The organism is Pseudoxanthomonas suwonensis J47 (genome assembly GCF_000513955.1).
Classification (GTDB): domain Bacteria; phylum Pseudomonadota; class Gammaproteobacteria; order Xanthomonadales; family Xanthomonadaceae; genus Pseudoxanthomonas; species Pseudoxanthomonas suwonensis_C.
On the sequence record NZ_AZUZ01000006.1, the window covers coordinates 168,337 to 266,668 of the forward strand.

General features: G+C 70.5%; 88 protein-coding genes, 2 tRNA genes and 3 pseudogenes (1 of these 93 cut by a window edge). 38 read left to right on the plus strand and 55 right to left on the minus strand.

The features are described from left to right. On the minus strand, nucleotides 1–1,383 hold the 5' portion of the coding sequence (locus tag M503_RS0102145) for a D-(-)-3-hydroxybutyrate oligomer hydrolase (protein ID WP_231472291.1). It extends 453 nt beyond the left edge of the window; 1,383 of the gene's 1,836 nt are visible here — the first part of the coding sequence; the start codon lies at nucleotides 1,381–1,383; its stop codon lies off the left edge, out of view. Nucleotides 1,384–1,519: 136 nt separating this feature from the next. Here M503_RS0102145 and M503_RS0102150 point away from each other — a divergent pair, with 136 nt between their 5' ends. Both M503_RS0102150 and M503_RS0102155 read left to right on the plus strand, forming a co-directional pair. Then, nucleotides 1,520–2,278, plus strand: coding sequence for a 3-hydroxybutyrate dehydrogenase (locus M503_RS0102150; RefSeq protein ID WP_028919006.1), 759 nt, complete (start codon nucleotides 1,520–1,522; stop codon nucleotides 2,276–2,278). A 6-nt stretch (nucleotides 2,279–2,284) separates the two neighbouring features. Further along, complete coding sequence (locus tag M503_RS0102155) at nucleotides 2,285–2,950, plus strand: response regulator (protein ID WP_024869539.1); 666 nt, start codon at nucleotides 2,285–2,287, stop codon at nucleotides 2,948–2,950. A gap of 319 nt (nucleotides 2,951–3,269) precedes the next feature. On the opposite strand, the gene M503_RS0102160 is transcribed toward M503_RS0102155, so the two are convergent. The 3 genes from M503_RS0102160 to M503_RS0102170 form a co-directional block, all read right to left on the minus strand. Further along, the gene (locus tag M503_RS0102160; protein ID WP_028919005.1) at nucleotides 3,270–3,758 is read right to left on the minus strand and encodes an NUDIX hydrolase; all 489 of its coding nucleotides are present in this window, start codon (nucleotides 3,756–3,758) and stop codon (nucleotides 3,270–3,272) included. 86 nt (nucleotides 3,759–3,844) lie between these two features. Then, nucleotides 3,845–7,192 (minus strand): hybrid sensor histidine kinase/response regulator, encoded by a 3,348-nt coding sequence (locus M503_RS0102165; protein ID WP_028919004.1) that lies wholly within the window; start codon nucleotides 7,190–7,192, stop codon nucleotides 3,845–3,847. Nucleotides 7,193–7,306: 114 nt separating this feature from the next. After that, nucleotides 7,307–9,550 carry a TonB-dependent receptor gene (locus M503_RS0102170; RefSeq protein WP_028919003.1) on the minus strand — a complete coding sequence of 748 codons (2,244 nt, stop codon included), beginning with the start codon at nucleotides 9,548–9,550 and terminating at the stop codon, nucleotides 7,307–7,309. 167 nt (nucleotides 9,551–9,717) lie between these two features. Between M503_RS0102170 and M503_RS0102175 the strand changes: the two genes are divergently transcribed. Beyond that, complete coding sequence (locus M503_RS0102175) at nucleotides 9,718–11,121, plus strand: GntP family permease (RefSeq protein WP_028919002.1); 1,404 nt, start codon at nucleotides 9,718–9,720, stop codon at nucleotides 11,119–11,121. 79 nt (nucleotides 11,122–11,200) lie between these two features. Here the strand turns inward: M503_RS0102175 and M503_RS15480 are convergent, their stop codons facing one another. The 7 genes from M503_RS15480 to M503_RS0102215 form a co-directional block, all read right to left on the minus strand. Further along, a complete protein-coding gene (locus M503_RS15480) occupies nucleotides 11,201–11,992 on the minus strand; it encodes a murein L,D-transpeptidase catalytic domain family protein (protein ID WP_051414131.1) in 792 nt (263 codons plus the stop codon). Nucleotides 11,993–12,054: 62 nt separating this feature from the next. After that, nucleotides 12,055–13,104, minus strand: coding sequence for a L,D-transpeptidase (locus tag M503_RS0102185; RefSeq protein ID WP_028919001.1), 1,050 nt, complete (start codon nucleotides 13,102–13,104; stop codon nucleotides 12,055–12,057). Nucleotides 13,105–13,260: 156 nt separating this feature from the next. Beyond that, the gene (gene thrC, locus M503_RS0102190; protein WP_028919000.1) at nucleotides 13,261–14,550 is read right to left on the minus strand and encodes a threonine synthase; all 1,290 of its coding nucleotides are present in this window, start codon (nucleotides 14,548–14,550) and stop codon (nucleotides 13,261–13,263) included. A 35-nt stretch (nucleotides 14,551–14,585) separates the two neighbouring features. Then, nucleotides 14,586–15,551, minus strand: a complete 966-nt coding sequence (locus M503_RS0102195) for a homoserine kinase (RefSeq protein ID WP_028918999.1) — start codon at nucleotides 15,549–15,551, stop codon at nucleotides 14,586–14,588. Continuing rightward, on the minus strand, nucleotides 15,548–18,073 hold the full coding sequence (thrA, locus tag M503_RS0102200) for a bifunctional aspartate kinase/homoserine dehydrogenase I (protein ID WP_028918998.1): 2,526 nt from the start codon (nucleotides 18,071–18,073) through the stop codon (nucleotides 15,548–15,550). Before thrA ends, M503_RS0102195 begins: the two co-directional genes overlap by 4 nt. A 345-nt stretch (nucleotides 18,074–18,418) precedes the next feature. Then, the gene (locus M503_RS0102210; RefSeq protein WP_028918997.1) at nucleotides 18,419–18,793 is read right to left on the minus strand and encodes a GFA family protein; all 375 of its coding nucleotides are present in this window, start codon (nucleotides 18,791–18,793) and stop codon (nucleotides 18,419–18,421) included. Nucleotides 18,794–19,033: 240 nt separating this feature from the next. Next, a tRNA-Arg gene (locus tag M503_RS0102215) sits at nucleotides 19,034–19,110 on the minus strand. A 40-nt stretch (nucleotides 19,111–19,150) separates the two neighbouring features. Here M503_RS0102215 and M503_RS15485 point away from each other — a divergent pair. Together M503_RS15485 and M503_RS0102225 are read left to right on the plus strand one after the other, a co-directional pair. Continuing rightward, nucleotides 19,151–20,497: a tyrosine-type recombinase/integrase gene (locus tag M503_RS15485; protein WP_081720907.1), complete on the plus strand. Its 1,347-nt coding sequence runs from the start codon at nucleotides 19,151–19,153 to the stop codon at nucleotides 20,495–20,497. A gap of 254 nt (nucleotides 20,498–20,751) precedes the next feature. Continuing rightward, nucleotides 20,752–21,987, plus strand: a complete 1,236-nt coding sequence (locus M503_RS0102225) for a hypothetical protein (RefSeq protein WP_028918996.1) — start codon at nucleotides 20,752–20,754, stop codon at nucleotides 21,985–21,987. Here the strand turns inward: M503_RS0102225 and M503_RS17265 are convergent, their stop codons facing one another. After that, entirely contained in the window at nucleotides 21,988–22,260 is a 273-nt protein-coding gene (locus M503_RS17265) for a hypothetical protein (protein WP_028918995.1), read from the minus strand. Nucleotides 22,261–22,586: 326 nt separating this feature from the next. On the opposite strand from M503_RS17265, the gene M503_RS0102230 reads away from it, so the two are divergent. Then, nucleotides 22,587–23,081: a helix-turn-helix domain-containing protein gene (locus M503_RS0102230; RefSeq protein WP_028918994.1), complete on the plus strand. Its 495-nt coding sequence runs from the start codon at nucleotides 22,587–22,589 to the stop codon at nucleotides 23,079–23,081. Nucleotides 23,082–23,192: 111 nt separating this feature from the next. Here the strand turns inward: M503_RS0102230 and M503_RS17270 are convergent, their stop codons facing one another. After that, the gene (locus M503_RS17270; protein ID WP_155951943.1) at nucleotides 23,193–23,402 is read right to left on the minus strand and encodes a hypothetical protein; all 210 of its coding nucleotides are present in this window, start codon (nucleotides 23,400–23,402) and stop codon (nucleotides 23,193–23,195) included. 79 nt (nucleotides 23,403–23,481) lie between these two features. On the opposite strand from M503_RS17270, the gene M503_RS0102235 reads away from it, so the two are divergent. Beyond that, nucleotides 23,482–23,853 (plus strand): hypothetical protein, encoded by a 372-nt coding sequence (locus M503_RS0102235; RefSeq protein WP_037060193.1) that lies wholly within the window; start codon nucleotides 23,482–23,484, stop codon nucleotides 23,851–23,853. Nucleotides 23,854–23,861: 8 nt separating this feature from the next. Here M503_RS0102235 and M503_RS0102240 read toward each other — a convergent pair whose 3' ends face one another. From M503_RS0102240 to M503_RS15490, 4 genes are all read right to left on the minus strand, one after another. After that, nucleotides 23,862–26,516 carry a DEAD/DEAH box helicase gene (locus M503_RS0102240; RefSeq protein WP_028918992.1) on the minus strand — a complete coding sequence of 885 codons (2,655 nt, stop codon included), beginning with the start codon at nucleotides 26,514–26,516 and terminating at the stop codon, nucleotides 23,862–23,864. 4 nt (nucleotides 26,517–26,520) lie between these two features. Continuing rightward, the gene (locus tag M503_RS0102245) at nucleotides 26,521–28,053 is read right to left on the minus strand and encodes a site-specific DNA-methyltransferase (RefSeq protein ID WP_037060195.1); all 1,533 of its coding nucleotides are present in this window, start codon (nucleotides 28,051–28,053) and stop codon (nucleotides 26,521–26,523) included. 108 nt (nucleotides 28,054–28,161) lie between these two features. Beyond that, nucleotides 28,162–28,638, minus strand: a complete 477-nt coding sequence (locus tag M503_RS0102250; protein WP_028918990.1) for a JAB domain-containing protein — start codon at nucleotides 28,636–28,638, stop codon at nucleotides 28,162–28,164. A gap of 240 nt (nucleotides 28,639–28,878) precedes the next feature. Continuing rightward, entirely contained in the window at nucleotides 28,879–29,409 is a 531-nt protein-coding gene (locus M503_RS15490; RefSeq protein WP_197017164.1) for a hypothetical protein, read from the minus strand. Between the two features lie 425 nt (nucleotides 29,410–29,834). Here M503_RS15490 and amaB point away from each other — a divergent pair, with 425 nt between their 5' ends. The 9 genes from amaB (at nucleotide 29,835) to M503_RS0102300 (ending at nucleotide 38,012) form a co-directional block, all read left to right on the plus strand. Continuing rightward, nucleotides 29,835–31,367 carry an L-piperidine-6-carboxylate dehydrogenase gene (gene amaB, locus M503_RS0102260; RefSeq protein WP_028918989.1) on the plus strand — a complete coding sequence of 511 codons (1,533 nt, stop codon included), beginning with the start codon at nucleotides 29,835–29,837 and terminating at the stop codon, nucleotides 31,365–31,367. Nucleotides 31,368–31,494: 127 nt separating this feature from the next. Next, nucleotides 31,495–32,262, plus strand: a complete 768-nt coding sequence (locus M503_RS0102265) for a class I SAM-dependent methyltransferase (protein WP_028918988.1) — start codon at nucleotides 31,495–31,497, stop codon at nucleotides 32,260–32,262. A 5-nt stretch (nucleotides 32,263–32,267) separates the two neighbouring features. Beyond that, nucleotides 32,268–33,008, plus strand: a complete 741-nt coding sequence (locus tag M503_RS0102270; protein ID WP_028918987.1) for a metallophosphoesterase family protein — start codon at nucleotides 32,268–32,270, stop codon at nucleotides 33,006–33,008. Nucleotides 33,009–33,140: 132 nt separating this feature from the next. Then, nucleotides 33,141–33,422, plus strand: coding sequence for a DUF4190 domain-containing protein (locus tag M503_RS0102275; protein WP_024869525.1), 282 nt, complete (start codon nucleotides 33,141–33,143; stop codon nucleotides 33,420–33,422). A gap of 6 nt (nucleotides 33,423–33,428) precedes the next feature. After that, nucleotides 33,429–34,475, plus strand: coding sequence for a quinone-dependent dihydroorotate dehydrogenase (locus tag M503_RS0102280; RefSeq protein WP_028918986.1), 1,047 nt, complete (start codon nucleotides 33,429–33,431; stop codon nucleotides 34,473–34,475). After that, the gene (gene murB / locus M503_RS0102285; protein ID WP_028918985.1) at nucleotides 34,472–35,527 is read left to right on the plus strand and encodes a UDP-N-acetylmuramate dehydrogenase; all 1,056 of its coding nucleotides are present in this window, start codon (nucleotides 34,472–34,474) and stop codon (nucleotides 35,525–35,527) included. The genes M503_RS0102280 and murB overlap by 4 nt, the downstream gene beginning before the upstream one ends. A gap of 4 nt (nucleotides 35,528–35,531) precedes the next feature. Beyond that, a complete protein-coding gene (locus M503_RS0102290) occupies nucleotides 35,532–36,452 on the plus strand; it encodes a DMT family transporter (RefSeq protein WP_028918984.1) in 921 nt (306 codons plus the stop codon). 127 nt (nucleotides 36,453–36,579) lie between these two features. Beyond that, nucleotides 36,580–36,656, plus strand: a tRNA-Pro gene (locus tag M503_RS0102295). A 96-nt stretch (nucleotides 36,657–36,752) separates the two neighbouring features. Then, entirely contained in the window at nucleotides 36,753–38,012 is a 1,260-nt protein-coding gene (locus tag M503_RS0102300; protein ID WP_028918983.1) for a CynX/NimT family MFS transporter, read from the plus strand. A 129-nt stretch (nucleotides 38,013–38,141) separates the two neighbouring features. Here the strand turns inward: M503_RS0102300 and M503_RS0102305 are convergent, their stop codons facing one another. From M503_RS0102305 to M503_RS15495, 12 genes are all read right to left on the minus strand, one after another. Continuing rightward, nucleotides 38,142–39,410 carry a glutamate-5-semialdehyde dehydrogenase gene (locus M503_RS0102305; protein WP_028918982.1) on the minus strand — a complete coding sequence of 423 codons (1,269 nt, stop codon included), beginning with the start codon at nucleotides 39,408–39,410 and terminating at the stop codon, nucleotides 38,142–38,144. Nucleotides 39,411–39,447: 37 nt separating this feature from the next. After that, on the minus strand, nucleotides 39,448–40,593 hold the full coding sequence (proB, locus tag M503_RS0102310; protein ID WP_028918981.1) for a glutamate 5-kinase: 1,146 nt from the start codon (nucleotides 40,591–40,593) through the stop codon (nucleotides 39,448–39,450). A gap of 4 nt (nucleotides 40,594–40,597) precedes the next feature. Beyond that, the gene (locus tag M503_RS0102315; RefSeq protein WP_028918980.1) at nucleotides 40,598–40,870 is read right to left on the minus strand and encodes a YciI family protein; all 273 of its coding nucleotides are present in this window, start codon (nucleotides 40,868–40,870) and stop codon (nucleotides 40,598–40,600) included. A 104-nt stretch (nucleotides 40,871–40,974) separates the two neighbouring features. Next, a complete protein-coding gene (argH, locus tag M503_RS0102320; RefSeq protein WP_028918979.1) occupies nucleotides 40,975–42,270 on the minus strand; it encodes an argininosuccinate lyase in 1,296 nt (431 codons plus the stop codon). Then, a complete protein-coding gene (gene argC / locus M503_RS0102325) occupies nucleotides 42,263–43,234 on the minus strand; it encodes an N-acetyl-gamma-glutamyl-phosphate reductase (protein WP_028918978.1) in 972 nt (323 codons plus the stop codon). The genes argH and argC overlap by 8 nt, the downstream gene beginning before the upstream one ends. Then, nucleotides 43,231–43,839, minus strand: coding sequence for a GNAT family N-acetyltransferase (locus M503_RS0102330; RefSeq protein ID WP_028918977.1), 609 nt, complete (start codon nucleotides 43,837–43,839; stop codon nucleotides 43,231–43,233). Before M503_RS0102330 ends, argC begins: the two co-directional genes overlap by 4 nt. 1 nt (nucleotide 43,840) lies before the next feature. Further along, nucleotides 43,841–45,106 carry an acetylglutamate kinase gene (locus M503_RS0102335; RefSeq protein WP_428992211.1) on the minus strand — a complete coding sequence of 422 codons (1,266 nt, stop codon included), beginning with the start codon at nucleotides 45,104–45,106 and terminating at the stop codon, nucleotides 43,841–43,843. Between the two features lie 121 nt (nucleotides 45,107–45,227). Continuing rightward, nucleotides 45,228–46,343 carry an acetylornithine deacetylase gene (locus M503_RS0102340; protein ID WP_028918975.1) on the minus strand — a complete coding sequence of 372 codons (1,116 nt, stop codon included), beginning with the start codon at nucleotides 46,341–46,343 and terminating at the stop codon, nucleotides 45,228–45,230. Between the two features lie 11 nt (nucleotides 46,344–46,354). After that, nucleotides 46,355–46,798 carry a GNAT family N-acetyltransferase gene (locus M503_RS0102345; protein ID WP_028918974.1) on the minus strand — a complete coding sequence of 148 codons (444 nt, stop codon included), beginning with the start codon at nucleotides 46,796–46,798 and terminating at the stop codon, nucleotides 46,355–46,357. Nucleotides 46,799–46,884: 86 nt separating this feature from the next. After that, a complete protein-coding gene (locus M503_RS0102350; RefSeq protein WP_028918973.1) occupies nucleotides 46,885–48,129 on the minus strand; it encodes an argininosuccinate synthase in 1,245 nt (414 codons plus the stop codon). A 101-nt stretch (nucleotides 48,130–48,230) separates the two neighbouring features. Next, nucleotides 48,231–49,244 (minus strand): N-acetylornithine carbamoyltransferase, encoded by a 1,014-nt coding sequence (locus M503_RS0102355; RefSeq protein ID WP_028918972.1) that lies wholly within the window; start codon nucleotides 49,242–49,244, stop codon nucleotides 48,231–48,233. A 279-nt stretch (nucleotides 49,245–49,523) separates the two neighbouring features. Further along, nucleotides 49,524–50,060, minus strand: a complete 537-nt coding sequence (locus tag M503_RS15495; RefSeq protein WP_037060199.1) for a hypothetical protein — start codon at nucleotides 50,058–50,060, stop codon at nucleotides 49,524–49,526. 183 nt (nucleotides 50,061–50,243) lie between these two features. Here M503_RS15495 and cysS point away from each other — a divergent pair, with 183 nt between their 5' ends. The 3 genes from cysS (at nucleotide 50,244) to M503_RS15500 (ending at nucleotide 53,402) form a co-directional block, all read left to right on the plus strand. Beyond that, on the plus strand, nucleotides 50,244–51,620 hold the full coding sequence (cysS, locus tag M503_RS0102365) for a cysteine--tRNA ligase (protein ID WP_028918971.1): 1,377 nt from the start codon (nucleotides 50,244–50,246) through the stop codon (nucleotides 51,618–51,620). A 101-nt stretch (nucleotides 51,621–51,721) separates the two neighbouring features. Next, nucleotides 51,722–52,159 (plus strand): SufE family protein, encoded by a 438-nt coding sequence (locus tag M503_RS0102370; protein WP_024869507.1) that lies wholly within the window; start codon nucleotides 51,722–51,724, stop codon nucleotides 52,157–52,159. Between the two features lies 1 nt (nucleotide 52,160). After that, nucleotides 52,161–53,402: an MFS transporter gene (locus M503_RS15500; protein WP_155951945.1), complete on the plus strand. Its 1,242-nt coding sequence runs from the start codon at nucleotides 52,161–52,163 to the stop codon at nucleotides 53,400–53,402. A gap of 90 nt (nucleotides 53,403–53,492) precedes the next feature. On the opposite strand, the gene dksA is transcribed toward M503_RS15500, so the two are convergent. After that, on the minus strand, nucleotides 53,493–54,539 hold the full coding sequence (gene dksA / locus M503_RS16980) for an RNA polymerase-binding protein DksA (RefSeq protein ID WP_028918970.1): 1,047 nt from the start codon (nucleotides 54,537–54,539) through the stop codon (nucleotides 53,493–53,495). A gap of 105 nt (nucleotides 54,540–54,644) precedes the next feature. On the opposite strand from dksA, the gene yidD reads away from it, so the two are divergent. From yidD to M503_RS0102395, 3 genes are read left to right on the plus strand one after another with little or no spacing between them, the layout of a single operon-like run. Further along, a complete protein-coding gene (gene yidD / locus M503_RS0102385) occupies nucleotides 54,645–54,902 on the plus strand; it encodes a membrane protein insertion efficiency factor YidD (RefSeq protein WP_028917360.1) in 258 nt (85 codons plus the stop codon). Next, nucleotides 54,899–56,248 (plus strand): dihydroorotase, encoded by a 1,350-nt coding sequence (locus M503_RS0102390; RefSeq protein WP_037060203.1) that lies wholly within the window; start codon nucleotides 54,899–54,901, stop codon nucleotides 56,246–56,248. Before yidD ends, M503_RS0102390 begins: the two co-directional genes overlap by 4 nt. 29 nt (nucleotides 56,249–56,277) lie before the next feature. Then, nucleotides 56,278–57,135: a M23 family metallopeptidase gene (locus M503_RS0102395; protein ID WP_197017171.1), complete on the plus strand. Its 858-nt coding sequence runs from the start codon at nucleotides 56,278–56,280 to the stop codon at nucleotides 57,133–57,135. A gap of 669 nt (nucleotides 57,136–57,804) precedes the next feature. On the opposite strand, the gene folE2 is transcribed toward M503_RS0102395, so the two are convergent. The 6 genes from folE2 to efp all read right to left on the minus strand — a co-directional run bounded on the left by folE2 (nucleotide 57,805) and on the right by efp (nucleotide 63,047). Further along, nucleotides 57,805–58,737 carry a GTP cyclohydrolase FolE2 gene (folE2, locus tag M503_RS0102400; protein ID WP_028918967.1) on the minus strand — a complete coding sequence of 311 codons (933 nt, stop codon included), beginning with the start codon at nucleotides 58,735–58,737 and terminating at the stop codon, nucleotides 57,805–57,807. 207 nt (nucleotides 58,738–58,944) lie between these two features. Further along, the gene (locus M503_RS0102405; RefSeq protein ID WP_028918966.1) at nucleotides 58,945–59,664 is read right to left on the minus strand and encodes a squalene/phytoene synthase family protein; all 720 of its coding nucleotides are present in this window, start codon (nucleotides 59,662–59,664) and stop codon (nucleotides 58,945–58,947) included. A 7-nt stretch (nucleotides 59,665–59,671) separates the two neighbouring features. Next, nucleotides 59,672–60,358 (minus strand): phosphoglycolate phosphatase, encoded by a 687-nt coding sequence (locus M503_RS0102410; protein ID WP_028918965.1) that lies wholly within the window; start codon nucleotides 60,356–60,358, stop codon nucleotides 59,672–59,674. Nucleotides 60,359–60,369: 11 nt separating this feature from the next. Next, nucleotides 60,370–61,104, minus strand: a complete 735-nt coding sequence (gene ubiG, locus M503_RS0102415) for a bifunctional 2-polyprenyl-6-hydroxyphenol methylase/3-demethylubiquinol 3-O-methyltransferase UbiG (RefSeq protein WP_051414135.1) — start codon at nucleotides 61,102–61,104, stop codon at nucleotides 60,370–60,372. 16 nt (nucleotides 61,105–61,120) lie between these two features. Continuing rightward, entirely contained in the window at nucleotides 61,121–62,476 is a 1,356-nt protein-coding gene (locus tag M503_RS0102420; RefSeq protein WP_037060205.1) for a TRZ/ATZ family hydrolase, read from the minus strand. A 4-nt stretch (nucleotides 62,477–62,480) separates the two neighbouring features. Beyond that, nucleotides 62,481–63,047, minus strand: a complete 567-nt coding sequence (gene efp, locus M503_RS0102425; protein ID WP_028917368.1) for an elongation factor P — start codon at nucleotides 63,045–63,047, stop codon at nucleotides 62,481–62,483. Between the two features lie 107 nt (nucleotides 63,048–63,154). Between efp and epmB the strand changes: the two genes are divergently transcribed. Next, nucleotides 63,155–64,201, plus strand: a complete 1,047-nt coding sequence (gene epmB / locus M503_RS0102430) for an EF-P beta-lysylation protein EpmB (protein ID WP_028918962.1) — start codon at nucleotides 63,155–63,157, stop codon at nucleotides 64,199–64,201. Nucleotides 64,202–64,907: 706 nt separating this feature from the next. Here the strand turns inward: epmB and rlmD are convergent. Beyond that, nucleotides 64,908–66,263: a 23S rRNA (uracil(1939)-C(5))-methyltransferase RlmD gene (rlmD, locus tag M503_RS0102435; protein ID WP_037060207.1), complete on the minus strand. Its 1,356-nt coding sequence runs from the start codon at nucleotides 66,261–66,263 to the stop codon at nucleotides 64,908–64,910. A gap of 118 nt (nucleotides 66,264–66,381) precedes the next feature. On the opposite strand from rlmD, the gene M503_RS0102440 reads away from it, so the two are divergent. Further along, nucleotides 66,382–67,065 carry a response regulator gene (locus tag M503_RS0102440; RefSeq protein ID WP_028918960.1) on the plus strand — a complete coding sequence of 228 codons (684 nt, stop codon included), beginning with the start codon at nucleotides 66,382–66,384 and terminating at the stop codon, nucleotides 67,063–67,065. Between the two features lie 66 nt (nucleotides 67,066–67,131). Next, complete coding sequence (locus M503_RS0102445; protein WP_037060210.1) at nucleotides 67,132–67,995, plus strand: 23S rRNA (adenine(2030)-N(6))-methyltransferase RlmJ; 864 nt, start codon at nucleotides 67,132–67,134, stop codon at nucleotides 67,993–67,995. Nucleotides 67,996–68,004: 9 nt separating this feature from the next. Here M503_RS0102445 and M503_RS0102450 read toward each other — a convergent pair whose 3' ends face one another. The 3 genes from M503_RS0102450 to M503_RS0102460 are packed head-to-tail and all read right to left on the minus strand — an operon-like array spanning nucleotide 68,005 to nucleotide 70,406. Continuing rightward, nucleotides 68,005–68,472, minus strand: coding sequence for a carboxymuconolactone decarboxylase family protein (locus M503_RS0102450; protein WP_028918958.1), 468 nt, complete (start codon nucleotides 68,470–68,472; stop codon nucleotides 68,005–68,007). Between the two features lie 41 nt (nucleotides 68,473–68,513). After that, nucleotides 68,514–69,434 (minus strand): TIR domain-containing protein, encoded by a 921-nt coding sequence (locus M503_RS0102455; protein WP_028918957.1) that lies wholly within the window; start codon nucleotides 69,432–69,434, stop codon nucleotides 68,514–68,516. A 48-nt stretch (nucleotides 69,435–69,482) separates the two neighbouring features. Continuing rightward, on the minus strand, nucleotides 69,483–70,406 hold the full coding sequence (locus tag M503_RS0102460) for a cation diffusion facilitator family transporter (protein WP_028918956.1): 924 nt from the start codon (nucleotides 70,404–70,406) through the stop codon (nucleotides 69,483–69,485). A gap of 82 nt (nucleotides 70,407–70,488) precedes the next feature. Between M503_RS0102460 and M503_RS0102465 the strand changes: the two genes are divergently transcribed. From M503_RS0102465 to M503_RS0102475, 3 genes are all read left to right on the plus strand, one after another. Then, nucleotides 70,489–71,025 carry a GNAT family N-acetyltransferase gene (locus M503_RS0102465; protein ID WP_028918955.1) on the plus strand — a complete coding sequence of 179 codons (537 nt, stop codon included), beginning with the start codon at nucleotides 70,489–70,491 and terminating at the stop codon, nucleotides 71,023–71,025. 82 nt (nucleotides 71,026–71,107) lie between these two features. Beyond that, a complete protein-coding gene (gene mfd / locus M503_RS0102470; RefSeq protein WP_028918954.1) occupies nucleotides 71,108–74,590 on the plus strand; it encodes a transcription-repair coupling factor in 3,483 nt (1,160 codons plus the stop codon). Between the two features lie 16 nt (nucleotides 74,591–74,606). Further along, nucleotides 74,607–75,215, plus strand: coding sequence for an HD-GYP domain-containing protein (locus M503_RS0102475; protein ID WP_028918953.1), 609 nt, complete (start codon nucleotides 74,607–74,609; stop codon nucleotides 75,213–75,215). Nucleotides 75,216–75,222: 7 nt separating this feature from the next. Here M503_RS0102475 and M503_RS17575 read toward each other — a convergent pair whose 3' ends face one another. From M503_RS17575 to M503_RS0102490, 5 genes are all read right to left on the minus strand, one after another. Beyond that, entirely contained in the window at nucleotides 75,223–75,435 is a 213-nt protein-coding gene (locus M503_RS17575; protein ID WP_197017165.1) for an anion permease, read from the minus strand. Continuing rightward, nucleotides 75,411–76,730, minus strand: coding sequence for an SLC13 family permease (locus M503_RS15505; protein ID WP_197017166.1), 1,320 nt, complete (start codon nucleotides 76,728–76,730; stop codon nucleotides 75,411–75,413). The genes M503_RS17575 and M503_RS15505 overlap by 25 nt, the downstream gene beginning before the upstream one ends. Then, entirely contained in the window at nucleotides 76,730–77,056 is a 327-nt protein-coding gene (locus M503_RS17885) for an SLC13 family permease (RefSeq protein WP_197017167.1), read from the minus strand. Before M503_RS17885 ends, M503_RS15505 begins: the two co-directional genes overlap by 1 nt. Nucleotides 77,057–77,093: 37 nt before the next feature. Next, on the minus strand, nucleotides 77,094–78,662 hold the full coding sequence (locus M503_RS0102485) for a phospholipase D family protein (protein ID WP_028928075.1): 1,569 nt from the start codon (nucleotides 78,660–78,662) through the stop codon (nucleotides 77,094–77,096). Between the two features lie 79 nt (nucleotides 78,663–78,741). Further along, nucleotides 78,742–79,680: a LysR substrate-binding domain-containing protein gene (locus M503_RS0102490; RefSeq protein ID WP_028918951.1), complete on the minus strand. Its 939-nt coding sequence runs from the start codon at nucleotides 79,678–79,680 to the stop codon at nucleotides 78,742–78,744. 375 nt (nucleotides 79,681–80,055) lie between these two features. Between M503_RS0102490 and M503_RS15510 the strand changes: the two genes are divergently transcribed. Next, entirely contained in the window at nucleotides 80,056–80,340 is a 285-nt protein-coding gene (locus M503_RS15510) for an SDR family oxidoreductase (protein ID WP_231472292.1), read from the plus strand. A 99-nt stretch (nucleotides 80,341–80,439) separates the two neighbouring features. Here M503_RS15510 and M503_RS0102500 read toward each other — a convergent pair whose 3' ends face one another. Then, a complete protein-coding gene (locus M503_RS0102500; protein ID WP_028918950.1) occupies nucleotides 80,440–82,530 on the minus strand; it encodes a M13 family metallopeptidase in 2,091 nt (696 codons plus the stop codon). Nucleotides 82,531–82,885: 355 nt separating this feature from the next. On the opposite strand from M503_RS0102500, the gene M503_RS0102505 reads away from it, so the two are divergent. The 4 genes from M503_RS0102505 to M503_RS0102520 all read left to right on the plus strand — a co-directional run bounded on the left by M503_RS0102505 (nucleotide 82,886) and on the right by M503_RS0102520 (nucleotide 85,446). Continuing rightward, nucleotides 82,886–84,091 carry a S8 family peptidase gene (locus M503_RS0102505; RefSeq protein ID WP_197017168.1) on the plus strand — a complete coding sequence of 402 codons (1,206 nt, stop codon included), beginning with the start codon at nucleotides 82,886–82,888 and terminating at the stop codon, nucleotides 84,089–84,091. A gap of 21 nt (nucleotides 84,092–84,112) precedes the next feature. Next, nucleotides 84,113–84,517: a hypothetical protein gene (locus tag M503_RS0102510; protein ID WP_028918948.1), complete on the plus strand. Its 405-nt coding sequence runs from the start codon at nucleotides 84,113–84,115 to the stop codon at nucleotides 84,515–84,517. An 83-nt stretch (nucleotides 84,518–84,600) separates the two neighbouring features. Continuing rightward, nucleotides 84,601–84,990: a GNAT family N-acetyltransferase gene (locus tag M503_RS15515; RefSeq protein ID WP_197017169.1), complete on the plus strand. Its 390-nt coding sequence runs from the start codon at nucleotides 84,601–84,603 to the stop codon at nucleotides 84,988–84,990. 75 nt (nucleotides 84,991–85,065) lie between these two features. Next, nucleotides 85,066–85,446 (plus strand): tautomerase family protein, encoded by a 381-nt coding sequence (locus M503_RS0102520; RefSeq protein WP_028918947.1) that lies wholly within the window; start codon nucleotides 85,066–85,068, stop codon nucleotides 85,444–85,446. Nucleotides 85,447–85,461: 15 nt separating this feature from the next. Here the strand turns inward: M503_RS0102520 and M503_RS0102525 are convergent, their stop codons facing one another. The 5 genes from M503_RS0102525 to gpmA form a co-directional block, all read right to left on the minus strand. After that, the gene (locus tag M503_RS0102525) at nucleotides 85,462–85,797 is read right to left on the minus strand and encodes a DUF3325 family protein (RefSeq protein ID WP_028918946.1); all 336 of its coding nucleotides are present in this window, start codon (nucleotides 85,795–85,797) and stop codon (nucleotides 85,462–85,464) included. Further along, nucleotides 85,790–87,481 carry a PepSY-associated TM helix domain-containing protein gene (locus tag M503_RS0102530; protein ID WP_231472293.1) on the minus strand — a complete coding sequence of 564 codons (1,692 nt, stop codon included), beginning with the start codon at nucleotides 87,479–87,481 and terminating at the stop codon, nucleotides 85,790–85,792. Before M503_RS0102530 ends, M503_RS0102525 begins: the two co-directional genes overlap by 8 nt. A 5-nt stretch (nucleotides 87,482–87,486) precedes the next feature. Next, nucleotides 87,487–87,798 carry a hypothetical protein gene (locus M503_RS0102535; protein ID WP_028928076.1) on the minus strand — a complete coding sequence of 104 codons (312 nt, stop codon included), beginning with the start codon at nucleotides 87,796–87,798 and terminating at the stop codon, nucleotides 87,487–87,489. 31 nt (nucleotides 87,799–87,829) lie between these two features. Then, the gene (locus M503_RS0102540; RefSeq protein ID WP_231472294.1) at nucleotides 87,830–89,992 is read right to left on the minus strand and encodes a TonB-dependent siderophore receptor; all 2,163 of its coding nucleotides are present in this window, start codon (nucleotides 89,990–89,992) and stop codon (nucleotides 87,830–87,832) included. A gap of 401 nt (nucleotides 89,993–90,393) precedes the next feature. Further along, nucleotides 90,394–91,143, minus strand: coding sequence for a 2,3-diphosphoglycerate-dependent phosphoglycerate mutase (gpmA, locus tag M503_RS0102545; protein ID WP_028918942.1), 750 nt, complete (start codon nucleotides 91,141–91,143; stop codon nucleotides 90,394–90,396). Nucleotides 91,144–91,357: 214 nt separating this feature from the next. Between gpmA and M503_RS0102550 the strand changes: the two genes are divergently transcribed. The 3 genes from M503_RS0102550 (at nucleotide 91,358) to M503_RS0102560 (ending at nucleotide 94,434) form a co-directional block, all read left to right on the plus strand. Then, nucleotides 91,358–92,221: a pirin family protein gene (locus tag M503_RS0102550; RefSeq protein ID WP_028918941.1), complete on the plus strand. Its 864-nt coding sequence runs from the start codon at nucleotides 91,358–91,360 to the stop codon at nucleotides 92,219–92,221. Between the two features lie 90 nt (nucleotides 92,222–92,311). After that, the gene (aqpZ, locus tag M503_RS0102555) at nucleotides 92,312–93,034 is read left to right on the plus strand and encodes an aquaporin Z (protein WP_028918940.1); all 723 of its coding nucleotides are present in this window, start codon (nucleotides 92,312–92,314) and stop codon (nucleotides 93,032–93,034) included. A 155-nt stretch (nucleotides 93,035–93,189) separates the two neighbouring features. Next, on the plus strand, nucleotides 93,190–94,434 hold the full coding sequence (locus tag M503_RS0102560; RefSeq protein ID WP_037060216.1) for a polyhydroxyalkanoate depolymerase: 1,245 nt from the start codon (nucleotides 93,190–93,192) through the stop codon (nucleotides 94,432–94,434). A gap of 89 nt (nucleotides 94,435–94,523) precedes the next feature. On the opposite strand, the gene M503_RS0102565 is transcribed toward M503_RS0102560, so the two are convergent. After that, entirely contained in the window at nucleotides 94,524–95,462 is a 939-nt protein-coding gene (locus M503_RS0102565) for a sensor domain-containing protein (RefSeq protein WP_037060219.1), read from the minus strand. Then, nucleotides 95,459–95,824 carry a PadR family transcriptional regulator gene (locus M503_RS0102570; protein ID WP_028918938.1) on the minus strand — a complete coding sequence of 122 codons (366 nt, stop codon included), beginning with the start codon at nucleotides 95,822–95,824 and terminating at the stop codon, nucleotides 95,459–95,461. The genes M503_RS0102565 and M503_RS0102570 overlap by 4 nt, the downstream gene beginning before the upstream one ends. A gap of 177 nt (nucleotides 95,825–96,001) precedes the next feature. Between M503_RS0102570 and M503_RS0102575 the strand changes: the two genes are divergently transcribed. Next, nucleotides 96,002–96,940 carry a peptidylprolyl isomerase gene (locus M503_RS0102575; RefSeq protein ID WP_024869814.1) on the plus strand — a complete coding sequence of 313 codons (939 nt, stop codon included), beginning with the start codon at nucleotides 96,002–96,004 and terminating at the stop codon, nucleotides 96,938–96,940. Nucleotides 96,941–96,946: 6 nt separating this feature from the next. Here the strand turns inward: M503_RS0102575 and M503_RS0102580 are convergent. Beyond that, nucleotides 96,947–97,162: pseudogene (locus M503_RS0102580) on the minus strand (EamA family transporter); the annotation flags it as partial. Nucleotides 97,163–97,235: 73 nt separating this feature from the next. On the opposite strand from M503_RS0102580, the pseudogene M503_RS15520 reads away from it, so the two are divergent. Continuing rightward, nucleotides 97,236–97,367: pseudogene (locus M503_RS15520) on the plus strand (transposase); the annotation flags it as partial. A gap of 27 nt (nucleotides 97,368–97,394) precedes the next feature. Here M503_RS15520 and M503_RS0102590 read toward each other — a convergent pair. Beyond that, a pseudogene (locus M503_RS0102590) lies at nucleotides 97,395–98,332 on the minus strand (IS3 family transposase); the annotation flags it as partial.

A 98,332-nucleotide genomic window follows, 5' to 3' on the forward strand; every position in this document is an offset into this window, starting at 1 on the left:
CAGCTTCGTGTCGACGATGCCCACGCCATTGCCCGGCGGGATGCCGGCGGCGTCGGCCCACCACACGTTGCGCTCGTCGGCAGTCGCCGCGCGCGGGGTGAAGTCCGGGTTCTGCGCGGAGAACGCGTAGCCGCACGGATGCGCGCCGATGCCGTAGCGGCCGTAGGCCGAGGCGTAGGTCACCACCACCGAGCGCCACAGGTCGAAGCCGACCGACAGCGCGCCGGCCTGCAGCGCCTCGTCGGTCCAGCCCTTCGCCCGCATCTGCGCGTAGGCCGAGCGCGCCTGCGCGGCGACGTCGTCGCCCTCGACCAGGCCGGCCGCGCGCAGCGTGGCGCAGCGGCCCTGCCACAGCGGCTCGACCTGGGCGCGCAGCGGCGGCTGCGGCAGGGTCTCGGCCGGCAGCTGCAGCAGCGCGCACGGCATCAGCAGCGCCGCCTCGGTGGAGAAGTCGTACAGCGGGCGGCTGCCGTGGCCTTCGACGTAGACGTTCGGCTCGCCGGCTACCACCGCGTCCAGCCACTCGCCGTCCAGCTCGGCCGCACGCAGCACCGCGCCACCGCCGTTGGAGATGCCGGCGGCGATGATCCGGGTGTTGTCGAAGGTGAACGGCGCCGCCTGCGGGAAGGCCTGGCCCAGCGCCGACAGCGCGAACTCGGCGGCCTGCTTGACGTGGCGGCCCCAGTCGGCCTCCGGGTTGTCCTGCGAATGGGCATGCTTGAACGCCACGCCCTTCGCCCCCTCCGGGACTTCCGGGGCGAAGGCCAGGTCGGTGTCGTGGCCGAGCTGGCCGGTGGTGCCGTCCAGGCGCACGCCGGTGCCGGCGTCGAGGTCGACGTAATCGCTGCCGGCGCCCTTGTCGGTATAGGCCACCGCACAGCCGCGCGGCAGCGCCCACGGCGCGGCCACGGCGATGGCGCCATACACGCCGCGCGAGCCGGAGGCCGGGGCCACCACCACGCAGCGCTTCTGCTGGTCGAACGCGTCGGGCACCTGCACCAGCACGCGGTGCGGATGCTTCGCGCCCGGCAGCGTCGCCAGCGCCGAATACTCGCGGCCCGGCACGCTGGCCACGCTGCCGTACAACGAGCCGAAGCCGCCGCTCGGCGACAGGTCGGCGATGCCGCGCCAGCTGCTCCAGATGGCGCGGCGGCGCAGCTCGTCGGCGGTCGGGTTGGGAGCATCGGCGAAGGCCGGCGGCACCATCGCGCGCAGGCCGTCCAGACCCAGGCCGGCGGTGAGCAGGTCGTCGCTGCCACGGTGTTCGGTGACGCGCTGGGGTTCGATCATGGGGGCGGCGGCCTGGCGGGTCGGCGTGCCGGTGGTGCAGGCGGAAAGCAGGCAGGCGCCGAGGAAGGCGGTGAGAACGGAAGAACGGGGCATGTCGGGACCCGGCATGAGGGATGTTGCCACGCTACCGGCGACGGCCCCGCGACCGCATCGTACTTTGGTACCACGCCGGTGCCGGGAGGGCTTGCTAAGCTGCCCGGCGGCTTTCCAACGCTTCCCGGTAACCCCCATGCGCAGCATCCTCATCACCGGCGCCGCCAGCGGCATCGGCGCGGGCATCGCCCACGAACTGGCCGCCGCCGGCCACCACGTCATCGTCAGCGACCTGTCCCTCGACGGCGCCGAAGCGGTCGCCGCCGACATCCGCGGCAAGGGCGGCTCGGCCGAGGCCGTGGCGCTGGACGTCACCTCCGACGAGAGCGTGGCCGCGGCCCTGGCCTCCATCTCCCGCCCGGTCGAGGTGCTGGTCAACAACGCCGGCCTGCAGCACGTCTCGCCGCTTGAGGAGTTCCCGATCGCCAAGTGGGACTTCCTGGTGCAGGTGATGCTGACCGGCGTGGCCCGCCTGACCCGCGCCGTGCTGCCGGGAATGCGCGAGCGCGGCTTCGGTCGCATCGTCAACATCGGCAGCATCCACGCCCTGGTCGCCAGCCCGTACAAGAGCGCCTACGTGGCCGCCAAGCACGGCCTGGTCGGTTTCTCCAAGGTGATCGCGCTGGAGACGGCCGACACCGACATCACCATCAACACGGTCTGCCCCAGCTACGTGAAGACCCCGCTGGTCGACAAGCAGATCGCCGACCAGGCGCGTACCCGCGGCATCAGCGAGTCGGACGTGGTCATCCAGGTCATGCTCAAGCCGATGCCCAAGGGCGTGTTCATCGAGATGGACGAACTGGCCGGCACCACCGCGTTCCTGATCTCCCACGCCGCACGCAACATGACCGGGCAGACCCTGGTGCTCGACGGCGGCTGGACCGTCCAGTAACCCCGCATGCCTACCCTGCTGATCGCCGACGACCATCCGCTGTTCCGCGCCGCGCTGCGCGGGGCGGCGGCCGATGCCGTGGCCCAGCTGCAGGTGCTGGAGGCCGAATCGCTGGACGGCGTGCTGGCCACGCTGGAAGCGCACCCGGACGTGGACCTGGTCCTGCTGGACCTGCACATGCCCGGCAACCACGGCCTGGCCGGACTGGCGGCGATCCGCGCGCAGTTCCCGGCGGTGGCGGTGGTGGTGGTCTCGGCCAATGACGATCCGCGCGTGGTGCGCCGCGCGCTCGACCACGGCGCCGCCGGCTACCTGCCGAAGAGTTCGGGTCTGGACGAACTGCGCGAGGCGATCCGCAGCGTGCTGGCCTGCGAGCAGTGGCTGCCGCCGTCGCTGCGCGCGGCGGTGGCGCGCGCGCAGTCCTCGCACCAGGACACCGAACTGGCCGCGCGCCTGGCCAGCCTGTCGCCGCAGCAGTTCCGGGTGTTGACCCTGGTCGCCCAGGGCCTGCTCAACAAGCAGATCGCCGACCGCCTGGACGTGCAGGAGCGCACGGTCAAGGCGCACCTGTCCGCGATCTTCGAACGCCTTGGCGTGCGCAACCGCACCCAGGCCGGCGTGGTCCTGCGCGAGCTCGAGCTCAGCGACCCGAGCCGCCAGCTGGAAGGCTGAGCGCCGTCCGTGGAACCTCCGCGGCGCGCGACGCCGCCGCGGAGACCACTGGTGAAATTTTCGCCAAGCCTCTTGACGTCCATGCGCTGCAAGGCGTCGCGGCGGTTATCCACATCTTTGTGGGCAACTGATCCACACCCGGTGTGGAAAACCGCACGCCGCCCCTTTCCCATGCTGGCGAAATTTTCGCCACCCATCTTGACAGCCTTGCCCCGCAAGCCGCCCCGGCGGTTATCCACACGCTTTTCCATCCGCTTTCCACATGCAATGTGGACAAGCGCGCGGCGCGTGGAACCTCGCCGGTTCCGACGGATCCCGATCAGATCCTTGAATAGCTCCACGACTTCATGCTGCCGTTCTCGTACGGCATCACGCCGTGGAAGGCGCGCGGGTCGGCATCGAACACCAGCGGCAGGAAGTGGCGGTCGCCATCCCACAGCGGCAGCCCGGGGATGCGTGCGATCCCGACCCACTCCAGCTCGCCCTCGGCGTTGCTCTGGAAAGGCTCGCCCTCGAACGCGTCGATCAGGAACACGAAGCCCAGCCAGTCCTCGCCGTGCTTGCCGAAGCCAGGCCAGCTGATCGTGCCGCGCAGGCGCATGGCGGTGCACTCGATGCCGGCCTCCTCGCGGATCTCGCGGCGCATGCAGGCGACCACGTCCTCGTCGCGCTCGATCTTGCCGCCGAGGCCGTTGTACTTGCCCAGCTGGTGGTCGTCGGGGCGCGCGTTGCGGTGGACCATCAGCACCTTGCTGCGGTCGGGCGAGAGGACGTAGCCGAGGGTGGCGACGATCGGCGTATAGGGCATGGGCGCACCTGCGGTCGAGGGGAGTCGGCGATTCTAGCCGGCACCACCGGTGCGCCCGGCCGCCGACTCCCCGCCCTGCCCTCCGCTCAGACGCGGGTGGCGGCGAACATGCGGTCCAGCACCGACTTCAGCGCCAGCGGCCGCACCGGCTTGGGCAGCAGCCCCAGTTCGGCCTCCTGCACCGCGGCGCGGGTGGCGGCGCTGGCATCGGCCGAGAGGATCAGGCACGGCGCCGGCCCGTAGCGGCCGCGCAGGCGCCCGGCCAGCAGCACGCCGGTATCGCCGCGGTCGAGGTGGTAGTCGAACAGCCACAGGTCGGCGGGTCGCCGTGCCAGTTCCGCCGCGGCCGCCTCGCCGTCGGCGGCGGTGGCCACCTCGCAGCCCCAGCCGGACAGCAGCTGGGCGAGCGCGGACAGCGCGTCGGGATCATTGTCGACCAGCAGCAAGCGGCGCCCGGCCAGGCCGCGTGCGCCCTGCGTCACCGGACGCGCTGCCGCCAGCGGCGGCTGCGCGCGGCGCAGTTCGACCGAGAACACCGAGCCGCGGCCCTCGCCGCTGCGCAGGCCCAGCGGCGCGTCCAGCAGCCGGGCGATGCGGTCGGCGATGGACAGGCCCAGGCCCAGCCCCTGCCCCGGCGCGTCCTCGCCGCGACGGAACTCCTCGAAGATCGCCTGGCGCGCCGATTCAGGCACGCCGGGGCCGGTGTCGTGCACCTCGATCCGCACCCGCCCGTCGACCCGGCGCACGCCCAGCACTACCCGCCCGCGGCTGGTGTAGCGCACCGCGTTGCCGAGGAAGTTCTGCAGCACCCGCCGCAGCAGCTGCGGGTCGCTGTGCACCCACAGCGTGGTCGGACGGTAGGCGAAGGCCAGGCCACGTTCGCCGGCCATGGCGCGGAACTGCTCGGCCAGCGGCGCCAGCACCTCGTCCAGCGGGAAATCGCGCGGCGCCGGCACCAGGCCGCCGGCCTCCAGCCGCGACATGTCCAGCAGCCCGGTCAGCAGGTCGGTGGTCGAATCCAGCGCGCCGCCGAGCTGGCGCAGGGTTTCGCGCGAGGCGGCCAGGTTGGCTTCGGGCGTGGCGAACTGCCGCGCCAGCGAATCCACGAACAGCTGCGCCGCGTGCAGGGGCTGCAGCAGGTCGTGGCCGATCGCGGCGAGGAAGCGGCTCTTGGCGTCGTTGGCGTGCTCGGCTTCCTGCTTGGCCGTCTCCAGCAGCGCGGTGCGCTCGGCCACGCGCTGCTCGAGGGTCTCGTTGGCGCGGATCAGGCCGCGCTCCGCCTCGCGGAACGCGGTGACGTCGGTGAAGGTGGCGACGAAGCCGCCGCCGGGCATCGGGTTGCCGCGGATCTCGACGATGCTGCCATCGGGGAACACGCGCTCGGTGAGGTGCGGGCTGCCGTGGCGCATGAAGGCCAGGCGCCGCTCGACCATGCGCGTGATCTGGCGCGCGTCGGCGCCCGGCGGCGCCTGCCGCTTCAGCGACCACCCGGTGAGGTCGGCGATCGGCCGGCCCACCTGCAGCAGTTCCTCGGGGAAGCCGAACAGCTCGGCATAGCGCCGGTTCCAGGCGACCAGCCGCTGCTCGCGGTCGATCACGCTGATGCCCTGGCTCATGTTCTGCAGCGCCGCCTGCAGCACCTGCTGGTTGAAGCGCAGGTCCTGCGAGGCCTCGCCGACGATCGCCGCGACCGTGTCCAGGTCGCCGCTCTCGCGCCGCGCCGCGTCCAGCAGCAGGCGCGCCGAGGCCGAGCCCAGCACCGCCGACAGCTCGCGCTCCACCCGCGCCTCGATCAGCGCCGGCACCGGACCGCTGCGCGGCGCCTGCGCCAGCAGTTCGGCGACGCGCTCCTCCGGCAGGAAGCGCCGGCCGGCATCGCGCAGCGCCTCGGCGCCGAGGTTGCGGCTGGCCCGGTGCGGCGCCTCGCGGCGCCAGGCCATCGCCAGCACGGTGGCCAGGGTTCCGGTGAACAGGCTCGCGCCCACCGCGCGGCCCAGCGGACTCCAGCCGGTCAGCCCGAACAGCGCGTTCGGGGCCAGCCAGCGCTGCCCGAACGGGCCTTCGACGATCCAGCGCGCGTCCACCCCGGCCGCGGCGGCCAGGGTCGGCGCCAGCAGCACCCAGGCCCAGGTGAGGAAGGCGACGACCACGCCCAGCACCGCCGCGCGCGGCGAGGTCTGCGGGCGCCACACGGCGAAGGCCAGCACCGGCACCAAGGTGGCCAGCGCCGAGAACGACAGCGCGCCCACATCGGCCAGGCTCTCGTTTCCGGCCACCAGCCGGCTGTAGGCCCAGGCCAGCAGCATGATCGCGGCGATGCCGGCGCGGCGCATGCGGATCAGGCCGCCGCGGTAGTCCTCGCTGGCGCCGCGCGCCCAGGCGCCGCGCAGCAGGCCCGGCGCGAACCAGTGGTTGCCGATCATCAGGCTCAGGGTCAGCGTGCTGACCACGACCATGCCGGTAGCGGCGCTGAGCCCGCCGAGGAAGGCGAACAGCGCCACGCCGCGATGCCCCTGCGAGAACGGCAGGGCCAGCGCGTACATGTCGGAGGAGACCTGGTCGCCCAGCAGGGCCACGCCGGCGTGGGCCAGCGGCAGGGTCGGCGCGGCGATCAGCAGCAAGTACAGCGGGAACAGCCAGCGCGCGGTGCGCACGTCGCGCTCGTCGCGGCATTCGACCACGCCGACGTGGAACTGGTGCGGCAGCACGAACATCGCCAGCGCGCCCAGCAGCACCAGCGGGATGAACCCACCCGACGAGGCCGGCGGCGCCGGCGGCACCTCCGGCAGCGGCCCCAGGCCGAACCAGACGAACGCGCCCAGCACCAGCATCGCCAGCAGCTTGAACAGAGATTCGGCGGCCATTGCCAGCACCAGGCCGCGGTTGTGCTCGGCCGCGCTGGCGCGGCGGGTGCCGAACAGCATCGCGAACAGGGCCATGGCCAGGGCCACGTACAGCGCGCCATCGCGCCAGAACGGCCCTTCGTCCGCCGCGCTGCTGGTGAGCATGGCGAAGCTCATGGTCACCGCCTTCAGCTGCAGGGCGATGTACGGGACCAGGCCGAGCACGGCGACCGCGGTGACCGTGGCGGCCAGCCACGCGTCCTTGCCCAGGCGGGTGGCGATCAGGTCGGCCAGCGAGGTGGCATTGGTGTCGCGCGCCAGCCGCACCAGCCTGACCATGAAGGCCACGGCCAGGGCGTAGAACAGGATCGCGCCGATGAAGGTGGGCGGCAGCGGCCAGCCGTAGCGGGCGGCCTGGGTGACGGTGCCGTAGAAGGTCCAGCTGGTGCAGTGCACCGCCAGCGAGAGCGCGTAGACGTGGCGCCAGCTGCCGGCCAGCAGCGCCGGCCGGCGTTCGCCGAACAGCGCGGTGCCGAACATCAGCGCCAGCCACAGCAGGGCGGCGGGCACCACCACCCAGATGCTCAGCATCGCCCCTGCCCCGTCACGCCTTCCGCCCCGTGCTGCTCCACAAGGCGGACAGCATAACGCGGCGGCGGGCACCGGCCCGCCGCCGCGTCGTTACCTGCCAATGGGCCGGCCCGGTCAGAAGTTGTAGCGGACCGAGACGTACCAGTTGCGCGGCAGGCCGTAGTACGCGGTCTGGATGTTGCCGACCGAGGCGAACTCCTGGCCTTCGATCATGTAGACCTCGTCGGTCAGGTTGCGCACGCCGGCGCGCACCTGCCAGTCCATCGACGGCGAATCCCAGCTGCCGAACGCACCGACCACCGTGTACGCGCCCTGGCTGAGCACGTCGCGGTTGTCGACCGACAGCCAGGTGCGGCTGCGGTAGGAGGCGTCGGCGCCGATGGTCAGCGCGCCGGCGGTGTCCAGGTTGAAGGTGTGCTGCAGCGACAGGCGGGCGGTGTACTCCGGCGAGAACGGCACGTGGTCGTGGTTCACGTTCGGGTCGAAGCCCGGGTACGAAGGATCGAGGCGGAAGTCCTCGAACCGGTCGTAGTCCGCGTCCAGCCAGCCGAACTGCGCGGCGAGGACGGTGCCTTCGCCGAGGATCGCGCTGCCCTCGAACTCGATGCCCTGGATGTTGAGCTCGGCGGCGTTGAGCACCGGGAAGGTGCCGACGTCCTGCGACACGCGGGCCTGGAAGTCCTTGTAGTCGCTCTTGAACGCCGCCACGCTGCCGCGCAGGCGCTTGTCGTCCGAGGTCGCCTTCAGGCCCAGCTCGTAGGTCCAGACGTACTCGGGGTCGAACTTGGCGTGCTCGGTGTCGTACACGGTGTTGGCGCGGCCGTTGAAGCCGCCGGACTTGAAGCCGCGGTTGGCCGACACGTAGCCCATCACGTTGTCGCTGAAGGCCTTCTGCAGGCTCACCGACGGGGTGGTCGCGGTCCAGTCGGCCTTGGCCGAGAACGCGACGGTCTGGTTGAGGCTGGTGAACGGCGCGCCCCAGAAGGTGCTGGTGCTGCGGTCGTATTCCTTGGTGTCCTTGGTCCAGCGCACGCCGGCGGCCAGGGTCCAGGTCGGCGCGAACTCCCAGTTGAGGTGGGCGAAGGCGGCCTTGCTGGTGGTGCTCAGGTCGTCATCGATGGTGCGCAGGAACGGGATGCCGGCGCCGAGCATCGAGAACAGGTCGTCGGCGTAGGCTTCCTGGTACGACGGCACGTTCTCCTTCATGTAGTACGCGCCGAAGGTGGCGTGCAGGTTGCTGCCGTTGTCGTAGTGCAGCTGGAATTCCTGGCTCCGCTGGTCCTGGTCCAGGGCCACCAGCACGTCGCCGAGTTCGTACTCGGAGGCGTCGATGTCGATGAAGGAGTGGGTCTTCAGCTTGCGGAAGGCGCTGATGCTCTTCAGCTGCCACTGCTCGTTGAGGTCCCAGTCCAGCGCCAGCGAGGCGCCGGAGTGCTCCAGCTGCTGGCCCTGGTGGTCGGCGAAGGAGGTCTTGGCGGTGCGGTCCCACTTGCCGGTCTGGCCCGGCTGCAGGACGACCACGCCGGCCGGGGCCAGGCTGGTCTGCAGCAGCGGCGCCATCGGCCGGCCCATGGTCAGGGCGGCGTCCTGCTCGGTGTGGTCGACGGTCAGGGTGGCGCGGAAGTTGTCGGTCGGGGCCAGCGCCAGCTTGAAGCGCAGCGACTCGGTGTCGTCGTCGTTGAAGCGGCGGCCGGTGTCCGGATCCTTGACGTAGCCGTCGTTGGTGATCTTGGCGCCGGCCAGGCTCACCGCGACGGTGTCGCTCAGGCGGCCGGAGGCGTAGAAGCGGCCTTCCAGGCGGCCGTAGTCGCCGGCGGTCACTTCCACCGCGCCGCCTTCGTTGTCGAAGGGGTTCTTGGTGGTCAGCTTGATCGCGCCGCCGGTGGAGTTCTTGCCGTACAGGGTGCCCTGCGGGCCGCGCAGCACTTCGACCTGCTGCACGTCGAACAGCGAGAACAGCGAACCGTTGATGCGCGAGTAGTAGACGTCGTCGACGTACATGCCCACGCCCGGGTCGAAGGTCTGCAGCGCGTCCGGCTGGCCGATGCCGCGGATGAAGACGTTGACGCTGTTGGCCGAACCGCGGCCCTGGACGATGTTCATGTTGGGCACGGCGCCCTGCAGGCCGTCGATGTTGCTCGCCTGCAGGTCCTTCAGCTGTTCCTCGCCGAAGGCGCTGACCGCGACCGGCACGTCCAGGATGGACTCGGCGCGGCGGCGGGCGGTGACGGTGACTTCGTCCAGCGTGGTGGCGGTCGCCTGGGTGCCCTCGGCCTGCGCGGCCTCCTGCGACCAGGCCACCGGCGCGTTGGCGGCCAGCAGGCTGCCGATGACCAGGCTCAGATACGTTTGCTTCATTTCCCCTCCTCCCGGGTGCATAACTAGGGCGGCGGGCACATGCCGCCGATGCTGCGCACCTTAGGGGGCCGGCCGCGGGGCGGGCATCGTCCGTTGGTACAGTGGGCTGCCGATGGGGTGGTACCGATACTGCCGCGACCGCCATGGGAGGCGGGCGGAGTGTATTGATGTCGTTGCTGATCGTGCTGGCTGCGCTGGCGTTCCTGATGGTGGTCGCCTACCGCGGCTACAGCGTGATCCTGTTCGCGCCCGTCGCGGCCATGGGCGCGGTGCTGCTGGCCGATCCTTCGCTGGTCGCGCCGATGTTCACCGGCCTGTTCATGGAGAAGATGGTCGGCTTCCTGAAGCTGTACTTCCCGGTGTTCCTGCTGGGCGCGGTGTTCGGCAAGCTGATCGAGATCTCCGGCTTCTCCAAGGCGATCGTCGCCGCGGCCATCCGCGTGGTCGGGGCCAAGCGGGCGATGCTGTCGATCGTGCTGGTCTGCGCCCTGCTCACCTACGGCGGCGTGTCGCTGTTCGTGGTGGTGTTCGCGGTCTATCCGTTCGCCGCGGAGCTGTTCCGCCAGAACGACATCCCCAAGCGGCTGATCCCCGGCACCATCGCCCTGGGGGCGTTCACCTTCACCATGGACGCGCTGCCGGGCACGCCGCAGATCCAGAACATCATCCCCACCGCGTTCTTCGGCACCACCGCCTGGGCGGCGCCGGTGCTGGGCATCCTCGGCGGCGTGTTCATCCTCGTGCTGGGCATGGTCTACCTGGAGTGGCGCCGCCGCGTGGCCGCGCGCAACGGCGAGGGCTACGCCAGCGGCATCGAGCTGCGCAACGAACCGGAGCCGTTCCGCGGCGACCGCCTGGCCCATCCGCTGGTGGCGATCCTGCCGCTGGTGCTGGTCGGCGTGGCCAACTTCTTCCTCACCCGCTGGATCCCGCAGCTGTACGGCGCCAGCCACGAGTTCCTGCCCTCGGTGGTCGGTACGCCGGCGCCGGTGGTCCAGGACGTGGCCAAGGTCGCGGCGATCTGGGCGGTCCAGGGCGCGCTGCTGGCCGGCATCCTCTGCGTGCTGGCGTTCGCCTGGAAGCCGGTCGTGGCCAGCTTCGCCGAAGGCACGAAGAACGCGGTCGGCGGCGCCCTGCTGGCCTCGATGAACACCGCTTCGGAATACGGCTTCGGCGCGGTCATCGCCGCCTTGCCCGGCTTCCTCGTCGTCGCCCATGCGCTGGGCGCGATCCCCGACCCGCTGGTCAACCAGGCCGTGTCGGTCACCGCGCTGGCCGGCATCACCGGTTCGGCCTCCGGCGGACTGAGCATCGCCCTGGCGGCGATGGGCGACACCTTCATCGCCAACGCCCAGGCCTACGGCATCCCGATGGACGTGCTGCACCGCGTGGCGGCAATGGCTTCCGGCGGCATGGACACCCTGCCCCACAACGGCGCGGTGATCACCCTGCTGGCGGTCACCGGCCTGACCCATCGCCAGTCCTACAAGGACGTGTTCGCGATCACCCTGGTCAAGACCCTGGCGGTGTTCTTCATCATCGGCGTGTTCTACGCGACCGGCTGGGTCTGATTCCCCGACCCGCGGACGTGAAAACGCCGGCCGTGCCTTCGCGGGCACGGCCGGCGTCGTTTCCGCGCCGCGACTGTTGTCAGGAACCGATTTGCGGCCCCGCAGCCTTCGAGTGGGCGGCCACCGACGCCGCGCCACCGCAGTCGCCGCTGAGCAGGCGCGAGCGCTGCAGCCACTCCCTGTCGGGGTAGTAGGCGAACAGGAAGGTGCCATCGCGCAGGGTGTCGATCAGCTTGCGCGCCACCTGCGGGCGTACTGCCGGGCAGCCGAGGCTGCGGCCGAGCCGGCCCTGCAGCTTCGCCGCTGCCGGGTTCACGTAGGGGGCGCCGTGGATGACGATGGCACGCTCGCGGGCGCGGTCGTTGAAGCCGGGCTCCAGGCCGCGCAGGCGCAGCGAATAGCCATTCCCGCCCATGTAGGTCTCCTGCGCGGTGAACGCGCCGAGGCTGGTCATGTAGCTGCCTTCGGCGTTGGAGAACTTCTTCGCCAGGTTCTCGCCGGTGTTGCGGCCGTGCGCGACCCATTCCTCGAACAGCAGCTGGCTGCGGGCCAGGTCGAACACCCACATCCGCGGTTCGGTGGAGGGCCGCGAATAGTCGATCACGCCCAGCCGCCGTGGATCGACGCCCAGCGCCGGGTCGCGCAGCGCGCAGGACATCGCCCGCGCGGCCAGCTTGAGGACTTCGGGACTGGCGGCCGGCGCCACTTCGGCCAGGCGCGCGGCCAGCTCGGCCTCCGGCAGCCGGGCCGCCGACGAGGCGACCGGCTGCAGCGACGGGGCTGGATGGGATGCCGGAACCGCCGGCGCGGCCACGGCCAGCAGCGGGAGCAGGGCCAGCCGGCGGCCGGCGGATATCGGGAACGACTTCATCCGGTGCACTTCAGTGGGGGCGGGCCTGGCACTCCCCTGGCCCATGTTCCCAGCTTGGGGCCTCAGTCGCCGGATTCCAACAGCGGCTGCGGCGCCTGTTCATCGCCGAGCGGGCGGATCGCCGGCAGGTCGGTGACCAGGACCGTGGTGCCGGGCACCAGCACGTCGTAGAGCCTCCGGGCGAATTCCGGCGGCAGCCGCAGAGGCTGGCTGGGGCGCTGCAGCAGGTCATGCGGCTCCGGCGCCGCTGCCGGGGTCGAGGCGGTTCCGTCGCCCGCGGCCGGCGCCCGCACCGGATCGAGTATCGGATACGCGGTCCAGCGATGCGGGGGCCGCGTCGGGTCGAGCCGGCTGGCGCCCTCCTCGCTGCCCTCGCCCATCACGAACAGCGTGGTCCCGCGGAACGCGGTCTCCTCCGACAGCAGCTCCATCGCCGCCTCGCCGATCGGCACGCCATCGCGCAGTACGTAGACGCGCCGGTCGGCCAGGCTCACCACCACGCCGACCTGGCCTGCGGGCGAGGCCGAATCGTCCCAGCTGTAGCCAGGGCCGCCGGCTTCGGGCACCGCCAGCGGCATGCCCTTGGCCGATACCGGCGCCAGCACCGCCGGGTACACCAGGGTGGTCGGCGCGGCGCGCGCGTCGGACACCACCACGGTGTCGCCGTTGCGGGTGATCTCGAACAGCCTGGCTGCGAACGCGTTGGGCAGGCGCACGCAGCCATGCGAGGCCGGATAGCCCGGCAACGCGCCGCCGTGCAGGGCGATGCCGTCCCAGGTCAGCCGCTGCATGTAAGGCATCGGCGCGTTGTTGTAGAGGTTGGAGCGGTGGTCGCGGTTCTTCTGCAGGATGGTGAAGACGCCGGTCGGCGTCTCCTTGCCCGGCTTGCCGGAACTGATCGTCGACACGCCGATGGCGATGCCATTGCGGTAGACGTAGGCGCGCTGCTCGTCGAGGCTGACCACCAGCACCACCGGGCCTGCGGGCGCGATCTCCGGATGCCACAGGTACTCCCCCGGCTTCAGGTCGAGCGGTCCGCGTGGCGCGTCCGCGGCAAGGGCCATGCCGGTGGCGAGTGCCGTGGCCAGCAGCAGGCCGGCCACGCGCCGCATGCGCTGCGGCCAGGACGTGCGTTCGGTTGCAGGCATGGACACCCCGGATGCAGGAACGGCGCGCGCCGGCGGCGCGCAGGCCGGGGCAATGATAGCGGCGCCGCCGCCCGCATCGCCCTGCGTGGAGGCGATGCGGGGATGCGTGGCGGGTGCGGCTCAGCCCAGCAGGTGCGCGCGCAGGGCTTCGTAGTCCGGCGGTACCGGTTCGGCATGGGCCGGCCGCGCCAGCAGGGCCGCCAGCGCTGGCGGCACTTCCACTTCGTGCCCGACCAGCGGCTCGACCACCGATTCGAACTTGGCCGGATGCGCGGTCGCGGCCACCGCCCAGTCGCCTTCCGCGCCGTCGGCGCGCAGGTCCTCGAGCACGTGCACCGCGGTGGCCGTATGCGGGCAGAACACCTCGCCATGCTGCTCCCAGCGCCCGCGGATCGTGTCGCGGATGATCCCGTCGCCCACCGACACCGCAGTGAACGCCTCGCGCAGCGCCGCGTCGTCGCCGCCGTACAGCCAGCGCAGGCGCTCGAAGTTGCTCGGCGCGCCCACGTCCATGGCGTTGGCCAGCGTCGCCACGCTGGCGCGCGGCGCGTAGTCGTAGCCGGCGAAGAACTCCGGCAGCACGCGGTTGGCGTTGGTCGCCAGCACGATCCGGCCGATCGGCAGGCCCTGCACGCGGGCCAGGATCGCCGCCAGCGCGTTGCCGAGGTTGCCGGTGGGGACGACGAAATCGAGCTCGCGCCCGGTGCTGGCGAAGTGCACCAGCGAGGCATGCGCGTAGTAGCTCATCTGCGGCAGCAGCCGGCCCAGGCTGATGCTGTTGGCCGAGCTCAGCGGTACCCGTGCCTGCAGTTCAGCGTCGTTGAGCGCACGCTTGACCAGCGCCTGGCAGTCGTCGAACGAACCGTCCACGCGCAGCGCCGAAACGTTGCCGCCGAAGCAGCCCAGCTGGTGCGCCTGCCGCGGCGACACGCGCCCGTCCGGATACAGCACCACTACGCGCAGCCCCGGCTGGCCGTGGAAGGCGGCCGCCACCGCGGCGCCGGTGTCGCCGGAAGTGGCGACCAGGATGGTCAGCGGCCGGTCCTCGCTGCGGCGGATGCGCGCCAGGCAGGCGGCGAGGAAGCGCGCGCCGATGTCCTTGAACGCCGCGGTCGGGCCGTGGAACAGCTCCAGCACGTGGTCGCCGGGCGTGGCCAGCGGGCGCAGCGGCACCGGGAAGTCGAAGGCCTCGGCGCAGATCGTCGGCAGTTCCTGCGCCAGCGCATCGCCCTCGAAGAAAGGCGCCAGCAGCGTGGCGGTGGTCGCGGCCAGGCTGTCGCCGGGCTGCAGCTGCCGACCGACCGGGAGCTTCGCCGGCACGTACAGGCCGCCGTCGGGCGCCAGTCCGGCGGCGATGGCCTGGCTGAGGCTGGCGGCCGGCGCGCCGTTGCGGGTGGAGATGAAGTCCATGGGATCGGGTTCCGTGTGGGAGATGGCGCAGCCGCTCAGAGCAGCACCGCGCCGGGGCAGTCGACCGGCGAGACCCAGGCCTGGCTGTCGAAGCCGGCCGCGGCGAAGGCGGCCTGCACCAGCGGCGCAGCGGCCGCGGCGCGCTCGCGCGACTCGAACCAGGCGAACACGCTGGGACCGGCGCCGGAGATGCTGGCGCCCATCGCGCCGGCTTCCAGCGCCGCGGCCTTGGCCGCATCGAAGCCGCCGATCAGCGGCGCGCGGCGCGGTTCGACCAGCACGTCGCGCAGGCCGGCGCGCACCAGCGAGGCATCGCCGGCATGGCACCCGGCCAGCACCAGGGCCAGGTTGGCGCTCTGCGCGACGAACTCCTTCAGCTCGTAGCTGCCCGCCAGCGCCTCGCGCGCGCGCCGCGTTTCCAGCACCGCATCCGGATGCACCAGCAGGCTGTGCCATTCCTCCGGTACCGGGATCCGCACCAGCCGGTCGGCGGTGGCCAGCACCAGCCCGCCCAGCAGCATCGGCCCGAGGTTATCGCCGTGGCGTCCGCCGCTGGCCACGGCCTCGCCGGCCAGCGCGAACGGATACAGCGCATGCCGGGTCAGCGGCGTGTCCAGCAGCGCGTTGGCCGCCACGAGCGCGGCCACGCACGAGGCCGCCGAACCGCCCATGCCCGAACCGAGGGCGATGCCCTTGTCGATCTCGATCTCGAAGCCGAACGGCAGCGCCAGCGCCTCGCGCATCGCGACCAGTGCCGCGCCGGCGGTGTTGCGCTCCGCTTCCAGCGGCAGCGGGAACGGCGCGCCGCGGATCGCCGCGATGCGCACTTCCGCTTCGGGGATGCGCCGCGCGGTGACGGTGTCGCCGACCCCGGCCAGCGGATGGCCGAGGATGTCGAAGCCGACCGCGACGTTGCCCACCGAGGCCGGCGAGAACGCCGATGCCTGCCGCGTCGACTGCGTGGCCGCTGCCGTGGGACTGCCTGCCGTCGCCACGCTCACAGGCGCGCCCCCTGCCCGGCCGCGACCCGCAGCACGTCGGCGAACACGCCGGCGGCGGTCACCTCCGGGCCGGCGCCGGGGCCCTGCACGATCAGCGGATTGGCGCAGTAGCGGCGGGTGGTGAGCTGGACGATGTTGTCGGTCAGGCGCAGGTTGGCGAAGGCGTGCCCGGCCGGCAGTTCGACCAGCCCGACGCTGGCGCGGCCGTCGCCGTCCAGGCGCGCCACGTAGCGCAGCACCTTGCCGGCCTCGCGCGCCGCCTGCAGGCGCGCGGCGAAGGCCGCGTCGACCTCCGGCAGACGCGCCATGAAGTCCTCGACGCTGGACTGGCGCAGCGCTTCGGGCACCAGGCTTTCCACCCGTACGTCCTCCAGGCTCAGTTCGCAGCCGGCCTCGCGGGCCAGGATCACCAGTTTGCGCGCCACGTCGGTACCGGACAGGTCGTCGCGCGGGTCGGGTTCGGTATAGCCCAGCGCGCGCGCCTCGGCCACCAGCGCCGAGAACGGCACGCTGCCGTCGTAGCGGTTGAACAGCCAGGCCAGGGTGCCGGAGAGGATGCCCTCGATCGCGGTGACGCTGTCGCCGGTGTCGAGCAGGTCGCGCAGGGTCGAGATCACCGGCAGGCCGGCGCCGACCGTGGCCTCGTAGCGGAAGCGCGCGCCGCTGGCCGCGGCGGCGGCGCGGATCCCGCGGTAGCGCTGCAGCGGGCCGGCGCCGGCCTGCTTGTTCGGGGTGACCACGTGGATGCCGGCGGCCAGCCACTGCGCGTAGCGGTCGGCGACCTCCGGGCTGCCGCTGCAGTCGACGATGACCACGTGCGGCAGGTGCGAATCGAGCAGGTGCGCGGCGAAGCGGTCGAGGTCGACCGGGCCGCTGGCCTGGGCGAAACGCGCGCGCCAGTCTTCCTCGATGCCGCGCGGGTCCAGCAGCATGCGCCCGCGCGAGGCGACCGCGCGCAGGCGCAGGTCCAGGTGGGCGCGTTCGAGCAGGCCCTCGCGCGCGGCCAGCAGCTGGTCCAGCAGCGTGCCGCCGACGTTGCCCGGGCCGATCACGCCGACCGCGAAGGTCTGCGGCGACAGGTAGAAGCCGGCGTGCGCGGCGCGCAGCGCGCGGGTGGCGTGGTCGCTGTCGATCGCCACCGAGATGTTGCGTTCGGACGAGCCCTGGGCGATGGCGCGGATGTTGACCTGGGCGCGGCCCAGCGAGCCGAACAGGCGCGCGGCCACGCCCGGCTGCCCGGCCATGCCGTCGCCGACCGCCGCCAGCACGCTGATGTTCGGCACCAGCTGCACGCGCTGCACCTGCCCGACCGCAAGTTCGTGGGCGAAGGCGTTGACCAGCGCGGCCTGGGCGCGGCCGGCGTCCTCCTGCTTGACCACGCAGCAGATCGAATGCTCCGACGAGCCCTGCGAGATCATCACCACCGAGACCCTGGCGTTGCGCAGTGCGGCGAACACGCGTTCGGCGGTGCCCGGCACGCCGATCAGGCCGGTGCCTTCCAGGTTCACCAGCGACAGGCCGGGGCTCAGGGTCAGGCCCTTCACCGGGCCGGTGAACTCGCGCTCGGCGGTGATGCGGGTGCCGGGATGCTCGGGATGGAAGGTGTTGCGGATGATGATCGGCGTGCCCCGCTCCATCGCCGGGGCCATGGTCTGCGGATGCACGACCTTGGCGCCGAAGTAGGCCAGCTCGCAGGCCTCGTCGTAGCTGAGGCTGTCCAGCTGCACGGCCTCCGGCACCACCCGCGGGTCGGCCGAGAGCACGCCGTCCACGTCGGTCCAGATGTGCAGTTCGTCGGCCTCGAACAGGCGGGCGAAGATCGCGCCGGAATAGTCGCTGCCATTGCGGCCGAGGGTGGTGATGCGCCCCTGCGGATCGCGGGCGACGAAGCCGGTGACCACCACCCGCGGCTGCGGGTTGGCCGCGCGCCAGGCCGCCAGCTTCCGCCCGCTCAGTTCCCAGTCCACGTCCACGCCGAGGTCGCCGTGGCTGACCACCAGCACCTCGCGCGCGTCCAGCACCGCGCAGTCGGCGCCCAGCGCGCGCAGGTGTTCGCCGAGCAGGCGTGCTGAATACACCTCGCCAAGGCCCTGCACCCGCTGCAGCACTTCCTCCGGCAGGCCGCCGATCACCGACAGCGCGGCCAGCACTTGGGCCAGCTCGTCGAAGCGCTGGTCCAGCCATTCCACCGCCGGGCCGGCGAGCTCGCCGAGCAGGGACACGGCCACGCCGCGGTGGCGCGCGCGCAGTTCGTGCCAGCGCTCGCGCCATTCCGGGGTGATCTCGTCGGCGCGGGTGGCGGCCGCGGCGCGGGCCAGTTCGATCAGCGCGTCGGTAACGCCTTTCATCGCCGAGACGACGGTGACCTGCACCGGCTCGTCGCGGGCCAGCAGCAGCTGGGCGACGTGGCGGTAGCGGTCGGCATCGGCGACGGAGGTGCCGCCGAACTTGTGCGCGACGGTGCGCACGGCCAGTGGGTGCGAAGCGGATGCGGGACTTGCGGCTGCGGCAGGGGACGACATCTGAGACCTCGGTTGTGAGGCCCTGCGCGCGTATCCGGTGCGGGTCACCCCGCGCCTGATCCAGGTGCGGGGCCGTGGCTTTCGCGGGTTACACGAACACGACGGACCGCACCGGGCGGGTAATACCGGTGGTGGTAGTAATCGTGGTGCTGCCGGTGGCCGCACGGGCGCGCGCCTGCCGCGGGGGCAGGACGTTGCGGGCGCTGGCGCAGGTCATCGACATGGAGACCAAGAGGACACGATCGCCACGGCCCGTGTCAAGTGCTGCAGCGCCGCATGCGCGCAAAATTTTCCGTTGCGAAAGAAACAGTTAGCGGAACACCTTCGCCCCTGGCCGAAGCCCGCCTAGGACCGGTCCTCTTCGTACTGCTCCGCGCCCGGCACCGGAGCGAGCCAGGGCTCGCGGCGTTTCACCCACAGTTCGTACGAGGGCATGAGTCCCGATGGCGCCTCTTCCAGCGCGCCGAGCTTGATCTCGGCTTCCTGCGCGTCGACGGCGAACACCGGCGAGTTGCACGCCTGGCAGCAGTGTTGCCCGCCGAATACGGCGGTCGCGCCGGCATGTTCGAACCGGTCCACCGGCCAGACGCCGTACCAGGTGAACGCCGAGCCGCTTTCCCTGCGGCAGTTGGCGCAATGGCACAGGCCGACACGCAGCGGCTCGCCTTCGACGGAAAACCGGAGCTGGCCGCAGAGGCAGCGGCCCTCATGGCGCTTCATCGATGCAGCCTCCGTTCCGGAGCGGACGCGGCCGTCGCCGACGGCTTGCCCGCGCGCCGGCGCCGCGGTCGTCGGCGATGCCGGCGGCAAGCGCCACGCATCGCGAAGGATGGCGGCCCCGACACGATTCGAACGTGCGACCTTCCCCTTAGGAGGGGTAAAGGTCTTATCGAAAAGTGCTAGGGCTGTGGTAATTTTTCGATCTATTGGGACAAATTTGGGACAAGACCCGATGGGAGATGGCGACCCCGGCCCGATTCGAACGGGCGACCTACGCCTTAGGAGGGCGTCGCTCTATCCAGCTGAGCTACGGGGCCGTGCTTCCAGCGGGTCCAACCTGACAATGGTACCGGCACAATGACAAAATCTAAACCACAGAGCCGTATCCCAGGTGTTTACTACCGGGACGATGGCGTTCCACGCTGGGAAGTTAGGATTCGCTGGACGAGCAAGGGCAAGAAGCACCACCTGCCGACCGTGCGGTATCCAGTCAACCCGCACGCGAAGCCTGGCGATGTTGACCACATCAAAAGGGCGAAGGCGTACGCCGAGGCATACGCGAAGCGGGAAAGGGATTCGCTCATCCACCACGGCAAGCCCCATGCCATGCTTTCCGAGGCATGGACCTTGCGCGCGCTGCTTGAACGCTACCTCGAAGACCTCGAAAAGGGCCGCATTGAGCACAAGGCCAAGCGAACCGAACGCAGCACGATCCGCATGCTGCTCGGTCAGGGCAAGGGCCACAACGCCGCCGGGTTCCCCGATTTGGTAAACAAGTGGACGCGAGACCTCGAATACGCCGACTTCGTGGGCGACGGCGCACACTCCCTCCAATCGCTGCTCAAAGACCGCGACGGCAACCCAGCCGGAACCGGGTCGTTGAAGCGCGTGCTGGGCGTGGTGCGCGGCGTGTTCGTGCGCGCCGAACGCTCCTGGGGTATCGAGATCAAGAACCCACTCCAAGAGATCAAGGGCCTCTCGGTCAGCGACGCCCGCGAGCGGGTGGTATCCGCTGACGAGTGGACGAAGATCACGAAGGAACTCGAAAACCACGAACAGGGGACCCAGGACGCCATTGCGTTCGCCAGATTCACCGCCGCGCGCCGAGCCGAGGTCGTGAAACTGGACTGGCCCGACATCGACTTCAAGAACAAGACCGCGCGATTGCGCGAGACCAAGAGCCGCACGAACAAGGTGGTGGATCGAGTGATCCCACTGCCTGCCGCAGCCCTGGCCATCATTGTCCGTCGCGCCCAGCCAGCGGACGGCAAGCGTCCACTGACTGCGGAGCAGTTGGCCGGGCTGTCCCTCGCCGGCCCGGTCTTCACCACGGACAAGAACAAGCGTCTGCGCGCCGACACGATGACGCAGGCATGGACGCGCGCATGCGCGCGAGCAGGCGTCGAGGGTGCCCGTCTCCACGACCTGCGCCATACCCGTATCACCGAACTGGGACGGTTCCTGACGGCAGCGGAAGCGGCGCGCGTGTCCGGCCATACGGACCTGGCGACCTTCTTCCGCTACTTCAACCCGGACCCGGTGGAGACCGGAAGGAAGATCGACGCGATGGAGCGCGGCCACCAGGGCAACGCCGACGCCATCCGCAAGGCTGCGGATGACCTGGCCGCGCTGTCCAACGATGACTTTGCCGCCGCCATCGTTGCCGCAATCGCGACCCGTTCGCGAAACGCCGCCGGGAAGTAGATCGGCCCCTTGCTTCGCGGGCGACTCCACGCACAGTAGGAGTGGCCCAGCACATTGTCGGCACTGGCCGACAATGTGCCCTCTCGCAGTCCTGTTGCGTCAGCGGCAGGGCGTAGAGAGGCCGCCCGGCACCGTTGCCGCGTCCAGCGGCGACGGGGAAAGCGAGGAGCGACCGGGCGACGGCCAGCGCGCCAGCGATGGCCGAGGGACACAGGCGGGAGCCTGTGGCCTGCTCTTGATCGGCAGGGGGACGGATGAACCGCGACAGCACGCCAGCCACCGACCCACAGTCCGCCGATCCCGGCGCGGCGCTGCCGGTGGGCCTGCGGTCGCGATACGCCGACCGGCTGGCCGAAGCCCACCGACTCGCCCAGGCCGAGGGGCTGCGCCTGCGCCAGCCTGCCGGGGTGGCGATGGATCGCGTCGTGCGCGCCGCGCTGGACGAGGCCGCCGCCAGCGGGGCCAATCCCAGCGAGGCCAGCCGAGTCGCGTACAGGCGCGACCACGCCCGCCTGTGGGCGGCAGGCACGACACCAATGGAAGCGGCGAGCACCCGGGCGCATTTCGACCGGCTGCGGTCGGCCTGCCGCTGGGTGGAGGCCGAGGAAATCAGGCGGCTGCGCACCTTGGCCGAGGCCGCCAGGAAGGCCAAGGACACAGAACGCATGCGCGAGTTCACCCGGCAAGCGTTCGAGCGTGCCGTGGTGTTCCGCGCCCTGTATCTGGCCGCCGACCGTCCCACCTGGGCGGACAAGGCGGCGGCGCTGCGTGCCGCCGGGCAACGCCCGATCAGCCGGAGCAAGCGCCAGGCGGGGCGACACGCGCCGACGCCGGACCAGTTGCTGGTCGCGCTGGCTCGCCAGCCCGGGCGTTGCGCCCGCGTCGAACTGTTCGCCTGTGTGTTCGCCGTGTTCGGCATTCGGCCAGCAGAACTTGTTCGCGGCATCGTCCTGGAATCCACTGCGACGGGTCTGCGCGTGGCCGTAGCGGGCGCGAAGGTCGACGCAACGCGCGGTCAGCCCATGCGCGTGCTGGAAGTGGATACCACGCGTCGCGGCCAGTCCGCGCTGGCCGTGGCACTGCTCCGCGCGCATGTGGAAGAAACCGGCGGCGACCTGTCGGCGTCGGCAGCGGATGTTGTCGCAGTGCGCCGCGCCATGGGCAAGGTCCAGTCGGGGCTGTCGCCGTATGCCTATCGGCATGCCTGCGCGAGTGAAGCGAAAGCCACGCAGGGCCGCGCGGGTGTCGCCGCCTGGCTCGGCCACGCGAACGACAGGACGCAGCAGGTGTACGGCTCTGCGCGCAGCAGTAGCGGTGCGGTGGCTGTCAAGGCCGCCGCCGCGTCGCGCCCGGTACGGCAGTCGAAGACCCTGCCGCCGACGGCGGCGGAGCGGTTCGCGAAGATCGCGGCACGCTTGGCCGCGCGTAGTCCCGCCCCGGAACCGAAGACGGCACCCGTGCCGCGACGGGTGCCGCGCCCTCGGAGGTAATTAGCGTAGGCGACGCTTACCGCGTGGCTTCGGGGCTGTCTTGGACCTGGGGCGCAAGCCGATGAAGGCGTCCTCCTCGCCGCCGTCTTTCCACCATGACTCTCCCTCTTCCTGTCCGCGCTCGAACTCCTTGACGTTCACGCGCGTGCGGTATCCGGGGGGCGGTATAAACACATCGCCGTCGGCTGCTGGTTTCGGCTGGGCCAGTGATTTCTCCATTTCCTTCAATAACGCTCGCAGCAGCGCCTGTGTGGTCTTGCTCTCGTCGGTCATTGGAATGCGTTGCTTTGGGGTTATTCACTGATAACCGATCACGCCTGCGGCGCAAGTGCGGAACTCTAACCGCGAACCGGAGACGATGTGTGCGGTGGATCGGCTGCCCGCGCTCGCTGCGCCGGCGAAGCGGTGTTTATTCCTCGCAGGAATACTTTGCGGACTGCGAAGAAATAAATATCCCAGAACAGACAAAGGCTTACGGGCCGAGCGGCTTTTCCTGTCTCTCCATCTCTAATCTAAATCTCTCCATACCCAGATCAGCTCCATTGGACGGCGTTGGAATATCCGTTATCGGTTGTCCACCTCCACCTCCCCCCAATGCCATGCCCCTAGATACCGCTATTTCCGAGATCCGCGACGCCATCCAAACCGTACAAGAACGAGACGAACTCCCCGGCGAGATCAACGTTTACGTGTCCAAGAAGCGCAAGAAGATCGACCCCATCAGCCCCTTTGCGCTGTGTTTCACTGGCTCGCTGTCCACGATCATCCTGGACAAGAAGCTGTCGCCCACCGCGATTGCGCTGCTGCTCCTGCTGCTGGACCTGGCGAAGTTCGGGAACCTCGTTTCCGTCAACCAGAAAGGGCTGGCCGCGCGGCTGAAAGTCAAACAGCCTGCCGTCTCGAAGGCGCTGGCGAAACTGATCAACGCGGCCATCATCATCGAACTGCCGGAAGGGCAGTTCTTCAACCCTCAACTCGTCACGCGTCAGGGGTTGGATGTCGTTGCGCGAAATCATCCCGCTGCCGTTGCCGCCGGCATAGAAGCCTTGCGCAGTATCGGCATGAAGCCGAACTGGCACCCGCACGGCTCATGAGGCGGATACATTGTATCCGCAGTCTGAAAATCGCAGTAAAAACATATTTTATTTTCTTGATGGCGTGCGCCGCCCGTTAGAAAATAGCCAAGCCAAACAACGAAGGACAACCTAATGGAAACAACGACACACCATAAACTCGATGAAATCGCGCAACGCATTGCCGTCGCCCTCACCGACAAGCGCGGGGTGCCGACGCAGGTTCATCACCTCCACCACGCCAGCGCGTCCAGCCTCTGTCTGGGCAAGTTTGGAGCGAACATGCTGATAGAGGCCAGTTCGCCTGCTGAACTCCTTGCTCGGTGCGAGGGTTTTCTTCAAGGCTTGCTCCATCCAGAAACTCCCCCTGCCGCAACCACGCGCTGAAATGACCCGCAACCATTGCAACGGAGAGCAACATATGACTAAGAAAGCAGAACTTGAAAATATGGCCGCAAATATCGGTCGAGCGCTCGGCACGAGCGTCTACTACTGGAAGGAGAGTGGCGTTCACTCGTTCTATCCAGGCCTGCCGCATAGCGGCGCACGACAGAGCAAACTGATCGGCGAGGCCACCGCTTCGAAACTCTACGAGGCTGGCGCAAACTTCCTCGCAGGGATCTACAAGGGCAGGGCCTGCTTCGATCAGGAGCGCGAGCAGCACGCAGCGGACAGGCAAGCCTGGGCGGACGAGAAAGCAGAAATCCTGAACAGGATGGCTCTGCTGGAAGAGTCCATCAACCGGTTGAAGCGGCAAGTGGGCCACGCCGCCGCTACCGTTCCGCGCCTTTGACCGGCGCGTTATCGCTTGGCTGCGATCGCGTGCGCGATCTGCTGATCGATGTCGCGCCCTTCGTCGTCCTTGTCGCGCGGCATGAGGTAGATACCGTTCGGGTACTTGCGCGCCCACAGTTCGCCCACGGCGCGCTTGGCGACATTCTTCGGGTCGTCGTAGCGGTCGGCCCCCTTGTACTCGATGACGAAAATGCGGCCATCCTTCAACTTCGCGATGAAATCGGGATAGGTGGAGCCGGTTGCTGTCGGGAACCGGAACTGCGACGGATGGGCCAGGTTGCGTACCCATACCTCAACGTCGGGGTTACGCTCGATGGCGAGCGCGCAGCGGTATTCCTCGGCCAGTTCGCCATCCTTGCGGCGATATGGCAGGTCGCCTGGTACTTCGTAGTAGTGCTTCGGCCACTCCATCGGTGCCGGACACGGCGAGCGCATGGGATAGGCGAGGGTCGAGAACTTGAACACCACGGCGGGGTCGACCACCACCTCTTCCAGATCGAATAGGCGGCGGTGCGCCTGGTTGCCGCGCTTGGCCTTCGCGTCGTCCAGCAGGGCCAGCAGTCGGCGCGCGATGATGAACCGCCCGCGCACCAGTTGGCCCAGGCTGTACCCCTTGCGCTTCAACGGGGCGAGCGCCTGCGCGATCCACTCGATCATGGTCTCGTGTCGCACGTCGTTCTGGACGACCTTGCCTTCCAGCCACACCAGCAGGTCGGCTTCCTCCCAGTCGCCGGTCAGGCCGGACAGATACTCGGCCTGCGGCTCCTGGACCATGTTCATCTTGACGGCCTTCTCGCCGATGTCGATTTCCCAGGTCTGCGTGCGCGTGTCGAAGGTGAGCGTGTCCAGCGTGCCTGCTGTATCTGCCGGGTTCCAGAATCCGTCTTCCACCAGCAGGTCGTTCTCGACCGGCACCACGCGGTCGCCGAACTTGATCGACAACTGTGGCACCTCGAACTTCACGCCCTTCTGCGCGGGCGTCTCGCGCAACTTGGCGCGAGTGTTGTGCTGTTCCAGCGAGGTGCGCACCTGGTCCTTCACCTTGCCAGTAAACACCTTGGCGATGGCTTCGACGCTCTCCGGCTGGATCGCGCCCTTGACCTCCACCTCGAACTTGCCTTCTTCCTCGGCGGGCTTGATCGTGATGTTGCGCAGGTCGCCCGCCGGCACGTTGGCCAGGTCCGGCTTCTTCGTTGCCGTGAACCGCAGTGTCTCGACCTTCAACGCGGGGTGTTCGCCATCACCGGGAATCAGGGGCTGTTGCGTCGGCAGGTTCTGCGCGGCTTCCAGGCGCGAGAACCCCATGCCTTCCAGGTGGTCAGTGAACTCGACCGCTTTCGCGCCGAAGTAGGGCGACACGACGTGCGCGTATGCCTTGTTCAGGGCCGCCTGGCCGCGCGCGCGGGCGTTGGGCATGCGCAGCACGCGGCCCAGCAACTGCTCAATGGCGGTCGCGGATTTCGTGCCGGATACCGAGCACAGCACATAGGCGAACGAACAGTCCCAGCCTTCTTTCAGCGCCTCCATCGTGATGATGACGCGCACTGGGCAGTCCTCCGCGAACAGGTCGATCCCGTCCAGTTCGCGCTGGCCGCCGGTTGCAATCTTCACCCAGTCCTTGTCGATTCGCTCGCCGTCCTCACTGGTCAGGTGTTCGTAGATGGTTTCGACCGTGGCCTCGCCGCCCTTATGTTCAGCCTGGATCAGCAGGATCGGGCGGATGTAGTCTGGTTCCTTCTTCGCGATCTCTTCCAGTTCCTGCCGCCGCAGCAGCGCATGGCGCAGGGCCACGTCCCAGCCGTCCAGGTGTTCTTCCAGCAGCACCGGCAACTTGATCATTTCTTCCGCGAACAACTGCGAGGCCGACACGCGCACCAGCACATTGCTGGTGCTCATGTCTGGCGTGGCGGTCAGTTCGATGATGGCGCTGGGGGCCAGACGCTCGTACACGACGCCGGACAGGTCACTGGTCGCGTTGTGCGCCTCGTCGGTAATCACCAGCGGACGGTGGAGCCGCAGCAGGTTGGCGAACGAGAAACGCGGCCCCTTGCCGTCCTCTGTCTGTTCCAGGTCCGGGAGCGGTGCGTCCTTCGGCAGCGCGATGAAATGCGGTTCCAGCGCTTCCTTGTGCGCGTAGAAATCGCGAATGTCGATATCGTGGACGCGCGCCGCCGCCATCGTGGCGACGACGATACAGGTGCGCGTGGCCAGTTCCTGCGGCGTCAGTTGCTCAATGTCGTCGCTGTCCAGCACCGAGACCTGGCCGCCGAATGCGGCATCGAGTTCGAGGCGGTACGGGTGGCGGCGATTCTTGAACGCGTCCAGGGTCTGCTGCTTGATCGTGCGGCTGGGGACCAGCCACACCACAAGCGGGCGGTCGCGTTCCAGCCAGTTGTCCGCCGCGCAGCGGATGAAGTGTGCGCCCATCAGGGTCTTGCCGCCGCCGGTGGGAATGCGGATCGCCACATAGGGCACGTTGCGCAGGCTGGGCAGTTCCTGGCCGTCCTTGTCGCGCAGATTGCGGTACTCGGGCACCAGCATGGTCTTGGCGTCCGGGTGCGCGTGTGCGGCGAACGCCTCGGCAATGCCGTCCGTGCGCGCGGCGCGCAGGAAGGCGGCCAGCCGCGCGAGGGATTCTTCCTGGTAGTTCTTCAAGTCCATGCCGTCACCTCGCGCGAATGTCGTTGGGGGTCTTCTTGAACTTGATCCCCAGCGACCGCAGGCGGTCGTTGGTCATGTTCGTGCCTTCCCCGTAGATCACCTTCGGGCCGTCATGCTCCGGCAGGCCAGCCAGCACCTTCATGGTCAGCATGTTGCCGCCTGCCAACGTCTTGTCGCCCAGGATTCCGTTGTAGAGCAGGTAGTACGCCGTGCCATTGTGGACGCCCAGGAGTGGCGACTTCATGGCGCGCGTGCTGCGAGCGGTGCCGGTCTCTACGAACCAGATATGCGCAGCCAAGTGTTCGAACTTGATTTCGGGATTGATCCGGCCCTGGTCGTCGAACACCTTGGGGCCGAGTTGGTAGAAGCGGAAACCGCCGCCGCCTTGCCAGCCGACTGTCTTGGACACGCCGCCTTGTTCGCCGTCGATGACTTTCACCAAGCGTGGCTGGCAATGCGTTCGCGCATGGTCGCCCATTTCGATACCGATCCACCGCCGACCCATCTTGTGCGAAACCGCCGCCGTTGTTCCAGATCCAAGGTAACTATCCAGAACAAGGTCGCCGGGATTCGTCGCGATCTGTAGAACCCTTGAAATCAGTTTCTCTGGCTTCGGTGTAATAAACCCGCTGTCGCCAAATAGCGCGAGAACCTCGCGCTTAGCGTCTTGATTTCCACCCACTTCTTTGTAGGTCCACCACGATCTCGCGATGACGCCTTGCTTCGCGTCTTTTAGGTATACCTTCTTCGTAGGCATTGCGTCGCCATCTTTACCAAAGTAGATACGCCCCGCCTCACGCTCTTCTTGAAACCTCTCCTCAGGAAGGACCCAATGCCTACCCGCGGATGGCCGCACTTCACGTCCAGACGGAAGCACTACTTTATAGCGATACTTTTCTCTCTTCGCCCCATCCTCCGTGCGAACATCAAGCGGATAAGTCCTCCAAGGACCATCTGGATCATTGTCCGTGTTGGTGAATCGACCTTTCTGCTCGTCGCTCCGAGGAACCAGGTTCCAGCCAGATTCAAGCCACTTTGCGCTCTTCGAATAAACCAAAATGTGATCGTGATCGGAGCTAATGGCCCGGCCGTTGCTCTTTGGCGTGTAGACCTTTTCCCATACCACGTTGGCTATAAAGTTGGAGCGTCCAAATACCTCATCACACATGACTTTGAAGTAGTGCGCTTCGTTGTCATCCAGCGTGATCCAGATCGATCCGTCCTCGGCCAGCAATTCGCGCAACAGCACCATGCGCGGGTACATCATCGACAGCCATTGCGCATGTTCCACGTTGTCGTCGTAGTGCTCGAATGCGCTTTTCGTGTTGTACGGCGGGTCTATGAAAATACATTTCACCTGCCCGGCGTAGTACGGCAGCAGCGCCTTCAAGGCTTCCAGGTTGTCCCCCTGGATCAGCATGTTCGGCGCGTCTTCGTCGCCGTAGGACAGAGATTGGATTGGTTGGAGCAAGCGATATGGCGTCTTCGCCGTCGCTTTCAGGTCGTCACTGCGGTTGTGCCATTCCAGCCAAGGCATTCGGTATCCCCAGGGCGAAGGGCGGGCGCAAACTACGCCCGCAGAACATTCAAGTGGCGCAAGTCTGCTGCTGCGCCGTCGCACCCGATGATACCCGGCGGGGGTGGGTTAGACCCACCCCCGAGCGGCAAGGCTGACGCAGGTTTCACCGACCACGATGTGGTCCAGCACCCGGATTTCTACGAGTTTGAGGGCTTGGGCGAGTGCCGCTGTAATGCTGCGATCCGCCGCAGACGGTTCCGGGTTCCCGCTCGGGTGGTTGTGCGCCAGGATCACGGCGGCGGCGTTGTACGCCAGGGCGGCCTTGACGATCTCGCGCGGATGGACCTCGGCGCCGTCCACGGTGCCGCGAGCCATCGGATCCACCGCGATGATCCGGTGGCGGGTGTCGAGGTACATGACGTGGAACTCTTCGTGTTCCAGCGCGGCCAGCCGCATGCGGAAGAACTCGCTGGCTTGCGTCGGGTCGGTGATGGCGCCCAGCCGTTCCAGCCGGCGGCGCAGGATGGCTTCGGCCTGGACCAGGATGGCGCTGTCGTCAGCCTGATACTCGGCGCGGGTGTCTTGTGCTTCGCGTTGACGCATGGGTGTTCTCCCCGGCAGCACCATGCCGCCGTGGGCCACCCCGACGCCGAGCGACCAGCGCCCGGCGCACCCGCAGGGGCGCAACATCGTGGAGCAGCGAATGCTTGCGCCGGACGCAGCGCGGCGTCTCCTGGCCCACATCGGGCGGATGGAGTTGCCGGGGAGGGCGCTACCAAACGCAACAGGGCCGCGCCGAGTATCAGGTCGACGACAAAGCGGGCGGTCATGGACCGCCGAGAATCAGAGCCCGCCGCCCTCCGGGGGTGCATCCGGAATCACACGACCGCCAGCGTTCGCCAAGTCCGTGAGCCGTGCCCGGCGCTCGCGCGCCCGTTCCAGGGCACGCACCTGATTGCCTTCGTCGCGCATGGCCTGTGCCTGCTCGCCGAGTTCGCGCGCCTCGTCCACGAACCCCAGCGCCCGGAAGACCTGCGACCAGAACAGCGCCTCGTGGATGAAGCCCAGGCGCGGGCCGATCTCGGACCTGCGCCGTCCTGTCTTCGATGGTGCGACGACGCTTCCGCCGGCAGGCAGCACGGGCGTGGCGACCGGCGTGGGGTCGATGACTTCCGCTAGGTCCTCGAGGGGCAATTGCCAGGTGCCGTCGATCTTGCGCGCGCCGGGGTAGCGCCCGTTCGCCATCCTCTCGCGAACCCGTTGGACCGTGCCTCGCGTGTTCTTGCCGCGCAGGACCAGTGCGACTTCCTCGGCCCGTAGCGCATAGCGCCCGGGGTAGATTTCCCGCAGTTCTTTCAGCGCAATCGCACTCATTGATCGGGACAAATCTGGGACAAGAAAGTGGTGTGCGGGGGTGTTTGGTGGTGTCTGGCCCGTTCTTCAATCGGCTTGAAAATAGGCCTATCCACTTGTTTTTTCTTGACTTTCCGAGGTTGAGCGGGAGACGATTACCCTTAGGAGGGGGACGCTCTATCCAGCTGAGCTACGGGGCCAACGCGCCGGATTGCCGCACGCTGCCTGCGCGCGGCCAATGCCGCCCCGCCGGGATACGCGGGCGGAACCCTTGCGGCGCCTGCATCCGGCCTGCACGCGCGTGGCCGTTTCCGCCTCCCTGCCCGGCCCCGCTGTTGCAGCCCAGCGGGCCTGGGACGGCGCCGATTGCTAGAATCCATTCACGCATCCGGCGCCCCGCGGCGAACACCACCGCGGGGCGCCCGTTTCCACCTTCAGGAGATTCCATGTCCGCTTCGCTGCTCCAGGCCCTGGGCCTCGGCTCCACCAACTCCGGCACCTACCTCGGCGACGGCCGCTGGTCCGATGCCACGGGCGCCGGCGTGCTGCGCCCGGCCAACCCGACCACCGGCGAGGTGATCGCCGAAGTCCAGGCCACCACCGAAGCCGACTACGAGGCGGTCATCGCCCGCGCCCAGGAGGCCTTCAAGACCTGGCGCACCACCCCGGCGCCGCGCCGCGGCGAGGCCATCCGCCTGTGCGGCGAGGCCCTGCGCAGGCACAAGGACGCGCTTGGCTCGCTGGTCGCGCTGGAGATGGGCAAGAGCAAGGCCGAGGGCGACGGCGAAGTGCAGGAGATGATCGACATCGCCGACTTCGCCGTGGGCCAGAGCCGCATGCTCTACGGCTACACCATGCACTCGGAGCGCCCCGGCCACCGCATGTACGAGCAGTACCACCCGCTGGGCCTGGTCGGCATCATCTCGGCCTTCAACTTCCCGGTCGCGGTGTGGAGCTGGAACTCGTTCCTGGCCGCCATCTGCGGCGACGTCTGCATCTGGAAGCCGTCGAACAAGACCCCGCTGACCGCGATCGCCTCGATGAAGATCTGCAACGAGGCGCTGAAGGCCGGCGGCTTCCCGGACATCTTCTTCCTCGTCAACGACGCCGGCACCGCGCTGTCGGAGAAGCTGGTCGAGGACACCCGCGTCCCGCTGATCAGCTTCACCGGTTCGACCCAGGTCGGCCGCATCGTCAACGAGAAGGTCGCCCGCCGCCTGGGCCGTTGCCTGCTGGAGCTGGGCGGCAACAACGCCATCATCCTGGACGAGAGCGCGGACCTGAAGCTGGCCGTCCCGGGCATCGTTTTCGGCGCCGTCGGCACCGCCGGCCAGCGCTGCACCACCACCCGCCGCCTGATCGTGCACGAATCCATCTACGACACCGTGCTGGAGACCCTGGTCAAGGCCTACAAGCAGGTCGAGGGCAAGATCGGCGACCCGCTGGATACGGTCAACCTGATGGGTCCGCTCAACAGTGCCGAGGCCGTGCAGCAGTTCCTGGCCTCGGTCGAGAAGGCCAAGGCCTCCGGCGGCACCGTGGTCACCGGCGGCGAGAAGCTGGACCGCCCCGGCCACTTCGTCCTGCCGACCATCATCACCGGCCTGAAGAACAGCGACGAGGTCGTGCAGCACGAGACCTTCGCCCCGATCCTGTACGTGATGAAGTACAGCACCCTGGACGAGGCCATCGACATGCAGAACGGCGTGCCGCAGGGCCTGTCGTCGGCGATCTTCACCCAGAACCTGAAGGCCGCGGAGAAGTTCCTGTCCGCCGCCGGCAGCGACTGCGGCATCGCCAACGTCAACATCGGCACCTCCGGCGCGGAGATCGGCGGCGCCTTCGGCGGCGAGAAGGACACCGGCGGCGGCCGCGAGTCCGGCTCGGATGCGTGGAAGGTCTACATGCGCCGCCAGACCAACACCATCAACTATTCCGATTCGCTGCCGCTGGCACAGGGCATCAAGTTCGACCTTTGACACCTCCGGACGGGGCCGCGATGCGGCCCCGTCCTGCATCGGGGCGCCGCCGGCGTGGCGGTGGCTTGGCGGCCGCCGCGCCGCGGGCGATGATCGAGGCGCTGCCGCCCCACGAGCGAGGCCACCGATGAGCGACCTCTCCCCTACCTCGCGCTTCACCGATCGCGTCGCCGATTACGTCCGCTACCGGCCCGACTATCCCCCGGCCCTGCTGCGCTGGCTGCACAAGGTGCAGGGCGTGGCGCCGTCGTGGACCGTCGCCGACATCGGCGCCGGCACCGGCATTTCCTCGAAGATGTTCCTCGGCGCCGGCCACCCGGTGGTCGCGGTCGAACCCAATGCCGCCATGCGCCAGGCCGCGCAGGAATGGCTCGGCACCGATCCGCGCTTCCGCGCGGCCGATGGCAGCGCCGAGGCCACCGGCCTGCCTGACGCCAGCGTCGACCTGGTCAGCGCCGCCCAGGCCTTCCACTGGTTCGACCAGCAGGCGGTGAAGCCGGAATGGCGGCGGATCCTGCGCCCGGACGGGCTGGTCGCGGTGTACTGGAACACGCGCCGGCTCACCGGCACGCCGTTCCTCGAAGGCTACGAACAGCTGCTGCTGGACTTCGGCACCGACTACAGCAGCGTGGCCGAACGCTACGGCGACGACGCGCACATGCGCCGCTGGTTCGGCGCCGGCCTGCGCGGCGTGGCCAGCTTCCCGCATGCACAGCGGCTGGACTTCGACAGCCTCAAGGGCCGCCTGCTGTCCTCCTCCTACGCCCCGCGCGAAGGGCATCCGCGCCACGCGCCGATGCTGGAGGCGCTGCGCCGGCTGTTCGACGCCACCCAGGTCGATGGCACCGTCGACTTCGCCTACGACACCCGCGTCTTCGCCGGCGTGCCGGAGTAGACCCGATGCGCCTGGCCGCGATCTCCGACATCCACGGCAACCTGCCGGCGCTGGAGGCGGTGCTGGCCGACATCGCCCGCCGCGGCTGCGACCTCGTGGTGAACCTGGGCGACATCGTCTCCGGCCCGCTGTGGCCGCGCGAGACCCTCGAGCGCCTGCTGCCGCTGCAACTGCCGACCATCGCCGGCAACCACGAGCGCCAGCTGCTCGGCGAGCCGGCGACGCTGGGGCCGTCCGACGCGCACGCGCGCCAGGCCCTGTCGCCGGCGCAGCTCGAATGGATCGCCGCCCTGCCACCGCTGCTGCGCATCGAGGACGTGCTGCTTTGCCATGGCACGCCAGGCAGCGACCTCGAATACCTGCTGGAAGACCTGGACGGGCCGACCATCCGGCCCAGCGCTAGCACCGACGTGGCGATGCGGCTGCGTCACCCGCAGGCCGACGGCGCCGGCCTGGTGCTGTGCGGCCACTCGCACACCCCGCGCCTGCTGCACTTGGACGACGGACGCCTCGTCTGCAACCCCGGCAGCGTCGGCCTGCCGGCCTTCGCCACCCACTACCCGGTCCCGCACCAGGTCGGCACCGGCACGGCGCACGCGCGCTACGCGCTGCTGGAACGACGCGAGGCCCGCTGGGAAGGCCAGCTGCTGGCCGTGCCCTACGACCATGCCGCGGCGGCCACCCGCGCCGCCAGCCTGGGTCGCCCGGACTGGGACTTCGCCCTGCGCCACGGGCGGATGCCGTGATCTGCAGCACGCCCGCGCGGCGGCCATGGGCGACCCGGCCCGTCTTTCTGGAATAATCTGCGCGCATACCGCCCCCCCACGGTCGACTCCCCTGCAGGACACCCCCGTGTCCTGGCCTGCCCCGAGGCCTGCATGAACCAGATCCGCCGTACCAGCAACCTAGCCATCGTGAGCCTCGTCTGCGGGGTCCTTGGCTGGACGCTCGCCCCGTTCCTCGGCTCGATCATCGCCGTCATCACCGGGCACATGGCCCGCGCGGAGATCCGCCGCAGCGCCGGGACCCTCGACGGCGACGGCCTGGCGGTGGCCGGCCTGGTGCTGGGCTGGCTCGCGGTGGGGCTGACCCTGGTCGGCATCTTCATCGTGTTCGCGTTCCTGGGCGGGCTCGCCTGGCTGGCCGCCCTCAACTCCTGACCGCCGATGTATTCGATCGCCCGACCGTTCCTGTTCGGCCTGGACGCCGAATTCGCACACAAGACCGCGCTCAAATCCCTGGACCTGGCCTGGCGCACCGGCACCATCGGCCTGGTCGCCGAACGCCGTCCGCCCCTGCCCACGCGGGTGTTCGGCCTCAAGTTCCCCAACCCGGTCGGCCTGGCCGCCGGCCTGGACAAGAACGGCGAGCACATCGACGCGCTGCTGGCGCTGGGTTTCGGCTTCATCGAGATCGGCACGGTCACGCCGCGCCCGCAGCCGGGCAACCCGAAGCCGCGCCTGTTCCGGCTGGTCCGGGACCAGGCCCTGATCAACCGCATGGGTTTCAACAACGCCGGCGTGGACGCGCTGGTGCGCAACGTCGAGCGCGCCCAGCGCAAGGGCGGCCTGCTCGGCATCAACATCGGCAAGAACAAGGACACCCCCAACGAGGACGCGGCGGCCGACTACGTGCACTGCCTGGAGCGGGTCTACCCGCTGGCCGACTACGTCACCGTCAACATCTCCTCGCCGAACACCGCCGGCCTGCGCGAACTGCAGGAGGAACAGGCGCTGCGCCGCCTGGTCGGCTCCCTGCGCGAGGCGCAGGAGCGGCTGGCGGTGCGCCACGACCGGCGCGTGCCGGTGCTGGTCAAGATCGCCCCGGACCTCAGCGACAGCGACATCGACGCGGCCGCGCGCGTGCTCTCGGACCTGGAAGTGGACGGCGTGATCGCCACCAACACCACCACCGCGCGCACCGCGGTGCTGGGCCGCCGCCATGCCGACGAGGCCGGCGGCCTTTCCGGCGCCCCGCTGATGGGCCAGTCGACCCTGGTCCTGCGCCGGTTGCGCACGCGCCTGCCCGAGTCGATCCCGCTGGTAGGCGTGGGCGGGATCATGTCCGGCGCCGACGCGGTGGCGAAGATGGCCGCCGGTGCCAGCCTGGTGCAGTGCTACAGCGGCCTGATCTACCGCGGCCCGGCGCTGGTCGGCGAATGCGTGGAGGCGATGCGCCGGCGCAAGGAATCCCCGAGCGGCGGCACGGCATGACCGCGCTGTACCGACTGCAGCGCGAAGCCGACCTGACCAAGCGCAATACCTTCGGGGTGCCCGCCCGGGCGCCCTGGCTACTGGAAGTCAACGACCTGTCCACCCTCGGCGAGGCGCTGGACCTGCCGCAGCTGCGTGGCCTGCCGCTGCTGATGCTCGGCGGCGGCAGCAACCTGCTGTTCGCCGGCGACGCGCCGGGCGCGGTGCTGGCGCTGGGCGCCTCGGCGCTGGCGGTGGTGGCCGACGAGGGCGAACGCGTGCGCGTGCGCGCCGAGGCCGGGGCGAACTGGCATGCGCTGGTGATGTGGAGCCTGGACCAGGGCCTGTGCGGCCTGGAGAACCTGGCGCTGATCCCCGGCAGCGTCGGTGCCGCGCCGATCCAGAACATCGGCGCCTACGGCGTGGAAGTCGGCGACCGCATCGTCGCGGTCGAAGCCTGGGACCGCCAGGCCGGCAGCCGCGTGCGCCTGGACCGCGAGGCCTGCGCGTTCGGCTACCGCGACAGCGCGTTCAAGCGCGATCCGGAACGCTGGATCGTCACCGCGGTGGAATTCGAGCTGCTGCGCCCCCGCACGCCCACCGAGGCGCCGCTGCGCCTGGACTACGCCGGGATCGGCGAGGAACTGGCCGCCGCCGGCGTGCAGGCGCCGAGCGCGCGCGACGTGGCCGGGGCGGTGATCCGCATCCGCCAGCGCAAGCTTCCGGATCCGGCGCGGATCGGCAACGCCGGCAGCTTCTTCAAGAACCCGATCGTGACGGTGGAGCTGGCCGAAACCCTGCGCGCCGAACATCCGCGCCTGCCGGTGTTCCCCGGCGACGCCGAACCGAACCGCAAGCTTTCGGCCGCGTGGCTGATCGATGCCTGCGGCTGGAAGGGGGCGCGCCGCGGCGATGCCGGCGTGTCGGATGCGCACGCGCTGGTGCTGGTCAACCATGGCGCGGCCAGCGGCACGCAACTGCTGGAACTGGCCCGCGCGATCGCCGCTTCGGTGCACGAACGTTTCGGCGTGGCGCTGGAACCGGAACCGCGCGTGATCGGAGCGCGCTGGTAAGGCCATGGCCACCGCCGCGCCGCCCGCTTCCACGCACTGGCGCGCCGCCTGGCTGATGCTCGGCAGCACGGTGCTGTTCGGCATGATGGCGGTGGTGATACGCCTGGCCTCGGCCAGCCTGCACACCTTCGAGATCGCGTTCTTCCGCAACTTCTTCGGCCTGGCGGTGGCGCTGCCGCTGCTGCTGCGCCACCGCCCGGGGCTGCTGCGCACCAGCCAGTTCCCGCGCTACCTGTTCCGCTGCATGATCGGCATCGCCTCGATGCTGGCCGGCTTCTGGGCGATCGGCCACCTGCCGCTGGCGCAGGCGGTGTCGCTGTCGTATTCGACGCCGCTGTTCGTGACCATCGCCGCGGCGGCGCTGCTGGGCGAACAGGTGCGTGCGCGGCGCTGGATCGCGGTGGCGCTGGGCTTCGCCGGCGTGCTGCTGATCGTGCGCCCCGGCTCGACGGACTTCAGCATGGGCACGCTGGTGGCGCTGCTGGCCGCGTTGCTGTCGAGCATCGTCGCCATCCAGATCAAGCAGCTGTCGGCCACCGAACCGGCCGACCGCATCGTGCTGTGGACCACCCTGCTGTGGGTGCCGATGTCGCTGGTGCCGGCGCTGGGCGTGTGGACCTGGCCGCAGGGCATCACCTGGCTGTGGGTGGTCGCCGCTGGCCTGTTCGGCACCGGCGGGCACATGCTGTGGACGCGCGCGCTCAAGCTCGGCGAAGTCTCGGCGCTCACTCCGATCAGCTTCATGCAGCTGCCCATCGTCGGCGCGATGGGCTGGCTGCTGTTCGACGAGACCTTCGACCGCTGGAACCTGGCCGGCGCGCTGGTGATCCTCGGCGCGAACGCGTACATCGCCCATCGCGAGGCCACGCTGGCCCGCCGCGCCGCGTCCGGCGCGGCCTCTTCGGCGGCCAAGCCGGGCGAGTAGTTGCCGGGTGCGGGCGCGCCAGCCGCGGTCCATCCGCGCGGTTACCGCCGGGATGGCCGGAAGATGAAAAATTTTCTCCGGAAAGCTTGCCGACCCGATCTTCGACCAGTACAATTTGCGGCCTTGTCGGGGTGTAGCTCAGGCTGGTAGAGCGCTACGTTCGGGACGTAGAGGTCGCAGGTTCGAATCCTGTCTCCCCGACCAATTCAAAAGCGGTAAGCGGAACCGGCCTCGCGCCGGTTTTTTGCTGTCCGGGCCCCGCGCCCGCCGCGGTGCCGCTGCCCTTCCCTCCCGGAACCGATGAACAGCGCCACTCCTTCGCCGCGCGGCGACGCGGCCCACACCTCCGGCCGCCTGCTGGTCCTCGCGGGCATCCTGCTGTCGGCGTTCAACCTGCGTACCGCGGTGACGTCGTTGACGCCGCTGCTGGACGTGCTCGGCACGGAGTTCGGTTTCGGTCCGGCGATCGCCGGCGTGCTGGGGATGGTGCCGACCGCGGCCTTCGCGCTCGCCGGCGTCGGCACGCCGCGTCTGGCGCACCGGCTGGGCCTGGAACGCACCGCGGTGCTGTCGATGGCCCTGGCCGCCAGCGGCCTGCTGTGGCGCTCGCTCACCGGCGGCACCGGCGGCCTGCTCGCCGCATCGGCGGTAGCGCTTGCCGGCATGGGCATCGGCAACGTGATCCTGCCGCCGCTGGTGAAGCGCCATTTCCCCGAGCGCATCGGCCTGGTCAGCTCGCTGTACATCACCGTGCTGCAGGTCGGCACGATCCTGCCGGCGCTGCTGGCGGTGCCGATCGCGGAGGCCGCCGGCTGGCGCGTGTCGATGGGCGCATGGATGCTGATGGCCACGGTGGCGATGCTGCCGTGGCTGGGCGTGCTGCGCGCCGAACGGCGTCCCGACAGCGAGCTGGCGCGCGTGCATGACCAGGCGGTGGTGCCAGGCGACGAAGCACCGGAACTGGGTGCGGCGGCGCCGCGCGGGCGGGTCTGGCGCACGGCGCTGGGCTGGGGCATGGCGCTGATGTTCGGCATGACTTCGCTGGTGAGCTACGCGATGTTCACCTGGCTGCCGAAGCTGATGGTCGACGCGGGCGGGAGTGCGGCCTTCGGCGGGGTGATGGTGGCGCTGTTCTCGGGCCTGGGCCTGGTGGCGGCGCTGGGCGTGCCCGCGCTGGCCGCACGGCTGCGCAATCCGTTCCCGCTGGCACTGGCCGGCGGCATCCTCAACCTGGTCTCCTTCGCGGGCCTGCTGTGGGCGCCGATGGCGGCGCCGGTGCTGTGGGTGGTCCTGCTCGGGCTGGCGCCGCTCACCTTCCCGCTGTCGCTGACCCTGGTGAACCTGCGCACGCGCAGCCCGTCAGGTTCGGCGGCGCTGTCGGGCTTCATGCAGGGCGCCGGCTACGGCTTCAGCTGCCTGGGCCCGCTGCTGTTCGGCCTGCTGCACGAGCTCAGCGGCGGCTGGACGCTGCCGTTCGGCTTCCTGGCGCTGTGCGTGCTGGTGATGCTGGCCGGCGCGTGGCAGGCGTGCCGGCCTGGGGTGCTCGAGGAGCGCTGGTAACGCCTGCGATCCCCCTCCCGCCAGGAGAGGGCCAAGGGATCAGGGTCGGGAGCCGCACGGCGTTGGGAAACCTGCCCTCTCCCCAACCCCTCTCCCGGGGGAGAGGGGCTTGAGCGGCGAGCTACCGCATCACGGCTGCGCGAGCAGGTCCGGGTGCCTCACCTGGCCTTCGCCGCGCACGACGAAGCGCTCGACCGTGAGGGCTTCCAGGCCCATCGGGCCGTAGGAATGCAGGCGCGTGGTGGAGATGCCGATCTCGGCGCCCAGGCCAAGCTCGCCGCCGTCGGAGAAGCGCGAGGAGGCGTTGACCATGATCACCGCCGAGCGCAGCGCCTGGACGAAGCGTTCGGCGTGGGTGGCATCGGCGGTGACGATCACTTCGGTGTGGTCGGAGGTGTAGCGCTGGATGTGTTCGATGGCCTGTTCGAGGTCGTCGACCACCCGCACGGCGATGACCAGGTCGAGATATTCGGCGGCGTAGTCGTCCTCGGTGGCCTCGACCAGGTCCGGGACGATGGCGCGGCTGCGCTCGCATCCGCGCAGTTCGACGCCGCGCTCGCGCAGTTCGCGCGCGGCGCGCGGCAGGAACGAGGCGGCCACGTCGGCGTGGACCAGCAGGGTCTCCAGCGAGTTGCACGCGGCCGGGCGCGAGACCTTGCCGTCGACCAGCAGGTCCATGGCCAGGCCCAGGTCGGCGGGCGCGTCGACGTACTGGTGGCACACGCCCTTGTAGTGCTTGATCACCGGCACGCGCGCGTGTTCGGCGACGAAACGGATCAGGCCCTCGCCGCCGCGCGGGATCACCAGGTCGACGATGTCGTTGAGCTGGATCAGCTCGAGGATGGTCTCGCGGCGCAGGTCCTCGACCAGGGTGACCACGGCTTCCGGCAGGCCGGCTTCGCGCAGGGCGCGCTTGAGCGAAGCGGCAATGGCCGTGTTGGAATGGATCGCTTCCGAACCCCCACGCAGGATCACCGCGTTGCCGGCCTTCAGGCACAGTGCGGCCGCGTCGGCGGTCACGTTGGGACGGGCCTCGTAGATCATCGCGATCACGCCCAGCGGCACGCGCACGCGTTCGACGTGGATGCCGTTGGGACGCTCGTAGGCGCGGGTCACCTGGCCGACCGGGTCCGGCAGCGCGGCGACTTCGCGCAGGGCTTCGGCCACGCCCTTCAGGCGTTTTTCGTCCAGGCGCAGGCGGTCCTGCATGGCGCTGCCGACGCCCTTGGCCGCGGCGGCCTCGATGTCGCGCGCGTTGGCGGCGAGGATCGCCGCGGCGTCGGCCTCCAGCGCGTCGCCCATCGCGCGCAGCAGTGCGTTCTTCCGGTCCGTGCCCAGCGCGGCGATGGCCAGCGCCGCTTCGCGTGCCTGCAGGGCCTGGGTCCTGATGTCGGTCATGGTGGCGCCCGTTCCTGTGGGATGGGAACGCGACGGCCTAGAGCAGCACCAGGTCGTCGCGGTGGATCACGTTGCCGCCATAGTTGTAGCCGAGGATGGCCTCGATGTCGCGCGAGTGGCGGCCGGCGATGCGGCGCACGTCCACGGCCGAGTACTGGCTGAGGCCGCGGGCGATGCGGCGGTCGCCCCCGGCCTCGCGCAGCACCACCTCGACCATGTCGCCGCGGCGGAACTCGCCCTCGGCGCCGAGCACGCCGCCGGGCAGCAGCGAGGCGCCCTTCCCCGCCAGCGCGGCGGCGGCGCCGGCGTCGACCAGGATCGCGCCCGGCTCCACCGGGGCGTGGCGCAGCCAGTACTTGCGCGCGGCGATGCGGCTGCGCGCGGCGCGGATGCGGGTGCCGTGCAGGCGGTCGTGGGCCAGCTCGCGCACCACCTCGGCGCGGCGGCCGTTGAACAGCACGGTGTCGATGCCGGCCGCGCCGGCCTTGGCCGCCGCTTCCAGCTTGGTGCGCATGCCGCCGGTGCCGACCGCGCTGCCGCTGCCGCCGGCCATGGCGAAGACCTCGGCCGACAGTTCGGCGACCTCGGGGACAAGCTGCGCCTGTGGTTCGGTGCGCGGGTTGGCGTCGTACAGGCCGTCGATGTCGGTGGCGATGAACAGCACGTCGGCGTCGATCAGCGCGGCCACGATCGCGGCGAGGTTGTCGTTGTCGCCAAGCTTGAGCTCGTCCACCGAGACGGTGTCGTTCTCGTTGACCACCGGCAGTGTGCCCAATGCCAGCAGCTCGTTGAGGGTGGCGCGGGCGTTGAGGTAGCGGCGGCGGTTGCGCAGGTCGTCGTGGGTCAGCAGCACCTGCGCCACCGGGCGTTCGAAGAAACGTTGCCACAGCCCGATCAGCTGGGCCTGGCCAAGCGCGGCCAGGGCCTGGCGCGCGGCCATGGTGGCACCGGCCTCGGCCGCCTTCGGCAGGATCGCGCGGCCGGCGGCGACCGCACCGGAGGACACGATCACCACCTCGCGCCCGGCGAGGATGCTGGAGGAGACGAACTGGGCCAGGCCCAGGGCGAAGCGCGGCGACAGGCCGCCGCCATCGGCGGCGAGCAGGCTGCTGCCGACCTTGAGCACGGCGCGGCGCCAGGCCGGCAGGGATTGCAGGTTCTCGATCGGGGACGCGGTATTCATGCGCTCAGCGGCCGCTCCGGTCGGCGAGCTTCCATTCGTGCACGGCGAGGTCCGAGCTTCCGGTGAGCGCCAGCGGATCGGCGTCGACGATGGCCTGCGCCTCGGCCAGGCCGTCCACGCCCTGCAGCACGTAGGCGCCGCCCGTGCCGTCGGCGAAGCCGCCGGCGCTGGCCAGCAGCCCGCGCGCGTGCAGGTCGTCCAGGTACGCCAGGTGCGGCGCGACCACCGCCGGATCGAAGCCCGGACGGCGCATGGCGATGACGAGGTAGTGCTTCATGGTGCGTCCTTCCTGTCGGCGATCCCCTGGTGCACTGCCACGGGCAGCGTGCTGCCCGCGTTACCGCTGCGCCGGCCGGCAATGCATGCCGGCCGGCGGTTCGATCAGGCCAGCGCGGCCCAGCGCGACTCGAGTTCGGCCAGGCGCAGGTCGGCCGCCGCCCCCGGCGAGGTGCGTGCGGCCAGGCTGCCTTCCGGCGTCCTGCCCTGCCCGGCCGAATCGGCCGCAGCCGCAGCGGCCTTGTAGGCCTCGCGGAACGGCACGCCGGCGATGGCCGCTTCCACGGCGACATCGGTGGCGTACATGCCCGAGTCGATCGCCGCGCGCAGCTTGTCCTCGCGCCATTCCAGGTTGGCCAGCAGCGCCGGCAGCAGTTCCAGCGCGGCCAGGCCGCGGCCGAAGCCGTGCACGATCGCGCCCTTGGAGGACTGCAGGTCGCGCTGGTAGCCGGAAGGCAGCGACAGCAGCTGTTCGATCTCGGTGCGCGCGGCGGCCACGCTGGCGTGGGTGGCGCGCATCAGCTCGATCACGTCCGGGTTGCGCTTGTTCGGCATGATCGAGCTGCCGGTGGTGTACTGCGCCGGCAGCGAGACGAAGCCGAACTCGGCGGTGGTGTACAGCGACAGGTCCCAGGCCAGGCGGCGCAGGTCGAGGGTGGCGCTGCCGAGGGCTTCCAGCGCGGCCAGCTCGAACTTGCCGCGCGACAGTTGCGCGTAGACCGGGCTGACCTGCATGCGCGCGAAGCCCAGCGCGGCGGTGGTGTGCTCGCGGTCCAGCTCCAGGTTCACGCCGTAGCCGGCGGCGGTGCCCAGCGGGTTGCAGTCGACCAGCTTGAGGGTATCGGCGGCGCGGATGGCATCGTCGATGAAGGCCTCGGCCCAGCCGGCCCACCACATGCCCGCCGAGGACACCACGGCACGCTGGATGTGGGTGTAGCCCGGGATCGGCAGGTCCTTCTCGGCGGCGGCGCGGTCCAGCGCCACCCGCGCGACCTCGCGCGACAGCTGGGCGATACGCGCCAGCTTCTCCTTCAGCCACAGCCGGGTGGCGACCAGGATCTGGTCGTTGCGGCTGCGGCCGGTGTGGATCTTGCGGCCGGCATCGCCCAGGCGCTCGGTCAGGCGCGCCTCGATCGCCGAATGGCAGTCCTCGTACTGCTCGTCGAGGACGAAGGCGCCGGAGCGGAAATCGTCGGCGAGGATCGCCAGCTCGCGCTTCAGCCCTTCCAGCTCCCCGGCCGAAAGGATGCCGATGCGCTGCAGGCCTTCCGCATGCGCGGTGCTGGCGGCGATGTCATGGAGGAAGAACTCGCGGTCCAGGATCACGTCGTCGCCGGCGAGGAAACGCTGGATCTGCGCGTCCACCGCCACGCCGGGCTTCTGCCACAGCAGCTCAGCCATGGGCACTCTCCTTGAACGCCGGGATCGAGGCCAGCTCGGGCAGCCCCAGCGCGATGTTGATGTTCTGCATGGCCTGGGTGGCCGCGCCCTTGAGCAGGTTGTCGAGGGTGGCCACCACCACCAGGCGCTTGCCGCCCGGGGCCAGGGTGAAGCCGCCGATCTCCACGCCGTGGCGGCCGGCGATGCGGCTGACCCACGGCGCCTGCTCCAGCACGTCCACCAGCGGCTCGCCGGCGTAGCGCTGCTCGTAGCGCGCGCGCACCCAGTCGGCCTTCAGCGGCTCGCGCAGCCACATGTTCACGGTCATGGTGATGCCGCGGAAGTGCGGGGCCACGTGCGGCATGAACTCCACCGGCACGTGCAGCTGCGAAGACACCTCGCGCTCGTGGACGTGGTCGGCCAGCGCGTACGGCATCAGGTTGTCGCGCAGCAGCTCGGGGTTGTTGCGGTCCGACGGCGTGGTGCCGGCACCGGAATAGCCGGACACGCCGAAGCACTGCGGCGGGCCGGCCAGGTACTCGAGCATCGGCCAGATCGCCAGCTGCATCGCGGTGGCGTAGCAGCCGGGGTTGCTGATCCGCTTCTGCCCGGCGTACTTGCCGCGGGTGATCTCGGGCAGGCCGTAGTACCAGGCCGGGTCGAAGCGGTGGTCGGCCGACAGGTCGACCACGATGGTGTCCGGGGCGCTGGCGTCGATGCCGGCGACGATCGCGTCGGACTTGCCGTTGGGCAGCGCCAGCACCACCACGTCCGCGCCCTTGGCCGCGACCTGTTCGTGGGCCAGGTTCTCGAAGCGCAGCTCACCCTGGTAGACGTCGTTGTGTTCGGCCACGCGCTGGCCGTCCAGCTCGCGCGAGGACACGAACGCCAGCTCCAGCTGCGGGTGCGCCGCCACCAGGCGGATCAGCTCGGCGCCGGTATGCCCGCGCGCGCCGACGATGCCGATGGAATATTTCCTGCTCATGCGTGTGAATCCAGTCGGAAGCGGAGGTGGCTGCGCACCCCCGGCCATTCGGTGTCGAGGATGGAGAACACGACGGTATCGCGCAGCGTCCCGTCGGCGTGCCGCTTGTGGTTGCGCAGGACGCCGTCCTGCTTCGCGCCCAGCCGGGCGATGGCCTGGCGCGACTGCTGGTTGAACCAGCTGGTCTCGAAGCAGACCGAGGCGCAGCCCAGGGTCTCGAACGCATGCCGCAGCAGCATCAGCTTGCACTCGCTGTTGACCCCGGTGCGCTGCACGCGCGGCGCATACCAGGTGCAGCCGATGGACACCCGCGGCACTTCGGGCTCGAGCCCGTACAGGCGCGTGGTGCCGACCACCTCGCCACTGGCGTCGCGCACGGCGAAGGCCAGCACCTTGCCTTCGGCCTGCGCCTTCAGCGCGGCGTCGATGTAGGCCTCGACCCGCTCCGGCGCCGGCACGTTGGTGTACCAGAGCCGGTGCAACCCGCCCTGCTCCGAGACGACGCGCAGGGCCCCGGCATCGCTGGCGGCCAGCGGCTCGAGCACGGCGTGCCGCCCCTCCAGGGTGGGCACCTCGCGCCAGGGGTTCGCCGATGCGCCGTCCATGTCAGCCGACCAGGGTGGGCAGGCGGGTGCCGCAGTGGGCGACGCAGCGGCCGATGCGGTCCAGGCCGTCGATGCCGTACCAGAACACCTTCCACTTCTCCTGCTTGATGCAGCCGTCGGACTCGGCGTAGTAGAAGATGTTGACCTGGTTGTTGTGGCGCGAGCGCCAGAACAGCTCCGGCGTCTCCTCGCGCATCACGTTCCACACCGCGCGGCCGAGGCCTTCGCCCTGCGCCTCGTCCAGCACCGCGAACTTGTCCAGGTACACGCCCTCGGGAGTGCGCACCAGGATGACGGCCGCGCGGTAGTTCTCGCTGACGTAGGCGCGCAGCAGGTCGGTGCGCTGGAAGTAGTCCGGCACCAGCTCGCGGCCGAAGCTGGACTCGATCAGCCCCTTCATCCGGCCCAGGTCCAGTTCCGCCCACGAGGTCGCGCGCAGCACCCGCTCGCCGCGACGCACCAGGGTGCCCGAACCGCGGTGGGTGAACAGTTCCTTGGCCAGGTCCGCCGGGCGGGTGATCGACACCGACGACTCCAGCGGCAGCTTGTCCAGCAGGTCCTTGATCTGCTCGATCTTCACCTTCATGCCGCCGTGGATCCACGGCTGCTGCATCAGGTGCTCGTACTCGGTGGACAGGTTGATCGAGTCGATCACCTTGCCCTGTTCGTCCAGCAGGCCGCCGGTGCCGGTGAGGAAGATGATCTTGTATGGCTGCAGTTCGCGGACCAGCTCGTTGGCGGCGAAGTCGGCGTTGACGTTGAGGATCTGCCCGCCGGCGGTCTCGCCCAGGCTGGTGATCACCGGGATCGAGCCGGCGCGCAGGCTGGCCTCGATCGGCGCCAGGTTGACGCGCTTCACCTCGCCCACCAGGCCGTAGGTCGCCTGGTCCAGGTAGTCGGCTTCGAACACGCCACCGGTGATCGAGGTGGCCCGGGCGCCGTTGCGCTGCAGCGCCTCGACCAGCGCCAGGTTGGCCGACTGGAACACGCGGCGCACGATCGCCAGTGCTTCCGGGGTGGTCACGCGCAGGCCGTTGACCGTCTGCTTGCCGATGCCCGCGGCGGACAGCTCCGCATCGAGCTGCGGGCCGGCGCCGTGCAGCACGATCGGGGTCAGGCCCACTTCCTGCAGGAACGACAGCGAGGAGGTCAGGTCGTCCAGCTCGTCGCGCAGCACCGCGCCGCCGACCTTGACCACGGCGAAGCGCTTGGCGTCGACCTGGGAGAAGCGCTTGAGGTACTGGCTGATCTCCTTGGCGCTGGCCATGCTCGACAGCAGGCGCACGATGGTCTGGCGGGTCTGGATCTGGTTGGGGGTGGCGGCAACGTTCACGGGAAGGTTTCGGTTTCGGAGGGGCCGGCCTGCGCCGGCGGGTCGGAAAGGAGTTTCAGCGCGGGCCGTTGATGATGCGGTCGACGGAGGACGCGTAGCCCTGCAGCTGCTCCAGGGTCACGAACTCGTCGGCGGTATGCGCCTGGGCGATGTCGCCGGGCCCGTAAACCAGCGCGGTGTAGCCGCCGGCCGAGAACAGCGAGGCCTCGGTCCAGAAGTCCACGGCGTTGCCGATCGGCAGGCCCAGCGCGTCGGCGACGTCGCGCGCGGCCAGGCGGCGCTCCTCGGCGCGGGCGCCGCTCTCGTCGGAAGCGGGACCGGACGGCAGGCTCGGGCCGCGGAAGGTTTCCTCGAAGTGCGCGGCGGCCGGTTCGGCGAAGCCGGCGAAGGTCGCCAGCAGCTGGTCCACGTCCATCGATGGCAGCGGGCGGAAGCCGAAGCGCAGCTCGGCCTCCGGCGCGATCATGTTGGCCTTGATCCCGCCTTCGATGCGGCCGATGTTGAAGCGCAGCCCGGTCAGGCCGCCGAAGCGCGCGTGCGCCAGCGATTGCACGTGGTCCAGCGCGCGGTCGCCCCAGCGCACCGCCTGGTGCAGCGCGCTGGCGGCCGCGTCCTGCTGCCCGGAGGCATGCCCGGCACGACCCTTGAAACGCATCAGCACCGAGGAGATGCCGCGGTGCGCCAGCACCGCCTCGCCCATGGTCGGCTCGGCCACCAGCACCGCCTCGTAGGGCACCCCACGCTCGAGGAAGGCGGCGATGCAGCGCGGATCGTTGGCTTCTTCGTCGGAGGAGAACAGGAACGCCGCGTCGCCCTCGCCGGCATTGGCCGCGGCCACCAGCGCCGCGGCCGCGCCCTTGATGTCGCACACGCCCAGGCCGACCACCCGGTCGTCGAGGCGGCGCATCACGTGCGGATCGGCGGTCCAGTGCGGCGAATCGGGCACCGTGTCCAGGTGCACGTTGAACAGGTACTTCGGCGTGCCGCGCACCGCGTACAGGCTGACCGCGCCGGCGCCGTGGTCCACCACCTGCACCTCGAAGCCCGGCAGGTTCGCGCGCAGGTAGTCGAAGATCCCGCCCTCGGCGGCGATCGCACGCGGCGGATTGCGGGTGTCGAAGGACACCAGCTTTTCGAGGTGCGCGAGGGTGGATTGCAGCAGGTCGGTCATGTGCGTCGGTATCAGGAGTGGGAGGCCTGCGCCTGGTAGATGTCCGGGCGCAGGATTTCCATCAGGGTCTGCGGGCGGGCCGGCGCCCGGAAGCCGAACTGCGCGTACAGCCCGTGTGCGTCCGAGGTGGCCAGCATGAGCCGGCGCAGGCCCTGCAGCCGGGGGTGGGCCAGCACCGCGGCCACCAGCTGCTTGCTGTAGCCGCGGCCACGCCACGCCGGCAGGACGAACACGTCGGCCAGGTAGCCGAACGTGGCGCCGTCGGTGGTCACCCGGGCGAAGGCCACCTGGCCCTCGCCGTCGAGGTAACCGCCGAAGCACAGCGAGCCGGCGATCGCCCGTTCCACCGTTCCCCGCGGGATGCCGCGGCTCCAGTACGCCTCCTCCGAGAGGAAGCGGTGGATCATGTCCACGTCCAGCTCGTCGCGGTCGGTGCTGATGCGCAGGCGATCCATGCTCACGGAACCCTCCGGGAAACGGTGGCGGCAGCGCTGGCGGCGGCCGGCAGGTCAGCCCCGCCGGCGCCGGCCGTGCCCCGCCGTCAGTGGTTGACCTCGGCCCACAGGGTGCTGCTCATGCCGAACAGCTTGATGAAGCCTTCGGCCTCCTCCACGCCCCAGTCGGCCGACTGCGCGTAGGTGGCGCCCTTGGCGTTGAGGATGTGCGGCGAACGGATCGCCACCGCGTCCACGCGGCCGCCGCGGGTCTCCAGCACCACCTCGCCGTTGACCTTGGCCTGCGAGGACCTGAGGAAGGCCTCCAGGTCGGTCTTCAGCGGGTCGTGGTAGAAGCCTTCGTAGACCAGCTCCACCCACTTGCGCGCCACGTCCGGCTTGAAGCGGTTCTGCTGCTTGCTCAGCACCGCTTCTTCCAGCGCGCGGTGCGCGGCCAGCAGCGCGGTCAGGCCCGGCGCCTCGAACACGATGCGGCCCTTCAGGCCGATCACGGTGTCGCCGGTGTACATGCCGCGGCCGACGCCGTACTGGGCGAACATGGTGTTGAGGCGGGCGAGGATCTTCGCGCCTTCCATCGGCTTGCCGTCCAGCTCGACGGCCTCGCCATTGACGAACTTCAGGGTCACGCTCAGCGGCTCGGCCGGCCAGGCCGCGCGCGGCGCGCACCAGCCGCGGGCGCCCTCGCCCGGGGCTTCCCACTTGTCGATCTCGCCGCCGGACATGGTCACGCCCAGCAGGTTCTCGTTGATGGTGTAGTTCTTCTGCTTGGCGCGCACCTCGAAGCCGCGCTCCTCGAGGTACTTCTGCTCGTAGGCGCGGGTCTGGGTGTGTTCCTTCTGGATCTCGCGGATCGGGGCGACGATGCGGTAGTCGCCCTGCGCCTTGACCGCCAGGTCGAAGCGGACCTGGTCGTTGCCCATGCCGGTGCAGCCGTGGGCGATGGCGTTGGTGCCCAGGTCGGCGGCGCGCCTGAGCGCGGCGTCGACGATCAGGTAGCGGTCGGAGACCAGCAGCGGGTACTGGCCCTGGTAGCCCTCGCCGGCCCACACGAACGGCTTGACGAAGCCTTCCCAGATCGCCCCGCCACCATCGACGGTGACGTGGCTGGCCACGCCCAGCTCCGCGGCGCGCTGCTCGATGTAGGCGCGCTCCTCGGCGTCCACGCCGCCGGTGTCGGCGAACACGGTGTGCACGTTCCAGCCCTGCTCCTTCAGGTAGGGCACGCAGAAGCTGGTGTCCAGGCCGCCGGAGAAGGCCAGGACGATGTCGCGGCTGGCTGCCGCGGGATTCGGGCTTTGGGATTCGGGATTGGTGGAAGCAGCTTGTGACATGGGGGCGTCTCTCTCGGAAATCAGTAGTAGGCAATGGAGGGGGGGATCCGGTCCTGCTCTTTCGAATCACGAATCACGAATCACGAATCCCCAATCCCGGATCACCGGCCGCGCACAAGCGCGGCCATCACCGCCTTCTGCACGTGCAGGCGGTTCTCGGCCTCGTCGATGGCGATGCAGTTGGGCGAGTCCATGACCGCGTCGGTGGCCTTGACGTTGCGGCGCAGCGGCAGGCAGTGGCTGAAGACGCCGTTGTTGGTCAGCGCCATCTTCCGTTCGTCGACGATGAAGTGCTTGTACTGGTCGCGGATCGGCTTCTCCGGCTCCCAGTTGCCGAAGTACGGCAGCGCGCCCCAGCTCTTGGCGTAGACCACGTCGGCGCCGCTGTAGGCGCTGTCGATGTCGTGGCTGACCTGGAACGAGCCGCCGCTCTCGGCGACGTTCTGCTGCGCCCAGCCGATGTAGCGTTCGTCGAGGATGTACTCCGGCGTCGGGCACAGCAAGGTCACGTCCATGCCCAGGCGGGTGGCGATGGTCAGGGCCGAGTTGGCGACCGCGGTGTTCAGCGGCTTCGGGTGGTAGGTCCAGGTCAGCACGTACTTCTTCCCGCGCAGGTCGGAGGTGCCGAAGTGCTCCTGCAGGGCCAGCGCGTGGGCCAGCTCCTGGCACGGGTGGGTGATCGTCTCCATGTTGATCACCGGCACCGTGGAGTACTTCGCGAAGGCCTTGAGCACGCGGTCCTCGCGGTCGTAGCTCCAGTCCTTGAACTTCGGGAAGGCGCGCACGCCGATCAGGTCGACGTAGCGGGCCAGCACCCGCGCCACCTCGGCGATGTGCTCCTCGGTGTCGCCGTCCATCACCGTGCCCAGGTCGAATTCGATCGGCCATGCGTCCTTGCCCGGCTGCAGGACGATGGCGTGGCCGCCGAGCTGGAACGCGCCCAGCTCGAAGCTGGTGCGGGTGCGCATGGACGGGTTGAAGAACACCAGCGCGATCGAGCGGCCCTTGAGCTCGCTGCCCAGCTTGTTGCGCTTGAACAGCGCCGCCTGGGTCAGCAACGCATCCAGGTCCGGGCGGCTCCAGTCCTGGGTGTTGAGGAAGTGCTTGAGCGACATCGATCGTTCCTTGCGGTGGTGGCGGTCCGGCGGTGCCGGGGTGTTTTCTTGCGGTTGAAACTTTCCGCGGGGGCCGGAAACGAAAAAACCCAGCCTGGGGCTGGGTTTTCGCACGGACAGCACGACGCTCCGGTCACCCAGCGGAAGTGTGGGATTCCGGTCGGCGCGCACGCGAGGTCATCCCGGAGGCCATCCGGGCGGCGCTGGCGGCGTGCGGCTGCAGGTCGGTGTTCATGAGCACGCGATGTTCTCACGCACCCGCGGCGGGCGCAAGCGGCATCAGGGCGTCGGCGCGGCCGGCAGGGCCGGCTCTTCTTCCCACGGAGTCACCGAAACCCGCACCCGCAGGCGGTTGCCCGGGTCCTCGGCGAGGCGGGAACGGTACTTGGTGCCCTTGTAGACGTAGTCGACGTCGTAGGCGATGGGGCGCTGGAACTGGCGGTCGACCTGGACCAGGCGGCAGTTCTGCCGCGTCGCCGGGGCGTGCGCCGGGGCCGGCGCGGGCGTGGGCCGCTGTTCGCCGGAGAAGAAGTCCTTGACCGAGTCGACCATGCGGCTGAAGACGCCGGGTTCCTCGCGCTGGGCCGGGCGCTCCACCGGGGCCGGCACCGGGTCGCACTGCTCCTCGGTGCGGGTCGCGCGCAGGGTCTGGTAGACCGGCTCGACGCGCAGCACGTGGGCGTAATCGACCTTGACGTTCTCCACCGGCGAGACGCGGATGCGCTCGGGGGGCGGCTGGGCTGGCTCCTGGGCGGCCATCGCCTGTAGCGAGCAGCAGGCCATGCCCAGCAATGACAGTTCCAGCAGACGGCGCATCGGGTCCGGTGACGTCAGTACGGAGGCGTCAGTTTAGGCGGGGCGGCTTGCAGCCCGCTGAACCGCTCCCCTCCGGCGGGCCGGCCCGGCGACGCCCCGGCCGCGCCTGCACGCACCCGGCCGGCCGATGCCGCACTGCGGCACGCTAGAATTCGAAGCTTCCGTCCCCGCCGCCCCGTGCCGATGTCCCTGCGCCTGTACAACAGCCTCTCGCGCCAGGTCGAGCCGTTCCAGCCGCTCGATCCCGCCGCCCCGACCATGTACGTCTGCGGGCCCACGGTCTACAACTACGTGCACATAGGCAACGCCCGCGGGCCGGTGGTGTTCGGCGTGCTGGCCGCGCTGCTGCGGCGCCGCCATGGCGCGCTGAAGTACGCCCGCAACATCACCGACGTGGACGACAAGATCAACACCGCCGCCATCGAGCAGGGCGTGCCGATCTCGGCGATCACCGACCGCTTCGCCGCCGCCTACCGCGAGGACATGGCCGCGCTGGGCGTGGAAGGCGACTTCGCCCCGGACATCGAGCCCACCGCCACCGGCCACATCCCGCAGATGATCGGGATGATCCAGGGCCTGGTCGACAGCGGCCACGCCTACGCGGCCGAGGGCCACGTGCTGTTCTCGGTGGGCAGCTTCCCCGGCTACGGCAAGCTCTCCCGACGCGATACCGAGGAGATGCTGGCCGGCGCCCGCGTCGAGGTCGCCCCGTACAAGCGCGACCCGGGCGATTTCGTGCTGTGGAAGCCGTCCACCCCGGAACTGCCGGGCTGGGATTCGCCGTGGGGCCGCGGCCGCCCGGGCTGGCACATCGAATGCTCGGCGATGGCTGGCGCCCACCTGGGCCGGACCATCGACATCCACGCCGGCGGCATCGACCTGCAGTTCCCGCACCACGAGAACGAGATCGCGCAGAGCGAATGCGCCCACGGCGGTGCCACCTTCGCCCGCTACTGGCTGCACAACGGCATGCTCAACCTCGGCGGCGCCAAGATGAGCAAGTCGCTGGGCAACATCGAGAAGGTCCACGACCTGGTCCGCAGGCATCCGCCGGAGGCGCTGCGCTACGCCCTGCTCTCGGCCCACTACCGGCAGCCGCTGGACTGGACCGACGCGCTGATCGAGCAGTCCGTGCGCACCCTGGACCGGCTGTACGGGACCCTGCGCGACCTGGCCGCGATCGACGCCGCGCCGGCGATCCCGCAGGCGGTGGAGGACGCGCTGGACGACGACCTCAACACCCCGCTGGCGCTGGCCGAAGTCGCGCGCATCGCCGGCGAGGCGCGCAAGGCCACCGATCCTGCGGAGCAGGCGCGGCTGAAGGCCGGACTGCTCGGCGCCGGCCTGGCCCTGGGCCTGCTGCAGCAGGCGCCGGAAGCCTGGTTCAACCGCGGCGCCTCCAACGACGACGACGCCCGCATCCAGGCCCTGGTCGACGAGCGCGCCGCGGCCAAGAAGGCGCGCGATTTCGCCCGCGCCGACGCGATCCGCGACCAGCTCGCCGGCGAAGGCATCCTGCTGGAGGACACGCCGCAGGGCGTGAGGTGGAAGCGCGCCTGACCCAGGCCCCGCTTCCCCATACCTGTGCAGGAAAGCCGGGCCCGGCAGTGCGGAACCGCCCGTCCGCGCCAGGGATGGCCGCCAACCAACTCGAGAACCCCGTGACCGATACCCCCTTCCCCCTCGAACCCACCGCCGCCGAGGCCCAGGCCGCGATCCGCGAGGAGTTCGCCTTCTTCGGCGACTGGTCCGAGCGCTACCAGTACCTGATCGACCTCGGCCGCAAGCTGCCGCCCTTCCCCGAGGAGTGGAAGACCGAGGAGCACCGCCTGCACGGCTGCCAGTCGATGGTCTGGATCGTGCCGCAAGGCAACCGCCAGCGCCTGGACTTCCACGCCACCAGCGACTCGGCGATCGTCTCCGGGCTGATCTTCCTGGCCCTGCGCGTGTATTCGGGGCGTTCGGCCGAGGAGATCCTCGCCACCGATCCGTCCTACATCGCCGACATCGGCCTGGCCAGGCACCTGTCGCCGACCCGCAGCAACGGCCTGGCCTCGCTGCTGGCCTTCATCCGCGACACCGCGCAGGCCCAGGCCTGAGGTGGAAGCCGGCGCCGCGCCCAACGCGGTCCCTTCGCCGCTGCGCGAACCCGGCTACCGGGTCCTGCTCGGTTACCGGCTGTGCGCGATCCTGTCCTACCAGGTCGTCGCGGTCACCGTCGGCTGGCACGTCTACGAACTGACCCGCAATCCCTTCGCCCTGGGCCTGGTCGGCCTGGCCGAAGTGCTGCCGTACATCGGCATGGCGCTGTTCGCCGGCTACCTGGTCGACCACCTGCCGAAGCGCCGCCTCGGCGCGCTGGCCTGCACCGGCCTGGCCACCACTGCGCTGCTGCTGGTGCTGGTGGCGTCCGGGCATCTCGCCCCCGGCCAGACCTGGCCGATCTACGGCGCGATCGTGCTGACCGGCCTGGTGCGTTCGTTCCTGACCCCGGTCTACACCGCGCTGTTCGCCCAGGTGCTGCGCCGCGAACAGTTCGCGCGCGGCGCCAGCCTCGGCAGCATCGCCTTCCAGGCCGCGATGGTCTGCGGTCCGGCGCTGGGCGGCGTGCTGGTCGGCTGGGCCGGCAAGACCGCCGCCTACGCCACCGCCGCCGCGCTGGCGATCGCCGCCGGCGCGGTCCTGCTGGCGCTGCGCGTCGAGGAGCCGCGCAGCGACGGGCCGCGTGCACCGGTGTTCCGCAGCATCCGCGAAGGCCTCCACTTCGTGTTCAACACCCAGGTCATGCTCGCCGCGCAGGCGCTGGACCTGTTCGCGGTGCTGTTCGGCGGGGCGATCTCGCTGGCCCCGGCGTTCATCGCCGAGATCCTGCACTACGGCCCGGAGGGCCTGGGCATCCTGCGCGGCGCACCGGCGCTGGGCGCGGTGGTGGTCGGCTTCGTGCTGGCACGGCGCCCGCCGGGCCGACATGCCGGACGCCTGCTGTTGTGGGCGGTGGCCGGTTTCGGCCTGTGCATCATCGGTTTCGGCCTGTCCCGGCACTTCTGGCTGTCGGCGTTCTTCCTGCTGCTGTCGGGCGTGTGCGACGGCGTGTCGGTGGTCCTGCGCAGCACGATCATGCAGCTGGTCACCCCCGACGGCATGCGCGGCCGGGTGGCCTCGATCAACGGCATCTTCATCGGCTCGTCCAACGAGCTGGGCGCGTTCTACGCCGGCTCGATGGCGCGGCTGCTCGGCCTGGTGCCGGCGGTGGTGCTGGGCGGCTGCGTGACCCTCGGCGTGGTCGCCACCACCGCGGTCAAGGCGCCGAAGCTGAGGCGGCTGGACCTGCGGGAGCTGTGACCCGACCTCCCCTCTCCCACCGGGAGACGGACTTCGGAAAAAACAAAGCCCGCCGTGAGGCGGGCTTCGTCGTCATGCTGGCGGCGGGACTTACTCGCCCTGCTGCTTCTGCATGTGCTCCCAGCGTTCCTGCGCGTCGATGGTGCGCTCGGCGGTCAGGCGCGCCTCCAGGCGCTCCAGGCCGATTTCCTCGCCGGTGTCGACGCAGTAGCCGTAGTCGCCGGCTTCCAGGCGCTTGAGCGTGCTGTCGATCTTGCCGATCAGCTTGCGGTAGCGGTCGCGGGTGCGCAGTTCCAGCGAGTTCTCGGTCTCGCGGGTGGCACGCTCGGCCTCGTCGCCGATGTCGCGCACTTCGTCCTTGAGGTTCTCGATGGTCTGCTTCGATTCCTCGACCAGGTCCGCGCGCCACTGCAGCAGCCGCTGGCGGAAGTACTCCTGCTGCAGCGGGTTCATGTACTCCTCGTCCGGCGAGGGACGGTAGCCCTTGGGCAGCAGCGGACGGCCGGTGGCCTCGTCGATCTGGTATTCGACCACGCGGGTGGGAGCACGCGGCGCCGGCGCGTCGGGCTTCCTGGTAACGACGGCGACGGCGACCTTGCCCTTCGGCGGCGGGGCGGTCGTGGTGTTGCTGGACTTCACGGGGGATTTCTGGGGCACGGGGGGCTTGCTTGCTGCTGGAGCGGGCGTCGGCGCCGGCTTGGCGGGAGCGGGCTTCGGGGAAGCTTTTCCTGCGGGGGCCGGTTTGGCTGGCGTCTGCTTGATGGGGGCCTGTTTGGCTGGGGACGGCTTGGCGGCAACCTGCTTCGGTGCCGGCTTCGCCGCGGATTTGACTGGAACCTTCTTCGCCGGTGCCGCCTTCTTGGCGGGAGCGGCCTTCTTGGCTGGAGCAGCCTTCCGGGCCGGTGCCTTGGCGGGAGCCGCCTTCTTCGCCGCCGGCTTGGCGGCCTTGGCCGGGGCCTTGTTGGCCGGGGCCTTGGCGACCTTCCTGGCAGCGGGCTTGGCGGTCTTGGCCGGGGCGGGTTTCTTGGCTACCGCCTTCTTCGTCGCAGCCTTCTTGGCGACGACCGTCTTCCTGGCGGGAGCGGCGGGCTTCTTGGCCGGCTTGGCGGACTTCTTCACGGGTTTCTTGGCAGCCACGTACGAAGGTTCCTCTCTGGTTTTTCCCGTTGCCGGGAAAGCGCGCCTTTATAGCTCACCCCACCCGGGGGGGCAACCTTGTAATACGGACGGTATGATGGCCAGGTGATCGATCGCCTGCTCATCCTGGCACTGCGCGGCTACAAGCGTTTCGTGAGCCCGCTACTCGGCCCGCGTTGCCGCTTCGTGCCCAGCTGTTCCGAATACGCGATGCAGGCGATCCAGCGCCATGGCGCACTGCGCGGCAGCTGGCTCGCCGCGCGCCGCCTGGCGCGCTGCCATCCCCTCCATCCCGGCGGCTTCGACCCGGTCCCCGAACGCACCGGCGAACCGCCCTGCTCCTGCACAGGAAACCACAGATGAGCACCCTGATCGTCAACGCCCGCCTGGTCAACGAAGGACGCGAACAGGAAGGCGACCTGCGCATCGAGCATGGCCGCATCGCCGCGATCGGGCAGGGCCTGCAGGCACGCGCCGGCGAGGAAGTGGTCGATGCGCGCGGCCGCTGGCTGCTGCCGGGCATGATCGACGACCAGGTCCACTTCCGCGAGCCGGGCCTGACCCACAAGGGCGACATCGCCACCGAATCGGCCGCGGCCGTGGCCGGCGGGCTGACCAGCTTCATGGACATGCCCAACACCAACCCGCCGACCCTCGACGCGGCGGCGCTGGAAGCCAAGTACGCCGCGGCGAAGGGCCGCGCCTGGGGCAACCACGGCTTCTACCTGGGCGCCAGCAACGACAACCTCGAGGCGGTGCGTTCGCTCGACCCGAAGTCCGCGCCGGGCATCAAGGTGTTCATGGGCGCGTCCACCGGCAACATGCTGGTCGACGATCCGCAGACCCTCGACGGCATCTTCCGCGAGGCGCCCACCCCGATCATCACCCACTGCGAGGACACCCCGACCATCGACCGCACGCTCGCCGAATTCAAGGCGAAGTACGGCGCCGAGGGGCTGACCCCGGCGATGCATCCCGACATCCGTTCGCGCGAGGCCTGCATCAAGTCGACCCGCCTGGCCCTGGAGCTGGCGCGCCGCCACGGCACCCGCCTGCACGTGCTGCACATCTCCACCGCCGACGAGCTGGCCCTGTTCGAGCGCGGGCCGCTGGTCGGCGCCGACGGCAAGGTGCGCAAGAAGATCACCGCCGAGACCTGCATCCACTTCCTGCGCTTCGACCGCGCCGACTACGAACGGCTGGGCAACTTCATCAAGTGCAACCCGGCGATCAAGGACGCCTCCGACCGCACCGCGCTGGTGCAGGCCCTGGTCGACGACGTGATCGACGTGCTGGCCACCGACCACGCCCCGCACACCCTCGAGGAGAAGCAGAAGCCCTACCTGCAGGCGCCATCGGGCCTGCCGCTGGTGCAGTACGCGCTGCTGGCGGCGATCGAACTGGTGCACGAGGGCAAGCTGGACATCACCCGCGTGGTGCAGAAGGCCAGCCACGCCCCGGCGCAGCTGTTCGACGTGGCCGGACGCGGCTTCCTGCGCGAGGGCTACTGGGCCGACCTGGTGCTGGTCGACGACCAGCCGCTGACCGTGCGCCGCGAGGACGTGCTGAGCAAGTGCGGCTGGTCGCCGTTCGAGGGCACCACCTTCCGCTCGCGCATCGCCTCGACCTGGGTCAACGGCCAACAGGTGTGGAACGGCCGCGAACTGGTCGGCGCGCCTGCCGGGCAGCGCCTGGAGTTCTCGCGCTGATGCGTGGTGCCGGCGGCGCCGCGCGGCGCATGCTGTCGGTCGCGGGCCGCTCGCTGGCCAGGTTCACGGCTCGGCGGTTGGCGCTGGCGGCGTTGCTGGCGGCGGGGGTCGCTGCCCCAGCCGCCGCTGCCGACGAAGACCGCGTCGTATTCCCGTCCAGCGTGCAGCAGGGCGCGATGGTGATCGGCAAGGTGCCGCCGGGCAGCCGGGTCGAGTACGCCGGCCGCACCCTGCGCACCAGCGGCTACGGCACGGTGGTGTTCGGCGTCGGTCGCGACCAGGCCGAGCCGGTGCAGGTGACCGTGGCGCGCCCGGACGGGGAGCTGGTCGATGCGCGGATCGCGGTGACCGCGCGCGACTGGCCGGTGCAGCGCGTAAACGGGGTGCCGCCGAAGACGGTCGATCCGCCGCCCGAGATCGCGGAGCGGATCCGCCGCGAACAGGCCCTGGTCAGCGCCGCGCGCGAACGCGACGACGACCGCACCGACTTCGCCCGCCCGTTCGTCTGGCCGGTCGAGGGCCGGATCAGCGGCCGCTTCGGCAACCAGCGCGTCTACAACGGCAAGCCCGGTTCGCCGCACTCGGGCATGGACATCGCCGCGCCCACCGGCACCCCGGTCAAGGCCCCGGCCGCCGGCGTGGTCACCTTCGCCGCTCCCGACCTCTACCTCACCGGCGGCACCGTGCTGCTGGACCACGGCTTCGGGATCAGCTCCAACTTCCTGCACCTGTCGCGGATCGACGTGAAGGCCGGCGACCGCGTCGAACAGGGCCAGGTGATAGGCGCCGTCGGCGCCACCGGCCGCGCGACCGGGCCGCACCTGCACTGGGGGATGAGCTGGTTCGACACCCGCATCGACCCGCTGCTGGTGCTGGAGCGCAGGTAAGGCGATCGTTCGCGCGCGGCGGCGCGTTCCTCCACATCGCGGCCGTCATGACATCGGGGCGCGGCTCCGATGTGCATTGCGAGAAGGTAATCACGTAGCCCGGATAAGGCCGCAGGCCGCATCCGGGGATGACCTGCCGGCCACTTCGACCCGACGCCTGTCGCACTCCAAGCCCGGATGCGCTTCGCTTATCCTGCCTACCACGACGAATGGATGCCCGCGCCTTCAAGACCCTCTCCACCGGGAGAGGGGTTGGGGAGAGGGTCGGTGCTCCTGCGCCGCTGGCCGTCCGACCCTCACCCCTGCCCCTCTCCCGGAGGGAGAGGGGTGCAAAGACGAAGCCACGACCCGAAAGCGCCGAAAGACGCGGTGGCGCGGGGGTATGGCGCAAGCGGCACATGGATGTGCCGCGTTCGCGAGCGCAGTGCAAGCGGTGAGTCGNCTGGCGCGTGGCGACGCGCCAGACGTCGCCGGCGCCCTCGTTCATTCCCGGCGCCCCCCGCGCTGCCGCGGCTCCTTCCGAAGCCGGCCACGCCAATGCTTTCAAGCAGTGAACTGTGGATGCGGTGAGGCAGCTGGCGCGTGGCGACGCGCCAGAGACAACGGGCCGGCAGAAGCCGGCCCGTTGTGCGAACGATTGCAGGATCGGCGCGGCTCGCGCCCTGACGGTCAGGCCGCCGGGCCGGCGCCGGTGACGGTGGCGACGGCGTCGTGCGGGTGCAGGCTTTCGAAGTGCGAGACGGTGGCCTCGTAGCGCTCCACGCGCGGGTCGGAGGACAGCACCGAGGCCACGCGGCGGGCCGCGTCCTCGCAGAACATCAGGTTGGCGGCGTTGAGCTCGGCGAAGGCCTGCTCGTCCTCGCGCTTGACCGCGGTCTGCACCGGCGTGCCCAGCGAGGTTTCCAGCGCGTCGATCAGCGCCACCAGCGGCAGCTCGTCGAACTGCGGGCGCAGCTCCACGCGCACCCGCGCCTCGCTGCGCTGCGCGTGCGGCGTGGCGGCCATGCCGCGGTCCGAGGCCAGCCACGCGGCGACCTCGTCGACCGTCAGCGTCGGCACGCCGTCGAAATCGGCCAGCAGCCGCGCCGCGTTGGCCTGGCGCGACAGCGCCGCCGAGCACGGGCAGGTGCTGGAGTATTCCAGGCGGAAGCCGAGCACCAGCTTCAGGTGGCCGTCCGCCAGGATCGCCTCGATCTCCACCGGATAGCTCTTCCAGCCGGCGTTGTCGCTGCGCAGCGCGCCGCGCAGCAGCAACGCCTCGTAGCGCAGGCGCAGGCGCGCGCGGGTGGCGAGGCCGGACTGCGACTCGATGCTTTCCTGGAGGAAGCGGCGCAGCCCGCCCGGGGTGATCTCGTGGCGGGCCAGCTCCTGCTGCAGGCGCAGGTACAGCCGCGACATGTGGATGCCACGCTCGCCCTCGCGGGCCAGGTTCACCGAGATGTCGGCCTGGGCCGCGACCTGGACCTGCCCGCCCTGCCCGTCGGCGACCCGGATCGGCACGGCGATGCCGTCCATGCCCACCCAGTCCAGCGGGCGCGCGAGCGCCGGCGCCTGGAGGGCGACGTCGGGCAGGGAAGCGGAAACGGCAGCGGGAACGGACATGGCGGCGATCTGGGGGAGCGGGCGGCCCGGCTTCCTGGCGGAAGCGTCGGAGGGGCTGCCGGGAGGGGGAAGGTGGCGTGGGACCAGGCAGGTCCGGATGGGCGCCATTGTAGCCGCTGGGGTCGGCACTGCCGGCCGGATGGCTGCAACGGACTGTCGCGTGCCGTTCAGCCGCAACAGCACATCCCGCAGATGGCCCGACCGGGGTCAGTCCCCGGCCGCGGCCCGCCAGGCGTGCCAGAGCACGCGCAGCGGCTGCCGGCCCGGTTGCGGGACGCGCCCGGCGGCGACCGGCGCCAGGCGCTGCCGGGCCAGGCTGGCCCAGACCCGGCGCGGACGCGGGCCCGCCGCACGTGCCGGCCAGGCGCGCATCAGCTCGTTGGCCCAGGCACGCTGGGCCTGTTCGCTGGCGGCCGCCGGACCCGAGGCGGACTGCAGCGCCAGCGGCACCGCTTCCAGCCCCGCTTCGGCCAGGCGCTGGGCCAGGACCTGGGCGACCACCTGCCGTGGCGTAGCCGCCTGCCCTTCCAGCACCGCCACCTCGACCGCGGCCACGGCCGCGCCGAACCCGGCCAGCGCCGCGAACGCCGCCTCGCTGTCCTGCGGGCGCGCCCGCGCGGCGGTCAGTTCCGGCAGCGCCTCGGCCAGTTCGGCCCAGGGCGCGCGCACCGGTTCCAGCACCCGCCCCAGCGGGTGGCGCGAGCGCTGCGCCGACCAGTCGCGCAGTTCGGTGGCCCACCAGCCGAGCTTGGCGTCGGCCGGCAGCGGGTCGCCGCCGATGTTGAGGATGTCGTCGAATTCCTGCAGCAGCGCGAACCAGGCCAGCGTGCGCTGGCGCTGCGCCGGCGGCACGAAGACCTCGGCCACCGCCCATTCCGGCCAGCGGGTGCGCCACTTGTCGATGAAGCTGTCGTAAGCCTGCGACATGCCGACCTCAACCGCGACCGCGCGGCCAGGCCTGCGGCTGCAGCAGCTCGGCCGGCTGTTCGGCCAGCACGTCGGCGCGCCAGCTCCACGGATCCTCGTGGTCGAGGCGGTAACCCCAGGTCACCGCCACCGACGGCATGCCCGCCGCACGGGCCGCGGCGACGTCGCGCTCGTCGTCGCCGACATAGACGCACTGCTCCGGCGCCACGCCCAGCTGCCGCGCCGCTTCCAGCAACGGCATCGGGTGTGGCTTCTTCTCCGGACAGGTGTCGCCGCCGACCAGCACCGCGCAGCGCTGCTGCCAGCCCAGCCCGGCGACCACGTCGCGGGCCAGGTATTCGGGCTTGTTGGTGACGATGCCCCAGCGCGAACCGGAGGACTCCAGCGCCTGCAGCATCGCGTCGATGCCTTCGAACAGCACGCTGTGCCGGCCCAGCTCCTCGCGGTAGACGGCGAGGAACTCGGGGACCATGGCTTCGCGCTCGCCCGCGTCCAGGTCGGGGAAGCTGGCGGCGATCATCGCCCGCGCGCCCTTGGACACGTGCTGGCGCAGCGCGGCCAGGGCGATCGGCGCGCGGCCGCGCGCGGCGAGCATGCGGTTGGCGGTGGCCAGCATGTCCGGCGCGCTGTCCAGCAGGGTCCCGTCCAGGTCGAACAGGGCCACCGCCGGGAATCCGGCGCGGGCGTCGCTCATGCCATCCATGCTCAGGCGCCGGCCTTGACCGCGCAGGCCAGGTAGTTCACTTCGGTGCGGCGCGAGAGGCTGGCACGCTGGCGCAGCGGGTCGTAGAACAGGCCGCTCACGTCCTCCAGCTGCAGGTCGGCGGCGCGCAGCCACGCGGCCAGCTCGGACGGCTTGATGAAGTCCGCATAGCGGTGCGTGCCCTTGGGCAGCAGCCGCGCCACGTACTCGGCGCCGACGATGGCCAGCGCGAACGCGGCCGGGGTGCGGTTGAGCGTGGACAGGAACAGGCGCCCGCCCGGACGCAGCAGCTTCGCGCAGGCGGCGATGATCGACGCCGGATCCGGCACGTGCTCGAGCATTTCCATGCAGGTGATCGCGCCGAAGCTGCCCGGCCGCTCCCCGGCCAGTTCCTCGATCGCCTTGACCTGGTAGTCGACCTGCACGCCCGATTCCAGGCCGTGCAGGCGCGCGACCTTGACCAGCTCCGGGGCCAGGTCGATCGCCGTGACCTGCGCGCCGGCGCGGGCCAGCGCCTCGCTCAGCAGGCCGCCGCCGCAACCGACGTCCAGTACCGGCAGCCCGGCCAGCGCCACGCGCTGCCTCACGTAGTCCAGCCGCACCGGATTGAGCACGTGCAAGGCCTTCTGCGGACCGTCCGGGTCCCACCAGCGGTTGGCCAGGGCGGCGAACTTGTCCAGCTCGGCCTGGTGGTAGTTGTGCGGCGCCGTAGCGCCGGCGTGGATCTGTTCGCTCATGGGAACTCCTGTGGCCTCAACGGCCCAGTGCGGCGATGCGCGCGCGCCACTGGCGGGCGTTGGCGATCAGCGCCGCGGTGTCGATGTCGACCAGCTCGCGCTGGTCGAGCTTGCGCTGGCCGGCGATCCACACGTCGCTGACCTGCTGGCGCCCGCAGGCGTAGACCAGCTGCGACAGCACGTGGTGCAGCGGCTGGGTCTCCAGTTCGGACAGGTCCACGCATACCAGGTCGGCGTCCTTGCCCGGCTCGATCGAGCCGATGCGGTCGCCGAAGCCCAGCGCGCGCGCGCCGCCCAGGGTAGCCGCACGCAGCGTGGTGGCCGCGTCGAGCGCGGTGGCGTCGTTGGCCACGGCCTTGGCCAGCAGCGCGGCGGTGCGCAGCTCGCCGAACATGTCCAGGTCGTTGTTGCTGGCGCAGCCGTCGGTGCCGATGGCCAGGTTCACGCCGGCGCGCTGCAGGGCGCAGGCCGGGCAGAAACCGGAGGCCAGCTTCAGGTTGGACTCGGGGCAGTGCGCCACGTGCACGCCACGCGCGGCGCACAGGTGGATCTCGCCTTCCGTCAGCTGGGTCATGTGCACCGCGATCAGGCGGTCGTTGACCAGGCCCAGCCGGTCCAGCCGGGCCAGCGGGCGCTGGCCGAATTCCTTCAGCGAATCGGCGATTTCCTGCGCGGTCTCGTGGGTGTGCAGGTGGACCTGCATGTCCAGCTGGTCCGAGAGCATGCGCACGCGCTCGAAGTTCGCGTCGCTGACCGTGTACGGTGCGTGCGGGGCGAACGCGGTGGCGACCAGCGGATCGTCGCGCCACTGGTCGTGCACCTCGCCGGCCTTGTCGAAGTACTCGTCGTCGCTGCGCGCCCAGGCCGTCGGGAAGTTGATCACCGGCAGGCCGACCAGCGCGCGGAAGCCATGCTTCTTGTAGACCGCCGCCTGCACGTCCGGGAAGAAGTAATTCTCGTTGGCGCAGGTGGTGCCGCCGCGGAGCATCTCGGCGATCGCCAGGCGCATGCCGTCGGCGACGAAGTCCGGGCCGATCACCGCCGCTTCCACCGGCCAGATGTGCTGCTGCAGCCAGGTCATCAGCGGCAGGTCGTCGGCGATGCCGCGCAGCAGGGTCATCGGGTTGTGGGTATGGGCGTTGACCAGGCCCGGGATCAGCACCGCGTCCGGGCGCCGCACCACTTCGGCGGCGGCAAAGCGCGCGCGCGCCTCCGCCACCGGCAGCAGCGCGACGATGCGGCCGCCGGAAACGGCGACGGCGTGGTCCTCCAGGACCACGCCGTGCGGTTCGACCGGAACCACCCAGCCGGCTTCGATGAGCAGGTCGCAGGCCTGCGGCTGGCTGTTCTCGTACAGGCCGGCTTGGGTCATCGGCTTACTTCACGCGCGAGACGTACTCGCCCGAGCGGGTGTCGACGCGGATGACTTCGTCCTGGGCGACGAACAGCGGCACGCGGACCACGGCGCCGGTCTCCAGGGTGGCCGGCTTGCCGCCGGTGCCGGCGGTGTCGCCCTTCACGCCGGGGTCGGTCTCGACGATGCGGAGCTCGACGAAGTTCGGCGGGGTGACCTGGATCGGGTTGCCGTTCCACAGCGTGACCACGCAGTCCTCCTCGCCCTTGAGCCACTTGGCGGCGTCGCCGACGCCGGCCTTGTCGGCCTGGACCTGCTCGAAGGTCTCCTTCTGCATGAAGTGCCAGTACTCGCCGTCGCTGTACAGGTACTGCATGTCGGTATCGACGACGTCGGCGGCCTCGACCGAGTCGGTCGACTTCATGGTGATTTCCTGCACGCGGCCGGTGCGGATCTGGCGGTACTTCACCCGGGTGAAGGCCTGGCCCTTGCCCGGCTTGACGTACTCGGTATCGGTGATGATCGCGGGCTCGTTGTTGACCAGGATCTTCATCCCGTTCTTGACGTCGTTCATGCCGTAAGAGGCCATGGGAACTCCTTGGGTATGGCAGGGACCGCCGCGGAAGACGGCGGCCGGGGCAGTTAGAATGTGGGGAGCCCGCCGGAACCCGGCGGGCGCGTCTTCTCAGGCCCCACATGATACCTGCAGCCCCCCTGCCCCTGCAGCCGGCCCCCGCTCCGGCGCCCGCCCACGACCCTGCCGCCGCCACGCCGCGCTGGCAGCGGCTATGGCGCGAGGGCGTGCGCGACCCGCGGGAACTGCTGCGCCTGCTGGGCCTGGACGAGGCCGCCGCCGGCATTTCCGACGCCGCCGCGGCGCAGTTCCCGCTGCGGGTGCCGCGCGGCTTCATCGCCCGCATGCGCCCCGGCGACCTGCACGACCCGCTGCTGCGCCAGGTCCTGCCGGTGCCCGACGAGGCGCGGATCGTGCCCGGCTTCAGCCTGGACGCGGTCGGCGACGCCGCGGCGAAGAAGGCCGACGGCGTAATCCAGAAGTACCGCGGCCGCGCCCTGCTGGTGGCCACCGGCAGCTGCGCGATCAACTGCCGCTACTGCTTCCGCCGCCATTTCCCCTACGCCGACGAAACCGCCGCACGTGACGGCTGGGCCGGCGCGGTGGCCGCGATCGCCGCCGACACGGGAATCGACGAGGTCATCCTGTCCGGCGGCGACCCGCTGTCGCTGGCCACGCCCAAGCTGGCCGAGCTGACCGCCCGCCTGGCCGCGATCCCGCACATCAGGCGCCTGCGCATCCACAGCCGCCTGCCGGTGGTCCTGCCCGAGCGCGTCGACGATGCCTTCGTCGAGTGGCTGTCCGCCCTGCCCTGGCCGGTGGCCTTCGTGATCCACGCCAACCACGCCAAAGAGTTCGACGCCTCCGTGGACGCCTCCGTCGGCCGCCTGCGCCGCGCCGGCGCCCAGCTGCTCAACCAGGCCGTGCTCCTGCGCGGCGTGAACGACAGCGTCGAGGCGCTGGCCGACCTGTGCGAACGCGGCTACGCCGCCGGCGTCATGCCCTATTACCTGCACCAGCTCGACCGCGTGCAGGGCGTGGCCCATTTCGAGGTCGAAGACGAACGCGCGCGCGAACTGCATCGCCAGCTGGCGGGGCGGCTGTCCGGCTACCTCGTGCCGAAGCTGGTCCGCGAAGTCGCCGGCGATCCGGGCAAGCGCCCGCTGTAACGCCTCGCCTGCCCGCGGCAACAAGGCACGCGCACCCCGTAGAGTCGGGCTCGCCCGACTCCCACGCGTGATTCCCCGCGACGCATGGAAAGCAGCGGGGCAAGCCCCGCTCTACAGCGGCCTGCCCGACGCCCGCGGCAGCAAGGCAGACGTCCCGGTAGAGTCGGGCCTGCCCGACGCCCGCGGCCGAAGGCACCCGCCTCCCCGTAGAGTCGGGCTCGCCCGACTCCCACGCGTGATTCCCCGCGACGCATCGAAAGCAGCGGGGCAAGCCCCGCTCTACCGCGGGCGTGCCCGACGCCCGCGGCAGCAAGGCAGACGTCCCGGTAGAGTCGGGCTTGCCCGACTCCCACGCGCGATTCCCCACGCGCGATTCCCCGCGACGCAGGGAAAGCGGCGGGGCAAGCCCCGCTCTACAGCGGCCTGCCCGACGCCCGCGGCCGCAAGGCACACGCCCCCCGTAGAGTCGGGCTCGCCCGACTCCCCCGCCTGATTCCCCGCGACGCACGGACCCACGACGCATGGAAAGCAGCGGGGCAAGCCCCGCTCTACCGCGTCGCTGCCCGGACAAGGCCGCAGGCTGCATCCGGGAATATCCGCCCGCCACCGGAGATCGTGGCATGCCCATGCCACCCGGCAGATCGCGGGGTGATGCGGTGAGGTGGCTGGCGGGTGGCGACGCATCAAGCCTCGCCAGCGCCCTTGCTCAATCCCGGTGCCGCTCGAACAGCGCGATGCTCTCCACGTGCGCCGTGTGCGGGAACATGTCCATCACCCCGGCCTCCACCAGCCGGTAGCCGCGCTCGTGGACCAGGAAGCCGGCGTCGCGCGCCAGCGAACCGGGGTGGCAGCTCACGTAGACGATGCGGTCGATGCCCTGCAGCGGCAGCTGCTTGAGCACCTCGTCGGCGCCCGAGCGCGGCGGGTCGAGCAGCAGCTTGTCGAAGCCGCGGCGCATCCACGGCGTGCCGCGCTGGTCCTGGGTCAGGTCGGCGGCGAAGAATTCCGCGTTGGCCAGCCCGTTGCACTGCGCGTTCGCACGCGCCCGCGCCACCAGCCCCGCATCGCCTTCCACGCCCACCACCTCAGCCACCCCGCGCGCCAGCGGCAGGGTGAAATTGCCCAGCCCGCAGAACAGGTCGAGCACCCGCTCGCCCGGCTGCGCGTCCAGCAGCTCCAGCGCCCGCGCGATCATCTTCTCGTTGAGCCGCGCGTTCACCTGGATGAAGTCCAGCGGCTGGAAAGCCAGCTCCACGTCCCACTGCGGCAGCCGGAACGCCAGCTGCGGCGCATCGCCTTCCAGCGGATGCACGCTGTCGATGCCCTTCGGCTGCAGGAAGATCGCGAAACCGTGCTCGCGCCCGAACGCCGCCAGGCCCGCCTTGTCGGACTCCACCAGCGGCACCAGGTGGCGCACGGTCAGCGCGATGGCCCCGTCGCCGGCGATGAACTCGATCTGCGGGATCGAATCGCGCGCCTGCAGGCTGTCCACCAGCGCCGCCAGCGCCTGCACCTTCAGCCCGATCTCCGGGATCGTCGTGTAGCAGACCGACAGGTCGGCGACGAAGCGCGGATCCTGCTCGCGGAAGCCGACCAGGGTCTTGTCCTTCTTGTTGACCCGGCGCACCGAGAACCGGCCCTTGCGGCGGTAGCCCCAGCTTTCCGCGGTCAGCGGCTCCAGCACCCGCTCCGGCCTGACCTTGCCGATCCGCTCGAGGTTCTCCAGCAGCACCCGCTGCTTGGCCACGATCTGCTTCGTCTCGTCCAGGTGCTGCAGCACGCAGCCGCCGCAGGTGCCGAAATGCGGGCAGCGCGGCTGCACCCGGTCCGGCGAGGCCTGCAGCACCTCCAGCGTGCGCGCCTCGTCGAAGCTGCGGCTGCGCGCGGTCTGCTCGGCCATCACGACCTCGCCCGGCAGCGCGCCGGCGACGAACACGGCCTTGCCGTCCTCGCGGCGGGCGACGCCGCGGCCATCGTGGCTCAGATCAAGGATTTCAACGCGGAAGGGGGTGCGATCGAGTCGGGCCACGGAGACGGCTGGGGAAGCAACAAGGCCGGCCATTGTCCCAGATGACATCCTCCGCAGCCATGACTTGCCGCTCCGCAGCCATGACTTGCCGGGGATTGCCCCCCGCGGGGCGAGCGCTAACATGGCCGCAGCCGACAGGGAGTCAGCCCGCATGGAATCGCGTGACCCGCTTCCCCGCATCCTGCTGGTCGAGGACGACGCGATCAGCCAGGCTTATTTCACCGCGGTGCTGGAAGCGCTTCCCGCCACCATCGAAGTGGCCGCCACCCGCGCCGCCGCGCTGGACCGCGCCCGCGCCCTCCGCCACGACCTGTGGCTGATCGACCTCACCCTCCCCGACGGCTCCGGCAACGAGCTGCTGGACCAGCTGCAGCAGCAGTGGCCGCAATCGCCGCCGGCGCTGGCGCATACCGCCGACGCCGACCGCAGCGTGCGCAGCCAGGCCCTGCAGGCCGGCTTCCGCGAGGTGCTGGTCAAGCCGCTGGCTGCGCGCGAACTGGTCACCGCCGTGCGCGACGCACTGGCCGAGGGCATGGACCTGCCCGACTGGGACAACGACGCCGCCGCGCGCGCCCTCAACGGCGACCCGGCCAACGTCAAGGCGCTGCGCGAACTGTTCCTGGCCGAGCTGCCTGAGGCGCGCCGCGAGGTGGTGGAGGCCATGGACCGCGGCGACAGTGCCGCGGTGCGCGCGCGCCTGCACCGCCTGCAGGCCGGCTGCGGCCTGGTCGGCGCCAGCCGGCTGGGCGCGGCGGTGGAACAACTGCGCCGCAGCCCCGGTTCGCGCGACGCCCTGGAGCGCTTCGTCGAGACCGCCAGCGCCCTGCTCGGCTGAACCCGTCGGCCGCGCTGGCGGCGGCGCGCCTGTGTCCGCCCCGCCCTGCGCCTTACACTGGCGCGCATGAACTACCGCCACGCCTTCCATGCCGGCAACCACGCCGACGTGCTCAAGCACGTCGTCCTGCTGGCCGTGCTCGACGCCCTGCTGCGCAAGGACTCCCCGTTCTTCGTCCTCGATACCCACGCCGGCCGCGGCCGCTACCTGCTGCAGGGCGACGAGACCCACCGCACCAGCGAGGCCACCACCGGCATCCTGCAGCTGGCCGGGCGCAAGGGCCTGCCGCCGGCGCTGGAGCGCTACCTCCAGGCCGTGGCCGCCGACAACCCGGTCGACAGCCTGGTCGCCTATCCCGGCTCGCCGCTGTTCACTGCCCGTGCCATGCGCGCGCAGGACCGCCTGGCCGCCTGCGAACTGCAGGCGGAGGAAGCGGCCGCGCTGAAGGCGCTGTTCGCCGGCGACACGCGCGTGGCCGTGCACGCCCGCGACGGCTACGCCGCGGTGCGCGCCCTGCTGCCGCCGCGCGTGGACGGGGTGCGCTTCGCCCGCGGCCTGGTCCTGGTCGATCCGCCCTACGAGGCCCAGGAGGCCGAGTACCCGCGCGTGGTCGAGGCGGTCGGCGAGGCCCTGCAGCGCTGGCCGCAGGCGATCTGCGCGATCTGGTACCCGATCAAGCGCCGCCGCAGCCTGCAGCCGTTCTTCCGCAACCTGGCAAAGCTGCCCGGGGCGCGCTCGGTGCTGCTGGCCGAACTGCTCGTGCGCCCGGACGACTCGCCGTTGCGCCTCAACGGCAGCGGCATGGCCGTGCTCAACCCGCCGTGGAAGCTGGACGAGGCGCTGGCCCCGGTGCTGCCGGTGCTGCAGGACACCCTGGGCGAAGCCGGCGCCTCGACCCGGCTGGAGTGGATCAGGCGCGAGGACGGCTGACCCGCAGCCTCAGCCGTCGGCGTGGCCGCGCACCCGGTACGATCCGGCCACCGAACGCATCGCGATCGCCACCCGGTTCCAGGCATTGATCGCCGCCGCCGCCCAGGTGATGTCGACCAGTTCGCGCTCGCTGAAATGCGCGCGGACCGCTTCGAAGACCGCGTCCGGCACGTGGCCGTCGGTGATCCGGGTCAGCGCCTCGGTCCACTCCAGCGCCGCGCGCTCGCGCTCGTCGTAGTACGGCGCCTCGCGCCAGGCATCCAGCCCGTACAGCCGCTGCTCGCTTTCGCCGGCCGCGCGCGCCTCCTTCCAGTGCATGTCGATGCAGTAGGCGCAGCCGTTGATCTGCGAGGCGCGCAGCTTGACCAGTTCCAGCAGCTTCGCATCCAGGCCCGATCCGTGCAGGTAGCTGTCCAGCCCCAGCATCGCCTTGTAGGCGTCGGGCGCGATCTTCCAGAATTCCATGCGTGGCTTCATGTCACCTCCTCCGCTACGTCGGCGCGACCCGTCGACGCGACTCAGGTGCGCCGGATCACCTGCCAGTGCGCCAGCCGCTCGCCGATAAGCGCGGCGCGCCGCTGGTCGTCAGGACCGTCCATGACCGCCACCTCGTCCTCGTCGGCGCGCAGGTATACGCCGGAGGTGCGGGTATCGACGCCCTCGCCCCGCGTCGTGAACCAGCCCGAGGCCCGTCCGGGCGCCGGTTCCAGCCGGATCTCGGCCGTGCCTTCCAGCTGCGGCGCGTCCGGATGCAGCGGACGCTCGCCGCGCCAGTAATAGAAGACCGCCGAGCCGTCGTCCTTTTCGCGGATCGCCTCGCTCCAGTAGCGTGCCGACAGGCTGCCGTCCTCCTGCCAGGCGCGCCCGCCGATTTCCAGCGCGCCGGCGCGGTTGCGCGCGACCCGCAGCAGGCTCAGCGCCGACGGTTCCTGTTCGGTGCGCCGGGTCAGCGAGAACTGCCACCACGCGCCCTCCAGACGCGCCACCCGCCCCTCGGCGGCGATGGCCTCGCGCAGCTTGCGGCAGATCGTCTTCACTTCGGCGGCGGTGGCCGAGCCGTCGTAGCGCACGCAGGTCAGGCCGAGCAGGTCGGTCGGCAGCTTGGCGCCGCTGGCATGCAGGATGAAGGTGCGGCGCATGCCCAGCACGCCGCCGAACAGGCCGGCCTCGAACACCACGTTGTCGCGCGGCGAGGCCTGGCCGGCGGCACCCGTCGCGGCCGTCGCCGGATTGCTGGTCCAGTCGTCCTGGGCGAACACGAAGGCGGCGAAATCGACCTGCCGGGTCAGTTCCAGCAGGCGTTCGAGCGTGGTCGTGCCGGGATTGAACGAAGTCGTCCACGGCTCGACCCGTGCGACATCCTCCAGCCCGCGCGCCAGCGCCTGCAGCAGCTTTGCCTGCGCCCCGGACGAACCGAGGAAAATGCGTGGCTTGCCCATCGGGTCCTCCGCATCACGTCAATGCGGCGACCGGCGGGCCGGCGCGGCTCAGGCCGGCGCCGGGTCGTCGTCGCCTTCCGGTTCGAAGAAGCTCCAGCGCACCACCGGGAACTGCTGCTTGAGTGCGCGCTCGACCTGGTCGATGTCGCGCAGCATCGCCTCGCCATCGTGGACCCGGCGCATGCGCGCGTGCACCGACACCAGCACCTCGTTGCCCTGCTGGAGGGTGATCAGGTGCAGCACCTGGGCGATCTCCGGCCGCGCGGCGAGGAACTCGCTGATCCGGGTCTGCAGGAACGGATCGACGCTCTGGCCGATCAGCATCGCCTTCACTTCCACCGCCACCAGCACCGCGATCACGATCAGCAGCACGCCGATGCCGATGGTGCCGATCGCGTCCCACAGCGGGTTGCCGGTGGCCACCGCCAGGCCGATCGCAACCAGCGCGAACAGCAGGCCCAACAGCGCGGCCAGGTCCTCGCCGAAGATCACCACCAGCTCGGCCTGGCGGCTCTCGCGGAACCACTGCCACAGCGTGCGCGTCCCGCGTGCCTTGGCCACTTCCTGCAGGCAGGCGCGCATCGAGATGCCCTCGGCGACGATCGCGAACACCAAAACGCCCACCGCCCACCACCACTGCTGCAGCGGCTCGGGGTGGCGCAGCTTGTGCACGCCCTCGTACACCGAGAACATGCCGCCGACGCTGAACAGCATCACCGCCACCAGGAACGACCAGAAGTAGATCGCGCGGCCGTAGCCGAGCGGGTGTTCGGGGGTCACCGGGCGCCGGGCCTGGCGCAGGCCCAGCAGCAGGAGCAGCTGGTTGCCGCAGTCGGCCAGCGAGTGCACGGTCTCGGCCAGCATCGCCCCGGAGCCGGTGACGAAGGCGGCCACGCCCTTGGCCACGGCGATGGCGAAGTTGGCGCCGAGGGCGAAGAAGATCGCGCGTACCGAATCGCCGTTGCCTGCCATCCCGGGCTCCCTCGGGCCGATGTCCGGTCGAGTCTAGCAAGGGCCGCTACCGCCGGCGCCCGAATATGGGAAACTGCCGGCCATGCCCCGGAACCGCCTACCCCCCTGGCACGAAGAATTCGTCCTCCCCAACCGGCGGGCGATCCTGATCCGCCCGATCCGCCCGGAGGACGCACCGCCCCTGCAGGGCGTGTTCGGCCTGCTCGGCCCGGCCGAACTGCGCGCCCGCTTCGCGCAGGGCCAGGACGTGCTCGACGATACCGCCGCCGCGCGCCTGTGCCGGCCCGACCCGAAGACCGAACTGGTCCTCGTCGGCGCCGAGCCGCTGCCGCCTGGCGAGGCGATGATCGAGTCGCTGGCCCGCGCGCGGATCGTCCCGCATACCCGCGAGGCCGAGTACGCGATCCTGCTCGGCAGCCACGTCTCCGGGCTGGGCCTGGGCCGGCACATGATGCAGAAGCTGGTGAAGTGGTCGCGCGGCCGCTTCCTCGACCGGCTCTACGGCGACACCCCGTCCAACAACGCGCCGATGCTCGACCTGGCCGCGTCGATGGGCTTCCGCCGCAGCGACGAGCCCGGCATCGCCCCGGGCTTCACCCGCCTGGTGCTGGAGCTCTAGCCGCGCCGCGCTGAACAGGCCCTGCGCGCCGGCCCGCGGCTGCTGCGGGCCGCTCACGGCCGCGGGCTACAATGGAACCCCGATGTCTTCCGCTTCGCCTCCCCTGCCGCGGCGCGGCCAGGCCCGTGCCTGGTGGCGCGCACCCGCTTCCCCGTCGGCCCTGGCCTGGTACCTGGCCCAGGCCGCGCGCGCGCATGCCGGGCCGGTGCTGTTCGTGGCCCGCGACAACCAGTCCGCGCACCAGGTCGAGGCCGACCTGCTGACCCTGCTGGGCCCCGGCGGCGACCTGCCGGTGGTGCCGTTCCCGGACTGGGAAACGCTGCCCTACGACCGCTTCAGCCCGCACCCGGACATCGTCAGCCAGCGCCTGGCGGCGCTGCAGCGGCTGCCACGGCTGGAACGCGGCATCGTGGTGGTGCCGGTGCAGACCCTGCTGCAGCGCCTGCCGCCGCTGCGTTACATCGCCGGCGGCAGCTTCGACCTCACCACCGGGCAGCGCCTGGACCTGGACGCGGAGAAGCGCCGCCTCGAGTCGGCCGGCTACCGCAACGTGCCGCAGGTGCTGGACCCGGGCGACTTCGCCGTGCGCGGCGGCCTGCTCGACGTCTACCCGATGGGCGCCGAGGCGCCGTTGCGCATCGAGCTGCTGGACGACGAGATCGATTCGATCCGCCGCTTCGACCCGGAAAGCCAGCGCTCGCTGGAGCGGATCGACGCGGTGCACATGCTGCCCGGGCGCGAGCTGCCGATGGACGAGGCCAGCCTGGCGCGGGTGATGGACAGCCTGCGCGAGCGCTTCGACGTCGACACCCGGCGCAGCGCCCTGTACCAGGACCTCAAGGCCGGTATCGCCCCGGCCGGCATCGAGTACTACCTGCCGCTGTTCTTCCCGCCGGCCCGCGACGGCTCGCAGTCGACCGCGACCCTGTTCGACTACCTGCCGGTGTCGGCGCTGCCGGTGCTGGCCGACGGCAGCAACGCCGCCGCCGATGCGTTCTGGCAGCAGACCCGCAACCGCTACGAGCAGCGCCGCCACGACGTCGAGCACCCGGTGCTGGCGCCGGAGGAGCTGTACCTGCCGCCGGACGCGCTGCGCGAACGCCTGAACCAGGGCATCCGCATCGAGGTCTGCGGTGCCGGGCACGCGCGCTGCGAGGACGCGGCCGCGCTGGGCGACCAGCCGGCGCCGTCGCTGCCGGTGGCCAGCCGCGAACAGCACCTGGCCGGCGAGGCGCTGCGCTCGTTCCTGGGCAGCTACCCGGGCCGGGTGCTGGTCGCCGCCGATTCGCCAGGCCGCCGCGAGGCGCTGCTGGAAGTGCTGCAGGCGGCCAACCTGCAGCCGCAGCTGGTCGCCGACTTCCCCGCCTTCCTCGCCGGCAGCGAACGCTTCGCCCTGGCGGTCGCGCCGCTGGAGGACGGCTTCGCCCTCGACGCTCCGCAACTGGCGGTGCTCACCGAGCGCCAGCTGTTCCCGGAGCGCGCCACCCAGCCGCGCCGCGCGCGCCGCGCCGGCCGCGAGCCGGAAGCGATCATCCGTGACCTGGGCGAGCTGAGCGAGGGCGCCCCGATCGTCCACGAGGACCACGGCGTGGGCCGTTACCGGGGACTCGTCGCGATGGACATCGGCGGCATGCCCGGCGAGTTCCTCGACATCGAGTACGCCAAGGGCGACCGCCTGTACGTGCCGGTGGCGCAGCTGCACCTGGTCAGCCGCTACTCCGGCGCCTCGCCGGAAACCGCGCCGCTGCATTCGCTGGGTGGCGAGCAATGGACCAAGGCCAAGCGCAAGGCGCAGGAGAAGGTCCGCGACGTCGCCGCCGAGCTGCTGGAGATCCAGGCGCGCCGCCAGGCCCGCGCCGGCCTGGCGCTGGACATCGACCGGGCCATGTACGAGGCCTTCGCCGCCGGCTTCCCGTTCGAGGAAACCCCGGACCAGCACGCGGCGATCGAGGCGGTGCTGCGCGACCTGCAGTCGTCGCAGCCGATGGACCGGGTGGTCTGCGGCGACGTCGGCTTCGGCAAGACCGAGGTCGCCGTGCGCGCCGCCTTCGCCGCCGCCAGCGGCGGCCGCCAGGTGGCGGTGCTGGTGCCGACCACCCTGCTGGCCGAGCAGCACTACCGCAACTTCCGCGACCGCTTCGCCGACTGGCCGCTCAAGGTCGAGGTGCTGTCGCGCTTCAAGTCGAAGAAGGAAATCGAGGCGGAACTCGAGAAGGTCGCGCGCGGCGAGATCGACGTGATCGTCGGCACCCACCGCCTGCTGCAGCCGGACGTGAAGTTCAAGGACCTGGGCCTGGTCATCGTCGACGAGGAGCAGCGCTTCGGCGTGCGCCAGAAGGAGGCGCTGAAGGCGCTGCGCGCCAACGTGCACCTGCTCACCCTGACCGCCACCCCGATCCCGCGCACGCTCAACATGGCCATGGCCGGGCTGCGCGACCTCAGCATCATCGCCACCCCGCCGCCGAACCGGCTGGCGGTGCAGACCTTCGTCGTGCCCTGGGACGACAACCAGCTGCGCGAAGCGTTCCAGCGCGAGCTGGCGCGCGGCGGCCAGCTGTACTTCCTGCACAACGACGTGGAAAGCATGGGCCGGATGCAGAAGCAGCTGGCCGAGCTGGTGCCCGAAGCGCGTATTGGTGTAGCCCACGGACAGATGCCCGAGCGCGAGCTGGAACGGGTGATGCTCGACTTCCAGAAGCAGCGCTACAACGTGCTGCTGGCCTCGACCATCATCGAGTCGGGCATCGACATCCCCAACGCCAACACCATCATCATCAACCGCGCCGACCGCTTCGGCCTGGCCCAGCTGCACCAGCTGCGCGGCCGGGTCGGCCGTTCGCACCACCGCGCCTACGCCTACCTGCTGGTGCCGCCGGACCGCCGCGCGATGACCCCGGACGCGGAAAAGCGCCTGGAGGCGATCGCCTCGATGGACGAGCTCGGCGCCGGTTTCACCCTGGCCACCCACGACCTGGAGATCCGCGGCGCCGGCGAGCTGCTGGGCGAGGACCAGAGCGGGCAGATGGCCGAGGTCGGCTTCAGCCTCTATACCGAGCTGCTCGAACGTGCGGTGCGCAGCATCCGCCAGGGCAAGCTGCCGGACCTGGACGCCGGCGAGGAAGCGCGTGGCGCCGAGGTCGTGCTCAACGTGCCGGCGCTGATCCCGGACGACTACCTGCCCGACGTGCACACCCGCCTGACCCTGTACAAGCGCATCTCCAGCGCCCGCGACGGCGACGCGCTGCGCGAACTGCAGGTGGAGATGATCGACCGTTTCGGCCTGCTGCCGGACGCGGTCAGGAACCTGTTCGCCATCGCCGAGCTGAAGCTGCAGGCCCAGGCCCTGGGCATCCGCAAGCTGGAGCTGGGCGAAGGCGGCGGCCGCATCGTGTTCGAGGCCAGGCCCAGCGTCGACCCGATGGCGGTCATCCAGATGATCCAGAAGCAGCCGCGCCTGTACGCCATGGAAGGGCCGGACAAGCTGCGCATCAAGCACCCCCTCCCGGAAGCGGCCGACCGCTTCAACGCCGCGCGTGCCCTGCTGGCCACGCTGGCACCCCGCTGATCCCCCCACCTCTTCGATGTTCGATTCCGATCCCTCCCCCGAGTTCGATACGTTCGCCTGTTCGCTCGACGCCCTCGTTGCCAGCATCGACGCCCGCGACCCCTACACCTGCGGCCATTGCGACCGCACCGGCCGCATCTCGCGCGCCCTGGGCCTGCGCCTGGACATGCACGGCGACGGCCTCAGGCAGCTGGAACTGGCCGCGCACTTCCACGACATCGGCAAGATCGGCATCCCCGACCACATCCTGCACAACCCCGGCCGCCTCGAGCAGGAGGACTGGGAGGTGATGAAGACCCATTCGGCGCTGGGCGAGCGCATCTTCCTGGCCAGCCACCGGCCGGACGCGGTCGCGGTGGCGAAGATCATCCGCCACCACCACGAGGCGATCGACGGCAGCGGTTATCCCGACCGCCTGGCCGGCGATGCGATCCCGCTGGCGGCGCGGGTCCTGCGCGTGGCCGATACCTACGACGCCGTCACCTCGCGCCGCCCCTACCACCCCGGCTGCGAGCACGAGGAGGCCATGCGCATCCTCCACGCCGAGCAGGACTGGAAGATCGACGGCGACGTGTTCCGCGAGTTCGAGCGGCTGATGCGCGACCGCGCCCTGCAGGCGACCTGAGCCGCGCTCAGCCGGCCGGGTACAGCGGCCACAGCCACGGCACCAGCAGCACCGTCACCAGCAGCGCGATCAGTGCCAGCGGCGTGCCGATGCGCACGAAATCGCCGAACCGGTAGCCGCCCGGCCCGACCACCAGCGCGTTGACCGGCGAAGACACCGGGGTCATGAACGCCGCCGACGCGGCCAGCGCCACGGTCATCGCGAACGGATACGGCGACACCCCAGGTGCTGCGCCACCGCCAGCGCCACCGGCGCCATCAGCACGGCGATGGCGGTGTTGGAGATGAACATCCCGAACACTGCGGTGACCACGAAGATCGCCGCCAGCGCCACCCGCGGCCCGGCATCGCCGACCAGGTCCAGCAGCAGGTCCGCGGCCAGGTCCACGCCGCCGGTGCGCTGCAGCGCCAGCGAGAACGGCAGCATGCCCACGATCAGCACCAGGCTGGGCCAGTGGACGGCGCGGTAGGCGCTGCGCAGGTCGATGCAGCCGGCCAGGCCCATCAGCAGGCAGCCGAGCAGCGCCGCGTGCACGTTCGGCACCACGCCCGAGACCATCAGCATGATCGTCAGCGCCAGGCTGGCCAGCGCCGCCGGCGCGCGTTCGGCCGCCGGCGCCACCTCGTCCGCTTCCGACGGCATGCCCAGCAGGATCAGCCCGTCGGCGCCGGCGCCGAGCGCGCGGATCGCCGCCCACGGCCCGGCCACCAGCAGGGTATCGCCGGTCTCCAGCGGCTCGTCGGCCAGGTCGCGCACTTCGGCGGTGCGGCCCTTGCGCAGGCCGACCACGGCCAGGTCGTGGCGGTCGCGCAGCCGCGCGCGGTTGGCGCTGGTACCCGCCAGCGGCGAGTTCGCGCCGACCATCAGCTCGGCCAGGCCGATGTCGTTGGCGTAGCCGCAGAAGTAGGTGCCTTCCAGCGGCAGCACCTGCAGGCCCAGCGCGGCCAGGTGCGACGCGGCATCGATCCGCGGATCGGGCAGGTCCAGCCGCAGCACGTCGCCGGCATGCAGGCGGCGCGTGGGCGAACGCAGCCGGCGCTGTCCGCAGCGCCCGGACTGCTCGACCGCCAGCAGGTTCCAGCCCGCCAGTCCGGCCTCTTCCAGGCCGGTGCCGGCACGCCCGACCAGCGGCGACTCCGCGCCCACCCGTGCCCGGAACGCCCGTCCTTCCAGGCGGTACTGGCCGATCCAGTCCTGCAGCCGCGGCGCGCGATGCGAGGCCGGCGCGGTGCCGGTGCACAGCCAGCGCCGCGCCAGCAGCATCCAGCCGATCGCCAGCAGCAGCACCGGCAGGCCGAACGGCAGGAAGTCGAAGAAGGCGAAGCCGGCGTGGCCTTCGCGCAGCAGCTCGCCGTGCACCACCAGGTTGGGCGCGGTGGCCACCAGGGTCAGCATGCCGCTGCACAGCGCCGCCACGCTCAGCGGCATCATCAGCCGGCCCGGAGCGATACGGCTGGCGCGGGCGATGCGCAGCACGATCGGGATGAAGATCGCGACCACGCCGGTGGAACTCATCACCGAGCCGAGCGCGCGCCCACCGCCAGCATCAGCGCCACCACCAGCCCGGTCTCGCTGCTGCGGGCCACGCGCAGGATCAGCGGGCTCAACCGCTGGGCCACGCCGGTGCGCACCAGGCCCTGGCCAACCACGAACAGCAGCGCGATCAGCACCACGCTCGGATCGGCGAAGCCGGCGATGGCCTCGCCGATGCCGATCACGCCGGTGAACGGCAGCAGCGCCATCACCAGCAGCGCGACCACGTCGGCGCGCGGACGCCCGTGCGAGAACAGGAGGATGGCCAGGCCCAGCAGCCCCAGCACCAGGGCGAGTTCGACGCTCATCGGCGGCTCCCGGTCGCGGCCATGGCGGTAGCGTGCGCTAGAGCTGCGACTCCACCGGCAGCCAGCCGATCGCCCGCGCCGCGGCGCGCTGCCACAGGCTCGCCTCGGGTTCGCGGTCCCAGGTTTGCGGCGGCTCGGCCGCGTCGTCGTGCCAGCGCAGCCCGCCGTCGGCCAGCTCAAGGCGGTAGCTGGTCTGCGCCGAGGTCTTGGCCGCGTACAGTGTCTCCAGCTGTTTCGCCGCGTCGCGGTCTTCGAACAGCAGGCCCATCTCGGTGTTGAGGTTCATCGAGCGTGGGTCGAGGTTGAACGAGCCGATGAAGCCACGCCGGCCGTCGACCACGAAGGCCTTGGTGTGCAGGCTGGCGCCGCTGGAGCCGAACAGGCTGGCATTGGGGCTGCCGTGCGCCTTGAGCTCGTACAGGGCGATGCCGCGCTCCAGCAGCGGGATGCGGTAGCCGGCGTAGCCGCCGTGCACGGCCAGCACGTCGTTGGCCGCCAGCGAGTTGGTGAGGATGCCCACGTCCACCCCGCGCCGGCGCATGCCCGCGAACCACTCCACGCCCTCGTTGCCGGGCACGAAGTACGGCGAGATCACCTTGAGATCGCGCTCCACCGAGTTGATCTCCTGCACCAGCAGCGGGGTGATCCAGTCCGGCTGCGGCGTCGCGCCTTCGGCCTTCTCCGGCGGATCGGAGACCAGGGAGGCGGTGCGGGTCCAGTGCACCGGGCGCTTGCCCTGCAGCAGCTCGCGCACGCCCGGGGAGCCGCGCAGCCGCTTCGCGTAGGGACCGGCGCGGTCCGAGGTGAGCCCGGCGCCGAGGTTGCGGCGGGCGCGGTCCAGCGCGCCGGGTTCCGCTTCGGCCAGCGCTGCCAGCGGGATCGCCGAAACGCTGTTCCAGTACGCATCGAAGATCTCTTCGGCCTGGCGCACCGCCGGCCCGACCACCGCCACATCGGTGTCCATGAAGTTGATGTCGGCGGCGGCGTCGAAGTATTCGTCGCCGATGTTGCGGCCGCCGACCACCGCCACCCGCCCGTCGGCCAGCCAGATCTTGTTGTGCATGCGCCGGTTGATGCTGAGGAAGCGCAGCAGCAGTTCGACCCCGCGCGCGATCGTGCCCTCGCGCGCCCGGGTCGGGTTGAACAGGCGCACCTCGATGTTCGGATGGCTGTCCAGCGCCGCCAGCACCGAATGGCTGCCGTGCACGTTGAGGTCGTCCAGCAGCAGCCGCACGCGGACGCCGCGGTCGGCCGCGCGCAGGACCTCGTTGTGGATGATGTTGCCGGTGAAGTCAGCGTGCCAGATGTAGTACAGCAGGTCGAGGCTGCGGCCGGCGGCGCGCGCGGTCATCGCCCGCACCGCGAAAGCGTCCAGGTTGTCGCCCAGGATCAGCATCCCGGTCTGCCCCGGCCGCGCCGCGGTCAGCGGTTCGACGGCGCGGTCCAGGGCGGTGGCCGCCGGCTCCATCGGCAGCGCCATGCTCACCGGCCCGCGCGCGCGCTCGGCGAAGCGGCCGTAGGCGTACAGCGACAGCACCGAAGCCAGCACGAACACGGCCAGGCCGATGGCCAGCCACTTGAGCACCTTCTTCGCCTTTGCCTTCATCGCGCCTGCCAGCCGGGTGATGGGCGGATTCTAGGTGCTGGCCGCGAGAAGGCCGCGTGGCGCCGGCGGCGGCCCAAGCTCATCCGGCCATCAACCCGTGCAGCGGCGCGGCGGTTTCCTGCCGGGCCTCGTCGGCGATCCAGGCGGCCACCGCTTCCACTTCCGGGCGCAGCTCGGCCTCGGCCTGCAGCAGCCAGTAACCATGGCCTGACGCTTCCGGCGCGGGCAGGTCTTCCAGCACCACCAGGCGGCCTTCCTCCAGCAGCGGCCGTATCAGTTCGCGGCGCCCGAGGGCGATGCCCTGCCCGGCCAGCGCCGCCTGGATCACCAGGTCGTACTGGTTGAAATGCAGGATCGCGCGCGGACGCGCCTGGCCCCAGCCGACCGAGGCCAGCCACGGCAGCCACTGGATCCATGGATAGCCCGGCTTCTCGAACTCCAGAAGGGTCAGCTCCGCCAGCGACGCGGGTCCGTCGAGCGCGCCGGGCTTCAGCTCCGTGCTGGCCACCGGGACCACGGTCTCGTGGAACAGCAGGCGCGCCCCGGGCGGCGCGCGGCCGGCGCTGGTGTAGCGGATCGCAAGGTCGACGCCATCGTTGCGCAGGTCGACCACGCGGTTGTGCGCCGAAACGCGCACGTCCACGCCCGGGTGCCGCGCCTGGAAGCGGCTCAGCCGCGGCAGCAGCCACAGGCCGGTGAAACCGATCGTGGCGCTGACCGTGACCGGGCGCGTGCGGATGCGGTCGTGCAGCGCGCCCATGGCGTCCTGCAGCTGCTGCAGGGCGGCGTCGGCGCTGCGGAACAGGCGTTCGCCCTCGGCGGTGAACGCGAGCGAGCGGTGGCCGCGGCGGAACAGGCGCGCGCCGACCTGCTCTTCCAGCCCCTGCACCTGGCGGCTGACCGCCGACTGGGTGAGGCACAGCTCGCGCGCGGCTTCGGTAATGCTCATGTGCCGCCCGACCGCGACGAAACCGCGCAGCAGGTCCAGCGACGGCAACCGGTGCAGGTCCACTGGCATTCCTCCCACGAATGCGAACAGTCCGAAATGTCGTTTGAGCCGGGCGCGGCGACCGCGCTTAACTGCGGCCACGGCAGCTTACACGGATCGCGACGATGGCCAACGGCACTCCCGGGGATTCCACTGTTGCATGCAACCCGGCCCCGGAGCGGAGCCGGATCTGGGTGGTGGTGCTGGCCGCCGGCGCGGTGATGGGCCTGGCCCTGGGCATGCGCCACGTGCAGGGGCTGTTCCTGCTGCCAGTGACCGGGACGCGGGGCTGGTCGCGCGAACTGTTCGGCTTCGCCCTGGCGGTGCAGAACCTGGCCTGGGGCCTGGCCCAGCCACTGGCGGGGATGGTGGCCGACCGTTACGGCGCCGGCCGCGTGGTCGCCAGTGGCCTATGCCGCCACCAAGGCGGCCATCGAAACGCTCACCGTCGGACTGGCGCGCGAACTCGCCGCCGACCGCATCCACGTCAACGCGGTGGCGCCCGGCACCGTCGACACCACCATCCACGCGCGCGCCGGCGAACCGGGCCGCGCCGCACGCGTCGCGGCGCGGATCCCGCTGCAGCGTCCCGGCCAGCCGGAGGAGATCGCCGATGCGGTGGCGTGGCTGCTCTCCGACCGGGCCACCTACGTGACCGGCAGCGTGGTCGCGGTCACCGGCGGACTGTAGGACGGCGCGCTCTCCGGCAACCCGTTCCCGGAAAGAAGCGGCCCGCCCGGTGCATGACCGGACGGGCCGCGGATCCAACCCTTGCGGGGCGATCGGGGATTACCAGATCACCACGCGCTCCTCGCGCACCATCGGATCGCCGGCCTTGCAGCCGAACGCCTGCGCGAACGCCGGCATGTTCGACGGCGCGCCGTTGGCACGGAAGTTCGCCGGGGCGTGGGGATCGGTCTCCAGGCGCACACGCAGCTCGTTCTCGGTGAAGTTGCGGCGCCACACCGTGGCCCAGTTGGCAAAGAAGCGCTGGTCCTGGGTCATGCCATCGACCACCACGTCCGCGTCCGGATTGCGCGACAGCGCCATCCGCATCGCGTCGTAGGCCACGGTCAGGCCGCCGAGGTCGCCGATGTTCTCGCCCAGGGTCAGCCGGCCCTTCACGTGCCTGCCCGGCAGCGCCTCGTAGCCGTCGAACTGCGCCACCAGCCGGTCGGCGCGCTCCTCGAACAGCTTGCGGTCCTCCGGCGTCCACCACAGGTCGAAGTTGCCCTTTGCGTCGAACTGGCTGCCGGAGTCGTCGTAGCCGTGCATCATCTCGTGGCCGATGACCGCGCCGATGCCGCCGTAGTTGAGCGCCGGATCGGCCTTGGGATCGAAGAACGGCGGCTGCAGGATCGCCGCCGGGAACACGATCTCGTTCCTGGTCGAGTTGTAGTAGGCGTTGACCGTCTGCGGGGTCATGCCCCATTCGGTGCGGTCCACCGGCTTGCCGATCCTGTCGAGCATGTAGCGGTGGTTGAACGCGCGCGCCGCGCGGACGTTGGCCAGGTAGCCTTCGCCGCTGGTCTGCAGGCCGTCCCAGGAACGCCACTTGTCCGGGTAGCCGATCTTCGGGGTGAAGCTGGCCCACTTCTCCAGCGCGCGCTTCTTCGTCTCCTCGCCCATCCAGTCCAGGTTCTCCAGGCGCACCTTCAGCGCGGCCGAGAGGTTCTGCACCAGCTGCTGCATCTGCGCCTTGGACTCCGGCGGGAACGCGGCCTGCACGTACAGCTGGCCCAGCGCCTCGCCCATCGAGGCGTTGACCACGCCCAGCACGCGCTTCCAGCGCGGCAGCATCTCCTTCTGCCCGCGCAGCGCCTGGCTGTGGAAGGCGAAGTTCGCCTCCTCGAACGGCGTGGCCAGGTACGGCGCGGCGGCGTCGAGGGTGTGGAAACGCAGGTAGGCCTGCCAGGCCGCGACCGGGGTGTCGACCAGCATGCGGTCGAACTCGGCGAAGAACTCCGGCTGCGCCAGCGAGAACTTCGCCTTCGCCGGCACCTGCAGGGTGTCGAAGAACGCGTTCCAGTCGAAGTTCGGGGTGATCCGGTTGGCTTCGTCGGCGCTGACCGGGTTGTAGCGCTTTGCCGGATCGCGCAGCTCGATGCGCGACAGCGAGGCCCTGGCCAGGCGGGTCTCGAAGTCCAGCACCGCCCTGGCCTGCTTCGCCGCTTCGCCGCCATCGACGCCCGAAAGCGCCAGCAGCTTGCCGATGTACTCGAGGTAGGCCGCGCGGACCGGCGCCTTGTCCTCGTCGAAGTAGTAGCCCTTCTCCGGCAGGCCCAGCCCGCCCTGGCCGGCATAACCGATCACGGTGCCGGAATCCTTGTAGTCGGCGTTGGCGCCGAAGGAGAACACCGGACCCAGGCCGACGGCGTGGCGCTCGCGCAGCAGGCCGACGATCCCGGCGCTGTCCTTCAGCCCGGCGATCTCGTCCAGGGCCGGCTGCAGCGGCGCCAGGCCGACCGCGTCGATCGCCGCCTGGTCCATGCCGGTGCGCCACAGGTCGCCGAGCTTGGCCTCGATCGAACCGGCCGCCGGCTGCGTCGCGGCAACCTGCTCGACGATGGCGTGCTGGATCGCCAGCGAACGTTCGCCCAGCACCTCGAAGCTGCCCCAGCTGGTGCGGTCGCCCGGCACCGGGTTGGCCGCCAGCCACTTGCTGTTGACGTGGCCATTGAGGTCGGTGCACGCCGGGATCGAGGGATCCAGGTCGGCCACGTTGAAGGTGGTCACCGGCGCATCGATCCTGGACAGGTCGAAGCCGGCCGGCTTGCCGGCAGAGGCCGCGTCCGCGGGGGCGGACTGGCTGCAGCCCGCCAGCGCGGCGGCGACAGCCAGCGACAGGGCCAGGGGAACGAGGGTGGAACGCAGGGACATCGAGGACTCCGGAAGGGACGCGGCCGGCGGGTGTGGGGAAGGCCCCGCAGCCTAGGGGACGGCGCCGGTGCGGAGATAGGCCAGAAGTCATGGTCGCGCGGTGTGCGGGCACCCGCCGACGCTTTCCGGGACCCGGCTCCCCTCTGGCCTGGCCGCGTCGTCCGCCGCGTTGACCGGCAAGGCGGGCTTCCCGATCCAGCGCCGTTTTACGGCACACTCGCCGGCGGCGCCCCGGGGGAAAGGCACGGCGCCTGCCGCCGGTAGCTCACCACCGGCAGGACGGCTTCGCAGTGGCAGCACCGTCATGCCGGCCCGGCCCGAACCCGGTGCCCCGGCGATCACCGAGGGGAAAGGCATGGCCAGGACCGGAGCACTCGTGAAGCTGGTCGCCGCGACGCTGCTGGGCCTCGCTGCCCTCCCCGCGCCCGCGCAGGATGCCGAACCGGCATCGGAGTTCTGGGCCGCGCGCGAGGCCACGGTCGAAGGGCTCGAATCCGCGCCGAGGGTGAGGCTAGGCATCTGGGACAGCGGCGTGGAGCCTGCGCTGTTCCCCGGCCAGGTGGCGCTTGGCGCCGACGGTGCGCCCATCGTCCGCGGCTACGATGCCTTCAAGCAGCGCCAGGACACCGCGCTGGCGGTGCTGCCGGCCGCCCTCCTCGAACGCCGGGCGGAGCTCAACGACATCCTGCGCGCCCTGGACGACCGCGACAGCGGCGTCGACAGCCCGCAGGCGCGGGCAATCGCCGAGCGGCTCAGGCAGCAGACGCCGGCCGAGGCCGCCGGGTTCGACGACGCGCTGGGCCGCTGGAGCGGCTATGTGCACGGCACCGGCATCGCCGACATCGCCCTGGCCGGCAACCCGCACGCCGAGATCGTGATCGCGCGGATGGAATGGTGGCATGGCTCGCCACCGGAGCCGTGCTGGAGCCGCGAGCTGGCCGCGCGCGAGGCGGCCTCCATCGCCGACCTGCTCGGCTTCCTGGTCGACAACGGCGCGCGCGTGGTGAACATGTCCTGGGGTCGCGCCGAGCGCGCCTACCTGTCCAACCTCGAGGCCTGCGCGCCGGACATGCCCGAAGAGGAACGCCTTGCGCTGGCCCGGTACACGGTGGAAACGATTCGCGCCGCGCTCATCGAGGGCATGAAGGCGGCACCGCGCGTGCTTTTCGTCGGCGCAGCCGGCAATGCCGGCAGTGACATGAAGACCGCCAACCCGGCGACGCTGTTCGCGCTGCCCAACTTCCTCCTGGTCGGTGCGGTCGACCGCCACGGCAGGGCCACCGAATGGACCAACACCGGACCGGAGGTGACGCTGTACGCCAACGGCGACCGCGTGCCGGCACGCCTGCCCGATGGTGGGCCTTCGTACCCGTCGGGCACCTCGATGGCCGTGCCGCTGGTGGTCAACGCGGCGGCGAAGGTGCTGGCGGTGCAGCCGCAACTGGACGGCGCCGGACTGCGGACCCTGCTCGAACGGACCGCGACCCGCAACGGGACCGGCCAGCCGCTGCTGCACCCGCAAGGCGCGGTGGAGGCGGCCAGGCAGATACCGGCAAACTGAGCGCACGACAGGCACGCACGCATGCATACCCTGCGCTGGCTCCTCCTGCTCCCCGCCATCATCTGCGCCTGGTACCTGGTGCTGCTCCTGGGCGTGGGCGCCTACGCCTTCGTGAACGCGCAGCTGTGCCCACCGGACGAGCTCGTCTCGGGCCTGTGCGGCAACGCCACGATCCGCACGCTGCTGGGGTGGCTGCAGCGCGTGGCGGTCGCGGCATCCGCGCTGGCAGTGCTGGCCACGGCGGTCGCGATCGCCCCGGCCTGCAAGCAGGCCACGCTGTGGGTGACCCTGATGGTAGGGCTGGGTATCGCCACCGCACTGGCGTTCGTCACCGGGGAATGGGCGCTGTTCGCGGCAGCGGCGCTGGGCGGCGTCGCCGGGGCGGCGCTGATCGCCGCTAAACTTCGCCGCAGAGCAGACGCCTGAAGACCCCACATGAGCCTCGAGATCCGCCAGGACGATCTTTCCTCGACCGAGGTGCAGGCGCTGGTCGCCGAACACCTGCCGGCATGCACGGCAACTCGCCGCCCGGCCACGTGCATGCGCTGGCGATCGACAGCCTGCGTGCGCCCGGCCTCACCTTCTGGACGGCGTGGGCCGAGGGCGCGCTGTGCGGCTGCGGCGCGCTGAAGGAACTGGACGCGCGCAGCGGCGAGATCAAGTCGATGCGCACGCGCGCGGCCTTCCTGCGCCGCGGCGTCGGCCAGGCGCTGCTGGACCGGATCGTGGCCACCGCCCGCGAACGCGGCTACGCACGCCTGCTGCTGGAGACCGGCACCGGGCCGGCCTTCGAGCCGGCGCACGCGCTGTACCTGCGCAACGGCTTCGCCTGGTGCGGTCCGTTCGGCGACTACGCAGCCACCGACTTCAACGTGTTCATGGTGCGGGAACTGGACTGAGTGTTGCGCCAGCGCGGTTGGCGGCTGCGCCGGCCGGCGTATCCTGCCTGCCTGGCCGCGAACAGGAGAGCCCCGATGCCCCTCGTCACCGTCACCGTCCGCAAGCCGAAGACCGCGGCGTTCAAGGCCGGCGTGCTCGATGCCGTGCACGCCGCGCTGGTCGAGTCCGGCGTGCCGGCCACCGACCGCTTCCAGCGCGTGCTGGAACTGGACGCCGACGACTTCCGCTACGACCCCGGCTATCCCGATGCGGCCATGCCCCGCGGCGACGACTTCGTGCTGATCGAGATCCTGTGGTCGGTCGGCCGCAGCGTGAAGGTGAAGAAGCCGCTGCTGGCCGGACTGATGCAGCGGCTGTCCGCGCTCGGACTGGATCCGGAGCACGTGATGGTGTGCTTCAAGGAAACCGGCTGGGAGAACTGGTCCTTCGCCGGCGGGCGGTTGATCCACACCTGACGCGCGGCCCCGCGATCAGGCGGCGCGGCGTACCCACGGCGCCAGCGCGCGCAGCCAGCGTGCGCGCCAGGCCAGCAGCAGCGCCACCGCCAGCGCGCCCACCGCCAGCGCCATCACCCACACCAGCACCGCCATCGTCGGATGGTCGGCGAGCAGGCACAGCCACAGACCAGCGGCCAGCGCGAGCGCGCCCAGCACGCGCAGGCCTTTCGCCATGGCAGGCGCCAGCCCCCTGCCCCAGACCTGCCGCGCGTGCACATCCATCGCCAGCGCCAGCCAGGCCATGCCGGCGGCGCAGGCCAGCATCGCGCCCAGCAGCAGCCAGCCGTGTGCGATCTGCGGCTCAGGCATGGGCAGCCTCGCCGTGGGCGCCGATGCGTGCCGCGGCTTCTGCCCCGCGACCGAGGCGATGCCCGGCTGCCGCGGCGATCGCCGCCACCGCCAGCAACGCCAGGTCCAGGCCGGCCACCGGCCAGTAGCCGGCGGCGAGCGTGCGCAGCAGGTGGTCGCCGGTGGTGATCCAGTTCAGCACCGCCGCCGCCACCGCCAGCACCGCGATCGCCCGGCACTGCTCGCGCCAGGCCGGATTGGGCAGGCCGCGTGCGACCGGCGCGCTGCGCCAGCCGGCATGCACCAGGGCCAGCGCCCAGGTACCCCAGAACGCGTAGCGCTCCCAGTCGCCGCGACCCGGCAGCGCCTCGGGCAGCAGCCGGTTGGCGACGAGGATGCCCAGCGCCGCCAGGACCATGCCGGTGACCGTGGTCACCGCCAGCGCGTCGACGATGCGCACGCCCTGGCTGCCCACGCGCGCGTGCTGGCGCTTGCGCTTCTCGACGAAGAAGACGAAGCCGGTGGCGATGCACACCGCGCCCATCAGCCCCCCGAACACGTACAGCCAGCGCAGCAGCCAGTGGCGGAAATGCTGCAGGTGCAGGCCGGTAAGGAACTCGGCCACCCGCGCCACCGGGGTGGCCGGCGGATCCTCGCGCAGCAGCGCGCCGGTGTCGGCCTTGAAGTGGATGCCCTGCCCGACCAGCGCGATCCGGTCGGTGCCGGCACGGTACACGCTGACGTAACCATTGGCGTCGCCGACGTGCTGCAGCACCAGGAAGCCGACGTCGCCGGCCATGCCGCGCGCCTCCCAGCGCCGTTGCGCTTCGGCGACCATCGCATCGACGTTCGCCAGTCCCGCCGGCACGCCCGAGCGGCCGTGCGGCAGGCCCAGCGCGGCCGCCTCGTGCTGCTCGTGCAGTTCGTGGAGCTCGTGCAGCTGGGTATGGCCGAGGGGGAAGTAGTACGTGGCCGAGAAGATCACCAGTCCGGTGAAGGCGAAGAAGAAGTGGAACGGCAGCGCCACCACGCCGGTGAGGTTGTGCAGGTCCAGCGCGCTGCGCAGCCGCGCCTCGCCGGGGCGGAAGGTGAACAGCTCGCGGAACAGCTTGCGGTGCATGACCACGCCGCTGACCAGCGCCGCCAGCATCACCAGCGCGGAGAAGCCGACGATCCAGATGCCCAGGTTCTTCCAGTCCAGGGTCAGGCCGTAGTGCAGCGGGAAGAAGAAGCCGCTGCCGATCTTCAGGCGGTCGTCCGGCAGCGGCGTGCCGTCGCGCGGGTCGATCGTGCCCACCGCGTACAGCTGCTCGTCCGCGTTCTTCGCCCCCGGCACCTCCCAGCCGGCGTAGATCGCCAGCACCGGATCGCGGTGGGTGGTGTAGGCGCTCCAGTAGGCGATGCGGTCGAAGCGTTCCGGCATCGGCCCGTCCACCCGCGGGCGCATCGCCTCCACCATTTCCGGCGGCGGCTGCAGGCGCTCGAACGCCGGCCGCAGCACCTTCTCGAACGACGGCATCGGCTGCGGCTCGAAGCGCGTGGCCGGGATCGCCCAGCGGTCGATCTCGCGGTCGAACACCGACAGCGCGCCGAAGAAGAACGCCGCCATCAGCACGAAGCCCAGCACCAGGCCGAACCAGGTATGCAGCCAGGCCATGGCCTGGCGGAAGCTGTGGAACATCGCGTCGGCTCCGGTACGGCCCATGGCGGTCACGCGATGCTGGCCTGGAGCAGCGAGCCGGCCGCCGCCAGCAGCGCGCCGCCGCCCAGCAGTACGCCCCACAGCAGCAGCGCCCCGCGGCGGCTGGCGACGGTGCCGAGGAACACGGCCAGGAACAGCAGCAGGCCCAGCGCGCTGGCGAGGAACTCGGCGTCGTGGAAATCCATCCCCAGCTTCACCGCCAGCGCGGTGCACGCCGCGATGAAGCCCCAGGTGAAGGCGTAGCCGCCGAGTACGGCGGCGCCTGTCCGCGCGGCGATGCGCATGCGGGGATGGCTGGCGGGAACGGGCGTGGCGGACATGGCTGCGTGGTTCCGTGGGGAGCGTAGTCGATCAGAAGCGCCAGTCGAGGGTGACGCTGTAGCTGGCCGGCGCGCCGTAGTAGCCGCTGTAGCGCAGGGTGTTGATGTACTTCTCGTTGAACGCGTTGTTGACGTTCAGGCGCAGGCTGGCGTTGTCGAGGAAGTCCCAGGCCATGAACGCATTGACCACGGCGTAGCTGTCCTGGCGCACGCGCAGGCCGCTGCTTTCGACGTTGGAGACCTCGCTCTGCCAGCGCCCGCCGATGCCGTAGGACAGCGGCGCGTAGCCGGGTGCACGCGCACTCAGCACCAGGTTGGCCGAGCGCCGCGGCACCCACGGATAGGTGTCGTCGCCGTTGAGGCCGTCCAGCTTGAGCGCGGTATAGCCCAGCACCAGATCGACGTTGTCGCTCAGCCGGCCGACCGCTTCCAGCTCGATGCCGCGGGATTCCACGTCCACCGGCGCGTAGATGCTCTGGCCGTACTGGTTGTACTGGCCGGTCGGGGTGGCCAGGCCCTGCTGGTCGGCCTTGAACACCGCCACGGTGGTCAGCAGGCGCTGGTCCAGCCACTCGGCCTTGATGCCGGCCTCGTAGTTCACGCCCTTGCTGGGATCGAGGTAGCGGTCGTCGGCGTCGACCTGGTCCTGCGGCTGGTAGATGTCCGAATAGCTGAGGTAGCCCAGCACGTGGTCGCTGAAGTCGAAGGTCAGGCCGGCGTAGGGGCTGGTATGGCTGGTGGTCTGGTCGAACTCCAGCGCGTAGGACCAGCCATCGCGGCGGTAGCGCGCGTGGTTGGCACCGACGATGAGGTTGAGGCGGTCGCCCAGCGAGATGCGGGTGGCGCCGAATACGCGCGCCAGGCGCTGGTTGAGCAACGAGTACTGCGACCGTTCGCTCCAGGCCGGTTCCGGGATCGCGTCGGTCGGGTACGGGAACGGCGGCAGCGGGCCCCAGGCCGGCGAGGAGAAATCGGCGGTGCGCTCGTGGTTGATCGCTTCGCTGCGCGAAAGGGACACGCCGACCATCGCCTGCTGCTCGCGCCCGAACAGCTCGAACGTGCCATCCAGGCTGACCTGGCCCAGGTGCGCGGTCGATTCGTCGTCGCCGCCCCATGGATAGCCGATCAGGCCCAGGCCGGTGCCCGGCTCCAGCCCGGTGCCCTGCCCGTCATAGGCGTAGAACATGCGCTCGTCACCCGAGCCGCGGCGGTAGTTGTAGCTGGCCTTCAACTGCCAGTCCGCGCCCAGCTGGTGGGTGTACTCGACGAAGGCGGTCTGCTCGGTGGTGTTCCACCAGGTCCAGTCCTGGGTGGTGGTGGCATCGCGCGGCCATTCGTTCCGGATGCCGTCGCTGTCCATGAACACCAGCGCGCCCCACATGATCCCGTCCGACTTCGCCCGCTGGTACGAGTAGCCGATGGCCAGCGTGCCGTTCTCGCCGACCTGGCCGTCGACCACGGCGTAGGCGAAATCGCGGCTGTTGCTGTTGGCGCGCAACCAGGAGTCGCCCGATTCGTGCGCGGCGACGATGCGGCCGGCCCAGGTGCCGTCGTCGGTGAACGGCGTGGAGTAGTCCGCTTCGGCGCGCAGCGTGCTCCATGAGCCGTAGCTGAGGCCGAACATGCCCTGAGCCTCGTTGGTCGGGCGCTTGCGCACGTAGTTGATCGTGCCGGCGGCGTTGCCCACGCCTGTCAGCAGGCCGTTGGCACCACGGATCACCTCGACCTTCTCGTAACCGAAGGTGTCCATCGCGCCGGTCGCGATACCCCAGCTGTTGGGCATGCCGACGCCATCGATCTGGGTGTTGAGGATGTCGAAGCCGCGCGCGCTGTAGCTGGTGCGGTTGGTTTCCCATTCGTCCACGCGCACGCCGGTGGCCAGGCGCAGCGCATCGTTGACGCTGTTGGCGCCGAACTGGCGCATCAGCTCGCTGGACACCACGCTGATCGACTGCGGCGTGTCCTTGATCTCCAGGTCCAGGTTGGTCGCGCCGTTGCTGACGCGGCTGGCGCGCTGGGCGACGACCAGCACCGCGTCCAGGTCGGTCGCCTCCGGCGCCGCGGCGTCTTCAGCCAGCACGGCGGGCGCCGGAAGGGCCAGGACCAGGCTGGCAAGCGCCGCGCGCACGGCGAGGGTGCTGCGGCGCAGGGCCAGGCGGCGCATCGGGGACTGCAGGGAACGGCAGGAACTCACGGAAACTCCAGGAAGGTGGGAGAGGTAGCCGGCCGCCCGGTCCCTGTCCACCTGCCACGCAACGCCCGCGACCGGCGCAGATGCGCGGTAGAGCGGGAACGGGAACGTGGCGATGACGGTGGACATGGTTGCCGGCAGCGGGAGAGCACGTCCGGCCATCAGCGTCGCGGGGCGATGCGGATGCCGGATCCTGTGCAGTACGGCTGCCTGGGCGGGTCGGGGGCGGGAGAGGAGACCCCCTTCCGGGCCTGGCACGGGGTCGTGCGCGGCCTTCCTGGGTGGAACTGCCCGCGCATTAGATAAGAATTATTCGCATCTTTCAAGCAGGCGGGACGCGCGCGTCGCTCCACAAACAGAAAGGGCGCCCGCAGGCGCCCTTCCGGTCCGGCTGGCAGGGCGCCTCAGCGGACCTTGCCCTGGTTGGCCACCGCCTCGGCGGCGCGCTTCGCCGCTTCCTGGTCGCCCAGGTAACGGTGGGAGATGACCTTGAGCTCGTCGTCCAGCTCGAACAGCAGCGGGATGCCGGTGGGGATGTTGAGCTCGAGGATGTCCTCCTTGGAGACGTTGTTGAGGTACTTGTACAGCGCGCGCAGCGAATTGCCGTGGGCGGCAACCAGCACGGTCCTGCCGGACTTCAGCGACGGGGCGATCGCGTCGTGCCAGTACGGCAGCACGCGGTCCAAGGTGGTGGCCAGCGACTCGGTGGCCGGCAGCACGTTGCGGTCCAGCCCGGCGTAGCGCGGATCGTTGGCCGGGTGGCCCGGATCGCCCAGATCCATCGCCGGCGGCGGGATGTCGTAGGAACGGCGCCAGATCTTGACCTGCTCCTCGCCGTGCTTCGCCGCCGTCTCGGCCTTGTCCAGGCCCTGCAGGGCGCCGTAGTGGCGCTCGTTGAGGCGCCAGCTCTTGTGCACCGGGAGCCAGTCCTGGCCCAGCTCGCCCAGGGCGATGTTGAGGGTGCGGATCGCGCGCTTCAGGGTGGAGGTGTAGGCCACGTCGAACTGCAGGCCCTCCTCGCGCATCACCTTGCCGCCGGCGGCGGCTTCGGCACGGCCCTGCTCGGTGAGGTCGACGTCGACCCAGCCGGTGAAGCGGTTCTCGAGGTTCCACTGGCTCTGGCCGTGGCGCAGCAGGACGAGCTTGCGGGTCACTGTGGGAGTCTCCGGTGCGGGAAGTGAGGGACGGAGCGCGATTGTAGCGGCTCGGCCCGCCCAGGGACCCGGGCGGAACGGTTGCGTCGCGAGACCTTGCCATGCCGGCCACGCGAAAACGTCCGCCGGTGCAAGGATGCGTGCCAGCGGCGGGACTTCCGGCGCGCGCGTTCCATGCCATCCTGCGCCGCATCGCCGCCACGGAAAGAGCTCCATGACCACGATCATCGAACCACGCGTGCACGACCTGGGCGACGGTTTCATGGTGCGGCGCGCGGTGCCGACCCTGCAGGCGCGCAGCGTCGGCCCGTTCGTGTTCGTCGACCACATGGGCCCGGTGGTGTTCGAAGGCGGCCGCGGCCTGGACGTGCGCCCGCATCCGCACATCGGCCTGGCCACGGTCACCTTCCTCTGGGCCGGCGCGATCAACCACCGCGACACCCTCGGCTCCGAACAGGTGATCCGCCCCGGCGACGTCAACTGGATGACCGCCGGCCGCGGCATCGCCCATTCCGAACGCACGCCGGCGGCCGAACGCGCCACCGGCAGCGAAGCGCATGGCATGCAGACCTGGGTGGCGCTGCCGAAGGCCCACGAGGAAACCGAGCCGGCCTTCTACCACTTCCCCGCGTCCGCCCTGCCCCGGCAGCAGCGCGACGGCGCCCTGCTGCGGGTGATCGCCGGCCGCGCCTACGGCGAGGAATCGCCGGTGAAGGTATTCGCCGACACGCTCAACGTCGCCATCGACCTGCAGCCGGACGCCGAGATCGTGCTCGACGACGGCCACGTCGAGCGTGCGCTCTACATCCTTGAGGGCGAGGCCCAGCTGGACGGCGTCGACATCCCCGCGCGCTACCTGGTCGTGCCCGACCGCGGCACCCGCCCGAAGCTGCGCGCCCGCACCCCGGTCAAGGCGATGCTGCTGGGCGGCGAGCCGCTCGACGGCCACCGCCACCTGTGGTGGAACTTCGTGTCCAGCTCGAAGGAACGCATCGAGCAGGCCAAGCAGGACTGGCTCGAGGGTCGCTTCGGCAGGATCGAGGGCGACGACGAGTTCATCCCCCTGCCGCAGCGCTGAGCCCCGCCCGGTTTAACCGGAACGCAACGCCGCCGTCCCCGCGCGGGCGTACACTCGCCCCGCCCATCCCGGGCGTTGAAGGGGACGACCATGGCTCTTTCGAAACGCTGTGTGGCCGAGTTCCTCGGCACCTTGTGGCTGGTCCTGGGCGGTTGCGGCAGTGCGGTGCTGGCGGCGAAGTTCGGCGGCGAAGGCAATCCCCTGGGGATCGGGTTCGTCGGCGTGGCGCTGGCCTTCGGCCTGACCGTGCTGACCGGCGCCTACGCCTTCGGCCATGTCTCCGGTGGCCATTTCAATCCGGCGGTCAGCCTCGGCCTGTGGGCCGGCGGCCGCTTCCCCGCGCGCGACCTGCTGCCCTACTTCGTCGCCCAGGTGCTGGGCGCGATCGTCGCCGGTTTCATCCTGCTGCAGATCGCCCGTGGTGGTGGCGGCTTCGCCATCGACCCGGACGCCGCCGGCGCCTTCGCCAGCAACGGCTACGGCGTGCGCTCGCCGGGCGGCTACACCATCGGCGCCGCGTTCCTGTGCGAAGTGGTGCTGACCGCGTTCTTCCTGCTGGTGATCATGGGCGCCACCCATGGCCGCGCTGCCGCCGGCTTCGCCCCGATCGCGATCGGCCTGGCCCTGACCCTGATCCACCTGGTCAGCATCCCGGTCACCAACACCTCGGTGAATCCGGCGCGCTCCACCGGCGTGGCGCTGTTCGCCGGCCCGGGCGCGATCGGGCAGCTGTGGCTGTTCTGGCTGGCGCCACTGGCCGGCGGTGCGCTCGGCGGCATCCTGTACGCCTGGCTGCGTCCTGCGGACGAATGAATACGCGCGCCCGAGGGGGCATGCAGGGGCCGGGCAAGTCCCGGCCCCTATTCACTTTTGTCCCTCGGCGGGACACTGCGCCGTTGCTGATTCGCTCACCCGATTCCGGGTAGGATTGTGCGATGCAACACTCCAACCGGAAGCGTGGCCAATCCATGCTGTACCAGCTCCACGAACTCAACCGCGCGATGATGGCCCCCTGGGTGCACCTGGCCGAGGCCAACTCGCGCATCTTCTCCGACCGCTCCAGCTGGGTCGCGGCCCTGCCCGGCGCCGAGCGGATCGCCGCCGGCAACGAGCTGGTGCACCGGCTGGGCAAGGACTACGAGAAGCCGCCCTGGAACATCCACGAGGTGGAGATCGAGGGCCACAAGGTCCCGGTCCTGGAACAGGAAGTCGTGCGCAAGCCGTTCTGCCGGCTGGTGCGCTTCAAGCGCTACAGCGACGACGCGGCGACCATCGCAGCGCTCAAGGACGATCCGGTCGTGCTGGTGGTGGCGCCGCTGTCCGGCCACCACGCCACCCTGCTGCGCGACACCGTGCGCACCCTGCTGCGCGACCACAAGGTCTACGTCACCGACTGGATCGACGCGCGCATGGTTCCGGTGGAGGAAGGCGCGTTCGGCCTGGACGACTACATCGCCTACATCGAAGGCTTCATCCGCCACATCGGCGCGGCCGACCTCAACGTCATCAGCGTGTGCCAGCCGACCGTGCCGGTGATGGCGGCGGTGTCGCTGATGGCCGCGCGCGGCGAACCGGTGCCGCGTTCGCTGGTGATGATGGGCGGGCCGATCGACGCCCGCCGCAGCCCCACCGCGGTCAACAACCTGGCCACGCGCAACCCGCTGTCGTGGTTCGAGAACAACGTCATCCACACCGTGCCGCAGCCCTACCCGGGCCAGGGTCGCGACGTCTACCCGGGCTTCCTGCAGCACGCCGGTTTCATCTCGATGAACCCCAGCCGCCACTTCATGTCGCACTGGGATTTCTACTCGGACCTGGTCAAGGGCGACCTGCAGGACGCCGAGGCGCACCGCAAGTTCTACGACGAGTACAACGCGGTGCTGGACATGCCGGCCGAGTACTACCTGGACACCATCCGCACCGTGTTCCAGGAGTTCCTGCTGCCGCGCGGCGAATGGGTGGTCAACGGCGAACCCGTCAACCCGGCGGCGATCAAGGGCACCGCGCTGATGACCATCGAGGGCGAGCTGGACGACATCTCCGGCCTCGGCCAGACCGAGGCCGCGCACGACCTGTGCACCGGCATCCCGAAGGCGAAGCAGCGCCACCTCACCGTCGAGGGCGCCGGCCATTACGGCATCTTCAGCGGCCGCCGCTGGCGCGAGACCGTATACCCGCAGGTGCGCGAGTTCATCGCCACGTACGCGGGCTGACGGGTCGACGCCTCCTGCAAAAAGAAAAGCCCCGCTTCGCGCGGGGCTTTCCGTTCCTGCAGCCTTGTGCGGCGGCGTGGTGGCGTTGCTCAGACCACCGGGTCGCGGACCAGCAGGTTCTTGGCCAGCCAGCCGTGGAAATGGCCGACCAGGCGCGCCAGGTGCAGGGTGGCGAACAGCAGCAGGAACCCCACCAGGAACGCCACGATTGCGATCCTCCAGTCGTCGGCCAGCGAGAAGCTGATGCCGTCCAGGTAGATGCCCGCGCCGGCGTGGCCCAGCAGCGCCGCGAACGGGGCGGCCATCAGCCCGACGGACGTGGCCAGCAGGGTCACGACCGCGGAGAAGTAGGCGACGCCCAGCGGCAGCATCAGCAGCATGTAGCCCATCGCCGTCCACGTGCGCCAGTCGGTGAACAGCTCGCCCAAGCGCTTCAGCCAGGGCTTGTCGCGCTGCGTGTACAGCGGCCGCCGCGGCATGCGCACGCCCAGCAGGGTCTCGACGATGCGCCCTTCCACCAGCGACAGCAGCCGCACCGACATCAGGAACAGCAGCAGCAGCGGCACGCCGATGATCAGGATGAGCAGGCCGGCCGACAGGCTGGCGCCGGTGGTCACCCAGGTGAAGTAGAAGACGCCGGTGGCCAGCGACAGCAGCATGTAGAACAGCGCGCCGTAGGTGTACGGATCGGCGACCACGCCGAAGAAGCGGCCGGGCAGCGAGCGCCGTTTCGGCGGCCGCGGCTGGCGCAGCGCGCGGTTCACCGTCACCTCGGTCTCGCGGTAGATCTCGGCCACTTCCTCCGGCGCGCCGTAGCTGCCGGCGACCGCGGCGATCACCTCGGCCTCGCTCTTCCCGCTCTGCTCGGCCAGTTCCGAACGCAGGTACTCCTCGGCGTCGTAGAGCGCGTCCTGGACCATGGCCGAGTCGGCGCCCTTCAGCGCCTCGCGCAGCTGCGCCAGGTATTCGGGGATGGTGGTGGGCAGGGGCCGCGGGTCGGACGGCGGCGGGGATGCGGTGGCGTTCATGCGGATACTCCCTCCAGCACGGAATCGACGGAATCTCGGGTGGCGCGCCAGGCGGCGGCCCATTGCGCGAGGGCCTCGCGGCCCTCGCCGGTGATGCGGTAGTAGCGGCGCGGCGGACCGGCCACCGAGGGCTCGACGTGGCTTTCCAGCAGCCCCGCGCCCTCGAGGTTGCGCAGCACCGGGTACAGCGCGCTCTGCTTGCCGCTGAGCACGCCCTCGCCGACCTGCTCCAGGCGCTTGGCGATCAGGTAGCCGTACAGCGGCTCGCGCGCCTGCGCCAGCACCGCCAGCAGCGCCAGCGACACGGTGCCGGCGCTGAGCTCCTTCTGGAACTTCTTCAGTTGCGCTTCGATCTCGCCCATCGCGGCGGCTCCCCTGGCGTCGGGTTCGCTAGGCTGGAGTCCAATCTATTATCAACTTCGGTATAGCGTATGTGCCGGTAGTCATGCGACCCAGCCCCCGGCAGCCGCATCCGCCGGCGCTTGGCGGCTGAGCACACCGCGGCGAGAATCGGCCGACCTTCGCCGCCTGCCCATGCCATGACCCTGCGCCTCGCCCTGCCCGCCTGCCTGCTCGCGCTGTGCGCGGCGTGCGTCCGCTCCCCGGACCCGGCGCCTGCCGCCACCGCGGCTGCAAACCCGCCCTACCGCAGCATGCAGGAAATCCTCGATGCCTCCCCCCCGGCGGACTGGCGCACGCCCGACCCCGCCAGCACCCTCTATCTGGAGCTGGAGGCGGGCCGGGTGGTGATCGAGCTGGCGCCGGGTTTCGCCCCGGCGCACGTGGCCAACATCCGCACCCTGGCCCGCGAGGGTTTCTGGAACGGGACCAGCATCTATCGAGTGCAGGACAACTTCGTGGTCCAGTTCGGCGACGCCGAGGCCGACGATCCGGCCAAGGCCCGGGACCTGGGCTCGGCCGAGCGCAAGCTGCCGGCCGAGTTCGAGCGCGACGCCGCCGGCCTGGCCTTCGAGGTGCTGGCGGACGCGGACGGCTGGGCGCCGCAGGTCGGCTTCGCCGACGGCTTCGCCGCCGGGCGCGACCCGGCTTCGGGCAGGGCCTGGATGGCGCACTGCTACGGCGTGGTCGGCGCCGGCCGCAACCTGGAGGCCGACAGCAGCCTCGGCGCCGAGCTGTACGTGGTGATCGGCCAGTCGCCGCGCCAGCTGGACCGCAACATCACCCAGGTCGGCCGCGTGATCCAGGGCATCGAGCTGCTCAGCGCCCTGCCGCGCGGTCCCGAACCGATGGGCTTCTACCCGGACCCGGCGCAGCGCACCCCGATCCGCGCGATCCGCCTGGCCAGCGAAGTGCCCGAGGCCGAGCGCACCCGCCTGCAACTGCTGCGCACCGACACGCAGAGTTTCCGCGACGTGGTCGAGGCCCGCCGCAACCGCCGCGACGATTTCTACAAGCGCCCGGCCGGCCACATCGACCTGTGCAACGTGCCGCTGCCGGTGCGCGTGGCGAAGGACTGACCCGGCTCAGTTCGCGCGCTGGCTGATCGCCACGCTGCCCAGGATCAGCCCGCCCGCCAGCAGCATCTTCACCGTCACCGGCTCGTCCAGCAGCAGCCAGGCGAACAGCGCGCCGAACAGCGGGATCAGGTAAGTCACCGTGGAGGTGCGGGCCGCGCCGATACGGTGGATCAGCCGGTAGAAGTAGATGAAGGCCAGCCCGGTGCACAGCACGCCCAGGGCCACCGTAAGCTCCCCCTGATCCCGGACACCCCGGAAGTAGAACTTTCTGGCATCTTTTCAGCCAGGAGGTTCCATGAAGAAGTCGAAGTTCAGCGAGGCTCAGATCGTCTCGATCCTCAAGCAGGGTGATGCCGGGATTCCGGTGAAGGATCTCTGCCGGCAGGCGGGGATCAGCACGGCGACGTACTACCAGTGGAAGTCGAAGTGACCTGAGTATGGAACTTGTAGCCAATCAGGCAGTGAGTCCGGGGTGGATGGTATCGGGTTCGGACCAGTTCCGGCGAACGGTTGCCGGCGGTTTGTAGCCATGGGCGCTGTGCGGCCGCTGTTCGTTGTAGAACTGCCGCCAGCGTTCGATCAGCACCTTGGCCTCGGCGCGGCTGCGGAACCATTCCCGGTTCAGCAGCTCGTCCCGCAGTTTGCCGTTGAAGCTTTCGACGAAGCCGTTCTGCCACGGGCTGCCCGGCGCGATGAACGCCGGGCCGATCGCCGCGTCGCGCAGCCAGCGCATCACCTTGGCTGCGGTGAACTCGGCGCCGTTGTCGGAGCGGACAAAGGCCGGCTTGCCGTAGAGCCGCATCAACCGCGACAGGGTCAGGATCACGTCCTGCGCCCGCAGGCTGGCCCCGACCTCGATGGCCAGGCACTCCCGGGTGTATTCGTCGATCACGCACAGCATCTTCAAGGCGCGCCCGTCGACCATCTGGTCGTGGACGAAGTCGTAGCTCCAGACGGCATTCGGGCGAACCGCGCCCGGAAGGCGGATATCGTTGCCGGATCGGCGGCGACGCGGCCGGCGGCGGGGAATGTTCAAGCCCAGCCGACGCCACAGGCGCCGCACCCGGGCCTCGCCCAGGTCCAGCCAGGCCGCCATCCGGCGATACCCGAACCGCGGCACCTTCGGCGACGCGGCCAGCAAGCGCTCGGCCACCGCCTGGTCCTTGGCGGCCTGGCGCGGAGCGTAGCTGGCGATGCGGCGGCTCAGGCCCAGGTAACGAAGGGCCTTGCGCTGCGAGAGTCCCCGACGGACCAGCACCTGGACCGTGTCGCGTCGTTCCGACGGGGTCGTCATTTTTTTCGGACGATCTCCTTCATCCCGTCGATGACCAGCATCTGCTCGGCCACCAGCCGCTTGAGCCGGGCGTTCTCGGACTCGAGGTCCTTGAGCCG

Excerpts from the sequence above, each read along its gene's own strand:
- M503_RS0102245 (WP_037060195.1), bottom strand. The coding sequence starts at position 28,053 with ATGCCTTGGCTGGAATGGCACAACCGCAGTGACGACCTGAAAGCGACG.
- M503_RS0102405 (WP_028918966.1), bottom strand. The coding sequence starts at position 59,664 with ATGTCGCAGGCTTACGACAGCTTCATCGACAAGTGGCGCACCCGCTGG.
- M503_RS0102550 (WP_028918941.1), top strand. The coding sequence starts at position 91,358 with ATGACCACGATCATCGAACCACGCGTGCACGACCTGGGCGACGGTTTC.
- M503_RS0102350 (WP_028918973.1), bottom strand. The coding sequence starts at position 48,129 with ATGTCACAAGCTGCTTCCACCAATCCCGAATCCCAAAGCCCGAATCCC.
- M503_RS0102575 (WP_024869814.1), top strand. The coding sequence starts at position 96,002 with ATGACCCTGCGCCTCGCCCTGCCCGCCTGCCTGCTCGCGCTGTGCGCG.
- M503_RS0102330 (WP_028918977.1), bottom strand. The coding sequence starts at position 43,839 with ATGGACGGCGCATCGGCGAACCCCTGGCGCGAGGTGCCCACCCTGGAG.
- M503_RS15505 (WP_197017166.1), bottom strand. The coding sequence starts at position 76,730 with ATGAGTTCCACCGGCGTGGTCGCGATCTTCATCCCGATCGTGCTGCGC.
- M503_RS0102565 (WP_037060219.1), bottom strand. The coding sequence starts at position 95,462 with ATGAACGCCACCGCATCCCCGCCGCCGTCCGACCCGCGGCCCCTGCCC.
- M503_RS0102240 (WP_028918992.1), bottom strand. The coding sequence starts at position 26,516 with ATGGACTTGAAGAACTACCAGGAAGAATCCCTCGCGCGGCTGGCCGCC.
- M503_RS0102490 (WP_028918951.1), bottom strand. The coding sequence starts at position 79,680 with ATGCCAGTGGACCTGCACCGGTTGCCGTCGCTGGACCTGCTGCGCGGT.
- M503_RS0102475 (WP_028918953.1), top strand. The coding sequence starts at position 74,607 with ATGTTCGATTCCGATCCCTCCCCCGAGTTCGATACGTTCGCCTGTTCG.
- epmB (WP_028918962.1), top strand. The coding sequence starts at position 63,155 with ATGATACCTGCAGCCCCCCTGCCCCTGCAGCCGGCCCCCGCTCCGGCG.
- M503_RS0102235 (WP_037060193.1), top strand. The coding sequence starts at position 23,482 with ATGACTAAGAAAGCAGAACTTGAAAATATGGCCGCAAATATCGGTCGA.
- M503_RS0102230 (WP_028918994.1), top strand. The coding sequence starts at position 22,587 with ATGCCCCTAGATACCGCTATTTCCGAGATCCGCGACGCCATCCAAACC.
- M503_RS0102305 (WP_028918982.1), bottom strand. The coding sequence starts at position 39,410 with ATGACCGACATCAGGACCCAGGCCCTGCAGGCACGCGAAGCGGCGCTG.
- thrA (WP_028918998.1), bottom strand. The coding sequence starts at position 18,073 with ATGTCGTCCCCTGCCGCAGCCGCAAGTCCCGCATCCGCTTCGCACCCA.
- M503_RS0102280 (WP_028918986.1), top strand. The coding sequence starts at position 33,429 with ATGTATTCGATCGCCCGACCGTTCCTGTTCGGCCTGGACGCCGAATTC.
- M503_RS0102505 (WP_197017168.1), top strand. The coding sequence starts at position 82,886 with ATGGCCAGGACCGGAGCACTCGTGAAGCTGGTCGCCGCGACGCTGCTG.
- M503_RS17265 (WP_028918995.1), bottom strand. The coding sequence starts at position 22,260 with ATGACCGACGAGAGCAAGACCACACAGGCGCTGCTGCGAGCGTTATTG.
- argH (WP_028918979.1), bottom strand. The coding sequence starts at position 42,270 with ATGGCTGAGCTGCTGTGGCAGAAGCCCGGCGTGGCGGTGGACGCGCAG.
- M503_RS0102560 (WP_037060216.1), top strand. The coding sequence starts at position 93,190 with ATGCTGTACCAGCTCCACGAACTCAACCGCGCGATGATGGCCCCCTGG.
- mfd (WP_028918954.1), top strand. The coding sequence starts at position 71,108 with ATGTCTTCCGCTTCGCCTCCCCTGCCGCGGCGCGGCCAGGCCCGTGCC.
- M503_RS0102170 (WP_028919003.1), bottom strand. The coding sequence starts at position 9,550 with ATGAAGCAAACGTATCTGAGCCTGGTCATCGGCAGCCTGCTGGCCGCC.
- M503_RS0102390 (WP_037060203.1), top strand. The coding sequence starts at position 54,899 with ATGAGCACCCTGATCGTCAACGCCCGCCTGGTCAACGAAGGACGCGAA.
- M503_RS0102525 (WP_028918946.1), bottom strand. The coding sequence starts at position 85,797 with ATGCCTGAGCCGCAGATCGCACACGGCTGGCTGCTGCTGGGCGCGATG.
- M503_RS0102150 (WP_028919006.1), top strand. The coding sequence starts at position 1,520 with ATGCGCAGCATCCTCATCACCGGCGCCGCCAGCGGCATCGGCGCGGGC.
- M503_RS15485 (WP_081720907.1), top strand. The coding sequence starts at position 19,151 with ATGACAAAATCTAAACCACAGAGCCGTATCCCAGGTGTTTACTACCGG.
- rlmD (WP_037060207.1), bottom strand. The coding sequence starts at position 66,263 with ATGGCCGGCCTTGTTGCTTCCCCAGCCGTCTCCGTGGCCCGACTCGAT.
- M503_RS0102265 (WP_028918988.1), top strand. The coding sequence starts at position 31,495 with ATGAGCGACCTCTCCCCTACCTCGCGCTTCACCGATCGCGTCGCCGAT.
- M503_RS0102155 (WP_024869539.1), top strand. The coding sequence starts at position 2,285 with ATGCCTACCCTGCTGATCGCCGACGACCATCCGCTGTTCCGCGCCGCG.
- M503_RS0102420 (WP_037060205.1), bottom strand. The coding sequence starts at position 62,476 with ATGACCCAAGCCGGCCTGTACGAGAACAGCCAGCCGCAGGCCTGCGAC.
- M503_RS0102520 (WP_028918947.1), top strand. The coding sequence starts at position 85,066 with ATGCCCCTCGTCACCGTCACCGTCCGCAAGCCGAAGACCGCGGCGTTC.
- M503_RS0102460 (WP_028918956.1), bottom strand. The coding sequence starts at position 70,406 with ATGGCAGGCAACGGCGATTCGGTACGCGCGATCTTCTTCGCCCTCGGC.
- M503_RS15495 (WP_037060199.1), bottom strand. The coding sequence starts at position 50,060 with ATGCGCCGTCTGCTGGAACTGTCATTGCTGGGCATGGCCTGCTGCTCG.
- M503_RS0102165 (WP_028919004.1), bottom strand. The coding sequence starts at position 7,192 with ATGCTGAGCATCTGGGTGGTGGTGCCCGCCGCCCTGCTGTGGCTGGCG.
- aqpZ (WP_028918940.1), top strand. The coding sequence starts at position 92,312 with ATGGCTCTTTCGAAACGCTGTGTGGCCGAGTTCCTCGGCACCTTGTGG.
- M503_RS15490 (WP_197017164.1), bottom strand. The coding sequence starts at position 29,409 with ATGAGTGCGATTGCGCTGAAAGAACTGCGGGAAATCTACCCCGGGCGC.
- M503_RS0102465 (WP_028918955.1), top strand. The coding sequence starts at position 70,489 with ATGCCCCGGAACCGCCTACCCCCCTGGCACGAAGAATTCGTCCTCCCC.
- ubiG (WP_051414135.1), bottom strand. The coding sequence starts at position 61,104 with ATGAGCGAACAGATCCACGCCGGCGCTACGGCGCCGCACAACTACCAC.
- M503_RS0102530 (WP_231472293.1), bottom strand. The coding sequence starts at position 87,481 with ATGGGCCGTACCGGAGCCGACGCGATGTTCCACAGCTTCCGCCAGGCC.
- M503_RS0102185 (WP_028919001.1), bottom strand. The coding sequence starts at position 13,104 with ATGCGGCGCGTGGCCGGCCTGCTGCTGGCCACGGCACTCGCCACCGGC.
- M503_RS0102440 (WP_028918960.1), top strand. The coding sequence starts at position 66,382 with ATGGAATCGCGTGACCCGCTTCCCCGCATCCTGCTGGTCGAGGACGAC.
- M503_RS17885 (WP_197017167.1), bottom strand. The coding sequence starts at position 77,056 with ATGAGCGTCGAACTCGCCCTGGTGCTGGGGCTGCTGGGCCTGGCCATC.
- M503_RS15480 (WP_051414131.1), bottom strand. The coding sequence starts at position 11,992 with ATGAAGTCGTTCCCGATATCCGCCGGCCGCCGGCTGGCCCTGCTCCCG.
- M503_RS0102535 (WP_028928076.1), bottom strand. The coding sequence starts at position 87,798 with ATGTCCGCCACGCCCGTTCCCGCCAGCCATCCCCGCATGCGCATCGCC.
- amaB (WP_028918989.1), top strand. The coding sequence starts at position 29,835 with ATGTCCGCTTCGCTGCTCCAGGCCCTGGGCCTCGGCTCCACCAACTCC.
- M503_RS0102275 (WP_024869525.1), top strand. The coding sequence starts at position 33,141 with ATGAACCAGATCCGCCGTACCAGCAACCTAGCCATCGTGAGCCTCGTC.
- M503_RS0102500 (WP_028918950.1), bottom strand. The coding sequence starts at position 82,530 with ATGTCCCTGCGTTCCACCCTCGTTCCCCTGGCCCTGTCGCTGGCTGTC.
- M503_RS0102510 (WP_028918948.1), top strand. The coding sequence starts at position 84,113 with ATGCATACCCTGCGCTGGCTCCTCCTGCTCCCCGCCATCATCTGCGCC.
- cysS (WP_028918971.1), top strand. The coding sequence starts at position 50,244 with ATGTCCCTGCGCCTGTACAACAGCCTCTCGCGCCAGGTCGAGCCGTTC.
- M503_RS0102250 (WP_028918990.1), bottom strand. The coding sequence starts at position 28,638 with ATGCGTCAACGCGAAGCACAAGACACCCGCGCCGAGTATCAGGCTGAC.
- M503_RS0102445 (WP_037060210.1), top strand. The coding sequence starts at position 67,132 with ATGAACTACCGCCACGCCTTCCATGCCGGCAACCACGCCGACGTGCTC.
- M503_RS0102210 (WP_028918997.1), bottom strand. The coding sequence starts at position 18,793 with ATGAAGCGCCATGAGGGCCGCTGCCTCTGCGGCCAGCTCCGGTTTTCC.
- M503_RS0102410 (WP_028918965.1), bottom strand. The coding sequence starts at position 60,358 with ATGAGCGACGCCCGCGCCGGATTCCCGGCGGTGGCCCTGTTCGACCTG.
- M503_RS0102485 (WP_028928075.1), bottom strand. The coding sequence starts at position 78,662 with ATGAAGGCAAAGGCGAAGAAGGTGCTCAAGTGGCTGGCCATCGGCCTG.
- M503_RS0102570 (WP_028918938.1), bottom strand. The coding sequence starts at position 95,824 with ATGGGCGAGATCGAAGCGCAACTGAAGAAGTTCCAGAAGGAGCTCAGC.
- thrC (WP_028919000.1), bottom strand. The coding sequence starts at position 14,550 with ATGGACTTCATCTCCACCCGCAACGGCGCGCCGGCCGCCAGCCTCAGC.
- proB (WP_028918981.1), bottom strand. The coding sequence starts at position 40,593 with ATGAATACCGCGTCCCCGATCGAGAACCTGCAATCCCTGCCGGCCTGG.
- M503_RS0102175 (WP_028919002.1), top strand. The coding sequence starts at position 9,718 with ATGTCGTTGCTGATCGTGCTGGCTGCGCTGGCGTTCCTGATGGTGGTC.
- M503_RS0102290 (WP_028918984.1), top strand. The coding sequence starts at position 35,532 with ATGGCCACCGCCGCGCCGCCCGCTTCCACGCACTGGCGCGCCGCCTGG.
- M503_RS15515 (WP_197017169.1), top strand. The coding sequence starts at position 84,601 with ATGCACGGCAACTCGCCGCCCGGCCACGTGCATGCGCTGGCGATCGAC.
- M503_RS0102160 (WP_028919005.1), bottom strand. The coding sequence starts at position 3,758 with ATGCCCTATACGCCGATCGTCGCCACCCTCGGCTACGTCCTCTCGCCC.
- M503_RS0102345 (WP_028918974.1), bottom strand. The coding sequence starts at position 46,798 with ATGGATCGCCTGCGCATCAGCACCGACCGCGACGAGCTGGACGTGGAC.
- M503_RS0102395 (WP_197017171.1), top strand. The coding sequence starts at position 56,278 with ATGCTGTCGGTCGCGGGCCGCTCGCTGGCCAGGTTCACGGCTCGGCGG.
- M503_RS0102355 (WP_028918972.1), bottom strand. The coding sequence starts at position 49,244 with ATGTCGCTCAAGCACTTCCTCAACACCCAGGACTGGAGCCGCCCGGAC.
- M503_RS0102300 (WP_028918983.1), top strand. The coding sequence starts at position 36,753 with ATGAACAGCGCCACTCCTTCGCCGCGCGGCGACGCGGCCCACACCTCC.
- M503_RS0102270 (WP_028918987.1), top strand. The coding sequence starts at position 32,268 with ATGCGCCTGGCCGCGATCTCCGACATCCACGGCAACCTGCCGGCGCTG.
- M503_RS0102225 (WP_028918996.1), top strand. The coding sequence starts at position 20,752 with ATGAACCGCGACAGCACGCCAGCCACCGACCCACAGTCCGCCGATCCC.
- M503_RS0102455 (WP_028918957.1), bottom strand. The coding sequence starts at position 69,434 with ATGGGCAAGCCACGCATTTTCCTCGGTTCGTCCGGGGCGCAGGCAAAG.
- efp (WP_028917368.1), bottom strand. The coding sequence starts at position 63,047 with ATGGCCTCTTACGGCATGAACGACGTCAAGAACGGGATGAAGATCCTG.
- argC (WP_028918978.1), bottom strand. The coding sequence starts at position 43,234 with ATGAGCAGGAAATATTCCATCGGCATCGTCGGCGCGCGCGGGCATACC.
- folE2 (WP_028918967.1), bottom strand. The coding sequence starts at position 58,737 with ATGTCCGTTCCCGCTGCCGTTTCCGCTTCCCTGCCCGACGTCGCCCTC.
- murB (WP_028918985.1), top strand. The coding sequence starts at position 34,472 with ATGACCGCGCTGTACCGACTGCAGCGCGAAGCCGACCTGACCAAGCGC.
- M503_RS0102335 (WP_428992211.1), bottom strand. The coding sequence starts at position 45,106 with ATGGCCAGCGCCAAGGAGATCAGCCAGTACCTCAAGCGCTTCTCCCAG.
- M503_RS0102340 (WP_028918975.1), bottom strand. The coding sequence starts at position 46,343 with ATGACCGACCTGCTGCAATCCACCCTCGCGCACCTCGAAAAGCTGGTG.
- M503_RS0102315 (WP_028918980.1), bottom strand. The coding sequence starts at position 40,870 with ATGAAGCACTACCTCGTCATCGCCATGCGCCGTCCGGGCTTCGATCCG.
- M503_RS0102450 (WP_028918958.1), bottom strand. The coding sequence starts at position 68,472 with ATGAAGCCACGCATGGAATTCTGGAAGATCGCGCCCGACGCCTACAAG.